The sequence below is a fragment of the Anaerobacillus sp. CMMVII genome (assembly GCF_025377685.1).
In the GTDB taxonomy this organism is placed as follows: domain Bacteria; phylum Bacillota; class Bacilli; order Bacillales; family Anaerobacillaceae; genus Anaerobacillus.
Window position 1 is genome coordinate 230,686 of record NZ_JACEHK010000008.1, and the last position, 101,784, is coordinate 332,469.

Below are 101,784 nucleotides of genomic sequence, written 5' to 3' on the forward strand. Positions count from 1 at the left end.
CTACAGGAACATTAACGGAAAAAGAGTATGTGAATGCAAGAGAGCATGATATCTATATGTCTACAGAACAAGGGATCGACTTTACATTGAATGAGCACAATTTAGATGCGATCGTTTTTCCGAACAATTACGGTGCAGGAATTCCAGCAAAAGCGGGCTATCCTTCCATTACCGTTCCAGCTGGGTATACAGTAGAAGGCGAGCCAGTTGGAATTACCTTTACAAGTACAGCCTATAGTGAGCCAAGGTTAATTGAAATAGCTTTTGCTTATGAACAAGGATCGAAACTACGTAAAGCACCAGAGCTGTAAATAGTAAGCATTTTTTCATAGATCATGCTATGATATAGAGTAGCTTTTTTAAGGGCACACGAGTGTGTCCTTTAATTATTGTATAAGGGGAATTAGCATGGAGTGGGAAATATTAACGATTATCGGTACAATTGCGTTTGCTCTAAGTGGCGTTATTGTGGCGATGGAAGAAGACTATGATTTAATGGGAGTATATATATTAGGGTTAGTTACTGCCTTTGGAGGAGGGGCAATTCGAAACCTATTAATAGGAGTTCCGGTTTCTGCGCTTTGGGATCAAGGCCATCTTTTTACAGTTGCATTGGTAGTGATGACGATTGCCTTTTTCTTTCCAAAGTTATGGGTAGCTCGTTGGCTAAAATGGGGGTTAATCTTTGACGCGCTTGGACTCTCCGCCTTTGCGATTCAAGGTGCACTTTATGCCACGAATATGGGACATCCGATTAGTGCTGTCATTGTCGCTGCAGCCTTAACAGGAACAGGTGGCGGGATGCTCCGTGATGTATTAGCAGGACGAAAACCATTATTTTTGCGAAACGAAATTTATATCGCCTGGGCAATGCTCGCAGGACTTGCAATTGGCCTTGAAGCAGTAACAGGACCAATTGGTATTTGGATTTTATTTGGTAGTATTGTCGTATTGAGAATGCTATCAGTCTATTTAAAATGGGAGTTACCACGTAGGAGATTGAGAGTTAACTAAAAAGGAAGGGAAGCATATCAAGTCATTTATTGATATGCTTTTTTAATTTTCCTAGATTAATGAGTTATATGTTGTGATGAAAATCAAATAGCATTTAATCAATCAGTTGGCATAATTGAGACAATTTGTTGGATTCGAATAAAGAAGGGAGAATTGCCAGCCATAAGCGTAATATGGTCAAGTTTTACATCTTTTAATATCCCACGTATTGTATCTTTTGTTGTCTCTACGATAAGTTCCTTTCCAATTACAGTTTGTAATGTCTGAATGACAAATGGATCTACCATTGTTTGATATTGTGTATTTAAGTTATTACCTTGTGATCGTTGCATATCATAGCCGTAGTACATCTTTTCAAACCTCCAAACGTTGAATAGTTTCAAGGCATTATATGTTAAAATGCCTAATCTGTTTGGGCAAAAGGTATATTTTAGGTGCCTAATCATTTTTCTACGTAAAGATTGGGGTTCATATGTAAATAAAAAAGACGTCCCTAAGGACGTCTTTTTGCGTATTGCGGCGAGAAACTACACTCCACATAGTGTTTACCCGAAGGCGCGTAACTCGACTTATGCAAATCAGCTCATCGCTTAATTAATATACCATTGATCATTCGAATTTACAATGGTTATTTTTAACAGAATCTTTATTTGCCGGCAAAATAACAAATGGGAATAGTACAATCATGGATCAACATATTTTGGAAGTAAGTGTGAATAAAGGAGGTTATTTTTTTGAGTAATTATCAAAACCCACAGCAATATGAACGGAATACGCCACAAATGTTCACGATGGTAGATCCTTATGTTTATCAGACTTTACTAACGATTGTCCAAAAAACAATAGTCGTTCAAACATCGGAAGGGAGTATTAGGGGTGCTTTAGTTGATGTAAAACCTGACCATATCGTTGTAGACGTTTCAGGATCGCCCTTTTTTATCCGTACTCAATGCATCGTTTGGGTGAAACCAGAATAATTAAGGAGAGGGGTGAAAGTCTTGTTTCAACGTTTTGATAAACTTTTAATCGACCTTCCAAAACCGGAATATGCCGATCCAAATGGAGCATCAGCAGTTCAAGAGTTACTCGGTGGGAAATTTGGTGAGATGTCGACGTTAAATAATTATTTATATCAATCGAATAACTTTCGAAATAAAAAAAAATTCAAACCTTTTTATCATTTAGTTTCAAGTATCACTGCAGAAGAAATTGCACATGTCGAACTTGTTACCCACACAATCAATATCATGTTAGAGAACACAACGTTCCCAGGGGATCCAAATATTGCACCGCTGCAAAATGCAAAGGATTTACGCTTCCATCACCATTTTATTGATACTGCACAAACTGCAAAACCAGCCGATTCTCACGGTCGACCATGGACGGGCGATAATGTGTTTAATAGTGGCAATTTATTACTCGATTTAATCCATAACTTTTTCTTAGAGTGTGGGGCAAGAACCCATAAATGCGTGTTTATGAAATGACAGAGCATCCTACGGCTAGAATGATGATTGGATACCTTCTTGTTCGTGGTGGAGTTCATGTTGTTGCATATGCAAAAGCAATAGAAGTGATCACTGGTGTTGATATGACGAAGATGTTACCAATTCCAAACTTAAGTAACCGAGCCTTTGAAACAGCGAGACAGTTTGAAGATGCGGGAATTCATACAAAGTTATATACGTGGAGTCCATCCGATTTCCGTGATATAAATAAAATTTGGAAAGGAACCCATCCTGAAGACGGTAAGCCACTTGAAGTGATTATAGGTTCCCCTGAAGGTGTACCTAAACCTGATTACGATGATCTCCCTGAAGAATTTGCTCCAGGAATATCAGCTGAAGACTACCAAGAAATAGTCAAACGGCTCATGCGCTCAGCAGGAATGTAAAGAAATAGTAAAGGCTGCTCACGTTATTATCTGGGCAGTCTTTTTATTTTTCCCAACGAAGCGAATTTCATGTTTCAACGAGGCAATTAATGGTTGAGTAAAATAGTTTCAGTTGCGAAAAATAAGAACTGAAGAGGACAAACAATGGGAGGTTAAACGATGCCAAAAGTTGAAGTTTCATGTGCGATTTCAAACTGCACGTTTTATGGGGAAGGAAATGTTTGTACAGCTGAAAAAATCATGGTAGAGCTAGATAACCACGCAAGGTATGATACAGAGATGTCATCTGAACTAGATGAGAAAAATCATATTGATGAAGCTGGGGAATCCGCTGAAACCTGCTGTAAAACTTTTAAACCAAAAAGTAGATAATTTATGGAAACAAAAGTTGAACTGCACTCCAAATGTTGACCACAATCAACTGGAGGTGCAGTTTTTTTATTTCCTTTTATTAATCAAAATCACCCTTTTCAGCTTATTTTATAAAATATGTAGTAGACGTTTTTCTTACTTATACTGAAAAGGGAGAAATACAATGTCAAAACTAGAGCGCTACTTCAAAGGATTTCGAAAAAACATAGTTGGAGTCAATGAAACCTATTTATCGCCATATGGCAAAAAGAAGATAATTTACGCTGATTGGATTGCTAGTGGACGATTGTATAAACCAATAGAACTGACGTTATTAAATACTGTAGGACCGTTTGTTGCAAACACTCATACAGAATCAAATATAACAGGTTCAACGATGACTAGAGCATACGCTGAGGCGCATGCATTGATAAAACAACATGTGAATGCTGGACCGAATAGTGACGTGATTATTACGGACGGTTTTGGCATGACAGGCGTCGTTAATAAATTGCAGCGGATGTTAGGGTTAAGGGTACCTGAGAAATATCAAGAACGAATTTTTTTGAAGCCTGAAAATCGTCCAATCGTCATTATTACTCATATGGAACATCATTCGAACCATACTTCATGGTTAGAAACGATTGCAGATGTTGTTGTCGTTGATCCTGATGTCCATAATTTAGTTTCTCTTAAAAATCTTCGTACAGTTTTGGAAGAAAATAAACACAGAAAGTATATCATCGGTGCGTTTACCGCTTGCTCCAATGTGACTGGAATTGAAACATCTTATCATACCATGGCCAGGATCATTCACGAATATGGAGGTGTTTGCTTTGTTGACTTTGCTTGTTCCGCACCGTATGTTCAAATTAATATGAGACCTGAAGATGAAAGGGAACACCTAGATGGGATTTACTTTTCTCCACACAAATTTTTAGGTGGTCCAGGGACGAGCGGAGTCTTAATTTTTAATAAGAACTTATACAAAAACAAAGTGCCTGATCATCCAGGTGGTGGGACAGTCAAATGGACAAATCCTTGGGGAGGTAGGAGCTATTTTTCCGAAATCGAAAGACGAGAAGACGGTGGAACACCAGGTTTTTTACAAACGATTAAAACAGCGTTATGTATTCGTTTAAAGGAACAAATGGGTGTAATGAACATACAAGAGAGGGAAAAAGAGCTTATAAAGCTTGCTTTTGATCAACTTTCTGAGATTCAGGGTTTACACATTTTGCAAGGGAATGTTCGAAAGCGTTTAGGTGTTCTATCTTTTTATATAGATGATCTCCATTATAATTTACTAACAAAACTGTTATGTGATCGTTATGGGGTCCAAGTTCGTGGGGGCTGTGCATGTGCTGGAACGTATGGTCATTATTTGTTAGGAATTTCCCCAGCGGAATCAAAGGTAATCACTGATCAGATTGAAAAAGGTGATTTATCTAAAAAACCAGGTTGGGTAAGGCTATCGTTACACCCAACTATGACAAATGCAGAGCTTAGTTATATTACAAAAGCAATCAAAGAAATCGTTGAAAATCAGGAACATTTGGAAAAAGACTATTGCTATCAACCGACGACGAATGAATTTTACCATAAAACATTTAAGGCAAGTTTAGATATTAAAGAGTGGTTTACGTGAACGATAACTAGAGCTTGGTATATCTCAAGCTCTTTTTTGTTGGAAAAATTTAGTGCCTGTGTGTTATAATTGCAAAAATTTAAAATGAAAGGGATGGCATAATGGGTCTTTATTTAACAAAACCAGCGATGGAATTTAAACAGGAATACCTTTCTTTCTATCAGGAATGGAAAGATAGTAGAGAAGAGATGATACCCTGGGTAATTCAAAAAGACCCCTCAAATTTTCAGGACATGCTGCAATTTTTAGTTAATAACGAAAAGGGGATTAATATTCCAAAAGGCTGGGTCTCGGATTCAACTTATTGGTTAATGAATCAAAGGAAAGTGGTTGGTGTTGTAAATATTCGTCATCAATTAACAGAGCATTTGCTTAATAGTGGTGGACATATCGGTTACGGTATTCGTCCATCAGAACGGAGAAAGGGCTACGCAACAGAACTATTGAGGCTAACTTTAGTAAAAGTAAAAGAACTGGGCATAGAAAAAGTGCTTGTGGTATGTAATGAGAGTAATCTAGGTTCCTTGAAAACCATCGTCAACAATGGTGGCGTCCCTGATATAGATTTTATCGAAGAGAATGGTAACATAGTCAAGCGATTTTGGATTGATTTATCTTAAAATAAATTCGAAAGGAAGTGCATTATGTGCGGTCGATTTACCTTAACGGCTGAGAAAGATGAGATTGCAGAGCGCTATCATCTAGAAATGGACCTTATCGGTTATGAAAAACGCTATAATATTGCTCCGAGTCAACAAATTCTAGCGATTATCCATGATGGCAGTAAACACCGAGCAGGTTATTTGAAATGGGGATTAGTACCGCCATGGGCGAAAGATCCTGCGATTGGTCATAAGTTAATTAATGCCCGTGGAGAGACAATTACAGAAAAGCCAAGCTTTAAACAATCGTTCAAAAAAAAGCGTTGTTTAATTGTGGCGAATGGTTTTTACGAATGGAAGCGTGATGGTAAAGCAAAAATTCCAATGTATATTACCTTTAAAGACAACCGTTTGTTTGCCTTTGCTGGGTTATGGGAAACATTTCAAACCCCTGGTGATAAACCTTTACATACCTGTACCGTTATAACGACTGAACCCAATGAGCTTGTTCAAGATGTCCATGATCGTATGCCGGTGATCTTACAAAAACATCAGGAAGAGTTGTGGCTTGATCGGACCATGGAAGATGAACTATCTTTACAAAAGTTGATTAGACCGTTTGCAGCTGATGACATGATAAGTTACCAAGTCTCTAGTCTAGTGAATTCTCCTATAAATGAAGGAGTACAACTTTAGCCAAGGATGAACCGACAACGTTATTTTAACCTAGATGAAAAAGCCCGGAGTAAAACTCCAGGCTATTTTCATCTAGATTTAAAATTCAGGCAAGTTATCTAAATTGTTTTCTTTTATTCCATCGGGTTCACTGCGTAATATATCACGGCCATACTTGTGGAACACGTCGACATGGGCAAGCTTCCCAGCTTTCGCATCATTTAATGCAGTAATATAATCGAGTTCTCGACCAGAACTTGTTTTAAAGGCAAAAAGATCACCTTCCTCGTTTTTGCGTACTGCAACGATATGCTCTTTCCCTTCCTCGTCATGACTAACTTCCTCCACAGTGTTTTGACGATATTGGTTATATATTTGTTCAAAACGGTCGTTGTTTTCCATAGTAATTCCTCCTTATCGTAATAAAAATTTCCGCATTAGCGAACTAACCTAGTTTAGGGGTTTTCTTTGTTCTTCCTGCTTTTGGTAGTTTTTTTATTTATATGAAAAGTTGAAAATTCCTTATTCCGAGCTATCTTTTGCATTAATTAATGATCCCATGCTGGATAATTTCGACATCTAGCTGAATCTTAATTGGCATTGTAGAATAAATTTCCTTCCACCTTTTTTCATTCCAAGCATGGTTGTGATAGGCGATTATTTCTCGCCCAATTCCAAAGTAATCACAGTTCGCATTTTGTAATTTTTGGATCGTTGTTGTAGCGAGGGTCGTTAACTCTTCGCCTATTTTTCGGTTTAATTTAAGGGCCGAATCCCTGTCTCCGAGGCCATCTGGTGGATATTCGAGAACATTCAGGTACAATTTTAACTGGAAATTTGCCTCTACATTATTTTCACTATGTGCCTTCACATTAAGTTTACTCGTAAAATCACTAACTTCAAATGTTATATAGTTAAGAGCCTCCAACTCTCGTTTTTCATCTGCAATTTTCACTGTAAATCTCGCCCGCTTGGCCTTTTTATTATTTAATAAATTTACCATTAAACTTTCTTCTCGATTAAGCTCACCGCTCATTTTTTTCCCATCAAACAAAGCTGTCCCAGCAATCTGTGCGAGTTCTTCTTCTTTGATATTATTTAACATAATCAACGGTAGACTAAAGTCTCTACCTGGATCAACCATAATTGGGCAGATAAATTGAATGTTTCGTTTTGGTACTACGGAATTCACCTCAGCTCCCTTAATCAGTTCATAGAAGTAATCGCTAATTAATGATTCACCTTCTACTTGTAAATTAATTAATTTGTTTGATAAATCTTTGGTTATTGCTATCCGAGCATTTAATGGTGCTCTAGGGTCTCTGTAATATAAGTCAAGAATGGGATATAGATCAATTTTTGCTAGTTCTTCGTGAATAAGTAAAACCTTAATTTTTGAAGAATCAAGGATTCCTGACACTTTCGAGTCAATATCCATCCTTGTTGCACGTAACGTATTCCCTTTACCTGTAACAATTTTTGCTTTCCCAGTACCATTAACACCAGGCTTTGAAATCGAAACCGTTCCTTCATATTCACCATTTTTCCCTAAATCAGTACCAGCGATGAAGAGAATGTTTGTATCCTTCAATAATAATTGGTCCCAACAACCTGTAATGAAAGAAAGTGTCACTAAAAGAATGAGTAACAACCCAAATCTTCTCATTTATACCTTCACCTTACCTTCTAATCTTCGTAATGCATACGAAAGTAGTAGTGTACCTACAGGTAAAACAATCGAAAAGATAATCCCTAGATTTCCAATATTTGTACTCCAACGGTCAATCGATAACACATTTCTGGGTATGAGCGAAAGTATACTCGCACATATAAGGATGATTGCCACTGTTTTTGTTTGTTTTTTGATTGGGATGATTTTTGCTAGCCCCATAGCAGCAAAATAGCTATAGCTCATTAAAGAAGTGGTGACCAATATCATCCAAATTGACAGAAATACAATATCTGTTCTCTCAATAACTGTGAATGTAAAGGCATTTAACATATATAACACCGGGTGCGGAACCAGTCGTAATTCTTCAGGGCTGAAAAAAATAGTGCATAAGAATGTTAAATAGGTATAAAACAAAGTAACAAAACCATTGGCAGCACTAGCATACAAGAGCTTTTCCTTTTCATTTCCTTTGACGAACGGGAATAGAAAAAGGACTAATTCGAAGCCCAATAGTGAAAAAATTGCTTCTTTCCCACCACTTAAGAAATTAGTGAATCCACTATTAAAAACAGGCATAATATAACGAATGTCTACCTGTGTATACACAGGTAGGGTTAGTAGAACAATTGAAAGCAAAAAAACTGATACTAGAGTATGAAAGCGAGCAATAATTCTTAGATTTTCAATAACCAAGTAATAAACTAAAATCCCAAGCATTACCAAAAAGATCCAATTAGGCGTCTGTGGAAAGGCCCATATATCTATAATGGAATTAAACAAAATGAAAATTAAACTAACAACTAGAAGAAAATATATCATATAGAAACCTATAAGCAGTTTTCCAATCGATCTCCCAAATACCTTTGGCAAGATATCGAAAAATGAACTTGAAGGAAACCGCTTAGAAAGTTTCCAAAAAAGGAGTATTAACATTTGAATAACTACTCCTGCTAAAAGAACAGCCATCCATGAGTCCCCTGCTGCACCTCCCGAAAAAACAGAATAGGGCATTGACAAAATACCAATACCAATTTGGGTTTGAATGATGAAAAATGTCATCTGTAACAGTGTAATAGAGGATTTATTCTGTTCCATCATGTTTTCTCCATCCTCTAGAATTGTTATCTTGGATTAATTTTTCGGTAACGTAGCCTTTGGCCGTGTTTTCATTTTCCAAATCGGGCCACGAATAACGGTATCTTTTAGGTCACTAAATTGCAGGGGAGCAAAAGGCGCAAAATAAGGCGAACCAAACGTTTCTAATTTGCATAGATGAATTAATAGTAAAATAAAACAAAACATGATGCCGAAATAACCAAAAGAAGCTGCAGCAAACATAAATGGAAAGCGAATAACTCTAAGCGAGGTATTCATTTCTGCTGAAGGAACAACAAAGGATGAGATAGCTGTAATTGCAACAACGATGATCATTATATTGAAACTAGGCCTGCCTGCACAACAGCATCACCAATGACAAGCCCTCCGACAATACCAATGTTTGGCCAATCGGAGAAGGTAATCTTACTCCTGCTTCACGAATCAGTTCAATGGTTAGCTCCATAATTAACGCTTCAATGATTGGCGGATATGGTACCGTGTCAATAGAGCTTTTAATCTGCATCACTAAATCGCCTGGAATTACTTCAAAATGAAAAGCAACCGTTGCAATATAAAATGAGGGTACGAAAATAGCAATAAAAAAACTAATTGTTCGGATAATCCGATAAAAAGATCCCGAAAAAAAACGACTATTATAATCATCTGGAGACTGATAAAACGAAAAAAAACTTACTGGAAAAACTAATGCAGTTGGACTACCATCAGCTAATAAAGTAACTCTTCCATCAATTAAATTTGCCATTACTCGATCTGGACGTTCGGTATTTAACATTTGCGGAAATGGAGATAAAGGTTGATCCTCTAAAAACTCCTCTGCAAACCCAGGGCTAAATACCATATCCGCAGAAATGCTCTCAATCCGCCTTTCAATTTCTTTAACAATTTCTTGATTCGTTGTTGTGTTTAGATAAACTAGTGCCAGCTTTGTATTTGTTTCTTTACCGACCCGAAAGAATTTTACAGTCAACGCACTGTTTTGGACTTTACTTCGAATTAAATGAATATTTGATAATAGGCTTTCGTTGAAACCCTCATGCGCTCCTCTAACTACCTTTTCATTTGAAGGTTCTTCAATCGATCGCTCAAGGCGACTGGATGCAGCAAACACTATAGCCTGCGACTGCCCTTCTAAAAACAGGACAACCTTTCCTTCTAAAAGCGCTTTTGGAAGTTCATCTAGTGTTTTTTTTAACGAAACATTACTAGCAGTGATGATTTCTAGAGGATCGTTGCTAGTCGCTAACCGAAGCTTTTCAAAAAAATTTCTTTCTAGCTTTTCATTGTCAACGAGTGTCTCTAGAAATATACAAGCTCCCTTTGTATCCTGTAAGGTAAAAGATCTAATTAGAATGTCATCAGAGTAGTTTAACCTTTCTTGAATAAACGTAAGATTTTCATTTAACTTATTTGAAGCTGGTAATGAAGACTGGTCCATTTTCAACATCGTAACTCCTTATCTAAAACATCATTTTCCTCTCTATCCACTGATCTCTACGAAAATAATCTAATGGGAATTTTCACATAGTATCCCACAAGTGTTAAGATCTGATACAATGTCAAGAAAATAGACACTGTGAATTGGGATATTCATATTTTTTCTACCGCACTTCGCTAGGTGGTTACTATATCAAGTTAAGGGGTGTAATCCTTAAATTCCAATTTTAGAAAGGCGTCTGTTGTTGTGATTTGTTAAACTAGGTACTATGCTGTTTAATTCTGAGATAAACGTGAAATAATTTTAATAGAGAAAGGGGAGCTTTTAGTTGCAAATCTATTTTTCACCGGAATTTATTAGTCAGAACGCGCAAGTTTTAAATATTGTTACCGATCGAAACGAGGCCATTGGTTACTTATCATTTTTAATTGAAGAAGATAAAATGTATGTTTTTAGTCACTTGCAGGAAGAAGGGGTCTGCGAAGATTATAAAGACCTTGTAAAACCTTATCTACAAGGCTTAACAAAGATTAAACCAGACATCGAAGTAATGACGTTTTTAGCTGTTGGTGGTAAAAAAGTTGATATTGAATTAGATAAGGAGTGAAGGCTTCAATCGTAAACATTTGGACTAATGGACAATAGTCCAAATGTCTGCCTTTGCATTTTTCAGTAAATTAAAAAGAATGCCCCCGAGACACTTGATATACCTGCCTGAATGAAAAAAATACATCCTCTAGTCCTAAGAGCTTGTTTCAGTGAATACAATGTACAAGCGGTGTGTTTGTCCCGCTTACTGAACACTTTAGTGACTGGAGGATGTTTTATCATGAGTGTTATTATTGGTTACATATTTTTAGGTCTGTCTTTAGCTGCACCAATTGGTCCTGTAAATGCAGCTCAACTTGACCGTGGGATTAAAAATGGATTTTTTCATTCATGGCTTGTTGGACTAGGAGCAACAATCGCTGATGGAGTTTATATGCTCCTTGTCTTTTTAGGTGTTGTCCATTTCCTCGAGATCCCCTTTATGCAAACATTCCTTTGGTTATTTGGTTTCTTTGTCTTAGTTTACACAGGATTTGAGAGCATTTTGGGTGCAAAGGAAGCTGCAACTCAAGAATACCGTGATCGTGAAAAGGAAAGTTATTTTAAGTCATTTTTATCTGGATTTTTTATTTCTTTGTTCAATCCATTAACCATCCTTTTTTGGTTAGGTATTTTCGGTTCAATTTTAGCAAAAACAGTTACAACAAACGATCTTAGCACCGTACTGCTTTATACAGGAGCAATTTTTCTAGGGATCACTGTTTGGGATATTACAATGGCGATGCTTTCGAGTAATTTACGCAGATTCCTCACTAGTAAATTCCTAGTAGCAATATCAGTATTATCAGGGATCTCGTTGATCGGATTTGGCGTATATTTTGGTATTCAAGCGGCTACTGTTTTATTTTCGTAAATACAGAGGGCATTTTCGGTTTCTTTGGTTTTTTCCAGTGTTGTTTCATGAAGAGAGTAACGATAGCAATTATCCCAACAAAAGCGATACTAACAAAAAAACCTGGGCGACTAATTCCATGAAACAATGTACCAAAAACAGCTAACATAACTAAGGCAAATCCAAAGAAACGTTTTACATTGTCAACTGTGGTTAATTCATGGATACGTCCGTAGGAACCAATAATAAACAACCAATTATACAAGAGCATTAAGCCAGCGGCAGTAGTAATATACTCATAAATTCGACCAGGCATGATGATTGCTAAAATGATAGAAACAATGATACCGGCAGTTGTTAAAAGAATGGCATTTATAGCAATTTTATTGTTTTTGACTCTTTTAGCTAAACCTGCCGGTGCATCCTCATCTTCTGCCAAGGTTACTAAAATTCGGATGACTGCAAATAAAGAAGCGACCATTGTTGAAAAGCCAGCAATAATAAAAACACCGTTAAAGATATGAGTAACAAATGGAACGTTATAATTGGCTAAAGACGTGACAAATGGACTGGTGTCTGTTGTAATCGTATTAACCGAAACCATAATTAAAGCTAGTCCAATTGAAGCGATATAAAGACCTGTAAGTGATAGAAGCATAACTTTTCCAGCTTTTGTTGCTTCTTTCATATCTGTCAAGCGAATAGCCAGTAGTCCTACGATTTCAATTCCACCAAATCCATAAAAACCGAAGATTAATGAAGGTAAGAAACCTCGAATTCCATTAGGGAAAATACCATCGTACGTTCTAGGAACGGTTACTTCCGCATCTGCCCCACCGAAAACACCAAATAAGGCAACAATGGCTAAGATGATGAACATAACGATAGCTGCAAGCTTTAGGACGGCCAATAAATTCTCAACTCTGTCAAACCCGCTCGGCCCTGCCAAAATAACCAGTAATCCTAAAGCTGCATATCCACTAGCAAACACCCACAAAGGAATCCCTGGAAACCAAAACCTCGTAAAAATAGATAATGCCGTCATTTGGCTGCCCATTATTAACATTTCAGAAAGGAAATACACCCAACCACTACTAAAACCTGCCCAGCGACCGTAAGCTTTTTTTGCGTATGTACGAAATGACCCTTTTTGCGGATCGGCAATCATCATTTTTGCAAGTGCTTCATAAACAAAATAAGTCCCTAACCCAGCGAGAGCGTAAGATAAGAGCACCGAAAAACCGGCCATATCTATAGCAATACTGGATCCAAGAAAAAAACCTGTTCCGATTGTACATGCAACACCTAATAAAGATAATTGCCACCATTGTAATGGTTTTTCTTGCTTTTCATTAGAACTCGCCTTCAACACAAACTCCCCCTTTTTTCATTCCTTTATTTTTCGATAAAAGTGGGGAGTTTATGTAAGACTCTTTTTGTTTTAGGCTCTTTTCATTGGTTTACCTTCGAATGTTAGAAAAGCTGCCACTGAGACCTTGATATTTCTTGTAATTACTTACTGTTTTTAAAGCAACAAATTCCGAGAAATAAGCCTTGTTTTAAAAAATGAAAAGAAGGGACATTTTTCAATTGATGATAGAGTCGATGTCCCAAGGTCTCTGAGTCTATTCCAAAACTTGTAAGGATTTACGGGAAAATGAAAGTGTTAGAAGTAGAAGTAGTGAACAGTAATTGTTGCTGAAATTGTAATCTCTCCGGGTTGAATTGGTGTTGATGCTTCTGCCTTTGCGAGCATTGTAGTTGCAAATGGTACAGGAGGTGGTGGGGTTAAAGTTTCTTCAATCTTAAAAGGGACAGGATTAAGGTTCACAGGTAAATTTGCTGTTAATGCAGTTGCTTTGGTAAAAGCATTGTTTAGCGCTAATTTTAGGGCCTCGTTATAGTAGGCTTCAGGTTGTGAAACGGTAAACTCAATATTTGTAACAGTATTTGCCCCTTGACTAACCGCTAGGTCAACAATTTGACCGGTTTGAGCAATCTGGTTAATGGTGATCTGAAGTTGATGAGTTACTTGATAGCCTCGAAATTGTTGAACCCCATCACGGTAATCATATAATGGCTCAATACGATAAACAACAGTTTGGATATTTTCCTGTGGAATGCCTAGTTGTGTTAAAGAAGAAATGACATTCGTCGTGATTTGTGAATTTTCTGCTTGAGCCTGTTGCAGGTTTACATTTTCCGTAATTACCCCAAGAGTAATTTTCGCTTGATTTGGAGAAACCGAAATTTTACCTTCACCCGAAACTTTTAAACACTTTGTGAAAACCTGAGGATAGTACATGGAATCAACTCCTTTGTAGAGGATTTATATTAACGTATTTCTAGTGTGAAAAATTAAGAACACCCTTCATTAAATTTACAATACGATTTGAAATATTAGGGACGAGGAAACAAGAAGTTCTGAGGACTAGTCGCATCCTTTACCATTTCAATAACCAGTATTTTATAGGAGAAATTTGAAGAAAGTCTCTTTACCCCGGTGAGGTTATTAGGATCTATATTACAGTTATTTACAACGAAACAATGTTATGTTACATTGTTATTAACAAAATGAGTAAATGGAGGTGAACAACTTGGATGAACAGTTAATATCAAAAAAAGATTTACTGAATGAAACAGGGATTTCTTATGGTCAATTATATCGCTGGAAACGAAAAAATTTAGTTCCTGAAGACTGGTTTATTCGAAAATCAACATTTACAGGGCAGGAAACGTTTTTTCCGAGAGAAAAAATCTTAGAACGTATTGATAAAATCATTAATTTAAAGGATGGTTTATCCTTAGATGAATTAGCTGATATGTTTTCGGATAGTCCAACAGAGCTTACGTTATCAAAAGATGAGTTGACAAAACGTAACATTGTTTCGAAAGTTGCGCTATCTTGCTTTTTCGAAAGTTTAGGTGAACGCAAGGAATTTTCTTTTGAATTAATACTTTATGTATATGTCCTAGACGAACTACTACAAAGTGGGGAAATCGGGTTAGTAGAAGGGAAGCAAGTCTTGCAAACATTGAAGGATCACTATTCAAAATTTGGTCAAAGAAGTTGTGAATTAGTGTTGGTCAGAAAAATGGGAATTGCAATGGTCTTTTTAATCTCTAGTAGTGAAGAGTTTTTTATTGAAGGAACCGCTAAGATTGCGGTCAGATTACCGATGAGTAAGGTGATTGAAAGTTTGAAAAAGAAAATCATTGTGGGAGGGGTGAACTAGTGGCGGATATTAAAATTTTTGGGGAAGGTAGCTCTAAAGGTGGTATCTTCAAAAAAGTACGGATATTTGGGCAAGGAAGAATTACCACTGATATTAACTGTGATCAAATCAAAGTGTACGGTGACGGTTCATTTTCTGGAAATGCTTCGGTAGATCAGTTTACAATGTTTGGGTCAGTTTCAATGAAGCAAAGCTTAAATGCACAAGTGGTGAAAGTATTCGGTAGTCTAGATGTAGAAGAAAGTTTGACGTGTGATAAGGCGAAAATAAAAGGTTTTGCGAATGTGATAGGTGATATCTCACTAGAAAATCTTCATGTCGTGGGTGGATTAAAAGTGAAAGGTCTTTTAAATGCAAATCAGCTAACGATGAATTTGCAGGTAGCCAATAGTGAGATTAATGAAATCGGAGGTGAAACGATCACGATCAAAAGTAGAAGTTTAAACCCATTCAAACCTAAACACCGTCTTGACGTTAAGGTTGTTGAAGGAGACAAAATCTATTTGGAACACACGGTGGCAGCTATTGTCCGTGGCAATGAAGTGACGATTGGGCCCAATTGTGAAATTAAAAGTGTGGAATATAGTACGTCATTAAAGAAAATTTCAACATCACAAATTGATCTGGAGAAAAAAATCAACTAAAGAGGTGAGAGAAATGGAAACTGAAAAAATAGGCGATTTGATTATTAATGGAAATGGCAGCACTGCTGGTGGAACATTTCAGAAAGTTAGACTTAATGGGAATGGCAAGGTGAACGGTGATATTGAGTGCCTTGATTTTGAAAGTAATGGTTCTAGCAAGCTAGAGGGAAAACTTATTGCAAAGAATACTGTTATTAATGGAAGTGGTAAGTTTTTAGGTGATGTAACCTCAGAGCAAATTCGCGTTCATGGAAGTTCAAAGATTGAAGGAACTTTATCTTTTAAATATTTAGAAGTGAAGGGTGCAAGTAAAGTGACTGGCGCAGTTAAAGGCGAGAAATTATTCGTAGCTGGTACTTTGTCAGTAGGTGAGGATTGCGAAGCCGAAGAAGCTAATTTTCAGGGGGGATTTACGATTGATGGTCTTCTTAATGCTGATAAGATTACTGTACGATTGCATGGTAGGTCCATAGTAAGAGAAATCGGTGGCGAAACGATTAAAGTTACCAAAGCTAGTAGTACGATACTCGGTTTAGAGAGATTTATAAAAGTACTTTCCCGTGAATTAGTTGCTGACGTCATTGAAGGTGATCTTGTAGAACTAGAATATACGAAAGCTAAAGTTGTCCGCGGGAATATCATTAAACTAGGGTTGGGTTGCGAAATTGACCTTGTTGAATATAAAGATGAATTACAAATAAATAAACAAGCAGTAGTAAAGGAAAGTATAAAAATTGATTAATTAAGGGATTGCAAGGGGGACTTTGTTGACATTTGTATTATGTATTTGTACAGTAGATTCCGAAGTCCTTTATACATATTATTAATGGAGGTTTTATTAATGAGTACACCAGACATTCGTAAAGTCATAGTATTAAATGCACCGATCCAAAAGGTTTGGAAAACGGTGGCTACTTCAGAAGGTATTCAATCTTGGTTTATGGAAAATGATTTTAAACCAGAAGAAGGATTTATATTTTCGATCCAATCTCCTTTTGGACCAACATCTTGTAAGGTTCTAAAAGTTGATGAGCCTAATGAAGTGGTTATCACTTGGGGAGAAGCTGGATGGGTAGTATCTTTTGAGCTTAAAGAGCAAGGTGAGCAAACAGAATTTACTCTTGTGCATTCTGGATGGGGCGCTCCTGATGAGAAAGTACAAGGACCAGGTCCGGATATGACCAATTTACAAATCCGAACAACGATGGATATGGGCTGGGATGGGATTTTAAATAACGGTCTTCGTAATGCAGTTGAGGGTTAAAATTCAATAGTTCTTTTAAAATGAGCTTGGACTGGTTCCAGGTTCATTTTGCATATGAGCGGAATGCTGGTGGAGGAATTGCTTGGAATGCAAAGTTTGGTCCTAGGGGTAGAGTTTTTATAAAATGGAGTGCTAAGAATGGCTACTAGGGCACAATTTTGCAGAAGTTATAATGGAACGCTTTCTTATAAGTATGTCACTAAAGTAACCAAAATTAAATCTATAAGTTCTTCATTATTTCGCAACTATATTTTATTGATATAGCATGGCTAGGTAATTATATTCACTTAATCTAAAAGGATTTTTAATAAATTTGACGAATGTAAACTACTACAACAGATAGAGAAGGGGGATCAGAGTTGAGTTTAATAAACTGGAGTGAATTTGAAAGCTATGTAACAAGGACAATGAAACAAAATCGGATTCCGGGTTGTGCAGTGGCTGTTTCGTATAATGGCACGGTAATTTATAAAGAGGGGTTTGGTTACAGGGACATGATCACCAAAAGGCCGGTAACTCCAGAAACGATATTTGGTATTGCTTCCGTTACAAAATCCTTTACGGCATTGGCGATTATGAGACTTGAAGAAGAAGGTCTTTTATCAGTAGATGATCCTGTTATAAACCACTTACCGGATTTTAAATTAGTGGGAGTAGAAAATATAAGTAGCATAAAAATACACCATTTACTGACTCACACCACTGGACTTGCACCGATGTTTCGGAGGGAAGAGTTACGAAAACTAAAGCATCATATTGCCTATCTGGCAGAAAAAGAATATGAACGCTTAGGTGAGCCTGGGGAGTATTTTAGTTACTGTAATGATACGTTTCTGCTTCTTGGGGCCATCATCGAAAAATACACCGGCAAGCTTTATCGCAGACATGTGACAGAGTCTATATTAAATCCTCTAAAAATGTATCGTTCTACACTAAGTATTGATGAGTTGGGAAAATATGAAAATGTCTCAATTCCATATGATCACAATAAAAAAACTGAACAGCTAGAGGAAAAACCTTGGCCGAAGCTTGGGAATTATGAAATTGGTGGAGGAATCAGATCTACTGTTTTAGATTTACTAGAATATGGACAAGTATTCTGTAATGATCATAATACTTTAGTTTCTAAAGACACTGTCCAAAAAATGTGGGAAAATCCTTTCAAAATTTCAAGGAATACATATTACGGGTACGCCCTACAGGTAACGCCGAATTATCATGAGAAATCTACGTTAATTGAGCATGGTGGAGGGCAACCGGGGGTATCATCGCACTTTGGCTTTATACCTGAAGAAAAGCTAATCGTATCTGTACTTTGTAACGTATCTAATGTTCCAGTGGATGAGATTTGGTTAGCTGCAGTGAACACAGCGCTTGGGCTATCAATGGACATGAAACGTTCGCTGGAGCCAACGTTTGATATTTCACCAGAGCGGCTCCTAAAATTTTTAGGTACCTATGATTCATCTGAAGGTGGAAAAGCGGTGATTTACTTAGAAAACGGAAAGCCAATGCTAGAGGTGAATGAAGAACTATATTCGTTACGGGCAAGTGATCAAAATACCCTAGTTATTGAGCTGAATGAACGTCCAATTAGATTTTTCATAAATAATGATGAGCCAGCCTGGGGTCTTTTGCTAGGCTATCGTTTGCTTACTAGAAAAAAGAGCTGGGTGCCAGGCACCTAGCTACTGTTTTTCTATTAGTTCGCTAATTACGAAAGCGAGCTCTTCGTTGCCGAAAATTGATAATACGGTGAGGAGTGTTTCATCAGGGATATCCTCAGATTCACCCTTTGGAACCGTAGATTCTATTGCTTTTTTTAGAGCAGGATTTTCTAGCTGTTGGGGATATGCACGTTGATAGATACCAAGTGGGTCTAAGTCATGGTTGATGCACCATTGTGCAAAAATAAGGATCATCATTTCTTCATCACGTTGGTAGTTTTCAATTACTTCGTTTTTCAATTAATTACACCTCTCTTAAGAATGATTATAATAAATTTTTGATGATAAATCTATTGACTCTCACGTTACGTGATCCTTTAAACTGAGGTTGGAAAGGAGGAAATGCATGAGAGTAAAGAAGTAGCAGACATCGTCGGGATAAGTGTGCGAACACTTCACCATTATGATGAGATTGGATTGTTACAACCAGATGAGCTTACTGAGGCTGGATATCGCATTTATTCTGAGTCTAATTTAGCGACACTCCAGCAAATCTTATTTTTTCGAGAGATAGGCTTCTCCTTAAAAAAAATTCGAGAGATCACCAGTAGTCCATCCTATAACCGTGTGGAAGCCTTGAATATTCAAAGAAGGATGTTACTTGAAAAACGAAGTCGTTTAGACAAAATGATTACTACGATTGAAAAGACAATACGACATGAAAAGGGAGAAATTGAGATGACAGCTAGTGATAAATTTACGGGATTTGATTTTGGGAAAAATCAATACGAAGAAGAAGCTCGTAAACGATGGGGAGATGCAGCAGTCGACAAAGCAAATGAAAGTGTGAAAAATACGAACGTTCAAGACGAGGTAAACGCGATCTATCGAAAGCTTGCGTCGTTACGGAATAAAGCCCCAGACTCAGATGAGTCACAGGCAACGATTAAATTATGGTATGATTGCTTAAATAATAACTTTGGAAATTATTCATTAGAGGCGTTTAAAGGCTTGGGGCAAATGTACTTGGCTGACAATCGCTTTACAGAAAATATTGATCAATTTGGTGCTGGCTTAGCAAAATTTATGAGTGAGGCTATGATCGTCTTTGCAGATCGAAATAAAAAGTAAGATATTTGAGCACTACAAATAGAAGGACTCCTCATGTGGGAGTCCTCCTATTATGTAATTAGTTGGCCAAACTCTTCTTCAAAATAAAAAGTTTGCGGGTGCTCTTTGACAGTATAAGAGTAACGTTTCATATTGGATACGTAACTAAATTTGCTAATTGTAACTGTTTCCCCAGTTGCCTTTAAAGTAACTTTGTCATTAGCTTGAAACTTATTTTTTCCTTTCAATTTAGTTACCTCCTTTCTTTAGGCTTTTCCTTATTGTCTCATACTTCGGGGGATTTTACATAAAACTTATTAGTTTTTTAATAAAAACTACAAACATGATGCTATTTTCAGATACTTCACTAATATAACTAGTATAAACAATAATTATTCAAGTTTAAAAAAACATAAATTTTCATGTTAAGGTTTCTTCAGAATGCGATCCACAAAATAAGCAATAGAGCGCATCATTTGTGCGCTCTATTGATAAAAAGAGATGTTACCGCATTAATTTGCGGCTAACAATTTTTCTCTTGTGGCTGTTATACACCAGGAGTTACCCAAGAAGCTCCAATAATTACTAACAAGATGAATAGTACCACGATTAAAGCGAAACCGCGGCCATAACCAGCTACAGGAGCAACCGGAGCACCAGTAAAGCAACCAGCACCAGCGCCGTATCCATATCCGTACATTAACAACACCACCTTCCCGAGAAGATATTACAGTCTATGCATGAAGGTCTATCTGGGTATTAGGTAATTGCGGAAAAAGAAATAAATGGGCGGTTTTACTGATAATTTTGGAAGGACTTAAATAGAGTAATAATGTAAAAACTAAACTAAAATTTACGTTTGATCTCCTCTCAACATACTCGTACTTATACATAGAAGGGAGATAGATAATGATGATGGATAGGCTTGAGAGTCTTTACCCGCAAGCAGTCGAACATACAAAAATCAAAGTGTTTGAAGATATAGATCGTTATCTTGAAGTGAAAACCGAATCGCCGAGTTTTGATCAGTATGTGAAAGAACGTTATCAATATATTGGACAAATTTGGTTTAATATCTGGCTTAATATGACAAATAACGATGTTCCTAGGAAAGAAAAAAAGCGTTTCTTAAATGAAAAAGGCTATGAGGTTGAAGGGGTAGACAAAAAGCTAATCAATAAACTTTTTCGAAATGAAATGATGTTATTTCCTCCTTTTGAGGTTATGGAATGGCTGAATACTCAATTTTTAACCGACAATGAAGCATGGGAGCTTAAGTATCCAATTGCAAGGTCCAAGTATTTAAAACGAGAAGAAGCAGAGCGATTAGCTGAGAAAAAACACTTGCTTTTTCATGAGATTGAAGAAACAACAACCAACGTCATTGATGAAGATTATGATGTATTTTATCTATTTGTAAGGAATTATCTTGCAAGAAGTTTGGTAAATGATATCAAAGATAATCCGAAATATTCGACAGTTGAAGAGCCTTATATGATTGAAGAGAAGTTGGTTCCCTTAGGAAGCTTTGATACGACAAAATACACAACGATGGAAACATTTCTCCAGGAGTTAACAGGTTCTGTTCATAAGGTTCATCAATGGGAGTATGAAACATACCACTCCCGTTACCAACTACTCCTAGAAAAATATATCAAAGACCTCGTTTCGAATTGGATTTTGGACAAATTGGCTCCAAATGTTCTAAGTCAATATAAAGAATTGATGGGTGAAGAGCTAACGGCTAAGCTCCTTCATGAAATTTTGGACGATTATTATTTTGCATTAATGTCAGATTTCTTTATTAGCATTGAAGAGGAATACGTTGAGGATTTATTAAAGCTAGCTAGTATTCCCTTTGATATAAATGTCCATCAACAGGTTTATGAAGCAGATTTACAAGAACGCGAACGGAGAAAGCAAGAAGAATTAGCTGAAATAGAACGGAAAAAAGCTGAAGAAGAGCGGATGTTAGAGGATATTTTTGGTCGTGAATATACCCCTTCAACTGGAAGGAATATTCGTTATGTGCTGCATATTGGTGAAACAAACACTGGCAAAACTCATCATGCTTTAAAACAAATGATAAAGGCAGAAACTGGGCTTTATTTAGCGCCACTACGGCTGTTGGCTTTAGAGGTTTATGATAAGTTAAACAAAGAAGGTATTCCTTGTGGGCTTAAGACAGGTGAAGAAGAGAAAGAGGTGGACGGAGCAAGTCACCTCTCATGTACAGTGGAAATGTTCCATGAAAAATCGTTTTATGACATTATTGTCATTGATGAGGCTCAGATGATTGCAGATAAAGATCGTGGATTTTCATGGTACAAAGCGATAACAAAGGCCAATGCAAGTGAAGTCCATATCATTGGAAGCTGGAATTCAAGAGAGATGATTATTCAACTTTTAGGTGATTCCGAAATTGAAATTCATGAATATTCACGTGACATTCCTCTAGTCGTTGAGAAAAAGGAATTTAACATTAAGCATACTAAAAAAGGCGATGCTCTTGTTTGTTTTTCAAGAAGGCGAGTTCTAGAAACTGCGTCAAAACTTGAAAATGATGGTCATTCGGTTAGTATGATTTACGGTAGTATGCCACCAGAAACGCGCAAGAAACAAATTGAGCGTTTTAATAATCGAGAAACAACGGTTATTGTGGCTACAGATGCAATTGGGATGGGGCTAAACCTTCCAATCCGGCGAATTGTTTTTTTAGAAAATGAAAAGTTTGATGGAACTAGAAGGCGAAGGTTAACCTCACAAGAAATCAAGCAAATTGCTGGGCGTGCTGGTCGGAAAGGAATTTATGATGTCGGGAAAGTAGCTTTTACGAAAGATATTAGAACGATGGAAAGGTTATTAGAGCAAGAAGATGTGCTCATTTCTCAGTTTGCGATTGCACCAACGAATGCGATTTTTGAGCGGTTTCAGAAGTATTATCGTGATCTCGGCAAATTTTTTGAGATGTGGTATAAGTTTGAAAGTCCTAAAGGTACAAAGAAAGCTTCGTTGGCGGAGGAACGCGAGCTTTATGCAACGATTCGCGATACGGAAGTAGAGGCACGGCTTCCAATGATGGATCTCTACGGTTTTTTACACCTACCTTTCTCGAAAAAAGATCCGGAGCTGATCAAACAATGGCGAGATACAATGTTTGCGATTGTTAGAAGAAAAGAGCTCCCAGAACCAGTTGTGAAAAAAGGTACGTTAGAAGACCTTGAGCTTTCTTATAAAGCATTGGGGTTACACCTTCTATTTTTGTATCGGTTAGGACGTGGTACAGAAGCGATCTACTGGGAGCGTCTTCGCGGAGAAATAAGTGATTATGTACATGAACGCTTAAAAACAGACGTCAAGACATTAACGAAAAAATGCAAGAGCTGTGGAAAGATCTTACCTTGGGATTTCAATTTTCCGACCTGTGATGCTTGCCATGCCTATAAAAAGAAACGTAATGACGGCTATTATCAAGATTATTAAAGACAATAAGAAAAACGCAAGCGCCCGAGGAAAAAGTGTAGTGCTTTTTCCCTGTTAAGCCCCGACTAGCAATTCTTCGAGAAAAAAAGTGTGCTCTTTCACTTTTATTCTAGGAAAAAGGAAGTTCACTTTTTCTTTCGAAGGTTATTTGACCTCGAGGGGCAACTCTGGATTGATTTCGCTTTGAAAGTTCACTTTCCTTTATTATCTAATGATATAACCTATTTACATTATTTATCGATGAAAGTGAACTTTCTTTGGGGCTGGGCGGTGCTCCTGCGTCACTACGTTTACTCGTCGCAAAACCTGCAATGAAGTAACTTCATTGATGTGTCTTGGAGCTAGACAGTTATTACGTTGAAATTTTATGTTTTCTTATCTTTTGAAAAAGTATAAAAAGCAAGGAGCCGCTATGTGGACCCTTGCTTTTTTCATACCTTTCGTTCACATTCTTTTATAGATCATTTTGAGAAGATTTTCTAAATGTCTTTGAGTCTAGGGACCTCAGCTCCTCGGTAGCTTCTGTCAGGGCTAAGCAAGGAAAAAGCGTCTATACTTTTTCCTAGGCGCTTTTGCTTTCTAACAAAGTTTGTGGTAATAATATGCAGCTCCTAAAATGATCAATAAGATGACAACGACTACAATCAGAGCAGCCCCAAAACCTGAACCATGCCTAGGCGGAGGATAAACTGGTAGATAAGCAGGGACAGGAGTAGGACAGCATGGATTATACATTGGTGTATCTGAATAAATAGGTGCACCATAGTAGCCCATACAAACACCCCTTTCTTAGGTTATAGTACAAATTATGAAAACGATTGGTCATGTGATACAGAAAGGTATTGGAATGGGCTTTTAGGATAAATGCAACCATTTTGGGAGGATGACATATACTATTTCATCAACGTATTTGGAGGCAAACTATGTTTCATAGACATATTGTAAAACGTGGAGAAACGTTAACCAGTATCTCAGAGGATTACCGCGTTCCTGTTCAAACCATAATCTCTGAAAATAATATTACCAACCCAAATGTCATTTTTGTTGGTCAGCAATTGATCATTCCAGGAGTACCAGACCCGAATTTAATCAATTTCTCTATTGTAGTCTCGATAGGAAATCGTAATTTAACGTTGCGAAAAAATCAGACAGTCATCAAGACATATCCAATTGCTGTAGGGAGAATACTGCACGAAACACCAACTGGCGAATTTATCGTCATTAACAAGGCGCCTAACCCTGGTGGGCCGTTTGGGACGATGTGGATGTCGTTATCAAAGAAACATTATGGAATTCATGGAACCAACGATCCTTCTTCTATAGGTAAAGCTGTATCAAAAGGGTGTATTCGAATGTATAATCACGATGTCAACGAACTAGCCAGTACAATCCCAATTGGTACGCGGGTAATAATTCGGCCCTGAAAAATAGTAACAAATTCTTGTCCATTTTTTCATGTTTCTGTGTTAAGATAGATCGGGCGGAATGTCTAAATGTAGTTTTTTCGCTAATTTCACTTTGCCATGATTAAGGATGAGACTTCTAATGAGAATTAACAAGTATATTAGCTTAACTGGATATTGTTCGAGAAGAGAAACTGAGCGATTAATTGCAGCTGGCAGAATTACGATTAATCAATTGGTTTGTGACCACGATGATACGGTTGAACCAGGAGATCTTGTTCTGATAGATGGCAAGACAATTAAAGGGAAACAAGAAAATGTTTACATTATTTTAAATAAACCTGCGGGTATTACTTGCACAGCAAATAAAGATGTAAAGAGCAATCTTATAGATTTCATAAATTACCCTGAACGGATTTTTGCCGTTGGTAGACTTGATAAAGAATCTGAAGGGTTGTTGTTAATGACTAATGATGGTGACATTGTCAATGAAATTCTACGGTCTGAAAACAATCATGAGAAAGAATATTTAGTTACCTGTGATCGGTTAATTACCGATGAGTTTATCCAGGGAATGTCTGAAGGTGTCCAAATTTTAAATACAACCACAAAGCCTTGCTACGTTAGTAGGATTAGTGACTATGAATTTCGAATTATATTGACGCAGGGACTTAACCGACAGATTAGGAGAATGTGCAAAGTATTCGGGTATAGAGTAGAGCGACTTCAACGCGTTCGTATTATGAACCTAAAGCTAGGAGACCTTCCTGTTGGGGAGTGGCGTTACTTAACCGCCGAAGAATTAGGCGAGCTAACTGCTTTGTTGGATTAACAAGATCATTTGACGCATCTAAATTTAGATGCGTTCATTTTTTTATTGTTTGTGAAGTTGTTCACAAATCATTCAAAAAGCTGACGAAACCTAGACAAATTTGTATATTTCCATCGAAACCTACTGTGATATAGTAAAAGTAAGAAAAAAATATTATATAAAACAAGCAAATCAGAGGAGTGTTGACAAATGAGAATCGTCAATTTAGTAGGAAAAGCATTACTTGGATTTATGGTAACATATCTTTCAATTTTTGCCGCACTTATCGTATTACCATCATTTTTAGGTGTTCTAGTTAACCTTTACGCAGGTGACTTCCAAAATGCAGGTACATTATTTTCAGTTTTAGTTTGTGCAGCTGTATTAAGTTCAAATTTTATCATGAAGCACCTACGAAGTTTAAATATTATTCCAGTAAAATAAGCTTTTTTTAAAAATCATAATGTGAAATGTTGAGCATATATAACATCAAACGAAAACCTGTTTCTACTAATGACAATTAGCAGAGCAGGTTTTTCATTTATGCTGGTTTATTAATAAACAGAGTATTTATATATAACCAAAAGAGACTTTATTTATAATAGTCCGTAACCTGAAAAGGTACTGTTTTCTCATTAAATGAGACAGAGAAAAACTCTTTTTTCTTTGGGTGGCCATTTGACTTGGTAACTCGAGTACGACAATTATTTATACGAAGGGCATCGCCAAGGCGATTGGATGGCTCGTCTAAATATAATTCCTTTACATGTATTTCTTTAATTTCATGTATATGTAAATTGATCGTAACTTGTTTCTCATTATTTGCATTCATACGTCTTTTAAGTTCTTCAACTAATTCTTGAAAAGATGTAATAGTATGTTCTTGAGTACTCATTGGTTAACACTCCCCTCATTTAAATATATTAAGCTAGTCCTATGTTTATTAAATAATTTTTATAAACGCTCTTCTCAAAAGCTTCACGCAAAGCGTGAAGAACCAAGCATTCGTAAAACCTAATAGCAACAATCTTTTAAAAAGAAGCGTTTTTAAAAGATTGTTGCTATTGTTCTACTATAAAATTTACTCACTCAAACAAATAAATTTAGACATTTTGTATTGATTTTCAAAATATTCATTTATAGATTACGCTCTTTTCTAAAGGCTGTTTAATTTCAAAAATTCATTAGATGAAGATATCACTCAATAATTTGAGTAAGAAAAGAGCACTACTTATTAAAATAAGTAGTGAAATCTTAGTATTTACTTAAGCAACAAACTTTGCGAAAACAGCCTTTCTAAATGTAACGAAATTTTTAAAAAGCCCTAGATTAATATCAATAGGAAGACGGTAATATTAGTATTAGGTTATAAAGAAACTCGAAGTGGGGGTGAAATGATGAACAGTCCTTGAGTGGTTACTGGTAAGGTCGTGTACGACCTAATTGATGAACGCTGGTTAAAGAAAAAACCACAACTAGGTAAGCCCTCGAATAAAGTGGTAGTAACTTTTGATGATGGGCCTAGCCGTCAACTTCCTGCTATATTAGATATCCTGGGTGAAAAAAGTGTTCCAGCCATCTTTTTTTGGCAAACAAAATTGTTACATCCTTTACGGCCGTGGCAACGAGTTATTGACGAAGGTCACGAAATTGGGTCTCATACGATTAATCATCAGAACTTAACGAAATTAACATTTAGCGAACAATTTCGGCAAATACTTAGTAGCATTACAAAAATTGAAAAAATAACAGGTAGGAAGGTTCGTTACTTTCGGCCGCCATTTGGTCAATACAATGAAGATACTATGGTAATCTTACAAGAATTAGGTTTAATCCCTGTGATGTGGGAAATCTCGTCTTACGACTGGGAAAATACAGCACAGTCAGAGGATATCATTAATAATGTAGTCAACTATACAAAGAGGGATTCAATTATTTTGCTGCACGAAACAAAGCAAACGGTAGTGGTTCTCCCTAAAATAATTGATGGTCTAAGAAATAAAGGGTTTGAATTTTCTCTCTTAGAATAACTCCTAGAGTTGTATTGGGGCACGAAAAGAAATGAGCCGTAGAGACAAATTCATTTGTCTCTACGGCTTTTGTTTACAAGAGAAAGGTGTGTAGTGCACGGAATAGCATTGATTAATAAGATAAGTTTTTAGCTTACGCCACAAGCTCGCTTGGAAGAACATTTGCTTGTCGGGGCTAAGCGGGGAAAAAGGACAACACTTTTTCCTAGGGAAAAGCACTTCGCTTTTCTATTAAGTAGTTCCGTTTCGGTGTAGAAACATGAGAAATAGCATACTAATTAGCAGACGCATATGAATTGGTCTCTTACTTTTTCCTTGTACATCAACCATTATTTGATATAAACTCATGAATTATCGCACAAAATCGCATCCAAAATAGCATAATGACAATAACTTTTGTCAACATGAAAATTCCTATGTTCAGAAAAATATTGGGGATGTAGATTTTTTTAAACAAATAGTAAAAAGACACTGAAAAAAAACAATATTTCCCCTCAGAAACCTAAATTTGAAATCATCGAGAATGTAATGGTTATTAGCATTAAGAACCATTTAAAAGATGGAGTAGATTTAGATATTTTAAAATTTTAAAACTTATTTACCGAACAATTGGAACTTTAGAAGAGAGCTGAACAAACAAGAAATAGAATTATTAACGCTTATGTAAGTGTCAAGGCATTTTATTTTGATTATAGAAATGAAATGAATACCATTTGGCGATGAATTATTTTACTAAATTTTTAGTGTTTTTACTGATATATGCAAAGTTAGCAGCGGTACACTAATAAAGTAATAAGGTTTACTTCAGTAAAATAAGGTATATTATATTTGTTGAATAGATTTTCTTTAAAGACAAGACAAAAAAAGTAGGTGAACAAAGTGGGAAATATCAATTGGATGCCAAAGGTAAGGTAGCTGTGACAAAGTTTCATGAAAAACAGACGCCTGCCAAATTTGATAAAAAGCAGCAACTTGAAAAAATACGTGCGGAGTATTTGAAAAAGAAGCAAAAACAAACAGATAAATAATATGAATAAAAACATAGGAAGACTAATCTCCCTATGTTTTTCTTATTGAAGTTCTTTTTTTAATTGATGATAGAGTTTATTTCTATCAGGAAATGAATATGAAGGAAATAAGTGATGTCCTCAATATTAGTATAAATACCGTTAAATCAAGACTGTTACGCGGAAAAGATGCTCTAAAAAGAAAACTTGAAAGGGGCGGTAAACTTGAATAACTTTGATAAGAAAATATCAGAAAAAGTGAAAAGTTATTTAGATAACAATGTTGAATTTACGACTGAAGATAGCGAAAAAATTCAAATGAAAATTCAACAAGGTATTCATAAATCAAAAAAGTTTAATCCGTTCTATTGGACAGCATTGGCTTCTGCTGCAGCTATTTTTCTTATAGTAAGCATATCTTTTCTAAAAGTTCCCCTTGTAGGTCCAAAAAACGAGCAGGCTGTACAAAATTCTGGTAATGAAGGGGAAGAATTATCCGTAGACCTGTTTGACATTGCAGAAATGAATATAGGTGCTGAAATGCCTAGACTTTTATATGCTGATGATAAAATAGCGGTGATCGATGGGACATTTGGAGTCATTGTATATAATATGCATGATTCAATGGTTACGAATCGGATTTCGTCTGAACATATGAAGTCATATGACATCTCCATGATGGTAGCATCTGTTTCTCAAGATGGTACAACAATCTATATTGGAAATGATGACATGTCTTTTACTAACGATATTCCATTTACCCATCAATACAATGTTAGCTCTAGAGTCATCAAAGAAATAAATGAACAGCCTTCAGATATGTTTACACCAAAAACTATTGAACAACCTGGTTATAATGAGCAGTACGATAAATATTTCGATTTACAATATCTTACTAGTGACAAAATTGTAGAGTTGAATAATTCGTTTATATATCTACGCTCCTCAGACTGGAATATGAAAAACCTACAAATCGCTATTTGCCACTATGAAGATGGTGAAAGCAAAGTTTTTGATGTGTTCAACTGAGAATTATAGCTAGCTGTCACATTATTCTTATATATGAGTTAATTTCATAATTAAGAGACCTTGCTGAATCAACTTAAATCGACAACGATGATCTAAAGTGATCTTTATGTTTTTGGAGCCCCAAAAATGAAATATATGTTTTCGAGGGGTATTCATTCGCTGTAAAGTAGTTTCAAAATATGCATCAACTTACCATCCTTTACTTCGTAGGTCAACAAATGGAACAAAAGAAGAGAAGGAGAACGCTTGGATAATAAAATCCAAGCGTTGTTGTTTACTATTTGCACTGTTAATAATGGTGCCAAACATATTGTGTTTTAGTAGGATATTTCATCTGTTATTTTAGATTTTCTCGACAGTATCGGAACTACTTACTTTTCTATTAAGCTGCTTTTTGTTTTGGCTTCGTTTTAACAGCTTTATCATTATACTTCGTTATGATCAAACCGACTAACCCTCCTACAAAAGCAGGAACTAGCCATGCTAAACCTAATTCAGAAAAAGGAAGTTGAATAATTAATTTGTCTAAAAGGTTTAGCTTTAATCCGTACATAGTTAGCCCTTCATAGCCACTAACCAAGCAAGTGAATAGGATGGAACCTTGGTACACAAGCTTTGACCCATTAAAGAAACGATGCAGGAATGCAAGCGAAACTAAGACGATTGTAATTGGATAAACCATAACAAGTACCGGGACTGATAAGGTAATGATTTGATTTAAACCGAGGTTAGAGACGAATAAACTAAAAAGAATGATAGCTGTAACACTCGTTTTGTAACTGACTTTTGTCGTATGTTTGGTTACGTATTGGCTACAAGCAATTGTTAAACCGATACATGTGGTAAAACAGGCAAGAAGAACTATAATTCCAAGCAGAACTTTTCCACTTGGTCCAAACAAAAGTTCTGCACCACTTGTAAGAATGGCACTTCCATTTCAAAACTTCCGTAGCTAGCCATTTTAACTCCCAGTAGTCCAATAGCGATGTAGACAAAGGCTAACCCTAGTCCGGCGATAATTCCTATTCGAACCGAATGTTTCATTAACTCGCCTTGGTCATGAATGCCTCGTTCCTTTAAGGCATTTATGACGATAATTCCAAAGGCGAGAGAGCCAATAGTATCCATCGTTAAGTATCCCTCTAAAAAGCCTGTGAAAAATGGAGCGGTGCTATATTTTTCACTAACCTCTTGGGCAGGACCATCTAGCTTAAAAAAGCTAGCAACTGCTAAGCTTACAATCGCAAGTAATAAAGCAGGTGTTAACCATTGTCCAACACGGTCAACAATCTTTGTTGGATTTAAGCAAACGACATAGACAAGAGCAAAGAAGATTAGTGTAAATAAAAATAAGGCAATTGATTCGAAGGTTCCACCTTGTACAAATGGTCTAAAGCCAATCTCATAAGCAACTGTTGCTCCTCGTGGGATTGCAAAAAATGGACCGATGGCAAGGTAAACCACTGTTATAAACACAAAACTAAATAATGGGTGAACACGACTAGCAAGGCCTTCAGCGCCACCTTTCACAAGAGCAATTGCAGCAATTGCTAAGATTGGTAGACCTACCCCAGTTAGCACAAACCCCATGATTGCAAGCCAAAAAGTCGTACCTGATTCCATCCCTAAAAATGGTGGATAAATTAGATTTCCAGCGCCAAAAAATAAAGCAAATAACATAAGTCCAATAAAAAAGTGTCTTTCGTTTTCATGATTTCCTCCTAAGAAATTAAGCTTTAAAATACTAAAAAACCCGCCCCATAAAAGGGACGAGTTAATCGCGATACCACCCTAATTCCGTAAATTACTCCATGAGTAATTTAAAACGGCTCTTCAGCAACATACAGTCATACGTGTTCCAATGTAACGGTGGAAAATTCCGGCAATAGCTTACTAGGTCTTTCAGCTTTGCATCTCAGAGATGATTTTCAGAAATAGCTAAACATTGACTTGCACCCACCGTCAACTCGCTGTAGTTTAGGATTACTCTTACTGTTCTCTTCATAGATTTTAATTCATACAATTTTTTAATAATTATGATTGTATAGTATTTTTCGAACTTTACAAGTGATTTTTGATAAGATTAAATTTTCTGATTTTTAATTCATTTTTGTTAGCTCTTGTAGGACTGCTTTAGAACTAGGTTTATTTGCATTGTAGCTATGAAGGAGCATTCCAGTGATAATAATGACTAGTCCTCCTGTGGCAACAGCGTTCGGTAGTGGGCTAGATAATAATAAAACCTCGCCAATTACTACGAAAATGACTTGTATTGACTGTGTCGCTTCTACAGAAGCGAGCTTGCTATGATCATTCCTGACACGGTTAGTTGCGATAAAGAATAATGATGTTGCAATGACACCCGAACTAATACCAACAATAAACGATTGAATGATTTGGTCTGTCGGTGGTGGTCCGACTTGAACGAAGCCTACTCCCGCAATAATAAACCAGAACGGAAGAGTTGCCAAAGTCATACCGAATACTCTTTGAAATGTATCTAATCTTCCTCCACATACCTCCATCATTTTTCGATTACCTAAAGGATAGGCAAATGCTGCTAGGATAACTGGAAGTACACCAATCAGAATCGAGAAAGAGGAAACACTACCAAAATTTTGAAATTGTAGAAGAATAATCCCAACTAGAATAAAAGAAGAAATAAGTAAAGCGCGGAGTGGAATTTTTTTTCTTACTTTTTCATTTCCATGAACCTCGAAAAATAACGGACCTAATAAAATTCCAGCAACAATGGTGATTTGCCAAGTTCCTGCTACTAACCATCCTGGACCGTAGGCTGCAGCGAAGGTGATTGAGCCGTAAAAAAGCACAAATCCTGTAAAGCTCCAAACTAACCAAGGCAGCGGTTGCTTTACCATTTCATTAAATAACTGCCGCATGTTTTTTCTCAAAAGGACAATCAAAAACAAAGGAGGAACCATGAAGAAAAATCGTAATGAAGAGCTCCAAAGCCAACTTCCGCCAGATAACTCCATTGAACGGTTTAAAATAAATGTAACCGCAAAGAACATGGAGGCCAAAATTCCGATTGCTATTTCTTTCATAAACTCTGCTCACCTACTCACTTCAAAATAAGGTAATTTCATCATACTTAGATTATTAATTAATTGCTAGAAAAATGTTTCTTGAAATAACATATGTTTGTCCAACTGCTCATATAATTGCGTAACGAACAAATTGGGCGGTGGAGAGATGAGCGAGATCATTTATTATAAGAGTGAAAACGGAAGAATAGCTGTTGCGGATGACTATATTCGCATCTCTCACATGAAATTTAAAATAGATGAATTAACCAGTGGCGAAGCTTTAATAGGTAGGCCAGATCAATCAATAAATATAGCCTTAGCAGTAATTGGCGTTTTCTGTATCCTATTAGGGAAAATACGCGCGGGTCAGCTATCACAAATTATTGATGTTAACGTTCTATTCAGTGCTGTGAATTATTTTGATCTAACTGGGCTTGTTATCATTTTACTAGCCTTATTAATGACATTGCCCCAAAAAGAACATTATGCAATGCAGCTAAGATTTAAAAATGGCCGAAAAAAAAATATCGTCTTAAAAGATTTTCAAGACAAGCTTGAAATTAGCGAAATTAACAAAGCTATTAAACAAGCAATTCGTTATGCTACCTATCGTAATGAGACGAAACTGTAGTGAAAACAGTATATTGGGGTTTAGTTTTGAAGTAGAAAAATTAATTAACACATTAAAGGACTACCAATATAGCTCCAATTGGTAGTCCTCTTTTTATTAATTGCACACATAGTTTGGTTTTGTATTGTGAATTATTTAACAAACTTTTTGAGATAATATAAATGAAATGGAGGTGGGAAAGATGCCAAAAAATAATGATCGGGATAATCGCAACAACCGTAACAACCGAAAAAATAATGATGATCCCAATTTTCTTAATGTAAATACTGAATTCGCAGCTGAAAATGATGCACAGGATTTAATTGATAATAATCGTATCGACGACGACAACGATAAATAATCGAAAAAGCTACCACAGAAACCAACTGTGGTAGCTTCAAATTACCTATTCCAAGATGCAGGGTAGGTAACGTGAATAGGAATGACAAGTTGTTCATGGGATTTCTTTAGCATAAATTCAGTTTCAAATGTCATCACTTGATGATTGGCTGTGGTTGTAGTTGTATAATTTGCTTTTCCGCTAGTTTGAACAAATCCCCACTCATCGATGACACCTTCCTCTTCGTTCCAACTACTATCAGAGCCTTTTTCACTCCAATTTTTTTCGTTATGCAATAGGTAGTGGTAGTCATAAAAATATGCTGTAAATGATTCATACAGTTGTAAGATATAGCTACTTTTTTCGTGTCGGTTTAATGAATATTCACTATCCTTATTAGGCCTACCTACGTAAACAGTGATTAAAGGCGCGGGCAAATGATCATTGGCAAGCAATTGGTCCTCATTTTCGTAGATGTGATAGCTAATTAAAACTATACCATTTTGATCTTTTGGATCGCCATGAAATTCTACAGTATCAGTCTTTAGAAAATAATGATCATCATTGATAGTAAAAGAAGTATTGTTAATAATTGGATCAAACAATGCTTCAATTTCATTTGCTAGTTTGTCAATAATTGCAGCTTGCTTTTGACGTTCGAGATATGTTTGATACATTTGAAAGCTTATGAAGATTGCAAGGATACTGATGAGCACTATTTTTTTAAGCAAATAAAATCACCTCAAGTAAAATCTTACCATAAAAATATTTTGTAGTTACTACTTTAAACCATTTAGGAGCAAGAAGTTCGAGGAAGCGAGCGAGACAATCCCCTCATGTACATAGATGTACATGAGGATGATTGACGAGTGAAGCTGACGAAGAAATTCGCCGCTTATCAATTGCCGACTTAATTCAGTAATATACATAGACAGACTTTGATTAACAAACAATGTATGCAGAAGGCTCTTTTCGTAAACATTGCTCCTGCGGTTACTCGTCGCACAAAAAAAATTGTTGCTTTTTATTCTAAAATAATCGGAAAAGTATCTTAGATGAAGATATCACCCAATGAATTAATTAAGAAAAGAGCAATACCTACTAAATTAGTGGTAAACTCTTAGTATTTTGTGTAAAAATCCGGCTTTTGGGATTTTAACGAAACCAACAAAAACTTTGCGAAATAAACAGCCATTTAGAAAGGGGGAGTGAAAATGGATAAAAAAGAAAAAGAGCAAGTTCCAAATGTGTCTGGGAGTTTCCAAGTCTCAAGTGAAAAGCAACAAGAAGATTTAATAGAAGCTGAGAAGAAATTAGATGAAGAATCGCTCTATTACGCTCGTTTATTTATGGAAGACTAAAGAAATCAAAAACTCCCAACTCAAGAAAGAGAGGGAGTTTTATTTGTAAATTTATAAGTTTTTTTACCTATCGATAAGTTTAATTATTATAGTAATAGTCTAGCTCCAGTCGCCTTGGGCTTTTCTTCTTACTTTTGTTTTTCCATTGGTGTTACCAGAAGTAATTCTTTATTACTAAAATCAGGATCAAAAGACCGTACCACAATTTTACCGAAATATATCTCTTCAGGATTTCCATCGGCCTCGTTATACAATATATATTCAAAGTTAATGTCGGTATCAAAACCTCCACCGGTAATCGGATCGTATTTTACAGAAATATATTGTAAATACTCATCATTTTCAGTTGGGGGTGTAAATACATCATAATAGTGGATTTGAACCCCATCAATAAGTGGGTGTGGTAGACCAAGTGCTTGAATGCTATCAAAAAATTGTTTGATCTGTTCATTTTCTGAGCTAGTTAATTCTTGAGAGCCCTTGTTGTTGACTATTTCATGGATAAAAACTTTGGTTGAATCCTTTACCGCATCACTTCCAATGAAGAAAAATGAACTGATGATGATGGTTCCAATGATGAGTATAAAGGCAATGATGGCAAATTGTTTCAAAAATCACTTCCTATTATTTATTCTTTTCTTCTATTTTTGGATTTAAGTCGTCAATCAATCTTTCGGCAACACGACGATAAAAGTTACTCGTGCTTACTAATGTAGAGATGAGTAACACGCGTTCTAAATACTCACGATCATCGCTATCTAATCGAGAGACTTCTTCGGCTACCTCTGTTACTTGGGTCAAAACATTCTCTTTGACATCCGCCACATTTTTTGCAAAAAGCTGAAGGTAACTATTATAAAAGGATTCAATATTCATTTCATCGTTAACAACCCGATCATTTATACCTTCTAAAGCTATCTTAATGTCATTGATCGATAAGGCGCCTTTTAATTGATAAATCATACTAATTAAAATAAGGTGTTCCTTTGAATACTTTTTATTTTGAATAGGAAAAAATACTTTGCCTTTGGCATAGTTGTTAATCATTGTTTTCGTCAAACTTTGTCACTCTCTGTTCGCTTTGTTTCTCCATATGTATTTTCGAACAGTTGAATGACCTGATCCATGTAAAGGTCTATGTTAGGCATATCCTCAAGTGAAATTGTCTTTTCTAGTCCAAGTTGATCTAAGATCTCGTTCATATTTTTCATCTTATTTTCCTCGTTTTTCTTTTTAGTATAAAAGATAGAGGGAAAAAAGTAAATGTTGACTACTTGTGGAGTTAGTTATATGATTGAAAGTAGTTATAGAAACTACATAACGTAATGAGGGGGAGTTATTAATGAATACGTATATCCGTGAGCCGATTAACGGCTTAACACATTTAGCAGGTGCAATATTATCATTTATTGGTTTATTGGCACTGGTCATAAAAGCTTCATTGACGACAGGTTCATCGCTTGCGATTAGCGCCGTGATAATCTTTGGTGTCAGTATGACCTTGTTGTATGCAGCATCTGCAACGTATCATATGGTTATTGCTAAAGACCGACTCATCGCTTTTTTTAGAAGAGTGGATCATTCAATGATTTTTATTTTAATTGCTGGGTCTTATACACCATTTTGCTTAATCAGCTTAAATGGTTTGACTGGTTGGACATTTTTTGGGGTTGTTTATTTTCTCGCAGTGAGCGGAATTATATTTAAGATGGTTTGGTTTAATTGTCCGCGTTGGTTATCGACGGGAATTTATATTACGATGGGTTGGTTAGCAATTTTTATTTTTTCCCCATTAGTAGAAAGCTTAACGACGGTTGGGGTATCGCTATTATTTGCAGGTGGAATTTTCTACACGGTTGGTGGCATAATCTATGGTTTAAAACCGAAATTTTTAAGTTTTAAGTATATGGGGTTCCATGAGATTTTCCACATTTTCATTCTTCTTGGCAGCTTTGCTCATTTCTTCTGTGTCTATTTATACGTTTTGTAGTTGTTACAACGAGAGTGAAGTAGATATTAGCGCCACTATTAATGTGCAGCTTCAATGGAAGGGGGAAGCAGAATTTGCACCTCGTCACTAATTTTTCCAGTAGCTCCAACAGCTACTTTTGTTGTTAATAACTTCTAATGCTATAATGAATTATTAAATTACGTTTTTGGAGGAACTATGTTAACATTTGAACAAAAACTTGCAATTATCGAATCGTATCCAGAACTACAACGACACGAGGTTTCCCTCAATCGTGTGAATTTCCATTATGAGGGCAGTGGTACTGATAAAAAGAACGTCGTTTATCATTTACATCCGAATGGAAATGGATTTGTCTATGCTGCAAAATTAAAGGTACCTAAAAAAGATGCTAAAGGAATGGTGAATATCCGAGATTTTTCGGAAGAAGAGTTACGTTCAATCATTGAACGTTCGATCCAATCGCTTCAACCTAATGCAGTTGCTGAAGAAGAAAATGAGCAATTGATCGATGAATTATGGTTGAACCAGGAAAATCACTCACTTAGCGTGGTTCAGGAAGATGATATGTGGAACGTATACGCAGGAGAATTGCTTGATGGAACGTTTCCTTCTTATAATGAAGCTAAACAGTATTTACTTGAAGAAGGTTTCAAACCGAAGCGCAAGCTAGATAAGAAAAACAAGTGAGGATAGAAAGAGAAAAGAGATGGCCAACGTAATGTGACCATCTCTTTCGTTCTTACCCATTCTTACAATCTGGGGCCGTATCGATTCCTGTTTTCCACAGAAACACCTCATTTCATTATTGTTAAAAACAATCTTGAAATACTTTGTCGCTGTGCAAACGAATCACCTCATCTTGTATTTCAACATCAACAAAAGTGATGGGATTGGGTTGAGAGAGCATTGCTGCCCTCGAATAATATGATGTCCCCAAGGAGAACATTTTATTATAAAATAATCAAATTTATCGTTAAGAATGAAAAGCAGAATATATTCTCTAAAAAAGAAAAAACGAGGTTACATAAATGAATAATTTTAACAGTTTACCATTGAGTCAAGAAATCAAAAAGGCACTCACGAGCTTAAATTATACAAAACCAACAGAGGTACAGGCCAAAGTCGTGCCTACAGCACTTCAAAAAAAGGATCTTGTAGTTAAATCTCAAACAGGAAGTGGGAAAACAGCCTCTTTCGGGATTCCTATTTGTGAATTAGTGGAGTGGGAAGAAAACAAACCACAAGCACTGATATTAACTCCTACTAGAGAACTTGCTGTCCAAGTGAAACAAGACCTTACCAACATCGGTAGATTTAAGCGTATTAAGGCAACCGCAGTTTACGGGAAATCTCCTTTTGAGAAACAAAAATTGGAACTAAAGCAAAAATCCCATGTGGTCGTTGGCACCCCTGGGCGTGTTCTTGACCATATTCGTAAAGGAACACTTAAATTAGACAAAGTAAAATATTTGGTAATCGATGAAGCAGATGAGATGCTCAACATGGGCTTCATTGACCAAGTGGAAGCGATTATCAAAGAAGTGCCAAAAATAGAGTAACAATGCTTTTTTCAGCAACCTTACCTGAGGATGTAGCGAATTTAAGTATTAAGTATATGAAAAATCCGATACAAGTTGAGATACAAGCTACTGGTATTACAACAGATAAAATTGAGCACTTTGTAATCGAAGTTACGGAAGAGAAGAAATTTGACCTATTAAGGGATGTATCTATTGTTGAAAACCCTGATAGCTGTATCATTTTCTGCCGCACCCAAGAACAAGTAGAAGATCTGATTGAACACTTAAATGACTACAACTATCCTTGTGATAAACTTCATGGTGGGATGTACCAGGATGATCGTTTTGCGGTCATGAACGATTTTAAAAAAGGAAAGTTTATTTATTTAGTCGCGACTGATGTAGCTGCAAGGGGAATTGACATTGAGAATATCACTCATGTCATTAACTATGACATACCTTTAGAAAAGGAAAGCTATGTTCACCGTACAGGCAGAACTGGAAGAGCAGGTAAGACAGGTAAAGCATTTACATTTGTCACTCCTTATGATGGCAGGCGCTTAGCTGAAATAGAAGAGTATATCGGCTTTACCATTCAGAAAATCGATCCTCCAACAGCAGATGCAGTTATCCAAGGGAGACCATCATTTTTATCAAAAGTCAAATCCCGTCCGACAATTAAAAAAGATAAAAGTGAGCAACTAAATAAAGAAATTACGAAGCTATACTTCAACGGTGGTAAGAAAAAGAAGCTAAGGGCTGTAGATTTCGTTGGAACAATTGCAAACTTACCAGGTCTAACTGCGAATGACATTGGGATTATTGAGATTCAAGATAATGTCACCTATGTAGATATCTTAAATGGCAAAGGTCCACAAGTCATCAAAGAAATGAAAACAACAACAATCAAAGGCAAGCAGCTAAAAGTCCATAAAGCAAATAAATAAATACATTGATTGGTGCCTGACAACAAAGAAAGTTCACTTTCACCATCATAGGTGTACGTATATTTATCTCACTACCTAATTCCGATAAAAGAAAGTGAACTTTCGAAAGGTTAACTCTTTACAGAGAAGATAATTAAAAAGAACAAAATAGAGAAAAGTCCGTATTGGATGGACAGTTTAGGAGGAGAAAGAATGATTTATCATTTCATACGTTTTGTTGTTGGGTTGGCGGTACGTGTTCGGTTTCGCCTTTCAATAAAGGGGAAGGAAAACATTCCGACAGGTGGCGTGATTATCGCGATGAACCATCAGGATAACTGGGATTCGTTATTAGTCGGAACAAATACACCTGGGAAACTCTATATTATGGCTAAGGAAAGTTTATTTAAAAATAAATTATTAGCGTGGGTCATTTCGGAAATGGGTGCCTTTCCGATTAATCGAGAAAAAGCTGATATAAAATCGCTGAAGCACTCACTGAAATTATTAAGAGAAGGGAAGATCTTTTCCTTATTTATTGAGGGATCACGTAGTAAGACTGGAGAAATGCAAGAACCCAAAAAAGGAGTCGGCTTTATCGTAGCGAAAAGTGGGGCGCCTGTCGTTCCTACTTATATTTACGGGACGACAAATAAAAAATGGTTCGGTGAAGCAGGAGTGATATTCGGAAAACCGCTTTCCTTTGGAGAAGAAACTGACTATGAGAAAATCTCAAATCGGATTGCGGAAGAGATAACAAAGCTTCGAGTTGAACACATCAATAAATAAAATTTCGCTTCACCAAAGTAAAAAGAAAAACTTGTTATATTTTCCATTATATGCTACAATCGATGTATCTTATTAGAAAGCGAGGGATGTATGATGAACACAATGAAAATGACGTTAGTACCAATTGTAAATAATACACAGCCCTCAAGTGAAGCTTTTTAATTTGTCGTTCTCCATATGGATACGTACATTTCACCATGGGCTGTGTTATCAGGCCATGGTTTTTAGTTACGAAAAAGGGCCTAGAAATAGGTCCTTTTATTTTTTGCCATTTTGCGGTGAATAATAAACATTATCCAATTGGAGGAATAAAAGTTGAATTTACATGAATTAGGTTGGAATGAAGAATTAGAAAAAGAGTTTAAACAATATGAAAAAGAAGGCTTAACCGTAGGTCGAATAGCCTTAGAACATAAAAAAATGTACCGGATCTTTGCTGAAGCGGGAGAACTACTAGGTGAAGTATCAGGGAAATTCCGGTTTCATGTAAGTGGAAGGGAAGAGTTCCCTTCTGTAGGGGATTGGGTTGCTATTGCAGCCAGACCAGAAGAGGGCAGAGCAACAATCCATGCTGTTTTACCTAGGTTTAGTAAATTTTCAAGAAAAATAGCTGGGAAAACAACTGAAGAACAAATCGTCGCGACGAACGTTAATACGGTCTTTTTAGTAACTGCCTTAAATAATGATTTTAATCTTCGAAGAATTGAAAGATATTTGATTATGGCATGGGAAAGTGGTGCAACACCAGTAATTGTCTTATCAAAGGCTGACCTCTGTCATGATATTGAAGCAAAGCTTGCGGAAGTTGAATCTGTTGCTTTCGGTGTTCCAACGTATGTCATTAGTACAAAAGAAGATTTTGGGCTAGAACCACTTCATAATTATTTACAGGTAGGTCAAACCGTTGCTTTGCTAGGTTCTTCGGGTGCTGGCAAGTCAACCTTAACCAATTATTTACTTGGTCAGGACAAACAATTAGTTCAAGAAATTCGGGCAGATGATGATAAAGGAAAGCATACTACCACCTATCGAGAATTAGTCTTAATCCCAAACGGGGGACTGATTATTGATACTCCAGGGATGAGGGAACTGCAGCTATGGGAAGCGGAGGATGCCTCTGAACATGTCTTCAATGATATCCATGAGCTTGAGGAACAGTGTCGTTTTCGAGATTGCACACATGTCTCTGAACCTGGTTGTGCAGTGAAAAATGCAATTGCTGAAGGTTCTTTAGCACAAGCTAGGTTTGATAGTTTTCTGAAATTACAAAAAGAGCTTGCTTATATTGAACGAAAAGGCGATATTCGAGCGCAACTAGCTGAAAAAGCAAAGTGGAAGAAGATATCGAATTTCAATCGTAAGTAATCAATTTTATAGGATATAAGCAAAGAGCTCTGAGAACTTCAGAGCTCTTTAAAAATATATCTGGTGGAGATCTAATGATTTCTTATATAATAAAAATATTCTAATAATTAATACAAATCGGTGCGCCGATCTGCAAAAATGGGGATTTGGCTACGAACTTGAGTGACTTTCTCTAAATCAAGATTTGCTGTTAATTGCATAGGTTCTTTACCTGCTTCAGCTACCACATTTCCCCATGGGTCAATGATCATCGAATTCCCTGCAAATTCATTGTTAGGATCGTGGCCGGTTCGGTTACAAGCAACGACGTAGCATTGATTTTCGATTGCTCTACTTAGAAGAAGAGTACGCCAGTGCTCAACCCGAGCTAGTGGCCACTCAGCAACAACAAAGACGATTTCTGCGCCTTTTGTTGTGTGAGCACGAATCCATTCAGGGAAGCGAATGTCGTAGCAAACAACTCCAGAACTAGGAACGCCCTCAAGTTCGAAATGCCCCATCTTATTTCCGGCTTGTAAATAAAGGTGTTCATCCATTAATTTGAATAAATGCACTTTGCTATACTCACCAACACAGTTACCTTGGCGATCAAAGATATACATAGTGTTGGTAACTCCGGTTGCCGATTTTTTTGCGACAGACCCACCGACAATGTTTACATGATGAGTTTTAGCGAGCTGCGACAAAAAATGCTTTGTGTAAGTACCATTGTCATCGGCAATTTCATCTAACCGTGGTAAATCATAACCAGTTGACCAGAGCTCCGGAAGCACAATGACATCAGGAGAATGGCTTATTGCTTTTGTTATTTCTTCCTTAACCCGTTGTTGATTTTTAACTGGATTACCAAAATCAATGTCAATTTGAAGACAAGTCACGTTCACGAAAATCACTCCCAAGGTATCGTTGCTTTAACTTTACCGACAGATGGATATTTTTTCAATAGTAGATTGTTTGTTTATAACTTAAGTGACCTAGTAGTGAACAAACATCTAAACATAATTTTAGAAGAATTCATCAGAATGGTATATTATGTGTATAAGTTTTCAAACAATAACTTTTGTGGTAGAGTGCGATTACTGAAATGAGGTAATCGCTTTTTACTTGTTAAAAGCTAATCGCAACAATTTATTAGAAAAGAGCGTTTAGAAAAGAGCCATTTATATTATTCTATTGAAATTATTTTTTTGTTTTTAAATCTTTTTCAAGAGTTCTCTCGTTACTATAGATAGAGGTGAAGATAAACATGCCAACAGATGAAGAATTAATTGAAGAGATTAAAAACGGAAGTCAAGCGGCAATGGAAGTGTTGGTCAAAAAACACTATAAGAATATATTTGCTTATATATATCGAAAGCTAGGAGATTATCATCTAGCCTATGATATGACTCAGGAAGTTTTTATTAAAATGATGAGATACATATACGACTATAAGGGAGAAGGGAAATTTCCTCATTGGCTTTTAAAGATTGCAGTTAATCATTGTCGTGATTATTTTCGGAGTAGTGCCTACAAACAAAAAGGTGGAGAAAATGAACTGCTGCAACACCTAAAAGATGAAAAACAAAATGTTTGGGATTTACTTAGTAAAAAAATAGAAAGTGAAAAGGTCAAATTGGCTGTACAGCAATTACCAGAGTATCAAAAAGAAGCGATTGTACTGAAGTTTTTTCAAAATTTAAAGATCAAAGAAATTGCCGAAATTACGGATAGCAAGGAAGCGACCGTGAAGTCTCGCTTAAAGCAAGGGTTAGAAAAACTGAAGAAAATCTTGAAGGGGGGGACCGAGGATGGACAAATTCGACAACAAAAATAACAGCAGTGAACTAATGGATGTTGTTGATCCGTTAGAATTAGCTGAGATTGAAAACGAGCTAAACCAATACCTCGTTAAATACCCAGATGAACAGAAGATTAATATGACAATTGACGCATTACGTCAATATGTTCCTGAAAAAAAGAAGGCTTCGATACATCTAATTGATCGTTTCCTTTCATTAATACAGCATTCTAAAAATGAGCTCTCACTGATCAGTAAGTTATACTGGCTTTCAAGTACGATCCTATTTATCTTAGGCTATTTCTTTGTAATTGAAAGTTCTTTTAACCCAATGATTACGTTGATTATTTTGACTCCAATCCCGTTTATTCTTGGTTTAGTTGAGGTGTTTAAAGGGAGGGAATTGGGACTTTTGGAAATCGAAATGAGCTGCAAGTTTTCAGCCCATGAGATCATGCTTACACGATTGTTTTTAACGGGTGTATTTAATATTACTTTAAATACGATATTGACAATAGCCTTTTTACCTCTTATCGGTTCGGTTTATATGTGGGAGCTATTGTTAGTCTGGTTTACACCATTTACGATGTTTGCTGTTATTTCACTTTGGTTATCTATGAAATTTAGACGAACGGCTTTTATTACTACCGTGATATCTTTGTGGATTGTATTTAGTATCATGTTAATTTCTAAGACAGAAATTATCTTAAACATAAATATCGCTTTTTATCTACTGTTTATGGGTGTTGGATTGTTTTTGTTGACGCTCCAGATCAAACAATTGATTAGTAAATATTCTTCGTATGAAGGGGTAGAGAACGTTGAAGTTAGTTATTGAAAATGTATCGAAGAAATTTAAAGATAAGTGGGCTGTTCAGCATTTTTCAGCGGAATTATCGGAGGGGGTTTATGCCCTTCTCGGACCTAATGGTTCAGGCAAGACTACATTAATGCGAATGTTGGCAGATATCTTAAAGCCCACGTCTGGTCGAATTCTCTTAAACGGCAGAGATATCTCATTTATGGGTGATGATTACCGTGATGTTTTGGGCTATTTACCGCAAGAATTTGGTTTGTATAAAAACTTTACAGCTGTACGCTTTTTATTATATTTTGCTTGTTTAAAGGGGTTAAATAAAACGGACTCCATAAAAAAAGTAGCGGAAGTACTAGAATTAGTAAACTTAAAAAATGACCAAAAAAGAAAGATAGGTACTTTTTCTGGAGGAATGAAAAGGAGATTAGGAATCGCACAAGCGCTGCTGAATGATCCTAAAGTTCTTATTGTTGATGAACCCACAGCAGGGTTGGATCCACAAGAAAGAGTTCGTTTTAGAAATCTAATTTCTGAGATTGCAGGAGATCGCATAGTCATTCTTTCAACTCATATTGTTTCAGATATCGAGTACATTGCCAAAGAAATCCTTTTAATGCGCCAAGGTGAATTATTAAAACGAAGTACTGCTCCAGCACTGCTAGAGCAAGTACATGGAAAGGTATGGAAGGCTAAAGTTACTCAAGAGAAATTAGCTACCATTCAAAGAGAATTCAAGGTAGGGAATATCCAGCGTAATGAGACAGGGATTGAAATTCGGATTGTGCATGATCTAAAGCCACTGGAAAATGCAGAGGAAGTGGCTCCAACGTTGGAAGATGTCTATTTATACTTTTTTGATATGGAGGTTACAGCGAGTGTATAAACATGAATGCTATAAAATTTTTACAAGAAAGAGTATTTATGTTGTCTTTTTCCTTGTCATTCTCACCATGGTATATGCCGATATTCTACTCCCAGGTGATATGACCATGAAAGAGGAAGTCTATCTAGAACTTTCCGAGACGTGGGGGGGACCGGTGACAGAGGAAAAAATAATGTTGGTGCGCGAACAAATGCGAGTATCTGATGGTGGCGGGCGAACCCTTACTTTTGAGGATCGAGCCGCTGGTGAAGTACACTATACGGTTGCTGTAGCGGGTATACATGCTGAGGCCTTACATGAACGGAAAGAAGCTCTTCAAGGAAAACTAGCTACCTTACAAGAGGCATCGTATGAATACAAAGAAGCCTCAAAGGAATTAACGATGCTAAATCAACTAGGCGAACCACATGGATTTTATCTAATCAGAGCTTGGCGTGGAATGTTTGACTTTATTGAGCCGGCAGTCGGAAGTGTTTTCCTAGCAACGTTAATAATACTGGGTTTAACTCCGGTCTTTGCTGATGAATATAGTAAAAGAACTGCTCATTTAATTTTGGCAACCAAACATGGGAAACGAAAAATCGTTACAACAAAGGTCATGGCAGCTTTAACTTATTTATTTGTTGTATTTAGCCTCTTACATATTGTCAATCTATTACTCCAGGTGATTAAATTTGGAGGGATACAAGGGGGGCAGGGACCTATGCAGAACCTGCCAGGCGGTATGTTGTTCAATCAGAATTATGGACTTTCACCGTATGCTTTGGAAGTGTGGCAGTTTTACGCAGTTACTTTAACTTTTCAAATTTTTGCGGGAGTTGCCTTGGGGCTCTTAGTCCTGTTACTTTCGATTTTGACCAAAAATTCTATGATGACTTTCTTTATAAGTGGAGCTGTCCTAGCAATCCCAATGATGATCAAACAAGTCGGCTTTGAACAAGGAATTCTAAAATATATCACATATTTTAATTATTTAGAGATAATGATGGTAGTTGACTTGTTTGAACAGTTTAAAGCCTATCAAGTTTTGGGATATCCAATTCTTTACCCTCATATGAGTCTAGCGATATTTAGTGTCATAACAATCATTGTGGTAGTTTTCATCTATCATCGTTTTAGGCATCAACAAGTAAATTTTTAAGGTAGATAAAGTCGGTAAGGAGTCCAGTCTATTTGGACTCCTTTCTTATTGGTCGTTTGTGAAAAGCCCACAGAAAAACCATATTATTTTCCTTTTAACAACTTATAGCCAGAATTCTCCTTCCTCAAGCGCGTTAGCGGTAGGTGGGAGATGAATGGCTTTTTTTTTATTTGTTTTGGAAAAGAAAAAGCAAAAACAAAGACAACTAGACAAAGTTTTGATAAAATAAACCTTAGAACATACGTTCGGAGGTGGCTTGATATGGCTAAAAAGAACAAAGCATTCAAATTTCGATTATATCCAACAGAAAAGCAGTTGACTCTATTGAAGAAAACCTTTGGTTGCGTACGTTTTGTGTACAACAAAATGCTGAATGATAGAATCGAAAATTACGAACAGTTCAAAGAGAATAAGGATGAATTATTGAAGCATAAACATCCTACGCCAGCTAAATACAAAAAGGAATATCCATTTTTGAAAGAAGTAGATAGCCTTTCTTTGGCAAACGCTCAAATGAACTTAGACAAAGCCTATAAATCTTTCTTCAAAAAGAATGCAAAGTTTCCAAAATTCAAGAGCAGAAAACATAAACAAACATATACAACTAATGTTGTGAACGGGAATATTGAAATTTTGGAAGGTCATATCAAGTTACCTAAAATGAGATGGGTCAAACTTAAACAACACAGAGAAATACCAGTAACACACCAATTGAAATCTGTAACAATTTCGATGACTAGTTCTGGAAAGGTCTATGCATCTGTTCTGACTGAATTTGAAGAAACTGTGGAAAAAGTCGAACCGAAAAACGTTGTTGGTTTGGATTTTTCAATGACTGATTTGTACGTGACAAGTGATGGTGAGAGAGCCAATTACCCTCGCTTCTATCGTCAATCTCTCGAAAAATTAGCAAAAGAACAGCGTGTTTTGTCACGCCGTAAAAAGGGCTCCAATCGTTGGTATAAACAAAAGAAGAAAATAACGAAACTACAAGAAAAAACCGCCAATCAACGTCGTGATTTTCTTCATAAAAAGAGCTATGCTTTAGCTAATAATTACGATGCCGTTGTTGTTGAAGACCTTAATATGAAGGGCATGTCAAAGGCTCTAAAATTTGGGAAAAGCGTGCTAGATAACGGTTGGGGTATGTTCACTACATTCTTAAAGTACAAATTTGAGGACCGAGGGAAGGCATTTATCAAGATTAATAAATGGTTCCCTTCTTCAAAGACGTGTTCAAGATGTGGCGAAGTCAAAGAACAACTATCACTTTCCGAAAGAATATATAAGTGTTCTTGTGGTCATGAAGCTGACCGTGACGAAAATGCTGCAAAAAATATTGAAAACGAAGGAAAAAGACTACTTTCAGAAACGAAATAGCCTAGTTGATTATAATTTCGAACCGCTGGTTCAGCGGGGATAGCTCGGTCAATTTGGGTGGCTAGTAAAAGCACCTATTATTCGAGAAGCCACCACTTCAAAATTCGTTAGAATTTAAGTGGCGGGTAGTTCACTGTGAAACTTATTGTCATGAGTAGTCGTCTAATCAAGTAAGAGACAAACTACGCGGTAAGGAGGGCTTTCTTTGAAAAGGTATTTACTTGCAGTACTCGTTTTAATTACTTTTTTTATAATAGGTCGAACAGTATCAAACGATCAAAGTGTTACTAAACCTTTAGGAACGGAACTTCCAAAGGTTGGTAGTGTAGAAAATTTTGAACAAATTCTAAATGAGATAAATAAAAAGCAAATTGCGTTCACTAATCAAATGCAACCTACGATGGAATTTACAAGAGAGGCACGTTCGGGAATTACTAAGGAAGCGCTAGATTCTGGGGCAGATTATTCATCGACAAACGTTCAGGTGGCTGGTGTGGATGAAGCTGACCGTATAAAAAATGATGGTGCTTATATCTATCAACTAATTGACAATCAGTTAGTTATCTCAAAGGTCAATCCAGTAAGTGAAATGAAAGTTGTTTATTCCGAACGATTTAATCACAATGAATTTTATCCTCAAGAAATGTATGTAGATCAAGAACAGTTAGTTTTAATTGGTGGACGTCCGTCTTATGATACGAAAGGGAATTTTTATAAAGAGTTTACAGCCGTTAAAATTTATCACTTAAATGATCGAAGTAATCTTGAACTTGTCAGGGAACTTGAAATCGAAGGCTATTACTCATCCTCTCGAAAAATTGCTAGTGCACTGTATGTAGTCACAAATAAGCACTTACCATACTATTTACTAAGAGAAGTTCGTGGCAAGAGTGAGACTCAGACGTTACTTGAGGAAATGAAGCCAGTCTACCGTGATTCGGCAGTTTCTGATGATGCACAAAAGATTGATTGGGATCAAATGTACTATTTCCCTAGCTCAACGGAAAGTAATTATTTGATTGTTTCAGGTTTAGATTTGTCTGAACCGAAAACACCAGTCACTGTTAACTCTTACCTTGGTGCTGGCGAATCCATCTACGCTTCGCATGAACATTTGTATGTTACAAGGCCAGATTATCAGTTTGAAGAAAGTCCGATGGGGAAAATTGCAACTTTTATCGCGCGTCCATTTACCAACCTAGATACGATTATTTATAAATTTAAAATGGATAATGGAAATGTAACTTTTTTAGCTGAGGGGAAGGTCGAAGGAGCGATCTTAAACCAGTTTTCAATGGATGAACACAATGGTCATTTTCGAATTACGACTACAAAAGGTGATATGTGGTCAGAGTCCGACCCATCTGAAAATAATATCTATATCTTAGATAAAAATTTAGCGATCGTCGGTTCGATTACTGGAATCGCCCCAGGTGAGCGCATTTACTCGGCTCGATTTATGGGTGATCGAGGCTATATTGTAACTTTTAAACAAGTAGATCCATTATTTGTCTTAGATTTAAAAGACCCGAAAAATCCAACCATCCTTGGTGAGTTGAAAATACCAGGCTTTAGTGATTATCTCCATCCATATGATGAAAATCATCTGATCGGATTTGGAAAGGATACAATCGAAAATGATATGGGTGGCGCGATGGTTCGAGGCTTTAAAATGGCGCTATTTGACATTACCGATGTCAACAATCCGATAGAAAAATTCGTTGAGATCATCGGTGATAGTGGAACGCATTCAGAGTTACTCTACAATCATAAAGCATTGCTGTTTTCTAAGGAAAAAAATATCATTGGCTTTCCTGTTGAAGTTTACGAAAACAAAGGAAATGACCGCTCAATGTACCCTACGTTTTCATTCCAAGGCGCCTATGTTTACGGGCTAGATCTGGCAAATGGGTTTCAATTAAAAAGCGGATTAGTCATTATGACAATGGAACCTCCGATCAAAATTGGGATTATCAAAAACATGTATCACGATTAATCTATATCGGAGACACTCTTTATACACTCTCTAATTATAAAATTCAAGCTCATGATTTAAATAACTTTGAGCATAAAGGGCAACTCATATTTGGTAAATAGTTTTTCAGGAGGCTGAATTTATAATCAGCCTCTTTTTCAATGGAATCCTTTCCGACTTTGGACTAGGTTCGGAAAGTTTTTCTAATGATCAACCTAATCCATTCCGAACTTCAACCACATTCAATTTACGGAACTCAACAGTCGTTAGTACAGTGGTCCACTTGAATATAGATGATGAGTTACTTAGTAACCCTCAAAAGTGAGCATCCATATATTGACGTTTACATTTAGTACGAAGAGCTTGGCTTTATAAGGTAGATTTCCAAACAAGGAAACTATCCCTTTTTATGGTAAAATATAAGCGTGGAAATTTGTTGCTAATAATAAATACTAGGTCATTATTTAGGGGAGATCGAAATGAGCTGTCCAGTTGGTCAAAGAAAGTTTGTAGATTACCATCAAGGAAAGTTGAGTTTTGAAGATTACAAGAAAATGAATAAGCATATAGCTACGTGTGATACTTGTGCAAGGAAACTGGACGAAATTATGAACGAAGGTTCCGCCAAACGGCAGTATCGCACTATTTTTTTAGCAAAAGAAAGCCGAAATTTATAACTGCATTTGTGACCGTTGCCGTTTTATTGCTAATGGTCATAGTCATGTCAAAAGTAGGCTGGTTTGATGATCAAGTAGGTTTCGGGAAGGTTGTGAATCTATCTACCGTTGATAATAATATTGAATTTACGATTACTCATGTTTCCGCAGATGAAGAAGAGACTATTTTATATTTCCAAATCAAAGATCTAGAAAACAATCATAATTTTTTCATAGATTATGCTAGTTTTCATGTTGACGAAATCATGTTAGGTACTTTTGCAAGAGGGAATATAATCAATATGGATATAGAAGACGATGGTGTTAGCAAAGGGAAACTGCATCTACTTCCATTATTAACGGAAGAAGAAACAATTAGACTAGAGCTTAATGAAGTATTTTGGTTTGCTGATGAAAAAATTCAACCATATTCAATGGAGTGGTTTGATGAAAAAAATCGTAGTGTTGTTGAAGGAAACTGGAAACTAGATATCCCCGTCAAAAAAGATCGACCCGTAACCTATGATTTAAATGAAACGATGGAAGTCCATGGGAAAACGATTGAATTCACAGAAATGGTCGTAAGTCCAACAAGGACAACGTTAACCTATCAATACCAACGAGATCAGAGTAATCAAAATAACTTTTTTATCCGACTTTCACATCTAGAAGTGAATAAGGATTTTTGCCAATTCGTTATTATCAAAGTACTTCATCTGACCACCTTTTTTCAGAGACAGTTTACACGGATAGCATATATTATGATCTGCCTAAAGATCTAACCATTCATTTTGGGAAAATGACTCAACATGTTGCCAATCAAGTAAAAGTAGATTTTCAATTAGATCAGCTGCCATATACATTTCAATATATCGGTGAGGATATAACCATTGAAGAGGTCGAAGTTGGAAATCCGACAACCATTGTCGTTAAAGAGACATTCCTTGAAAACCGGTCCTATAATGGTCTCAATATAGACGCTAATTATTTTCGTTTTAGTGGAAGCCAATTGCATGAGATGGAGGTTTCGACGCATGGGGTATGGGTAGATGATGATGGAAATGAGGTTGATCAGCCAATGTCGATAGAAGAAGCTAGTTCATTGCTGCTTTTTACGACAGAACAACACTTTACAGTTTTTCCTGCAGATGATGGAACATTATTCGAACCTACATTTCTTTTTGTCGAAGGCTACTCAATTGAGACTAATCTAATAGAGAGCTTGAAGATTTCATTGAATTAAAGAGAATTGGAGGTCAAAATGAGGTTATTTCATGTTAGCGAAGAAGAGAACATTACAAAATTCGTACCTAGAAATCCTACTAGAAAAGATCTTGATCAAAGCAAAGCACTCGTTTGGGCAATAACGGAAGAATGTTTGCCGAATTTTCTTACCCCACGTAACTGTCCAAGGGTTACTTTTCATTGCAATAACGCCACAACTCAAGAAGATAAAAGGACTTGTCTTTCTTCACAATCGAGCACACATGTAATTGCAATTGAAAATAAGTGGTTGATATCATGAAAAGCACCAAATTATATTTGTATGAATTTGATCCTACTGACTTTTACCTTCTGGATAAAGGCGCCGGGTATTATGTAAGTGAAAAAATTCAAGTACCTATTAATAAGTTTGTTATTACAGATCTTTTTGGAGAACTTATTAAAAGAAACGTAGAAATAAGAATCATCGCTAACTTATGGGACCTTTGTGATGCGATCCAACATACAAGCTTTGATTGGTCGATGTGTCGAATGGGGTATGCAAAGAAGAGAGATAGTTGATGAAAATATTAAGAGAGCGTGAAGAAGAAATGGATCGAAAAAATTATGATGAATCGAAATATATTCAACAACATTTAGCAAATGAGAGAACCTACCTGGCGTGGATTCGAACCGCGATTGCTTTAATCGGACTTGGTTTTTTAGCAACTACACTTCATTTTACTAGTCCTGATTATTCCTATCTAAATGACCTTATTGCCTTAGGGATTAGTTTGTTTTCATTAGTAGTGGGACTCGTAACAATTGTGGTGGCGACTTTAATTTATTTCCGGAATCAAAAAACGATTAACACTCAAACATTCCATTCATCTTTTAAAATTATTATTTTCATGACAACGGTTGTGTGTTTGCTTTTAGTATTTTTTACAGTTTATTATTTTACTTTCTAATGATGATGAGAGCATAACTGACTTCAAGAGCTTTTTAGACTCTGGGGAAGGCTATGCTTTTTACTATGGGGCCCGTTTTTTCGTTCTTGACAATATACCTATAGGGGTATAAAATAGAAACACCTCCAAATCTTGTAGAGATTGTTGCAATAAACCGAGGGGTTATCGAAGCAGATCAAGATAAGCAACAAGAACTAGAAATTGGACCAAACCGCTGTGCGGTGCATCATACACATTAATTTAATAATTAATAAGAGACAGACTCAGGAGGATGAAATTACTTGAGGCTGTTTTATCTTTTTGGCTTAGGACTACTATAGTATAAAAGTTTTGTTTTCTTCATAAGTTCTTCATAAATGTCGTTTATACTATACGGTGTAGGGTATACGTTAACTAATGTATTAAAAATAGGAGGGCTAATTATGTTTAAAAATATATTTTATTTTCCAGCTAAAAATTTGTCAATTGTCGTCACCTTAATGATCATAGTAGGGTTAATTGTGGGAAGTGCGATTGATACAGAGTTTTTAAGGGTCTTGATGCCGATAGCGATTTTGGCCATGATTGTCCCAACAATGATTGGGTTTCATTGGAAAGAGATGGTAAGCGTCACTCATTACAAGGTATTTATTGCTGCGGCAATCATTAACTTCATCATCATCCCATTATTGGCTTACTTCTTAGGCTTTGTTATGTTAAAAGGAGATCCAGAACTATTTGCTGGACTAGCTTTGGCATCGCTATTACCAACAAGTGGAATGACGATTTCTTGGACGATGTTCTACAAAGGGAATGTTTCAGCAGCTATTAAAATAACGGCGATTAGTTTAATTGCAGGGGCAATCATAACACCAATTTATTTAACCTTGATGTTTGATCAAATCATCGATGCTGACTTATCGTTTTTATTTATGAAAGTGATGTTAGTTGTTTTTGTACCAATGATTGTAGGTACATTCATTCATCGCTGGTTAATGAAAAAATATTCTCAAGAAAAATTTAACAAAAAAGTGAAACCAGTATTACCTGCCATTAGTACTTGGGGATTAATGTTAATTATTTTTGTGATGGCAAGCATTAATGCAACGATCATTTTTTCGGAATCAGCGATTATTCTTCAAGCTATTCTTATATTGGTTTTATTTTATCTTTTGAATTTTGCAATTAGCACGATCGTAGGAAAATGGCTGTTTAATCGGGAAGATAGTATTGCCCTCGTTTACAGTACTGTCCTTAGAAATCTATCGATTGCCTTAGGGATCGCGGTTACCTCATTTGGACCTAAAGCCGGTTTAATTCTAGCCCTTGCTTTTGTCATTCAAATTCAAGCTGCAACCTGGTATGGTAAACTTACAGATCGTTTTGGTGTGTTTAAAGGCTAGATATCAATGTTAGAGGCTGATTAGCAATCAGCCTCTTTATTTTTAGAAAACATATAGGGTAAGTTAAATGTAAACATTGAAGGAGCTAAGGATATGAAATTGCTAACAATCAATTGTCATTCATGGCAAGAAAAAGATCAAATCGAGAAAATAAAGATCTTGGCACAAACGATCAAAGAAAATGGCTATGACGTCATTGCCTTGCAAGAAGTGAGTCAAAAAATTACCGCTAAAAAGTTAATGAGAAGCTGAAGGTAGACAATTATGTTTATGTATTATTGCAAGAACTAAGAAAATTAGGGGTAGATGATTATACCTTTGTATGGGGCTTTTCTCATATTGGCTTTGTTTATTATGAAGAAGGGTTGGCGGTTTTGACAAAGCATAAGATTGAGGAGGATTACTCATTTATTATCACTCACTCTAAAAATACACTCAATTGGAAAACGAGAAAAATTGTTGGAGCGAAAATTCTGATTAACGGAGAACCAATAAATTTTTACTCGTGCCATCTTGGCTGGTGGGAAGATGAGACAGAACCATACCGCAACCAAGTTGATAACCTAATTGCACAAGTTAACCAGGACGAGCAATTTTTTCTAATGGGTGATTTTAATAATGATGCTTCAGTTAAAAATGAAGGTTATGACTATCTCTTAAGTAAAGGGCTTTATGATACATATTCTCTAGCTAAAGAAAAAGATAATGGAACAACTGTACTTGGAGAAATCAAGGGGTGGGATGATAATAAACGTGATTTGCGAATCGATTATATTTTTACTAATCGACCAATTCAAGTTCAAAGTTCAAAGGTGATTTTTAATGATCGAAACAAACCAATGATTTCAGATCATTTTGGTGTAGAAATTACTATACAATAAATAAGATTACCTTAAAAGGAACGATTGCTTAGCTCACCTTAGAGAATACCCATTAGGCGATCACTACATAAAAAATAGTAAACAAAGGGCTTGATTTAAGAATACATAATCTTATAATAGTCGATGATGTACTTATCTTATGATAGGTTTAGATAGGAGGATAAAAATGAATTCGAAAGTGAAATTGCAAGATATTATTGATCAAATACAAACCCAGTTTGACGAGACTCATTCGTTTGTAAATCTGAAAACTGGACAAACTTTCTTTGTGACAACTGAAGAATTGCGAAAAGCAGAGGAAGATGATGAGCTGTTCGAAGGGTTAGCTGAATGGGAAATTGATAGCCTCAAGTTAGCAATTGATGTACTTGAGAATGAAGAGGATTACCTTGAACTTCCTGATAAATTTGAGATTAATGAATATGAGATGATTGAGGATTATTGCTATTCAATTTCGAATGAAAACTATAAAAATATCCTCTTAAGGGCAATCCAAGGTAAAGGTGCATTTCGCCGTTTCAAAGATCAAATTATCGATTTAGGAATTGAACAAGATTGGTACCAATTTCAAGGCGAGAAGTATAAAGAAATTGCCATTAAATGGTGTAAAAACCATGAAATTGAATATGTCGAATGAAATCTATGTTTGAACCATTTGAAGTAACGATTACACCGTATGCTTAAAAAAGCGATAAGCACACCAGCAAGTGTGCTTATCGCTTTTTATTTATTTGCTTGTCATACCGTTACAGTTTTTTTTAGCTTATTTAGCATATCAACCGTCATTTTTGCTAGATCGTATTCTGCTTTGAAGCCCCATTCTTGTGTTGCTGCAGAGCAGTCAATAGAATTTGGCCAACTATCAGCAATTCCTTGTCTTACTGGGTCAACATCATAATTCATTTCGAAGTTTGGAATATGCTTTTTAATTTCAGCAGCAATTTGACTCGGTTCAAAGCTCATCGCAGTAACATTAAAAGCATTACGATGAATTAGTTTTGTTGAGTCTGCTTCCATTAGGTTAATAATTGCATTTAGAGCGTCAGGCATATACATCATATCCATATAGGTTCCTTCAGCAATGTAAGATGTGTACTTCGCGTCTTCAATAGCTTTATAGTAAATATCAACAGCATAATCTGTCGTACCACCACCAGGAGGTGTAGCATATGAGATTAAACCTGGGAAACGAAGTCCTCTGGTATCAACACCATATTTATGATAGTAATAGTCACAAAGAAGTTCACCAGATACCTTATTTACTCCGTACATCGTTGTAGGACGTTGAATCGTGTCTTGTGGTGTTTGATCTTTTGGTGTGGATGGACCAAACGCACCAATTGAGCTAGGTGTAAAGAACTTACAATTTAGTTCTCTAGCAACTTCTAAAGCATTTACAAGTCCACCCATGTTTAAGTTCCAGGCAAGGAGTGGCATTTTTTCAGCTGTAGCTGATAATAACGCAGCTAAATGAATGACAGTGTCTACCTTATGTTTAGTTGCGACTTCAAACATTGCTTGATGATCAGTTACATCTAGTATTTCGAAAGGCCCCGATTGAACAACCTCACTGCCATTATCACGAATATCTGTAGCAATTACGTTATTCGCTCCGTAAATTTCTCTCATTTTTAAAGTAAGCTCTGAACCGATTTGTCCTAATGCACCCGTCAGTAAAATTTTCTTCATATGTGTAACCCCCTATTTATTCACGGTGTAAAGTGTTGACTTAGATAACCCCTAATTCTTTGCCGACTTTTTCATAAATAGCAATAGCTTCGTCAAGCATTTCCTTCGTATGTGCAGCAGTTGGCATATTACGAACGCGTCCTGTTCCTTGAGGAACTGTAGGGAAGACGATTGACTTTGCATAAACGCCTTCTTCAAATAATCGTTTACTGAATTGTTGTGTTAATTTTTCTTCACCAATGATACAAGGCGTGATTGGTGTTTCGCTTTCACCGATATTAAAGCCAAGCTCTTTAAGCCCTTCTTTAAGTAATTGCCGTTTTCCCAGAGACGGTCATGAAGCTCTGTGCTTTCCATTAAAATCTCGATAGCTTTTTTACTAGCCGCTACATCTGCAGGAGGTAGGGCAGTTGAAAATAGAAATGGTCTACTTCTTACTTTTAACCATTCAATCAGTTCCTTTTTACCAGCAACATAACCACCTACAACACCGATTGCTTTAGAAAGCGTACCGATTTGGAAATCGACTTTATCAGACAGACCGAAATGTTTGACTGTTCCAGCACCTTTGCCAAGCACACCAGAGCCGTGAGCGTCATCGACGTACGTAATTAAATCGAATTCTTCAGCGATCTCAACAATTTCAGGTAATTTTGCAACGTCACCATCCATCGAAAATACGCCGTCAGTAATAACCATAATTTTGTTATATAGACCTGATTCTACAGCTGCTTTTGCCTTTGCACGTAAATCGTCCATATCAGAGTGATTGACACGGATTATTTTTGCTTTTGAAAGACGACAGCCGTCAATAATTGAGGCATGGTTTAATTCATCTGAAAGAATGGCATCATTTTTATCCATAACGGCAGAAATAGCAGCCATATTACAGTTAAAGCCTGATTGATAGGCGATCGCAGCTTCTGTATGTTTGAACTCCGCAATTTTTTCTTCTAAACTTGTATGAAGTTCTAACGTACCATTAATCGTTCGAACAGCACCAGCACCGACACCAAACTCTTCGATCGCCGTTAATGCTACTTCTTTTAGACGGGTATCTGTTGCTAACCCTAAATAGTTGTTTGACGAAAGGTTTATGAGATCGTTTCCATTAATTTTAATCATTGGCCCGTTGGCACTTTGAAGGGGATCGATGACATTAAATAAGCCTTTCGATTTTAAGTCATCAAGATTTTCTTTTAAGAAGCTATCTAATACTTTTGCCACATTTATTCCTCCTAAATTGCTGTTTGTTATTCCTAAAAAGATAAATGTACACCCTGAAAAGACAATTGTGCTATCAGTTATTGTTAATTATTCTATGTTGTATAAATCATTTTACCACAGTTAAATCAATTTGTTTATATAGAAAAGACAGTTTCACAATAAAAATTTTCGTGTTTTCCTTAAAGATGTTTGTCTATTTCGGGTGGACATCAGATCTGTTAGTTATTTCCTGATAGTATGGTACTTGTTGAAAAGAATTAAACGAGATTTCCAGTCTGGGAGGGGAATAAACAAGTATCTGAAAAATTAGTTTTTCACAAATGAATAAAAAGAAAAACGAGCTAGGATGCCATCCTAGCTCGTTTTTGTGTGTGGTTCTTCGGAGTGCTTACTATTTTCATCCATCCAATTCATGAGTGGTAACAGACTTCTGACAGCCAATTTCGCCGTTGTTATTGTCAGCAAGGAGTGAATCCATGTCCATCCTTTGTTGTATTTGATAAGTTGTGTATGTTTTTCGAGCCATTTTTCTACGATCGCTTGAGGGATTGAGAAAAGCCAAACCTTAAGGAAAGAATTTAACCAATGATCACTTTTAGTTGAGCGACAGTACCAAACTGAGACTAGTGAACATAAACAGTAATCGTAAATAATACTACTTTTATAAATTTTAGGAAGGAGCCGGACTGGGTATAGTAAAAATTTCTTTTCTGCTAGTATAGGAGCCACAAAAGTATTTGAATAGGAATTTAAGAGAAATATGATCACCCAATTTTTGTAATTTTTCCCTCGTAACGAAAAGGGGATTGAGATAAGTCCAAAGAGTAGTAATATGTATAAAAGTTTCTTCTCGAATTGCTGCATAAAAACACCCCTTACATTAAAGTTTTTTTAGTATTTGCCATTTTAGCCGATTATATTTTTAGATATGGATTTCATAATCTTTCTTTTCGCTACAAAGTTTTGAATAAAGGTGCGTAGAAAACCTTTTGCAACTACATCTATATAGCTTAGTTAAGGGAATTATGAAATTCACTTATGTAAAAACATTTGCTTAAACGAAGTTGTTATTATAGTAAATAATTAAAAATAACTTATTTACAAACCATAATTTGGGTGATACTATAGACAAAATATTACAATGCGATGATGAGAAGAGTAGATAGGTCCATTCTTTTGCAGAGAGCTCCTGTTGGTGAAATGGAGCAGGAATGATTTATTCGAAACAAGCCTCTGAGCAGCACATTGGATCCTAGTAGAGGGGATAGTGTGACAGGAGCTCCTGTTATAGAGCTAGGGTATAAGCTGATTGCCGTACCTGAAAAGGTTAATATGGTGACATATTAATAAACTGGGGTGGTACCACGAATTCAAAATCTCGTCCCCAAGACATTTGTCTTGGAGGTGAGATTTTTTTATTTTGTTCAAAGGCTCAATTCGTAAAACAGGGGCTATTATGGAAAATTTGCGTTTTACAAATCAGTATTGAAAAACAACATAATTAGGAGGATGGTTGTGCAATGAGCGCTGAAAATTTTATAGATAAGATTGTTGAAGAGGATATCAATTTTTTTCAAAGACCGATTTGTACGAGATTTCCTCCAGAACCAAATGGGTACCTCCATATCGGGAGTGTGTATGCAATTTATACGAGCTATCGAGTTGCTAAGAAATATAACGGGCATTTTAATCTTCGGTTTGATGACACCAATCCGTTAAAAGAAGATCTTGAATACGTAAATGCAATCATTGAAGATATGAATTGGCTTGGATTTAGTCCAGGGGAACGTATTTTTTATGGATCGGATTATGCGAATGAGATTTATCAAGCGGGGCTAACACTCATTAAAAAAGGTAAAGCGTATGTCTGTGATTTAACGCCTGAAGAAATGAGTGCCTATCGAGGAACATTGACAGAGGGTGGAACAGAGAGTCCGTACCGAAATCGTAGTGTTACTGAAAATATCAAGCTCTTTGAAAAAATGAGGAATGGAGAGTTTCCAACGGCTTCAAAAGTACTTCGGGCAAAAATTGATATGGGTTCGCCAAATATCAATTTACGCGACCCTGTTCTCTTTAGAATTATTCATGCTACACATTACCGTACTGGGAACAATTGGTGCATTTACCCGATGTATGACTTTGCCCATCCAATTCAAGATGCCATTGAGGGAATTACACATTCGTTATGTTCAATTGAATTTAAAGATCACCGTCCGCTTTATGAATGGGTATTACATGCATTAGATATTTCAGAACCTCCGAAACAACGAGAATTTGGCCGGTTAAATTTGACTGGGGTTGTTACGAGTAAGCGTTACTTACGTGAGTTGGTCGCAGGTAATTTTGTTGACGGTTGGGATGATCCAAGATTGCCAACAATTCGCGGAATGCGAAGAAGAGGCTATACTCCTGAAAGTATTTGTCATTTTATTGAAGAAATCGGATTAGCGAAGCAGCAGACAGTAGTCGATATGGGGATGCTTGAACATTTTGTGCGACTAGACCAAAAAGCAAAGGTTCGAAGCATTATGGCAGTGATCAATCCACTTAAGGTCGTCATAACGAATTATCCTGAAGGTGAATCCGAGCTTCTAACGATAAAAAATAATAGTGAAAACGCTGACTTAGGAACTAGAGAAGTTTCATTTTCAAATATTGTTTATATCGAAAAAGACGATTTTATGGAAGAGCCAGTACCCGGATTTAAAAGGTTGACTCTGCATGGCGAAGTTCGACTGATGGGTGCTTATTTCATTAGATGTAATGAGGTTATAAAAGATATCGATACTGGTGAAATTCTTGAATTACGTTGCAGCTATGATCCTGAAACGAAAAGTGGAACTGGTTTTAAAGGTCGAAAAGTGAAGGGGACCATTCATTGGGTCTCACATGAACATGCCGAAAAAATCGATGTTCATTTATATAATAAACTTTTAGCAGGCGATGACATTGTCAAAGATACTGAGAAAACATGGGATGAAAAAATAAACACTGACTCACTTGTTGTTATAAAGGATTGTCTTGTTGAGTCCGCCATTAGAACAGAAGATCGTTTCCAATTTTTACGTCATGGGTATTTTTATCTTGATAAGAAATTTTCAGGAAAACAAAAACTAGTTTTTAATCGGATTGTTTCATTAAAAGATTCATGGAAACGATAAAGAAACTAGAGCAATGGCTTTCTTTAAAGTCATTGCTTTTTTTGAAACTTACTTAAGGTCAGTCTCGTCTAATAAGAAAGAGAGAAATGAGGGAGAAGGATGAAATACTTTCTAATAGCAACACTAGCGTTTTTAACACTCGTAGGCTGTGGACAAGGTACAGAAACGGATTTAAGAACAGGCTACGAAAAACAGCAAAACGAATACCAGGTGGAAATCCCCGTTGGATCAGAGGATGAGGCGGTAAGAGTAGTTCAAAACTTTATTTCTAGTGAATTAGTGGAAGCAGCTTATTCAGGTCTTTATCTTGAGCAGGATCCGAAAACCCATGTAGTCGTACTTATTCAGGAGCAATTTCTAAATCAGGAGTTAGTAAATCAATTTTTAGCATTTGTTGAAAAAAACAGCAGTAGCAGCAGTAGTAAGTTTTTAGTTGAATTAAAGGCAGCAAAGCACTCATACGTAACAATGGAAACAATTATGAATAAGCTTAACGAATCAAGTGAGGAAATACTTGTCACCGATAGAAAGGTACTTTCGTTTGGAATCAACGAAATCGAAAATCGAATTGATTTATATGTTTCTACAAGAGCCGATTTAAATGAAGAATTGTTAAATGAAATTACAGAAGGCTATGAGGATATTCTAGAGATTACTGAAGGACTAATGAGCGATGTGGATGATCACGGGCTTCCTACAGCAGATCCTTATATTGTTGGGGAAATAATGGAAGTTGACTCTGGAAATCGACGTATTTTAATAGAGGATCAAATATATTTTTCAATTAATGACGCTACGATCATAATAGATAGTCAAGGCGAGAAGCTTCTGGAAACAGATTTACAAGAAGGCGATGAAGTTGCTGTATGGACAGATGGCGCAATCCTAAGTTCACTCCCTGCACAAGGGTATGCAGTTGTGATTGAGAAGAGATAAAAAAATGATAAAAGGCGTACGAGAGAATCATTCGTACGCCTTTTTCTTATCTAACGTAAGTTCATTAACTCATCGAGAGAAAGCTTGGCAACAATTTCATAGCTATTCCCTTGTCCACGAGGTCTCACAATGACAGTCCCCATATCAGGTATTTGCCCCAGTCCCACTCCTGGTGGAAAGCTATGTGCGATAATGACTTGATTGAAACCTGCAGGAGGTTGAAACTCAAAAATTGCATGAAGGTAGTTTAGTATTCTGTTTTGTTCTGCTGGAGGGAGGTTGGCGCTCAAGTTATAAATCTCAATCCAAAATGGTTCTACTTGAACGTTTTCTTCGCCAAAAGCCAAAGTTGTTGTTTCTATTGTTCTACAAAAGGGACTTGCCCCGACTGGATAGCTTACAGGTATCCTTAATCTGCGCAACGCCTCACCATAGGCTATTGATTGCCTTCTCCCGGTATCTGAAAGATTTCGCTGTGTATAACAATCCTGAAAACTAAGACCTGGTTGATCCCTTCCTACGTTAGCTGTTGCATGTCTAGCATATAGAATATATCCTCCTCCTTGTAGTGAATTTAGTAATGACGAGTAATTTTGTTGAGAGGTTGCCTGAAATTGATGTGGCTGTAAAGTGTAATAAGGTGCAAATGGTTGTGGATACTGATAGCCCCAGTTCGTTTGATTGTACAATTTCATTTCTCCTTTCATTAACTATTTGAAACGCGCACGAAACTTATTAGTTAATGAATATGTTGTTACTGAATTTGTTAGGACTCGAATTGACGGGGCTAAATTGTTATTTTTGTGAGGATGTATTGTTTATCGGTTTGTGTGTTTGTCTAAACTGCTAACAGGTTAATAAAAGTGGGGAAAAACATTGAACACAAATTATTATCATCTTTCAATTGAACTTATCGTTGGATTTTTCGCGCTTTTTTAGTGACGAAATTATTAGGAAAAACCCAAATAACACAACTAACCCCATTTGATTTCGTTTCAGCACTTGTCCTTGGGGAGTTAATAGGTAATGCTATTTATAATAAGGATATTGGATTGCAATATGTTTTATATGCCATTGTGCTTTGGGGTACGTTTATTTACCTTCTTGAATGGATCACCCAAAGGTTTAAAAGACTCGCTCAATTCTTGAAGGAAACCCGGCAATCGTGATACGTAATGGGAAAATTGATCGAGAGCAACTTAAGAAAAATAAACTCGATCTTAACCAACTGCAACATTTACTGCGTGATAAAGAGATATTTTCTCTGCGTGAAGTAGAGTATGCGATACTAGAAGCAAATGGGACCGTCAACGTCTTAAGAAAACAACAATACGAAAAGCCGACAAATAGGGATCTAAATATTAAATACCAGCCTGTTCATATGCCAATTGCCGTTATAAGTGAAGGAGAAGTTCTAACAGATAACCTTGAACAAGCAGGGTATGACGAAGACTGGCTCCTAAGACAATTAAATGCAAAGGGGATAGTAAAGCCCAAGCAAGTATTTTTTGCTGAATGGCTAGAGGGCGATCAGTTGTATGTTAGTACATATATCTAAAAGAAAGTAAATGACTATCGTTTGATAGTCGTTTTTATTTGGGAAACTTGTGGTTTATTTATTTACAATCTATAAATTTAGTATGTAAGAGATAAAGGTTATTGTCTTTTACTTGTCGAAGTAAAGTGCAATGTAATATGTGTTTTTGAAGAGTGCAAGGAGGAGTATCTTGAAGAAGAAATTAATACCAGCTTTATCGTTAATTCTAATTGTTTCTCTTATATTTAACTATTATTTTTATAAAGATAATAGTAGTTTCAAAGTTAGGCTTGGTGAAGAGTATCAACTGGCCACGAGATATGCAATTCATTATATTGACGAACCTACTTTAGTATCGTTTTAAAGGAATTGTTGAATGGAAATCCTTCACCGTTTGAACATTGGAATTGGGAGTTAGCGTCAATAAATTCTACGCTTAAAAAAACAGGTAACATGCATTTTAAGATGTTGGGCGACCTGATCAATCACATTCCTAATCAAGTTTCAGTGTTAAACGAAAACAGTCGTGATGAAGAAAAGGAGATGATCAAAAATCGTATCTTGTTTCTCAATCAAATACTTAGTGAAATAGAGACAGACTTAGATGAAGATCCAATGCTATGGTATCAAGAAATATCCAATGTTAATTCTAAAACTTCAAAATTTGTCGAAGAACAACTTAAAACTGTTGTTAATTATTAAAAAGTTTAATGAGGGAACCGTTTTTAATGTTTTCTGAGGTCTTGGAAATTTTGAAAATAGGTAAACACTGACGAGAAAAGATCATATAAAAAACGGCTTCCTAATAGAGTAATTGAAAGGGGATTTATGAAAATTTAGGGAGGTAGGGTATGAATACATTGATAAACAGTAAGCTTTCTGAGGTTTTTGATGACTTTAAACGAAGTGTTGAGAATGTAATTGATTTGTGTACTTTAAAAGAAGAAAACCTACCAGACTTCTCCAATCCAATTATTCAACAACTTTACCTATTAAGACATTTACCAAATGATTTATTCGAGTATTATCATATTTACAAACAAGTGATCGAACAAAAACATATCGATACTCCGTACCATATTTTCTCTCTTGGTGCTGGTAGTGGAATTGATTATTATGGCGTTGAACTAGCATTAAAAGATGTCGGAAAAAGTGTTCGTGAATACGTTTATTACACTGGTATCGAAGAAACTGATTGGAGGTACCGGCACCCATTAAATAATCCAGATTGTCGGTTTCTTTCGGGTGACTTAAGTAAGATTAATCGCGAAAAACTAGCGGATGCTAACATTATTATGTTTCCTAAATCAATGGCAAGATACTCTGAAAGCGCTTACGAGGAATTGCTTCAATTTTTAAAAAAAATATCCTTTACTGAGAGTAACTTGTACTTAATTTCCTCGTTAAATGATCTTGGCGATGAACTTGAAGAAGTCAGGTTTGCTAGGCTGCTTGATATTTTTGTAGCAGAGCAGGGCTATATAGATCTTGATCATGAGACTAACTATGATACTGGAGGTAACAAGGTTTCGTTTGATTATCCCAATCATATAAACGAATTCCTCATCACCCTACAATCTCAATGTAAATCATATGATCCTTATCGGAAGGAATGTAATACTCTTGTGAGTCGCTTTTAAATCAGGGTTCGGTTTTGCAACGAAAATCCATAATAAATTATAATCTTAAGCGATTAACGAAATAAAGAGTTTGGGTGCAGTTTGATCTGCACTCTTTTTTTGTGAGGCTGACGATAGGATCAATATGATAATATCGTTGTTAAATTTCGTTTAAATGAAAACGAAAAAATGCATAAATGGGGTATTTGCTACTTGGTAAAATCCAAAAGCGAACCAAAAAAATGCCGAGCACTAGAATAGTACCCGACATCACGTTAGTATGATTAAAATCTAAGTAGGGAATCAAATTAACGCTTAACAGCTTCCGCTAAAAGTCGATAAGTGTTGATTCGTTCTTCTTGATCAAATACATGGGTATTAACGATCATCTCATCTGCTCCAGTTTCATCTAGGAATGATTGTAGCTTCTCTCTTACTGTTGTTTGGCTGCCCGTGACAGAGTAGTGAAGCATCTTTTGGACCAATGTTTTTTCATAAGGACTCCATATTTCATCCATATTCTGAACAGGTGGTTTTAATTGTCCTGATTTTCCATGGATAATGTTAAGAAAAGCCTGTTCTTGGGAGGTAGCTAACCATCTTGCTTTTTCATCGGTTTCACTAGCGATGACATTCACTCCAATCATTACATATGGCTTTTCAAGGACTTGGGATGGTCGGAAGTTCTTGCGGTATAAGTCCAAAGCTGGTAATAGGTAATCAGGCGCAAAATGACTAGCAAAGGCGAATGGAAGACCTTGTTGGGCAGCAAGCTGAGCACTAAAGCCGCTAGATCCTAATAGCCAAATTGGAATATCTAATCCTTCTCCAGGGATCGCTCTCACAGGGCTAGGAGTAGCAGGCTTTAGGTAAGAGCGCAACTCTGCTAAATGCTGCGGAAACTCACTTCCGTCACTTTGATGATTTCGGCGCAGTGCACGTGCTGTATGATGATCAGTCCCGGGTGCACGGCCAAGTCCAAGATCAATCCGACCAGGATACATCGATTCTAGCGATCCAAATTGTTCGGCGACGACGAGGGGAGCATGATTAGGGAGCATAATACCACCAGAACCAACACGGATTTTTGAAGTTCCAGCAGCAATATAGCCGATAACAATTGCTGTTGCTGAGCTGGCTATCCCAGGCATATTATGATGTTCAGCCACCCAGTAGCGTTTATATCCAAAATCTTCGACGTGTTGGGCAAGCCTTAGACTGTCTTTAAAGGAATTTGCTGCGGTGCTTCCTTCTAAAATTGGTGCAAGATCAAGGACGGAAAATTCTATATTGTGTAGACGTTTATTTTCAGACAAACTAAAAAACCTCCTTAAGTAACTAGTAAAGTAAAGAGTACCATGATCATAAGTGAAATTGCATGAATTCTGCTTTCCTTGAGTGAATTTTTACCTCAATCGAGTAAATCTACATTTGAACTTAGTAGCGTAAATAGTGAATGATGAAACTCATTAATTAGTTTCTATTAGAAAATGCTGGTTATACCTAAGACATTTCAATAATAGTGGATCGTAGTGATTTTATGACTAGATTGTTATAATAATAATTGGAATTTACATAAGCAAAGGGGCATAACTAACATGGCTAAAATTAGACCTTTTTTAATGTTTGAAGGAAATGCTGAGAAAGCAATCAATTTTTACCTATCAGTTTTTTCGGGATTCAGAGTTGCTCACCATCTCTCGTTATGGAGAAAACGAGGCTGGACCAGTTGGTACGGTGTATCAGGCGACATTTTCTTTAAATGGGCAAGAGTTTATGTGTATCGATAGTATTGCAAAGCACACCTTTACATTTACACCGTCTATCTCGATGTTCGTAACATATGACAGTGAAAGCGAAGTAGATCACTCATTTGCCAAATTATCCGAAGCTGGTGAAATATTAATGCCCTTAGATACCTATCCATTTAGTGAGAGGTTTGCTTGGGTTCAGGATAAATTTGGTATAACATGGCAGCTAAGTCTAGAACCGAAATAATTCCACAGTAAGGAGCATAATAAAGTGAAACTTATCGTCAAAAATGAAATCTTAATTGAGGCAACACCCGAGAAAGTTTGGGAAGTATTAATTACGCCTAAATATATTTCACAATGGGATGAACTCCCAGAAGACTATCCACTAGAAAAAATGACTGAAGGCAGTAAGGTTGTTTGGGACCTACCGAATGATGGACAGTCAATTACAACTATTATTAAAGCCGTCGAAGAAAAGAATTGACCATTTCTCTCTACGTATCGACGTGGGAAGAAACCCCTCCTGTTGGCGCAATTGCCTACAAATACCATTTGGAAGCTAGGGATAATCAGACGGTACTGAGCATCGAAATCGGTGATTTTGCTTTACTTAAAAAAGGACAAATGTATTTTGATGCCTCTATTGAATTTGCAGAAAGCTCAAAAAAAGTGATTAAGACTTTAGCAGAAAGTCTATAATGAACAGCTTGAAGTTTCTCAGTTTAAGGGGAACTTCTTTTATTTGGCTCTTTTCGTAAACATTGCTCCTGCGGATACTCGTCGCACAAAAAAACTTGTTGCTTATTAACCTAAAAATTGGAAGGGTCACTTAGATGAAGAATTCCCTAGTAGAAAAAGTAAGAAAAGAGCAATGCTTACTAAATAAATAGTGATATCTTGGTGTTTATGTGTAAAAATCCGGCTTTTGGGATTTTTACGAAAGCAACAAACTTTACAAAAACAGCTTTTTATTATACTGTTTTGCTTTTTTACTGAAAAAAAACTTAAAGATTGTAAAAATTTTCTGCATTTGGAATAATGGTAATGAAACGTCTAGGAGATTAATTAGATAATTATATGCAAAGTGAGGGATGATTTTTTGAGGAAACTATCTGAACGTCAGTGGTTCAATGCTAGTTCATTTTTGAAGACAAGAGCACGTAAGCTAGAAAAGGCATTATTTGAATACGAGTTTGAGAATGGTAGCAAGGAAAATGTAGTAAAGGAATTGGTGCTGTTTCAAAATAGTGATGGTGGGTTTGGGAAAGGATTAGAGCCTGACTTTAGGTGTGAACACTCATCTGCATTAGCCACAGTTATTGGTCTACGATATCTAACGTCGATCGGTATTGAAGAGACAAATGAGGTAGTAAAAAATGCTGTCGATTTTCTATTAAATACTTTTAATCGAGAGAAGATGGGTTGGGAGATTGTCCCAAAAGAAGTGGAAACAGCTCCGCGTGCTTTTGGTGGGACTATAAAGAAGAAGGTGAATGGGGAAATCCAAGTGCAGAAATTCTCGGCTACTTTCATCACTATCAAGACATCGTTCCAGCTCAATTTTAAGGGAACTAACAGATTATGCCGTTGAATACATAAATCAATTACAAACATATGAGCACCATGAGTTTCAAAGTCTGATTAAACTAGCTGAAAAACTTCCTGCCAAGGAGCATAAGCTAATTAAGAGCAAATTAAGAGAAATGGCGTATGATTGTGTGACAAGCGATCCGAAAGAATGGGAAACTTATTGCCTAACTCCTATTCAAGTAGTGCAGTCTCCGTGCTCTGGCTTTTATGATTTATTTGCCGAAATCATTCCTATTAATCTTGAGTATCTATTACTGAATCAAAAAGAGGATGGTTACTGGGATCCGACTTGGACCTGGGGCAGATTTGAAAAAGAATGGGAAACTGCAAAGGAAGAGTGGCGAGGTATCTTAACGCTTGATTACTTAAAGGTGCTTAATGCATTCGATTTTCTAGAGAAATAAACTGCAGTATAGTGGTTAGTGCTTACTAATCTCTTTTCTTTTTGGGAAATTGCATTGGAAAAAATATTTTCAACACACTCACTCCGCCTAAATTGGTGCATAGAATAAATCATCAAACGGAGGAGTGATGGCAGATGGCAAAAAAGAAAAAAGAGGTTTTCGTAGTAACAAATGACAAATATTCAACCACAATGAAAGTGGTAACTTCAAATACTTGCTTTGTCTGTAAAAATCAATGTGCTAGAGGGTTAGCGTATTTGGAAAGAATGAGTAAGCCTGGAGCAATAGGCAAAGGTGTTCCATGCATTTTGACAAAAGGGAAAGGATATAAATAGCCCGAATCAGGGCTATTTATATTTTCATAAATGTTTAATTTTTATGGTAGGATACAATAGGTGAGTAGAAAAAGATAGTATGTTGTGGTAAAAGTAAAGCGGGATAGATAGAAAGGTGTTACAATGACAAAAAAAATGAGAATTGAACAACCAAAAATTCCAACAAGTTTGAACCCAGTGAACTTTCAGGATGCTTTTTACGAAGAAGAGCCATATTTAACGGATGGGCTGATCGCCAATACGACGATTGAAAATGAGACCATTGAAAAGCTTGGTTTATCTAGAGTTATTTTTAAGAATGTAACCTTCGTAAATTGTTCTTTTAACCGGATTGACTTAACAGATGTAATTTTTGAAAACTGTGACTTGTCCAATGCTAGCTTTATTGAAGGAATTATACATAGAGTGGTGTTTAAAGAATGTAAATTAATCGGTTTCGATCTATCGGAAGCGAATTTAAAAAATGTAGCGTTTGAAAATTGCATTGCCAATATGAGTGATTTTGTAGAAGCTACTTTAAAACAGGTGAAATTTGAGCAGTGTTCACTGCAGAGTGCTAACTTTTATGATAGTAAACTTAGTGTAGTAAAGTTTGAACAGTGTGATATTAATGATATTAATTTTACCGAAACATTACTAAAGGAATAGATCTTAGTACATGTACATTTGAGCTGTTAAACGTTGCCTTAGAAAGTTTAGATGGTTGCGAAGTTTCCCCTGAACAAGCCATCGGCTTTGCGAGGCTTCTTGGGTTAAAGGTAAAAGAGTAAATGTTGGCTAATAATAAGGTTCACTTCGAAGAGGCTGTCCCAAAAGTGTCTGACACTTTGCTTTTGGACAGCCTCTTCGAGTGATTTTTTTTAGCAGGCCAAACTATTTTGGAAGGTTAGCAAATAGGTGCTTGGCAAGAGTATTGGCTAAGCACCTTTTTTTATGTGCAGGTTGGTTCCTAAATATTTATATTGTAAAAATTAACTATATTTGAAATAATTGTTTTTATTAGATGAAATATTTGCAAATAGGTGAATAAAATGGATGTGAATAGAAAAAAAGCGATCACGTTATTTTTGCTATTACTAGGTTTAATTGATGTACTTGGTTTTTTTGATATTTCCAAACAGGTGAATTAGAAATTATTGATAAGTATCGAGTAGAACCAGTCAGGAGAGGAAATACGTACTATTATGAGCATCACCACTTTGTTTTTGAAATCAGGTATCGAGAGGTTGATGTATGGGTAACGGTTGCTGAATATGAACACTTTCAGGTAGGTGACAAGTTAAAGGCAGATTATAAGATCCCTATCAATCTACTAAGAGATCCGTATATTAATAATCTTGTTATTGAAGTTGATAATGGGGATTGACGAGCTACTTTCACTAATACAGAGATCATATGGTCTAGATTGGACTTGTCAAAGCTGTAAGCACAGTAAATTAAGGATTAGATAACAAAAAAGGGAACTTTTTGGAAACTGCTTCGTAAATATGGTAAAAGAAGGCTAGCGAAACTTCTTGTAAGAGAAAACTTTGGTTGTGTTGGGTGAACTTTTTCGCTTTAAAGCACTGGGGGTCAGACCCCCATAGAGATTTGCATAGACTAACGTGAGGGGTGTTGTTTAATGGATGTGGAAAATCCGGCGGGTTTTTGGGTGAGATTGGGTGCAAATATTGTAGACGGGATTATTTTATTTTCGTGTTGGGGTTCTTCTCCCTAGCTTTGTACGGTGAATTTTATAAAGAAACCTTTTCGTTCCTGGATATCTTTCATAGACTATACTACCTAATCTTGCCTATTGTTTGGTATGGCTATACGATTGGGAAGAAGGCACTCGGGATTCGGATTGCTAGAGTTGATGGAGAAAAAGTAGGCATCGGTACTATGCTTTTACGTGATATTGTTGCCGGGATTGTCTATGTGTTTACACTTGGAATCGGCGTAATTGTAAGTGCTTTTATGGTGGGTTTACGTGAAGATAAACGTTCGATTCACGATTTTATTGCTGGAACTTATGTAACATACAATCCACCAGAATTGACAAAGCATACGGAATCTTATTAAAGGGCGACTTTGGTTGCCTTTTTTTGATAGATAAGAATGTATCTGCGTTTCTAGTACTTGGTGTCTAGCTCCACCGCCCAGCCCCTCGAGGTCAAATAACCTTCGAGAATAAAAGTGAAAGAGCACACTTTTTTTCTCGAAGAACATTTGCTAGTCGGGGCTTAACAGGGCGCTTGCGCTTTTCTAATTAGAAATTTAATACTCTAAGAAAAAATGGGTGATAACTTTGTTTCAAACAAACAGGTGTTGTATTAGTACCATTCAAAAATGCGATTACGTTGACGTGAAAAAATTATACCAAAATCAAGAAGTAAGAAAATATCTCGGTGGCATTCGTGACGAAGGTTCCATTGGAGTAGTCATAGAGGAGATGCTTCATTCCAATGAGCCTTCCTACTATTGGGTTGTTAAAGAACAAGTGACAAGGGAATTCATGGGTCTGGTTTCTCTTGACCAACATCATAATAGGGTCGATTTCGAAGTTTCATATCAAATTTTACCGAAGTACTGGGGTAATGGATTTGCAACAGAAGTCGTTCAATTCATGATCGATTATGCATTCAATGAATTAAAGCTTACTAGAGTCATTGCCGAAACACAAACTGCGAACAACTCTTCCTGCAGACTTTTAGAGAGGGTAGGAATGAAGTTAGAAAAGATCGTTACACGGTTTGGTGCCGAGCAAGCTATTTTTTCGATCGAAGTGTGAGAACTTAAACAAGGAGGGTTTTCATGAAGTATTTATTTTATGGTACAGTATGCTTGTTATCATCTTTATTATTTTAAATGTGTTTAACTATGACGGTTTCTATCTGATGATTAATTCTTTTGAATGGGCGACCCGTTACATCTTACCTTGGATTGCCGTTACTGGTTTATTGAGTTTGTGAAATTGAACAAAGCGTAAGCGCCCCGATTAGCCCCGACAAGCAAATGTTCTGCCAGGAAAAAGTGCGTTTTTCACTTTTTATCTGGCAGGTTATTTGACCTCGAGGGGCTGGGCGCTAGAGCTAGACTATAACTGTAATTAATTTTATCAACAGGTAGGAAAACTTGATAATTTCCTAAACAACAAAAAGTAGGGGTGATTGAAGGTAATCACCCCTACTTTTGTTATTCACCTTGGTAAATTTCAATCGCATCGACATTTTTTAGCAATTCTGAGGCTTCAGTACCATCAGGATTGGCAATCCAGAGTGTTCGATCCTGATCAGTAATAGAGGTACCTCTTAACCAAACCAATTTTTCTTCGGGTCTAAAAATTTGTGGTTGATAATCTCCGTAGCCTTTTGGTGGCTTTGTTATGTCTACTTGTTGATTTGTCTCAATATTTATCGAATACAATGATGGTAACGGATGCTCGCTAAAGTCGTTTGACCATTCTCTTTCTTCAATTCTCGAGGTCACAATCATTTTGTCGTTTACCCAGTCAAAATCCAAATCAGCAAAATTAGGTGGGGTATATGTTCCTGAAACTGGCATCTCGCGAATTTTTAAATCTTTATCTTTGAAGCCAAACACGATACGACCACCTCCTGCAATAAAAGCAAGTGTCTCACTGAAGGGTGCCCATTTTGGTTTTCCCACACCTAAAATCACCTCATCTAACACTTCAAAATCCTTTCCATTACTAGAAATGATACATAGCATATTACTATCCATCGACCATGAAGCGGTCGGTGAAACAATAAAGGAAATCCATTTATTACTAGGAGAGTATGAAAAGTCACGAGCGTACACAGCTATAATTTGTTTCTCCCCGATACCAATTTCCTTTGGTAGCGTAAAAAAATGGTTAACCCCTCCAAACAGCACAATGTCTTCATATTGATCATTTACTTTTTTCTTGAATAAACTTGCGCTTGACCATCCGTCTGGTCGGAGAACGCCTGCTGAAGAGAGGAGAAATCCACTTCCGTCAGGGAGCCATGCGTAATCATCAACACCGGTTGCAATGTTATAGAACTTTTTAAAATCTGAAATGTTTAAAATTCCTTTATTATTAAAAGCGATAACATGTTTATTTGGTGCCCAGCTTGGGGAGTAGCCATCGTAAAAAATCTTTTTGCTTTGCTTTGTTTCAATTTGATAAGCCCAAACCTCGACCTGCTGCTCATTTTTATGGAATTCAGAAGGAGCCTCAGTTTGATATAATAACCACTTTCCATCTTTGGACCAATTCGGTGTAGCAAAAACTTTACCTGTCGACGTTATTTGTTCTTCCTCATTGTTATGAAAAATCCATAGATCGCCATCTCTAATAAAACCAGCTTGTAATTTTTCTGCGGTCCCAAAGGCGACAGTAGGTGGCGCAAGTAAAGAAAAAACAATCATTAGAATTAATAATCTAGACAAAATAAATCCCCCTAAAAATAATCTTATCTCTAATATCTTTCTTAGTTGGGATATTATGTATGGTTTGGAGTTACTTCAATAAGGGGTCCAATAAGGGGTCTGACCCCCAGTGCTTTAAAGTGCTAATGAGCGGTTATTTTGTCGCTCGTTTATACAATGCTTGGTTATACTGCACTAAAAGTACCTAGTTAACTTATTATATACCTAGGTACTTTCCTTTTAGAATGATCGTTATGAATACTAATCTTTACTATGCTCCATAAATAATTTGCACGAACGTTTATTAAACAAATTCGCAGATACTTTAATGAATTTCATAATTCATAACTTCGCTACTAAGTTCTAAATGTAGTGCAGTAGAAACCATTTGCAACTACATTTAGTCGATATAGCTCGGTTAAGGAAATTATCAAATTCATTCACTTATCGAATAATATTCTCGTATTTTCAATGATCTTTTGAATGAAGCTACTATTGCAGGTATTTTTGTTTTCTTGTTGAAATAAAGAATGAGATTATTGGGCTTAATTAACAGTTTTAGGATGTGGATAGGATGAGAGTCGGTTATTGTATTTTAAAGGAAATTGATAGAGGCATATTCATACCGCAGGCCAACGATTATGGCTTGAAAGAAAGAGAATTTGAAAACTTTATTTTCTATTTAGAAAGGAATGGATACTTAGAAAGGGTTTTGAGTGTTAATGATTATTTTTCAATAAATGCAGCCCGTTTAACTCAAAAAGGCATTGAGTTATTAGAACAAAATAAAGACAATGAAGAATCATATCCAGAGAGAAAACATTTAAAAAGTTGGGTGCAAATTGAAAAGGACCTTTATTCAAACGATGCAACAGACTAGTGAACGAGTATGTCGCTTGTAGAAAAGTAGTTGCTAAATTTCAGAGAATTTTTAAAAAGAGGTGTTTGTTTGAGTTGCTTTAACTATGAGAAAGAAACTGAAAGATTGATTATAAGACCATATGAAAAAGAGGATTATACCAATTGGTTAACCCAATTTTTGAATAGATTGCCTTCACAACACAAATATGATGAAGGAAAAATAGATATGAGTATTTGTACTGAAGAATGGTTTGGGGATTTGGTGGACAAGCACCAACAGCTGGCTCTAGAAGATAAAGTTTATGTGTTCGGGGTTTTTCGAAAAGAAGATAATGTCCATTTAGGTGCAATAGATTTCTCGACGATTATGAGGGATGATTTTCAATGGGCCAGATTTGGGTACTCCATTCATAATCAATTTTGGAGAAATGGATATGGTAAAGAATCAGTAAAAGCAGCAATAAACTTAGCTTTTGAAAAATTACATTATCATCGCATAGAGGCTCACATTAACCTTGATAATACAGCCTCTATAAAGCTAGCAGAAAGTATTGGAATGGAATATGAATGCACTAGAAAAGGATTTATATACGAATTTGACGAGTGGACGGATAATCTAGTTTATTTTATAAATTCAGATAGGAAAAAAGGGTAGCACTATAAGGGACCTACAGAAAAGCCTAATAGGGGGTACTATGAAAAGCTTAAAAAGAATGTCCACTATTTTACTAGTGTTAGGGAGCGTATTTGTTATTTTAGGATTGTTACAGTCGCTCCCTTTGGAAGCTGTTAAATATGCTGGCTATGTTTATGATGAACTTTATTTAAATAGATCAATTAGGTCTTTTGTTTTTCTTACAACCGGCGGATTTTCGTTAGTAGTTGGTTATTTAGTAAAAAAAGTAAATGATGAAGTGAGAGAAGAATATCCTTTCATAAAAAAATAATGGGCAGCGTTCCTAATTATAGGAACGTTTTTCTTTTGTATTCCCAAATAAAAGGGAAATAGTGTTAATATAAAAAAGGAAAGTTTACTAGTTTAAGGGAGGCAAATTATGAAAAAGGTTCTTGGAATTTTGATTTTATTATATGGACTTACAGCTTGTACGACAAATCCTGATTTTAAATTGTATGAAGGGGGACCTTTAAATATAGCTGTTATCGGAGATGCACCAGAGGTGAAAGAAGATCAAGTTGTGTTTGAAGAAATAGATTTTGAAGATTTGTTTGATAACAATCTAAAAGCCTATGATGCTGTATTTATTATGGAAGCAAAGTTACTTGAAGCTTCTCAAGGTAAGTATGCGGATATTTATCTAAATTCAAACCTGCCATTTTTCTTTATTGGTGCAACGACATCTTATCGTCCTTTTCTAGAACAAGAAGTAACCTATGATAAAGACTTGGATCTAAAGGATGTAAGCAATCATTATGCTATTGGGGTGGAAGAAGAAACCTATTGGTATTTTGGATATATAATGATGTGGTTAGCGAAGAAAATATAAGGGAAATGTACTCAAGGATTTTTGATAAGGTAGGAAGTAACAGGTAGGGCGTGAGTTTATAGGGTGGCAATTACTCATTAAAGTAATTGCTTCTTTCTATTTTGGAAGGCTCTCTTCTTAATCATTGAAACACTTTTAGATGTCTGTGACCTGAAAGTCCTTTTATAAAAAATTGACTGTAAAAAAAGTAAAAACGAAGTGTAACATTTTCTGCGTTTATTCGTTATAGGGGTGAGAGGAGGATCAGAGCTTGAAGCGTAGCAGGAAAGACAAACTTGATGAAATCTATAGGGAACATGCAAAATCACTTTACTATTATTTATACCGGCTTTCTGGATCCTCCCATATTGCAGAAGATCTAGTTCAAGAAACCTTTTACAAAGCAACGATTTCGCTATCATTTTATCAAGATTATGAGGTAGAAGCTGGTTGTTTAAAGTTGCCAGACATGCCTATCTAGATGAATGGAGAAAAAGAAAAAGGTGGGAATGGGTTCCGTTTATCGAAACCGTTCACAAACGAAATGAAATGTTAAGTCCTTATGAGCAACCGGAAGACTATGCGATGAGTAGAGAAAGCGAAAGTGAAATGGACGATATTTATAAACAATTGAACGAGACGTATCGGACAATTCTCTATTTACGTGAAAAAGAAGAATTGACGTATCAAGAAATTTCAGCTGTCCTAGATTTAAATGAAAATCAAGTGAAGGTAACACTTCATCGGGCACGGAAACGGCTGCATGACTTAGCAATAAAAAGTCATTTATATGAAAGGAATGAAAACAATGACAATTGAGTGGAATGAGAAAAAAGAAAAGAAAGTATTGAGACGGTATCGATTTTTCTTAACGCTACGAATTATCCGAGTAGCATTTATGGTCTTATTCCTTTTTTGGGCATATATGATGGTTGTAACAATCGGTTATTTTCATTCAACGAAAGGAGAAAAGTTAATAGCGTATTCTCAGCTAGCTATTGACTGGCAGTATCCAGGAATCTCTAGTGGATTTGGGAACCAGTTTGATGAGATTTCGCCGATCCTGACACAAAAAGCATCTATCCCAATTTATCGTAAATTAGGTAAAGAAGAAAAAGATGTAGGCTATCTTCATGTGAAAAAACCGTTGATGACAGGGATGACTCAGCTGGATTTTGAATTCTATCAAAAGAGTGATGAACCTAAATTTCATTTTTGGCTCCCGTTTCATCCAGAAACAGGTGAAAAATTAGAAGCAAACGAACATACAGGTGTTGGGATACGTTAGAAAAAATTCATGAAGGTACAGTAGCTGATTTCGCTTTTTCAACAAAACATTATTTTACCACTAATGAGCTGTTTGATCTTTTAGAGGGCTATGATCTTACGATTAATTGGATGCCTATTTATATGGGAGAATTAGATCGTTTTTCAGAAGGTTGGTGGGGGAGTGATAATAGTATCTCCGTTGGACCTTGGGGATTAACACATGGAAGTGAATTTAGAAGCGATTATCATGAAGGCTTCAGAGCAAATCCTGCAAGAGAAAATATTGAAGTAATCGAAAGACTGATGATCAACAATATGAAGCAAATTTATAAAGAGGATCAGAAGTTGACAGAAGCAATATTTAATACAAAGCATTTTGAAGAACGCATTCAGTTCATCGAAGAAAATGGATTTTTAGTTTATGGAGCAGTTGTGACTGGTCCGACAAAAGAATTATTAAGATTGAAAGAGTTAGAAGAAATCCAGGGTGTGCAGTTGGGAGAAATAACATTTTGGAATTGGTAGTTTTTGGCCAGCGTTGCTGTATGGTAACGCTTTTTTTTTAGGATAAGAATGTATAAAATTTCAACGCAATATCTGTCTAGCTCCAAGACACATCAATGAAGTTACTTTATTGCAGGTTTTGCGACGAGTAAACGAAGTGACGCAGGAGCACCGCCCAGCCCCTCGAGGTCAAATAACCTTCGAAAGAAAAAGTGAACTTCCTTTTTCCTAGAATAAAAGTGAAAGAGCACAATTTTTTTCTCGAAGAACATTTGCTTGTCGCTGCTCCTGCGGTTACTCGTCGCAAAAAAAAGCACCTGCTCCTGCGGTTACTCGTCGCAAAGCAGAGAAGTACCCCGAGGAAGTTACTTGGCTACCCAGGGCGCTTGCGCTTTTCTTGTGATTATCTCCATGAAAATGTTCAAGATAGTGACGGGCTTTAAATAAAATATTTTTAAAATCAAGGATTTAATAGAATAACAGAGAATAAATTATATAACTGTATGTGCGTCAAATACTTCTTAATTTGTAAATAAAACAGAAAAGGGTGGATGAACTTTTGTCTATTAGGAGAATTAAACAAGAACATATTGCTGAGTGTACGAAGCTATATATGGAGGTTTTTAATGGTGAGCCTTGGAATGACAATTGGACGTTAGAAACGGCAACTGAAAGATTGCATGATATTTTTATTTCGCCCAATTTTGAAGGAGTTTTCTATCTGGAGGAAGGTCATATAAAAGGTGCGATTTTCGGCAACTATGAACAATTTTTTGATGGGAAACATTATAACCTAAGAGAAATGTTTGTAGCAAAAGATGTTCAAGGCCAAGGGATAGGAAGTAAAATGCTTGCAAAATTAGAAGGGAATTTAAAAGAGCATGGAATAACTACTCTAATTTTATTTACCTCTAAAGGAAATAAGACAAGTCAGTTCTATTTAAATAATGGCTTTAATGAATGGACGAGTATGGCGATGATGGGGAAAGATATTTAATTGACAATTCGATATGGTATTTGGTTCATTACATAGAGTCCGATTAGTTTATTCTAATTGGGCTTTTTTTAAAGCTTGGTGCAAAGATTTGGCGCTCTATCTTCCACAAAGAGGGAAAAGTATTGATTTTGTCGTATTACTAAAGAAAGCTTGATAGGATTGAAAGGGGAATTATAGAGTGAAAAAGATTTTTAGGAATACTATTTTTTCAATATTAACCATTATTTTCGTTGCTTTTTCCCCATGGATTACAGAGGGGGTTGCTGAAAATAGGGCAATATCAGCATTTGAGAATAAACAAAAAGGGGTTATGGATGGTTGTGGATTTAATTGCGAAGGCTGTGGTGTAATTAAGTCTACAAAAGTTGCTTTTGGCTACAGAGTTGAAATTGAATATGCCTGTGGTCTGTTAGAGGCAGATCTAAAAGAGTATCACCAATATAAAACGTTATTTGTTTCTTTTTTAGGGACTGTTCATTAATGGAGGAATAGGTTATGGATTGCTTGGGATGCATGTTAGCAAATAAATACATACCAGTAAATGTGGTGTATGAAAATCAATTTGTTTGTTGTATTTTAGACCATGAGCCATTTAATGAGGGCCACGTGTTAATAATACCTAAAGAACATTTTATTGATGTAGATGAACTAAATTTAGAAACATCGAATGCAGTTATGAATGCAGCAAAAACACTCTCAAAGGCGATAAAGACATTGTATAAACCCGATGGAATAACTATATGTCAAAACGGAGGTGTATTTAATGACTTGTCTCATTTCCATATGCACATCATACCGAGATACAAACATCAATCGTTTGCTAATTTTTACCTTGAAGAACCCCTAAGTAATGAAGTTGCTAAAAGTAAACTAGTTGCTACCAGGGATGAATTAGTAGGGGTTATCAATAGTGCCTCCTCACCGAAAGAAAGGAGTTAATTATGCCAGCAGAAATTATTTTTTTAACGTTAGTTTTCGGTCTAAGTATCTTACTTGTAGTCTTAATGTATAAAAGTGTAAAAAAAGGGATTTCTGGTTTGAAATTAATGTTACTTGCAATAAACATTACGTTAGTTGGCGGAATTATCGCTATAGATAGTCATTCAAGTCTAGGTGGATTTGAATATTTATTGTAGTAGTAGGTCTAGTATTATCAATTATAGGTTCTGGAAAGAAAGATTAATTTTTTTTTGAAAATCTATAATTATTGTTATTAGATCAATAGAGAAAAACAATAAATGATCGTATGGACGAAAGTAAACGTAAGGGCTAAATCAATTCTTTCAAGCTTAAGCATTACCATGAAGTTCTATTGAAGGGAAAAAATACTTTCCACAATAATGATTTTAGTCATTCTTCTAACAGCCTGTTCAAACCAACAACCGTCTATTGAACTAGTAAGGTCTTCGGTCGAAATAAATGATGATGTTGAAGGTAGTTTGGTATTTAAGGAGCAAACAGGAGAACAGGTGACACATACGACGCTTCATTATCAATTTGTTTAAAAAAATACTGGGACTAAAACTATTGGTGGTAGGGAGTTTCCTGAAAAAGGGATAAATTTCAAGATTGTTCCAAAAAAAACTGAAACAGGTTTCTGAAGAAGTAATGAGAAAAAACATATTTGATGAAGTTATCTCGCAAAATGCAGTTTTGTTGGCACGGAGACAGTAAGAAGTCTCACTCCAACTCTTTCACCAGATACTGAGGGACAATATTCAATTCAATATTATTTAGGGGCAAATGAAAAGAATGATTTTTACAAAGTTGCTCCTTCTGAAGATAAATTAGATGCGTTGCAAAAATATGCGATGGATGCAATCTTAATTGTTCATGTTAAAGATCGAGAAATAGCTCGTTTTGACCTAGGAACCACCGCTCAAATAAATTGAACTGGACTGTTTTGATTTTTTCACAGTAGTAATACAAGCACCATAACTTCTAGACGATTGTATACATAGATTAAACTGAGTCTGGAGGGATGAGATGAAAACTACAGGGAAAATTTTTGTTGTCGATCCTTCGCCGCTAAACTGGCTGTTTGTTCTTTTTCATACGATGGAGGAATTAGTAAGAGCAGATCATGAGGGGAATGTTACACCTTCTTTAGCTCGGAATGTTCGATGGATAAATGAAACAACACTTGAGGTAGAGCTAAGAAGAGGGGTTCTTTTTCATAATGGTGAGGTATTTAACGCGAAAAGTTTAGTACGTAGCTTTGCGGAAGAACAACGGTGGCTTGCACCGCATCCGCCGGGGACGTGGTTAAACCTGCCTCGTGAAAGAGGAGTAGAAGTTGTTGATGATTATACCGTTCGCTTTCACTTTTTAGAGCCAGAGGGACTGGCCCTAGCAAAAACAAGAGGTGTTCATATCGGAAATGATTTGTTTTGGGAAACACTTGGTTTTGGTTATGCGAAAGAAGCGAGTGGTGAGGGGCGCTGGTGAATTCTTGATGCACCAGGCCGGTGGGGCACCGGTCCTTTCTTATTAAATAAGGGTTATTCATCTATCGAAACGAAACAAGCAATCATAAAAACAAATCCCTATGAAGCAACCTGGATTACTGAATGCGAGCTCCGAACTCCCTATGTTCATTTAATCGCAAACGATCAATACTGGGACAAAAAACGAGGGCCGAGAGTTTCTGAAATTATTTTTAGAAATGATCTTACAAAAGAACAGGCATTAGACCTTTGTATGAACACTGAGGGGCAAGTAGATATCGTTTCAATGGTGGAGCCTAAAGAAGCTTTACATGTCATCGAGGCACCTTTTGCTAATCTAATAAAAGTGAATGCGAACCGTGTCTTTGCAGGTGTCTTCAATCGGTTTCAAACGGATGTCAATTTTAACGATCGACGTCTCAGATATGCAATGAATTTAGCAGTGAATAAAAAGCGTTTAATTGAAGTTGGCTTTTTGGGTCATGCGACATCACTCCCAAGTTTAACACCCACTTGGTCGCCAGAATTGCCAGAAGACATTACTCCAATTGGCTATAACCCAACGGAAGCAAAGCAGCTTTTACATGAGGTCGGCTGGCCAGTAAATCGTTTCCTAAAAATAGCAGTTATTCCTGAGTATCGTGAGGCAGCCAAGGTAATTGCCGAAGATATTGAAGTAAGTTTAGGGATTAACGTTGAAGTAATAAAGATCACTGAAACTGAAAAGAAAAATTGGCAAAGGTCGATCGCTGAAAAACGAAGAATACCAGATATTGATTTGTATCTCACAGATGTGTTCTCTTTGTTTACAGTAGCAATTCCTGCATTTATTCACCGTGAATTTTTTGGTGAAAGTGGGGCGCTGAGGATGGGGCCGGAACTAAAGTCGTTTGACGATCTTTTCACGGCGTACGCTTCGGAAATCAGCGAAAAGAAACGAATAAAGGTAGCTAAGGAAGTTGATCGCTATGTACACCGGAAGCATTAGGATTATTTCTTTGCTGTCCCCAAGATTTATTTGCAGTCAATCGACATGTTCACTTTCGGCCGTATCGAAGTACATTTGAGCTTGTTGATACCGAAGTTAACCTTGAGCATTGGTCGAAAAGAAATAATGCATCGAAAAACACTTTGGACAAGGAATTTGCAGACGGCTGATGCCGTCTTTTTTTTTCTAAAACATTGCTCCTGCGGTTACTCGTAGCACAAAAAAACTTGTTTCTTTTTAACCTAAAATAATTGGGGAGACTCCTTAGAGGAAGCTATCACCGAATACAATTAAGTAAGAAAAGAGCAGTGCTTACTTAATAAGTAGTGATACCTTTGGATTTTTCGAAAGTAACAAACTTTACAAAAACAGCCTTTTATAAGATGCAAAGCTTAAATCAAGATTGAATTCATAAGTTACTAAATCAATGAGCATTCTAATAAGAACGAAGCGATAAAGGATGTTTGTTATATGAAGAGTAAAAAAACTCAAAGAAAGTTTTTGCGAATTGCACTTATATTAAATTTATTAGCACTAATTCCATTGATTGGTAGGAAACCTCCTGTAAAAGATTGGATTATCGTTTATTTATTTAATGCAGTTACAAATGGTCTTATTGATAATGTATTATCAAAGTATAAAATAGTTAAGTATCCTGTACGCTTATTTTCGAAAGCTTTTGATACCCATATACTGTTTGATTTCTTTTTGTATCCTACTTTTACAATTTGGTATAATCAAATGACAAGTAAAGATAAGATTTTCCCTATTATTTATAAGCTCTTTCTTATTACCATCCCACCTTTTTTTATTGAACTTTGGGCAGAGAGAAAGACGGACTTAATTCAATGGAGCAATAAATGGAAATGGTATCATACTTTCTTTGGTCTCATTTTAAAATCTTTAGTAACAAGACTTGTCATTGCTGTTGTAAGGAAAGCTGATGAAAAGGTCAATAAAAATTACAATAGCTATAAATAGATATTAAATAATTTTGTTAATAGAAATTAGAGGGCTTGGGACATTTCACCAGGTCTTTTTTGAGTTACACTATAGTTGGTAGTAGAAAAAGGTGTTTTTAAAAAAATGTCGAAATTAAAAATATAGCAAACTTCATTCCGTGTGGATAGAGCACCATAATAACTAGATGACTTGTAATAGATTTTTTTCGAACAGTCTTCAAACTGTTCGATTTTTTATTTGCATTTTTTTTAGTTTTTTGTAACTTTTCCACAAGTCATTTCGTCTGAATAAAGATATTTTAACAACATGAAGGAGGTGACGTTTTGACAGATAATAAAAACATTGAAATAGAAGGCTGGTATCATTTATACAGCGCTGCTATTTTTAAATATATTTGTATGATGACTCGTGATTATCAACAGGCAGAAGATCTAACACATGAAACTTTTTTAAGAGCCTATAACAACTATGATTCCTTTGAACGTAAGTCTGAAACAAAAACATGGTTGTTCCGAATTGCTCACAATGTAACCATTGACTTTTTAAGAAGACGTAAGCCACTTAGGATTTTTGAAAGCTTTTTACATAATAAAAGGGATTTAAGTCCTTTACCTGAAGATATTCTCGATATGAAAGAAGAAGTTAGAGAATTATATAAAGCTTTGGGGAGTCTTAAACCTGCTTATCGTGAGGTTATAATTTTACGAAAAATCAAAGGGTTTAGCATTAAGGAGACAAGTGACATTCTAAATTGGCCAGAAAACAAGTGAAGGTGACATTACATAGGGCAATTCCCATGTTAGTAGAAAGACTAGTAAAGGAGGGATATTAAATGAAGAAACAAATCGATCTACATGATTTGGATGCAAGACTTAAAAATTTAGATGAAGAGAGCCATTGGAATGAAGAACACTCTTCGAAATTAAAAAATAGAATTTTTTCCGATTTAAAAAAGAGTCATTCGAATAAGCGTACTCCCTATACATACTATGTATCCCTCACAGTTGTTGGGTTATTGTTATGGATATTAGTTTCTCCTTATATCTCAAAAGAGTTTAATGGTTTTATTACTACTGGGGCGAATGTTAATCTTTATGGTCCAACCCCTGTTCAAATTAGTTTCATCGTATTCGTACTATTTGTGGTCATCTTAGTCAGGAAAAATAAAAAGATAAATCATTTATTTAAGAAAACGGATAGCTTTTACATGCAGAGTCGATTTATGAGGGATTTCTTTGGAAAAGGATTCCGAATATTAGTCTCGATTTTCATTTTTTATCTATTACTAAAGGGTCTTACGTATATAAACACTATCTATGAAATAAAATTGTCTATAGTCTGATGTTTATTTTTGTCGTTTTATTTTCTTCTTGGATAGGTAAAAAGCTATTTGAACGTCTTGTAACTTTAAGGTGGCATTATACTATACAAATAGGAGGAAGTTTGCTTCTTTTCTTATTCTTTTCGTTTCAAATGTTTACACCCTTCTTTTATCAAGAGGAGCATTTAATAGACCACGGACTTAGAAAAATTAATATGTACTATCAATTAGGCGATCATCAACTAAGTTTTAGTGAGCGTTCAGAATTAGTTGAAAGTATCTTCACGAATACTTGGAATAATGCCTACTTAAACAGACTAAGTTCAGAGTTTGCTGAACTTGAATTGAAAAATATAGAAGTTACTGAATTTAGTCGAAGGTTCACTGAGTACGAATTAATTGTTGAAGTTGAAGTGCACTTGATTGACCAGGAACCAAATATCGAAAGAAATATCGGGTACTTTACGTTTACTAGAGAAAAGAGAGAATTTAAAATAGCTGGGTTTCATTTTAATAACGGTAACTAAAGAAATGGGCTCAATACTTTGAAGGGTAGAAAGTATTGTAGGATCTTACCAGAACACACAGATTACCTTTAATCTGTGTGTTTTTAAATCTTTCCAGTTAATGGTGGAAATACTAGTCAGAGAATTACAGAAGCCCTGAAAAAAGGAATTTCAACAACGATGTCGAAATTTAAGATACTAGCAAGCTCCTTTGGTAAAGAAATTATAGTTAAGAAGGTGAGAAATAGATGAAAAATCAGATTGATCAAAATGATCCGAGGTTCAAGATTGCACATCGAGAAGCTTTAATTGGTGTTGGACTAGTGATCTTTAATTTTATTTGGTGGTATGGTTTTGCATATGGTCTTGGTTCGGCTCCAGTTGAAGATTACACGTACATTTTTGGATTACCAGCTTGGTTTTTTTATAGTTGTGTTCTTGGTTTTCTTGTTATGGTCATTCTCGTCATCATCATGGTAAAGAAATTTTTTGTTGAAGTCGATTTTGAGGATGAAGAGGAGGAAACTCGATGAACTGGGAAGTTGTTCTCCCATTAATACTATTTTTACTGGCAATATTTGCGATCGGTTTTTGGTCGTCAGCTCATATTAAAAAGTCTAATAATTTTTTACAGGAATACTTCCTAGGAAGTCGGGAGCTAGGTGGCTTTATTTTAGCAATGACGATGATTGCCACGTACGGGAGTGCGAGCAGTTTTATCGGAGGTCCAGGTGTTGCTTACACCCAAGGGCTAGGATGGGTTTTACTTGCGATGATCCAAGTGGCCACTGGTTATTTTGTTTTAATGGTTCTTGGTAAGAAATTTGCTATTTATGCACGTAAATATAAAGCGATTACGCTTATCGATTTTTTACGTAACCGCTATGATAACAGCAAATGGGTTGTTTTAATTTCCGCGTTTAGTATTATCGTTTTTCTTTTTTCCGCAATGGCTGCCCAGTGGGTTGGTGGAGCAAGATTAATTTCGTCGTTTACGGGCTTAGAATACACGACCGCTTTATTCATTTTTGCGATCGCTGTTCTAATTTATGTTATTATCGGTGGTTTTAGAGAGCGGTAGCAGTGACTGACTCTCTTCAAGGAGTTGTTATGTTTCTTGGTACGTTAATTATTCTAATTGGGACAATTATTGCCGGTGGTGGTATTTCTACAATCATGGCTGACTTAGTTGCTGAAAATCCCAATCTCGTGACCCCATTCGGTCATGATGGAGGTTTATCGCTAGCCTACGTTTCATCTTTTTGGATTTTAGTCGGTGTCGGTGTAATTGCGTTACCACAAGTAACCGTTCGGGCGATGGCCTATAAAGATTCTAAAGCGATGCATCGAGCGCTTATCACAGGAACAATTGTGGTTGGGTTTATCATGCTAGGAATGCATTTAACTGGGGTGTTTGCTAGAGCTGTTCTTCCGGGAATTGAAGTAGCGGATACGGTCATGCCAATGATTGCTATGGAAGTATTACCGGCTTGGGTTGCTGGGATCGTATTAGCAGCACCAATGGCAGCGATTATGTCAACGGTCGACTCACTATTGTTACTCGTAAGTTCTGCGGTAGTTAAAGACATCTATTTAAATTACGTCAAGCCGCAAGCAACAATAAAACAAGTGAAGCGAGTGAGCTTTGGTGTGACATCTATACTCGGAATACTTGTTTTTGGAATGGCGTTAAGCCCACCGGATTTACTAATTTGGCTAAATCTATTTTCATTTGGTGGTTTACAAGCAACATTTATATGGCCTGTCATTATGGGGCTTTATTGGCATAGAGGGAATAAATTTGGGGCAATCGCTTCAATGATCGTTGGTATCGTTGGTTATATTGTGGTTCATACATACTTTCCGAATATGTTTGGCATCCACACTGTTGTATTCCCAATTGTCTTCTCATTTATCGCCTTCATCGCCTTCAGTTTGGTTACAAAGGAAAATGCTGCGGTGGGGGTCTGACCCCCACTGCTTTAAAGTGTTACAGCGATGTTAACCTGTAAATAATATTCACAAGGAAGTTCACTTTCAGTTTTTTGGTGCTTAGATAAACAACATCTACTTCCATGAGGATGAAAGTGAACTTTCTTTGGGGTCTAACCCTGAAAATAGTTTTGACTTCGAAAGTTCACTTTCTCTTATTAAATCAGCTAGAGCAAAATAGATTTACATCTCTGTTGGTGAAAGTGAACTTTAATAGGGGCTACCCTGTAAATTGTTTTGAATACGAAAGTTCACATCCTTAAAATGGTAAATGTTAACAAAATTTTCATTGAATTACAAGAGTGTATGGGCTATGATTTTATTAAATTATAAAGGGAGGTTGTTATAAAAATGATAATTACTACTCGCTAATTCATATTTTTGAATATTTTGAGGAGAAGAATGGATGTTTGCCTATTTATTGGGTTATTTAGGATTCTTTTCTGATTGCGAGAAAAAGTCATTTTTATAGAACATTTCATGAGGACTTAGTTCCCGTCCCGAGGGTAACTCGTGCATCAGCATTAGACAAGAAGGTTGATAAGCTATAAGAAGGGGCACCTTTCTTATAGCTTTTATTGCTTCCATGTCGAATTCAATGTATTTGGGAGCAGAATAATGTTCTAATAACCTATTAAATACTAGCATGTCCATTTAATAAGGGAGGTTGAATTTATGGCTGTGACAAAAAGATTTTACAACCGTCAGAACGATTATGAAAAAGTCTTTGAACTATTAATACAAACCTATCAACCGGGAGGTAAATTTAGTAATTGGCATCCATCTAGGTGGGAATATATGCATTTTCATACGTATTATCAAGATAAGTTAACGGGAAAAAGTGGAGTTTGGGAGGAAAACGGAAAGATTGTTGCAATTGTTCACAATGAGCTAGGTGATGGCATGGCGTACTTTACTGTGTACCCAGAATATTCATACTTGAAGCCTGCCATGTTAAAACACGCAGAGGAATATTTAGCAAAAATTGATAACGGAAAGAAAATGCTAAGAGTTTATGGAAATGACTTTGACGTGGAGTTAAATCAATTGTTTCAAAGTCATGGCTATGGTAGGCAAGAGGTGAATTTGCAACATCATACGATTTGTTTCTTTAATATGGAAAATCCGTTTCCTGCAATAACTCTTCCTGAAGGTTATAAAATAGTAAGCCTTGAGGATAATAATGACCTTATTCAGGTCGACCGTGTTCAATGGCGGGGATTTAACCATGAAGGAGAACCACCAGAAGATGGAGTAGAAGCTCGTAAATTAATGCAGTCTGCTCCAAATTTCAGGAAGGATCTTACGATAGTAACCCAAGCCTCAGATGGGAGGTTTGCGTCCTATGTTGGAATGTGGCTTTGCCTTGAAAAGAAAGTTGGTTATGTCGAACCAGTATGTACTGACCCAGATTTTCGGAAACTTGGACTAGGAAAAGCTGCCTTATTAGAAAGTGTTCGCCGCTGCATTGAACAAGGGGCTGAAGAAGTAATCGTTGAATCCTCTCTACCGATCTATTTGTCTGCCGGGTTTATACCGAAGTTTGTAAGATATGCATGGGACAAAGAATTTTAATAAAACTAGGGCGTTACTTAAAGGGTACAAACAAGCTATACACAAAGAAAGTCACATGAATTTCACATAGAAATCACGTGCGATTGTTTTGTTTGTACATCAAGAGCGGTTGGTATACAGCAAAAGGAAGAGAAAAACTGTCTAAAAGCTTTTCAAGAATGTTTATAAGTGCTATCGCTTTTTTATAAAGTCCTCGAATTTTTTTTATTTATTACCAATGTCTTAGCAATCGAATTTTATTTTTATTCTTAGTTCAAAAAAAAGCGATAGTACAATAGAAGCTGTTGTGACAACAAGGAGGAAGAGAAGTGAAATGATAATTCTACATTGTTTAAAAGAGACAAGTTGGCAAGAGGGGAAAAATAGCATGTATTATGGTAAACATTATATTGTATCTGAGGGTTTTATACACTGTTCGTCGATTGAGAATTTTTGGCGAGTAGCTCCCAATTTTAAAAACATAAAAGATCGTTTAGTTCTCTTATGTATTGATACTGATAAAGTAGAATCTGAAATAAAATGGGAAGATGATGATAACTGCGGAAGAGAATACCCACATATTTATGGAGAATTAAATCTTGACTCTGTTGTTAATGTCATTCCATTCTTAAGTGAAGATGACGGAGATTTTATATTAAATGAGGAATTAAAAGAGTATCTAAATGAATGACTTTTAAAAAAAAATTAGATACTCTAATATGTAATCTATTGCTTAAATCAGGCTTATCAATAAAGCGTTATGAAATGTTTGTTGTATTCTGGAGTAAATTTAATAAAAGCAATCTCCTTAACAATGTACGCTTGCCCGTCCCAATTGTATTGAACTTTTAAATGTCCAATATACCCACCTAATACACTATCATCTCGTAAAACATAGGCAGGAACAGTTGCGATTAATAGTCCATTTTCAATATTATACTCAGTTAATTCGAATCCGAAAAACGGGTTACGTGGATTTTTAAAATTACACTTGGTAATATCAATTGTAAATGTCTCTTCCTCAATATAAATATTAACGAGGTTATCATTCTTTTCAATTTTCACGTTTTGCTTTATCGCCATTCTAATAGGGTCTATTTTAGCTTCATAATATCTACGGTATGGGTCATGTATTTGATTAAGAATATGAATGTCTTTTAATGGATTCCCAATACCAGCTCTATAATTATTTAACACAACAATAACGTCCTCTAATGAGTCACCATTTATATCTTCTTTATAAAGTGCGGGGTCATATTTTCCATGATACCAATTCGGGAAATTATAAATGTTTTCACCCCTATCCCCAATCTGTACTGTAAAATTTTCGTATTCCATCCAACTTTTTTTATCAGCTAATAAGTATACATTTTGATGCCAAACTTCCGAGGGAATACTTAATAAGACTACTCTTTCACTGGCGTTTGTCTTATTAGGATTTAAACTTAACATCAATACTAGAAAAACAATTGTTAATATATGTTTACCCATTGGTACACTCCTTTTGTTTAGTTTTTCCAATCGTTGGCGGAAAAATTAATTGCTTATTAAGTCTTGCGGGTTAAGCTATTTTGACTAATTAGTATGTAAATTATATAGTTGGGAATAGGTATCAACATTTCAGAGCAGCTCCTTAATGAGTATTAACGAAAATTAGCTTTGAGGAACTCTCTAAGTGACATAATTTAAATTTTTGGAGGGAACAACATGGAAGTTTTTGCAGAATATTTGGCGCAAATTGAAAACCCACAACATCGGGCCCGAACGGAAGAAGTCTTGACTTGGGTAACTAACAAATTTCCAAATTTAGTACCAAAGATTGCATGGAAACAGCCTATGTTTACCGATCACGATACATATATTATTGGTTTTAGCGTTGCCAAACAACATTTGGCTGTTGCTCCTGAAAGGGTAGGAATTAATCACTTTTCTGATGAAATTGTCCAGGCTGGCTATGACCACACGAAGGAGTTGGTACGTATTAAGTGGGATCATCCGGTTGATTTCTCATTACTTGAGAAAATGATCGAATTTAATATTTTGGATAAGGCAGACTGTTCGACTTTTTGGCGGAAGTAGATAGGGGAAATCCTTATGAAAATAAAAACGGTATGTACTTGGGACGATGAACTTTGGCAGGACGCTAGCGCCCTTTATTTAGAGGCATTTGGAGATAAGGGGGCTAAGCCGGTAAAGATCATTAAAAACATGTTTGCACAAGGAATTGCTGAGCTTCATGTAGGGTACAACAATTCCGTAGCCGTTGCTATGGCTCTAACAGGGAAGCTTGTTTCTGACCAAGTGATGATCATCGACTATTTGGCAGTATCCGAAAAAGAGCGAGGCCAAGGTCTTGGTCAACAATTTGTTACTTACTTGCGCCAGAAAGCAATTGACCAAGGGTATCATAAAATTATTATTGAGGCCGAGTCTGAAGCAACCCCTGATAATAGAGGGCGCATTCACTTTTGGCAATCATGCGGTTTTCTTCTCACAGAGTATGTCCATCAGTATATCTGGGTGCCCGAAACCTATCACGCCATGTACTTCCCTCTCATTACCGAATTGAAGAAGGTAGCTGGAGAAGAACTGTTTGTGTTTATTAATACCTTTCACAGGCTATCGTTTCGTGGAGTTGGGAAGAAGGAAGTGTAAATTCTTGATTATATGTTGGAATTACACTTAACGACTAAAAAAATCAGTTTTTTACTAGCGACTGGTTGTATAAGTATAGTAAGACGTAATATTTAACGTAAAGTTAAGTACTACGTCTTTTTTAGTCCAGTTATACTGTGGGAAAGTATGCGTTTTACATTTGCACCTAACTAAGTAAACCAGTGATTGAACAAAAGGTCCAAAAGAAAAAGGATAAATTTGCTATTAAAGCGAATTTGTCTAGTTGAAAGGAGATGTAAACTTGAAAAAAAATTATATTTTATTTCCAATCCTGCTTATTGGTCTTATTTTACTAATTTTTGTTAGTAGGTATTTTTACATGAAATACGCTTTTACACAGCCGTATAAAATTGCGGGGAATGTTATGCAAGAAGCTCTTCAAGATAAGAGTAGTAGTGAGTATCTTCTCAGTGAAGAACAATGGAATGCAGCTTTAAGTCGATCCGTTTATAAAATCGTTAGAGAACCATTACAGTGGAATGAATTTAAAGAATTCATTCAAAAATGTGAGAGAAATGAATTCTCTTCATTGTTGTACAGTGATGGGAAAGCGACCTATCAAGTTATTAAAAGTAGCTATGCAGATATCCATACTAGCATCAATATTGACTGCATTGATTATAGCAAAGAGAACAATGAAATTATTGAGAGAAATTCAGTTACATTGTTACTAGAGAAACTTGACGGTTCTTGGAAGATCGTTGGTAAACATCGGCCCCTTGAGTAGTTAATAATCAAAGGAAGAAGGAGATAATTATGGACCTTCAAGTGCAGTTGTCTTGTAAAGAAAACTCTTATATTATTAAAAACTTATATCCGCTTTATTTACATGATTTATCAGAGCATTATGGATTTCTGCCAAATTGTCATGGCGTTTTCGAAGAGAGTGATGATTATAAAACATTGAGTGAGCAAAACGAACTCCACAATATTTGGTGGGAAAAGCCCGAAGTTTTGTTTCCTTTCTTGATTTTAGTTGATGAGAGACCAGCTGGATTTATTCTAATTGCCACACCTCCACATTGTACGAAGGGAATTGATTATTTTGTGAATGAATTCTTTTTACTTCGGCCTTTTAGAGGGAAAGGTTTAGCAGAGCATGCTGCTAGTATAGTGTTTGACCAATTTAGAGGGAAGTGGGAGTTGTTTACGAACCCATCAGAAAAAAATATCGTTGGGCAGAAGTTTTGGAGAAGAACAATTTTGCATTACAGTGGTGGTAATTATGATGAAGAATTCGGTGAGACATTTGACGGATACAAACTAATTTTTAAGTTTGATAATAGTGTGGTCTAACCTGGAAATAGACATGACTTGGAAAGTTCACTTTCTTATATCTAATTGGTTGTTCAATCATATTTACATTGTGTATTGGTGAAAGTGAACTTTCATTGGGGTCTGACCCCCGCTGCTTTAAAGCGTTACTCTAGCGGGGGTCAGACCCCAAATGAAACAAATAAATAAAGGGGTGGAATTATTGAATACGAGTATGGTTACGAAGGTTATTTCGGTGATTTTTTTAACTGGATTATTCGGTTTTTTTGGTTTTATTGGAGTTGTTTTCTCAGCATTAATGGGTGGGGTAAAGTTTTACACGCCTTTAATTGCGATTGTCACAGTCGGAATTATCCTTTATAGTATTGTTCGTATTTTTAATATTTTACAAGGTAAAAAGTTAAAGATTGCAGTGATTAGTTTCGTTGGGCTTTGTGTTCTCGCAATTGGCGGGTATGAAATTACGAATGCATATCACAATAGTTTTGGGATAGTAAATGCAGAAGTCAATTTATATCAGTATCATCCATTCTATGAAAATTCTAAAGTAGTAACGTTGTCAGAACCAGCTTCCTTAAAACTTGAAAAAGAGTTACCAATATTAGATGGAGCAACGGCGCTCTATCCTCTTTATTCAGCATTCGTGCGGGCAACTTATCCAAACAAAGAGTACGAGATTTATCAAAGTGAAGTTATGTCGAGTAAAACTGGAGAGGCTTATACAAAGCTAATTAACGGTCATGTTGATATTATTTTTGCAGCAGGGCCATCTGATCGACAACTTCGTGCCGCTGAGCAAAAAGTCGTAGAATTAAAGCTTACACCAATTGGTAGAGAAGCCTTTGTCTTTTTTGTTAGTTCGAAAAACACTGTAGAAAGTCTTACTATTGATCAAATCCAAAGTATTTATACTGGTGAGATAACAAACTGGAATCAGCTAGGTGGCAAGATTGACTCAATACGAGCCTTTCAACGCCCAGCTGATAGCGGAAGCCAAACAGCCTTAGAAAACCTGATGGGCGAAAAACCACTGATGAAACCACCTACAGAAGATATTGTTTCAGGAATGGGTGGCATAATTTCCGAAACGTCAAGCTATCGTAATTATAAAAATGCGATTGGCTACTCGTTCCGCTTTTTTTCGACTGAGATGGTTCAAAATGGAGAAATCCGTCACTTGAAAATTAATGGTGTTTTCCCCGATAAGGAAACGATTAGAAGCGGGGAGTATCCAATATCCAGTGAATTTTATGCGATTACAGCAGGAAGTGATAATCCGCATATCGATGCCTTCATTGAATGGATTTTATCTGAGCAAGGACAGTATTTAGTTGAAGCAACTGGTTATATTCCTGTCGGAGATTAAGTCGCAACGATATAGTTTCCATTTTCCGGGTAAACTAATAGGAGACTAACACGAGGGGTGACTCCTATGAAAATTAATGGAAACATAATCTCTGGAGAATTTGATGAACAAATGAACGAGTTTTCGTTAGAGTCGGTAAAGCATTTTCTGACAACTTCCACACTCAGAAAAAATCAGTTAGATAGCCTTTATGATTATTTAAATAAACACAAAGACGAAGCTGATGGCCAGGTTCTGACATTATATGATCAATTGCCAGTTCGTTTGAATCAGGAGGAAACGAACCAATTGCTTGCCGACTTAGATAAAATAAAAACGTATTACCAGTAGTTACGAACAAACCCGTCTTCATATGTGTATACAAGCGTACAAAAAGCAAATCGCATGAGTTTTCGTAAAAAATCACATGCGATTTTTTTTGTGGTTTGTAGGTAGCTAAAATGCACAGAAAAAGATTATTGTTATTGGAATAAAATGTTAATATAAGCATGTAAGGTATTTCCTCTAGCAATATTTAAAAGATATGTTTTAATGTCAAAGTTTGATGTTTACTTGAAGTAGATTAATAACATAGGGGTGAAAAAATGAAGGTTAAATCAATGATCTCAATTCTTTTAGCTATAATTATTATTATTGTCGGCATAATATTGAATTTTTCAGAGTTTTCAATGGGCAGTCCTGCAACCATGAAGAACTTAATCGTTACATTTGTATATTTCGCGATATGGGTACTCGTTATAACGATAGGTGCAAAGAGCAAGAGTCGTGGAACAATGAGGTATTATTCTGTGTTTTGGCTTATTACGCTATTCTTTTCGATTATTACGGGATATGTTAATGTTGCTGAGGTTAATGTAGATTGGGCAATACCTTTTGTCATTTTATTTTTAACTCAATGGTATGGAATTAACTTTTTTGTCGAGAGCTTTCTGACTTCTTCTATAATAATAGCATTCATATCTTTAATAATGTTTATTACAACGATCGTATCTCTTAAAAAAGTTTAACTGATTGTCAAGAACCATGCGATCTAAAAGCTAATAGCAACATTCTTTAAGTAATGAGCCTTTTAAAAGAGTTTTTGCAATGGTTAATAAGTTTTATAGAGCTTATTTTTTAAATCTCTTAATTTAAGAAAAGGAGGAAATGGTGTGGTCAAAGCTTTTCTGATTATAGGTGTAATCGGGATTTTACTATCTGGTATTTTTATTGGGGCCTGGACCAATGGACCACAACAACGGGCTAATTTTCACTCTGAGACAGAAGAACATAGGGGCTTTAGAACTGAGTTTGCTTTGTATTCTGGATTAATTGGACTAATCTCGTTTGGGATTAGTGCGATTATTTACTTTCTATAACTGCTATGGGTTGAGTTTTTAGCAGGTTAGTTTTTTCTAACCTATGATGCGATTTGTCTAGTGCTTAACAAATAAAACTTGTTAAGCACCTAGCAGCTCGCACTACTTTTTTCTAAGGATTTGTCGACCAGAGTCCAGCTGTCTTCATGAAAACTCGTGGATGAAGTTTTAATCCAGCGACAACGAGATCTGCTAAATCTTCTGGGTGTATAACTCTTTCTGGATCTCCAGTAATTAGGTTTGTTTCATGTGCTAAATCTGTGACAACTGTACTTGGCGTTAATGCAGTGACGCGAATATTATGTTTTCGTACTTCTAAAGCTAGCGATTCGGTTAGCCCCATGACAGCGAATTTCGAAGCACTATAAGCGCTTGTTACAGGAGCTCCTTTTTGACCTGCTGTTGAAGCGATATTTATTATGTCACCTGATTTCTGTTCGATCATTTCTGGTAATACCGCGCGAGTTACATGATAAACGCCCATTAGGTTGACGCGAATAATTTTCTCCCATTCATCTGGTGATAAATCTAAAAAGCCACCGAATTGAGCAATTCCAGCATTGTTGATTAAAATATCAACTTTTCCTAGGTCTGATCTTATATGATCAACAGCATGAGTTACCGCTTCAAGATCGCTGACATCTGCGGCCGCAGCAGAAATGTTTACATCATACTCTGAAAGTTCCTCAGCAAGTTTTTCTAGATTAGCCATGTTTAAGCCAATTAAACCAAGGTTTACGCCTTCTTTTGCTAAGGCGATTGCCGTAGCTTTTCCAATCCCTCTTCCAGCGCCGGTAATGATGGCGTTTTTTCCTTTTAGTGAAATCATCTAAGAACACTCCTTAAAATATGTAATGAACAAATACTGCAATAGTTTATCCTTAAGATGTTTGTTTCACGCAAATTAATAATAAATTGAATTTTTCGAAACCTACCGATGTATGAATCGTATATATTACAAAAAAGGAGTGATTGCCTTGAAACGATATTTTGCATTTGTACTATTAGTGTTAGCAACCGAGTTAGCTTTGCTTATCGGAATAGCTTTCTTTTTTGACGTCAATCTATTAACCACGCTATTCTTTGGATCTGCTTTCTTTGTTTTTGTTGCGTATCTTCTAAGTTCTTCAGGTGATGCGTTTACGAAAATGCAAGAGGTCGCTGCGTTTGATGCAACAGGGGGAAAATATCAGCCCAAGTATGAGAAATTAACACTACAATTTGGACCATTTTTGAGTGGCTCGATTTTATGCTTCATCGCATATTTTGTAATTGCCTATTTTATATAGTAAAAAAGCGACAATTTAATGCCGCTACTAGTTACTTTCAATCGGTATAAGTTTCGTTCTCGAATGGTACATTCTTGCAAAAAAGAAAATAATAAGTGTCGTAATAATCAAGGTACCGTGTAAAACCCAAACCATATGAGCCATTGTCAGTTTTTCAAGTAGGATAGGGGCGATCACAAAGCCGAGCGCAAATCCTAATGATTTCAATAGCATTCCCACACCGAAAATTCTGCCACGGATATAATTATCAGACTTTTGGAGTATGGTTGCATGAAGGGTTGTAAAGCATGCATCGAAAATTCCTGTAAAGAAAGCAAACGGAAAGAGGATCCAAAGCATCGTCGTCGATAAAAAGATAATAAATCCTGTTGACATTAAGATAGCTGATCCAAGACAGACCCAATAGAGCTTTTGTTCGATAAGCCATTTTAATTTTGGAAGGATCATCGTAGCGAAAACAGACCCAATTCCCCAAACGCCCCAGATCATTCCATAGTAAAATCCTTGTCTTTCAAAGTCTATCGTTTCAGCTAGTAATGGAATGCCTAGATTGTGAGAACTACCAGCAAAGGCCCCAACTAGAAAGACGATATTCACCATCATCAACATAGGTGCAAGAGTAAGATATTTATAGACTTCCTTCAAATCATTAATAATACTCGTGACTTTCTGTTTTAGCCCTGAGGCAAGAGCAGCACTCGTACTTTCCACAGAGGTTTCCCATTTCATTTTCACCAAGACAATCGCAGAGATTAGGTAGGTAGAGGCATCGAGAATTAACGTAACTTTATAACCTAAAAAGTCAGTAATTAACGCAGCACCAATGAACCCAGCTACAAGACTAATTGACGTTAGTCGGGCAATAATCGCGTTCGTTTGTAGAATTTTATTTTCCCCAAAAATTCTTGGGATTTCTGCACTAAAGCTAACCGCAAAAAATGTACTCGTAAAGCCAATTAAAAATGAAACAATGATAATAAGGGTTGGATTTGGAAATGGGATCAGGATCAGAATAATGAGTGCTCTGATAATATCAGTGTTGATCATTATTTTTCTACGGTTAAACCGATCTGCAATCACCCCAGAAAAAAGACTAGATAAGACCCCGCCGAAGGTTCTAGCGGCCATTGCTGCGGCAAGCCAGATGGGACTTCCTGTTGCAGCGTAAATTAGCACATTAAGAACGATTAAGTCCATAAATGTGCCAAAATCGGAAAAAGCTTTTACATATAAAAATAGTTTACGGTTCATGCTGTTCTCCTTTAGATGAGTAAAACTTGCTAAGAACTATTGTAATGAGTATTTACTTATTTCGCAATGCGAAGTTTTACCATGGAGAATTTTCTAATTAGAAGGATTTCTCTAAAGTGGCGAGGAATTAAAGATAGTTGAAACTATTTCTCATTATGTTTCGTCTATTTATACAAGGCACTTTTCTAAAACATTGCTCCTGCGGTTACTCGTCGCACAAAAAAACTTGCTCCTGCGGTTACTCGTCGCACAAAAAAACTTGCTGCTTTTTAACCTAAAATAGTTGGAACATATCACCATATTAATTGAGTAAGAAAAGAGCACTACTCGTAGTAAAACCTTAGTATTATTCGAAAGCAACAAACTTTGTGAAAATAGCCTAATTCAAGAAAGAGAGGAGAAGTGTCAATGAAAAGAATAGTGTTATGTTTAAGTGTTTTAGTGATGATGGGTATGCTTATTGGATGCAGTAAATCTTCAGAGGCCCAAGTTGATCTATCACCAAAAGAAACGATTATTCAGTTTTTTGAGTACCAAAACGAAAAAAAACTAGAAGAAATGGAAGGCTTACTCAGCGAAGATCGGAAGGGGATTTCTTGGGAGTTAAACAAATTAAGATCCATCGAAATTCTATCTATTGAAGAAGAAAGCTCGCCTGAGATGAAAGAGCAATATATCAAGTATGGACGTGGGAAGGATATCAAAGAGTCTAATATTAGTGTCTTTAAAGTTGAATTTGAAGTGGATTATGCTGGTGGTTTTGGGTCTGGATTAGATAACGGAGTACATAGTTGGTGGTATTATCTCACGAGAGAAACCGATACAGCGCCATGGAAAATTGATGATTGGGGCTATTAATTGTTGGGTTTAAATGGTAAATTCTACCTACCTATTTGTAAAATTCGGGATGTGAACATATGAAACTTTTATTAAAGCGATTTATTATTTATGGCATTGCTATATTAGTCATCTTCTTTTTGCAAGGAAGAACCAAAAGCATTGATGTTACATATGAAGAAGCAATTGATAGCTTTCATCATTATGAAATGGTAGTTAATGATTTTATCGAAAATCCAGCCAAAGAAAAAATCCCAAAAGTTAGTCGATCCGGAGCAGTATTTCTAATGAATAGCGATGATTTAATAGAGCATCAAACATTTTATAACAAGGTATTTACTAATGAACCAATACTCACGGCAGAGGAAATGGCTCGTTTAGAGGAAGTAACGAACATCGCTCAGGAATTAGACGAAACATATGTGACTACTGCCTTAGAATTAGTTTATAAGGCAAGTGATTTTTCGCTTTTAATTGCCGAGGCTATAGAATCAGGGAAGTATAAATCTGAGAGTATTGAAATTAAAAGTTTAAACAACAACTTTACTATTATTGTAGAAGGTACTTTTCACGCTGATACCACTGGGAATATATTGACGAGGTATTTTTTAATCGAAACAGAAAGTGGGAATTATTACTGGAAGCGTCCCGTAAACTTCTCCATGAGTATTAGTGATCGAGAAGTTTCTATTACTGAGGGGAAAATAAAGTATGAAATTAAGGGTAAAGTGATTTATTAGGCAATGGGAAATTTTTGGTTTTTTTTAATACAGTTTGGCAAAGAACACAAGCATGGAGGTGGAACAACTGAGTAGATTAACGAAGTCTTCAAAGAATAAGCTGTTTTATGGAGTATGTAGTGGGATCGCTGAACATTTTGATATCCATCCTCTTGGCGTGAGAATACTATTCATTTCTCTACCAGCTTCAGTAGTACTGTACTTTATTTTAGCTTTTCATTTACCCGAAAAACATTCATCACTTTATTAAGTATACAAATAGTGTAGTTGTGCATTGGAACAATGGAAGAGATAGTAGTAGTCTCAAATCTAAGGAGGGGTATGAAATGGATGAAGAAAAGTGGGTTCCCTTAATGGAAAAATATAAAAAGAACGGAAAGTATGTATTGATCTTTTTTGGTATTCTAATCACTAGTCTTGTAATCTTTATTATATTAAGAGAAGATGTTTTTTTGCGCAGAGATTTTTTAGAAGATGCCATATATAGTTTTGGAACTGTTATAGTACTTCTCCTTGCCTATTTAATTGCTCAATTTCATTATCTTATAGACTTATTAAAGAAGAAATAATTAAGAAAATCATTCCGTAATTAGGTATTGTGAATCGTTACCCGTCCACTTGTAGGTTTAATTATTTGAAAATTAAATAAATTTATAAGAAAATGGAAAAGAAAGGGGGAAATCGATTGGAAATTAGTTTAGAAAAGCAACCCAAAAGAAGTCTCGTAAAAAAGATACTTATTATTTTAACGCTGGTGATATTAGCTATTATTCTAGTAGCGAGTGTTTGGGGGTATTTACAACTTAAAAAACCTCTACCAAAGATAAGTGGAACCGTACATATTTCGGGACTAGTTGAACCGGTTTCTGTATGGCGCGATGTAAATGGAGTTCCTCATATTGAAGCCACGAATGAGCATGACCTATATTTTGCTCAAGGGTATGTGACTGCTCAGGATCGCTTGTTTCAAATGGATTTAGGTAGAAGACAAGCGTCAGGAAGACTGAGTGAGGTAATTGGTGAGGCGACTGTAAATAATGACAAATACTTTCGGACGTTTGGTTTACGAAGAGCCGCAGAAGCATCGCTTGCAGTACTATCAGAAGAAGCACATCAAACTTTGACGTCCTATGCAGCTGGAGTAAACGCTTTTATAGATGAAGCGAAGTCAAATGGTACCTTGCCAATTGAGTTTCGGTTTATGGGCTATGAACCAGAAGAATGGACTGAACTAGATTCCCTCACACTAGGAAAATATATGGCATATGACTTAGGCGGGAACTGGCACGGACAATTGTTCAGACATTATCTATTGCAATATTTCAGTGAGGATGAAGCGTTGGATTTATTTCCAAGTTATCCAAAAGAGGGACCGCATATTCTCGATGTCGTTAAAGAAAACCAGTTAGATTTTTCCCATAGTTTAGCAAGTAACTTTGTCCCTAATGCTGAAAATGGAAGTAATAACTGGGTTCTGGCAGGAAGTCGAACAGAAACAGGGCTTCCGCTACTTGCAGATGACCCTCATTTAAGTTTGGCAACTCCGTCGATTTGGTATGAAACACATTTACAATCTCCGGAAGTCAATGTAACAGGGGTGATTTTTGCCGGTATTCCAGGGATTATCCTCGGTCATAACGAGCATATCGCTTGGGGAGTGACAAATGTTGGTCCAGATGTACAACAGCTTTATCTTGAAAAACGAAATCCAACGAATCCCTATGAGTTTGAGTACATGGGTGAATGGGAAGAGGCAAATGTTATTAAGGAAGAAATTAATGTGAAAGGAAAGGATGCTCCTGAAAAGCACGAGATTGTTATCACTCGTCATGGTCCAATTATTTCTGAATTTGCGCATACGGATCATCCAAAACAAGCGTTATCTCTTCGGTGGACAGCGCATGATCCAACGCCAGAATTAGAAGCAGTGTTACGTTACAATAAGGCAACAAATTGGGACGAATTTAAAGAGGCATTAACGTATTTTCGGGCACCCGCGCAAAACTTTGTTTTTGCAGCTACTGATGGAACGATTGCCTATCGGGCGAATGGGTTAATTCCGATCCGTGCGAACAATGAAGCATTATTACCTGTGCCAGGCTGGACGGATGAGTATGAATGGCAAGGCTTTATTCCTTGGGAAGAGTTGCCAACTATCGTAAATCCGCCAGGAGGGTTCATTTCCACAGCAAACAACAAAGTCGTAGACGATGACTATCCTTATCATATTTCTCATAGCTGGGCACAACCTTTTCGGCAGCGGCGAATTGTCGACGTTTTAGAAAGTAAAGAGATTTTTTCATTAGAAGATATGAAGGCGCTTCAATTTGATCAGAAAAATTTACAAGCGGCGGAATTATTGCCTCTGTTATTACCTATTGTAAAAAGAGCGGCAGATTTACGAAATATTGATGAACAAGCAATCGAACTTCTGGAAAATTGGGATCAGAACGATGATAAAAATCTCGCTGCACCACTCATTCATCACCTGTGGATCACTTCATTTTCAAATTATATTTTGAGGAGAGATTTCATGGCGAGATGGCTAGGCACTTTCGAGATACCAGAGTCGTCGTTGATGAGCTGATACGCCGCGCTGCAAGAGGTGATGTCAGTCCTTGGATAGGGAAAAAAGGTGATTTCGACGAGGTTGTTGTAACCGCACTTCAGTTAGCGATCGACCGGGCAAGTGAGTTACAAGGTACAAATATAAAAAAATGGGAATGGGGTAAATTCCATCAGGTTAAGTTTCAGCATCCATTAGCAGCGATCTCGCCACTGCATCTTTTATTTAACCCGAACCCTCAGGCAGTTGGTGGAAGTGCGATCACGGTCATGGCTGCGTCATGGAATTTAACTACAGGCGAAGTAAATCATGGAGCTGGCTGGAGAGGTGTCATGGATTTAGCTGATTTATCAAGA

The 101,784-nt window shown here is 36.2% G+C and carries 115 protein-coding genes, 12 pseudogenes and 2 other annotated features (1 of these 129 only partly in view); of the genes and pseudogenes, 99 read left to right on the forward strand and 28 right to left on the reverse strand.

Going from position 1 to position 101,784, the window contains the following annotated elements; genetic code table 11:
- Together H1D32_RS11845 and H1D32_RS11850 are read left to right on the forward strand one after the other, a co-directional pair.
- Positions 1 to 311, forward strand: the final stretch of a protein-coding gene (locus H1D32_RS11845) for an amidase family protein (RefSeq protein ID WP_261178501.1). Its footprint begins 1,141 nt before the window's first position; 311 of the gene's 1,452 nt are visible here — the last part of the coding sequence; its start codon lies beyond the left edge, outside the window; it ends in the stop codon at positions 309 to 311.
- A 97-nt stretch (positions 312 to 408) separates the two neighbouring features.
- Positions 409 to 1,014: a trimeric intracellular cation channel family protein gene (locus H1D32_RS11850; protein ID WP_261178502.1), complete on the forward strand. Its 606-nt coding sequence runs from the start codon at positions 409 to 411 to the stop codon at positions 1,012 to 1,014.
- Between the two features lie 98 nt (positions 1,015 to 1,112).
- On the opposite strand, the gene H1D32_RS11855 is transcribed toward H1D32_RS11850, so the two are convergent.
- Positions 1,113 to 1,364 (reverse strand): YuzF family protein, encoded by a 252-nt coding sequence (locus tag H1D32_RS11855; RefSeq protein ID WP_261178503.1) that lies wholly within the window; start codon positions 1,362 to 1,364, stop codon positions 1,113 to 1,115.
- Between the two features lie 384 nt (positions 1,365 to 1,748).
- On the opposite strand from H1D32_RS11855, the gene H1D32_RS11860 reads away from it, so the two are divergent.
- The 6 genes and pseudogenes from H1D32_RS11860 to H1D32_RS11885 all read left to right on the forward strand — a co-directional run bounded on the left by H1D32_RS11860 (position 1,749) and on the right by H1D32_RS11885 (position 6,205).
- Positions 1,749 to 1,991, forward strand: a complete 243-nt coding sequence (locus H1D32_RS11860; RefSeq protein ID WP_261178505.1) for a YuzF family protein — start codon at positions 1,749 to 1,751, stop codon at positions 1,989 to 1,991.
- A gap of 21 nt (positions 1,992 to 2,012) precedes the next feature.
- Positions 2,013 to 2,908: pseudogene (locus H1D32_RS11865) on the forward strand (manganese catalase family protein).
- Between the two features lie 159 nt (positions 2,909 to 3,067).
- On the forward strand, positions 3,068 to 3,280 hold the full coding sequence (locus tag H1D32_RS11870) for a DUF1540 domain-containing protein (protein WP_261178506.1): 213 nt from the start codon (positions 3,068 to 3,070) through the stop codon (positions 3,278 to 3,280).
- A 163-nt stretch (positions 3,281 to 3,443) separates the two neighbouring features.
- Positions 3,444 to 4,907 carry an aminotransferase class V-fold PLP-dependent enzyme gene (locus H1D32_RS11875; protein WP_261178507.1) on the forward strand — a complete coding sequence of 488 codons (1,464 nt, stop codon included), beginning with the start codon at positions 3,444 to 3,446 and terminating at the stop codon, positions 4,905 to 4,907.
- Between the two features lie 101 nt (positions 4,908 to 5,008).
- Entirely contained in the window at positions 5,009 to 5,527 is a 519-nt protein-coding gene (locus H1D32_RS11880; RefSeq protein WP_261178508.1) for a GNAT family N-acetyltransferase, read from the forward strand.
- A gap of 24 nt (positions 5,528 to 5,551) precedes the next feature.
- Positions 5,552 to 6,205, forward strand: a complete 654-nt coding sequence (locus H1D32_RS11885; RefSeq protein WP_261178509.1) for an SOS response-associated peptidase — start codon at positions 5,552 to 5,554, stop codon at positions 6,203 to 6,205.
- A gap of 78 nt (positions 6,206 to 6,283) precedes the next feature.
- Here H1D32_RS11885 and H1D32_RS11890 read toward each other — a convergent pair whose 3' ends face one another.
- The 5 genes from H1D32_RS11890 to H1D32_RS11910 form a co-directional block, all read right to left on the reverse strand.
- Positions 6,284 to 6,586, reverse strand: a complete 303-nt coding sequence (locus H1D32_RS11890; RefSeq protein ID WP_261178510.1) for a DUF3892 domain-containing protein — start codon at positions 6,584 to 6,586, stop codon at positions 6,284 to 6,286.
- 142 nt (positions 6,587 to 6,728) lie between these two features.
- Positions 6,729 to 7,850, reverse strand: coding sequence for a Ger(x)C family spore germination protein (locus H1D32_RS11895; protein WP_261178511.1), 1,122 nt, complete (start codon positions 7,848 to 7,850; stop codon positions 6,729 to 6,731).
- Positions 7,851 to 8,954: a GerAB/ArcD/ProY family transporter gene (locus H1D32_RS11900; RefSeq protein WP_261178512.1), complete on the reverse strand. Its 1,104-nt coding sequence runs from the start codon at positions 8,952 to 8,954 to the stop codon at positions 7,851 to 7,853.
- Between the two features lie 33 nt (positions 8,955 to 8,987).
- On the reverse strand, positions 8,988 to 9,287 hold the full coding sequence (locus H1D32_RS11905) for a spore germination protein (RefSeq protein WP_261178513.1): 300 nt from the start codon (positions 9,285 to 9,287) through the stop codon (positions 8,988 to 8,990).
- A gap of 10 nt (positions 9,288 to 9,297) precedes the next feature.
- Positions 9,298 to 10,419, reverse strand: a complete 1,122-nt coding sequence (locus H1D32_RS11910) for a spore germination protein (protein WP_314733406.1) — start codon at positions 10,417 to 10,419, stop codon at positions 9,298 to 9,300.
- A gap of 319 nt (positions 10,420 to 10,738) precedes the next feature.
- Here H1D32_RS11910 and H1D32_RS11915 point away from each other — a divergent pair, with 319 nt between their 5' ends.
- Positions 10,739 to 11,017 carry a hypothetical protein gene (locus H1D32_RS11915; RefSeq protein WP_261178514.1) on the forward strand — a complete coding sequence of 93 codons (279 nt, stop codon included), beginning with the start codon at positions 10,739 to 10,741 and terminating at the stop codon, positions 11,015 to 11,017.
- Positions 11,018 to 11,239: 222 nt separating this feature from the next.
- A complete protein-coding gene (locus H1D32_RS11920) occupies positions 11,240 to 11,872 on the forward strand; it encodes a LysE family transporter (RefSeq protein WP_261178515.1) in 633 nt (210 codons plus the stop codon).
- Here H1D32_RS11920 and H1D32_RS11925 read toward each other — a convergent pair.
- Entirely contained in the window at positions 11,853 to 13,220 is a 1,368-nt protein-coding gene (locus tag H1D32_RS11925; RefSeq protein WP_261178517.1) for an amino acid permease, read from the reverse strand. The two genes, H1D32_RS11920 and H1D32_RS11925, sit on opposite strands and share 20 nt — an antisense overlap.
- A gap of 297 nt (positions 13,221 to 13,517) precedes the next feature.
- Positions 13,518 to 14,156 (reverse strand): SIMPL domain-containing protein, encoded by a 639-nt coding sequence (locus H1D32_RS11930; RefSeq protein WP_261178518.1) that lies wholly within the window; start codon positions 14,154 to 14,156, stop codon positions 13,518 to 13,520.
- Positions 14,157 to 14,448: 292 nt separating this feature from the next.
- On the opposite strand from H1D32_RS11930, the gene H1D32_RS11935 reads away from it, so the two are divergent.
- From H1D32_RS11935 to H1D32_RS11955, 5 genes are all read left to right on the forward strand, one after another.
- The gene (locus H1D32_RS11935; RefSeq protein ID WP_261178519.1) at positions 14,449 to 15,087 is read left to right on the forward strand and encodes a YhbD family protein; all 639 of its coding nucleotides are present in this window, start codon (positions 14,449 to 14,451) and stop codon (positions 15,085 to 15,087) included.
- Positions 15,087 to 15,731, forward strand: a complete 645-nt coding sequence (locus H1D32_RS11940; RefSeq protein ID WP_261178520.1) for a hypothetical protein — start codon at positions 15,087 to 15,089, stop codon at positions 15,729 to 15,731. Before H1D32_RS11935 ends, H1D32_RS11940 begins: the two co-directional genes overlap by 1 nt.
- A 13-nt stretch (positions 15,732 to 15,744) precedes the next feature.
- A complete protein-coding gene (locus tag H1D32_RS11945; protein ID WP_261178521.1) occupies positions 15,745 to 16,473 on the forward strand; it encodes a polymer-forming cytoskeletal protein in 729 nt (242 codons plus the stop codon).
- Positions 16,474 to 16,572: 99 nt separating this feature from the next.
- On the forward strand, positions 16,573 to 16,995 hold the full coding sequence (locus tag H1D32_RS11950; protein ID WP_261178522.1) for an SRPBCC family protein: 423 nt from the start codon (positions 16,573 to 16,575) through the stop codon (positions 16,993 to 16,995).
- 359 nt (positions 16,996 to 17,354) lie between these two features.
- Positions 17,355 to 18,683 carry a serine hydrolase domain-containing protein gene (locus H1D32_RS11955; RefSeq protein ID WP_261178523.1) on the forward strand — a complete coding sequence of 443 codons (1,329 nt, stop codon included), beginning with the start codon at positions 17,355 to 17,357 and terminating at the stop codon, positions 18,681 to 18,683.
- On the opposite strand, the gene H1D32_RS11960 is transcribed toward H1D32_RS11955, so the two are convergent.
- The gene (locus H1D32_RS11960) at positions 18,684 to 18,920 is read right to left on the reverse strand and encodes a hypothetical protein (protein WP_261178631.1); all 237 of its coding nucleotides are present in this window, start codon (positions 18,918 to 18,920) and stop codon (positions 18,684 to 18,686) included. It lies immediately after the preceding gene.
- Positions 18,921 to 19,064: 144 nt separating this feature from the next.
- Between H1D32_RS11960 and H1D32_RS11965 the strand changes: the two genes are divergently transcribed.
- Positions 19,065 to 19,793: a MerR family transcriptional regulator gene (locus H1D32_RS11965; protein WP_261178524.1), complete on the forward strand. Its 729-nt coding sequence runs from the start codon at positions 19,065 to 19,067 to the stop codon at positions 19,791 to 19,793.
- Positions 19,794 to 19,843: 50 nt separating this feature from the next.
- Here H1D32_RS11965 and H1D32_RS11970 read toward each other — a convergent pair whose 3' ends face one another.
- Together H1D32_RS11970 and H1D32_RS11975 are read right to left on the reverse strand one after the other, a co-directional pair.
- Entirely contained in the window at positions 19,844 to 20,020 is a 177-nt protein-coding gene (locus H1D32_RS11970; protein WP_261178525.1) for a hypothetical protein, read from the reverse strand.
- A gap of 299 nt (positions 20,021 to 20,319) precedes the next feature.
- Positions 20,320 to 20,472, reverse strand: coding sequence for a YjcZ family sporulation protein (locus H1D32_RS11975; RefSeq protein WP_261178526.1), 153 nt, complete (start codon positions 20,470 to 20,472; stop codon positions 20,320 to 20,322).
- Positions 20,473 to 20,687: 215 nt separating this feature from the next.
- Here H1D32_RS11975 and H1D32_RS11980 point away from each other — a divergent pair, with 215 nt between their 5' ends.
- Positions 20,688 to 23,255 (forward strand): DEAD/DEAH box helicase, encoded by a 2,568-nt coding sequence (locus H1D32_RS11980; protein ID WP_261178632.1) that lies wholly within the window; start codon positions 20,688 to 20,690, stop codon positions 23,253 to 23,255.
- Positions 23,256 to 23,834: 579 nt separating this feature from the next.
- Here H1D32_RS11980 and H1D32_RS11985 read toward each other — a convergent pair.
- On the reverse strand, positions 23,835 to 24,029 hold the full coding sequence (locus tag H1D32_RS11985) for a YjcZ family sporulation protein (protein WP_261178527.1): 195 nt from the start codon (positions 24,027 to 24,029) through the stop codon (positions 23,835 to 23,837).
- A 149-nt stretch (positions 24,030 to 24,178) separates the two neighbouring features.
- Here H1D32_RS11985 and H1D32_RS11990 point away from each other — a divergent pair, with 149 nt between their 5' ends.
- From H1D32_RS11990 to H1D32_RS12000, 3 genes are all read left to right on the forward strand, one after another.
- Complete coding sequence (locus H1D32_RS11990) at positions 24,179 to 24,679, forward strand: L,D-transpeptidase family protein (RefSeq protein WP_261178528.1); 501 nt, start codon at positions 24,179 to 24,181, stop codon at positions 24,677 to 24,679.
- A gap of 121 nt (positions 24,680 to 24,800) precedes the next feature.
- Positions 24,801 to 25,490 (forward strand): pseudouridine synthase, encoded by a 690-nt coding sequence (locus H1D32_RS11995; protein WP_261178529.1) that lies wholly within the window; start codon positions 24,801 to 24,803, stop codon positions 25,488 to 25,490.
- A 189-nt stretch (positions 25,491 to 25,679) separates the two neighbouring features.
- A complete protein-coding gene (locus tag H1D32_RS12000) occupies positions 25,680 to 25,913 on the forward strand; it encodes a hypothetical protein (RefSeq protein WP_261178530.1) in 234 nt (77 codons plus the stop codon).
- A 148-nt stretch (positions 25,914 to 26,061) separates the two neighbouring features.
- Here the strand turns inward: H1D32_RS12000 and H1D32_RS12005 are convergent, their stop codons facing one another.
- Positions 26,062 to 26,364 carry a hypothetical protein gene (locus H1D32_RS12005; protein WP_261178531.1) on the reverse strand — a complete coding sequence of 101 codons (303 nt, stop codon included), beginning with the start codon at positions 26,362 to 26,364 and terminating at the stop codon, positions 26,062 to 26,064.
- Positions 26,365 to 26,881: 517 nt separating this feature from the next.
- On the opposite strand from H1D32_RS12005, the gene H1D32_RS12010 reads away from it, so the two are divergent.
- From H1D32_RS12010 to H1D32_RS12020, 4 genes are all read left to right on the forward strand, one after another.
- Entirely contained in the window at positions 26,882 to 27,499 is a 618-nt protein-coding gene (locus H1D32_RS12010) for a polysaccharide deacetylase family protein (RefSeq protein WP_261178532.1), read from the forward strand.
- Between the two features lie 893 nt (positions 27,500 to 28,392).
- Positions 28,393 to 28,527, forward strand: a complete 135-nt coding sequence (locus H1D32_RS12015; RefSeq protein ID WP_261178533.1) for a hypothetical protein — start codon at positions 28,393 to 28,395, stop codon at positions 28,525 to 28,527.
- Between the two features lie 62 nt (positions 28,528 to 28,589).
- Positions 28,590 to 28,739, forward strand: a complete 150-nt coding sequence (locus H1D32_RS25395) for an RNA polymerase sigma factor (protein ID WP_396126182.1) — start codon at positions 28,590 to 28,592, stop codon at positions 28,737 to 28,739.
- On the forward strand, positions 28,732 to 29,535 hold the full coding sequence (locus tag H1D32_RS12020; RefSeq protein WP_261178534.1) for a hypothetical protein: 804 nt from the start codon (positions 28,732 to 28,734) through the stop codon (positions 29,533 to 29,535). The genes H1D32_RS25395 and H1D32_RS12020 overlap by 8 nt, the downstream gene beginning before the upstream one ends.
- A 382-nt stretch (positions 29,536 to 29,917) precedes the next feature.
- On the opposite strand, the pseudogene brnQ reads toward H1D32_RS12020, so the two are convergent.
- Positions 29,918 to 31,247: pseudogene (gene brnQ / locus H1D32_RS25665) on the reverse strand (branched-chain amino acid transport system II carrier protein).
- 50 nt (positions 31,248 to 31,297) lie between these two features.
- Positions 31,298 to 31,549 (reverse strand) — a binding site (T-box leader).
- Positions 31,550 to 31,634: 85 nt separating this feature from the next.
- Complete coding sequence (locus H1D32_RS12030; RefSeq protein WP_261178535.1) at positions 31,635 to 32,600, reverse strand: DMT family transporter; 966 nt, start codon at positions 32,598 to 32,600, stop codon at positions 31,635 to 31,637.
- 148 nt (positions 32,601 to 32,748) lie between these two features.
- Between H1D32_RS12030 and H1D32_RS12035 the strand changes: the two genes are divergently transcribed.
- Positions 32,749 to 33,213 carry a DUF6232 family protein gene (locus tag H1D32_RS12035; protein WP_261178536.1) on the forward strand — a complete coding sequence of 155 codons (465 nt, stop codon included), beginning with the start codon at positions 32,749 to 32,751 and terminating at the stop codon, positions 33,211 to 33,213.
- A gap of 181 nt (positions 33,214 to 33,394) precedes the next feature.
- A complete protein-coding gene (locus tag H1D32_RS12040) occupies positions 33,395 to 33,553 on the forward strand; it encodes a hypothetical protein (protein ID WP_261178538.1) in 159 nt (52 codons plus the stop codon).
- Between the two features lie 41 nt (positions 33,554 to 33,594).
- Here H1D32_RS12040 and H1D32_RS12045 read toward each other — a convergent pair whose 3' ends face one another.
- Positions 33,595 to 34,263, reverse strand: a complete 669-nt coding sequence (locus H1D32_RS12045; protein WP_261178539.1) for a hypothetical protein — start codon at positions 34,261 to 34,263, stop codon at positions 33,595 to 33,597.
- A 483-nt stretch (positions 34,264 to 34,746) separates the two neighbouring features.
- Between H1D32_RS12045 and H1D32_RS12050 the strand changes: the two genes are divergently transcribed.
- Complete coding sequence (locus H1D32_RS12050; RefSeq protein ID WP_261178541.1) at positions 34,747 to 34,893, forward strand: hypothetical protein; 147 nt, start codon at positions 34,747 to 34,749, stop codon at positions 34,891 to 34,893.
- 128 nt (positions 34,894 to 35,021) lie between these two features.
- Here H1D32_RS12050 and H1D32_RS12055 read toward each other — a convergent pair whose 3' ends face one another.
- Together H1D32_RS12055 and H1D32_RS12060 are read right to left on the reverse strand one after the other, a co-directional pair.
- Positions 35,022 to 35,504, reverse strand: coding sequence for a hypothetical protein (locus tag H1D32_RS12055; RefSeq protein ID WP_261178543.1), 483 nt, complete (start codon positions 35,502 to 35,504; stop codon positions 35,022 to 35,024).
- Between the two features lie 13 nt (positions 35,505 to 35,517).
- Positions 35,518 to 36,104 (reverse strand): annotated as a pseudogene (locus H1D32_RS12060) (DUF1836 domain-containing protein).
- A gap of 131 nt (positions 36,105 to 36,235) precedes the next feature.
- Between H1D32_RS12060 and trhA the strand changes: the two are divergent.
- From trhA to rsgA, 5 genes and pseudogenes are all read left to right on the forward strand, one after another.
- Entirely contained in the window at positions 36,236 to 36,883 is a 648-nt protein-coding gene (trhA, locus tag H1D32_RS12065; protein WP_261178544.1) for a PAQR family membrane homeostasis protein TrhA, read from the forward strand.
- A 177-nt stretch (positions 36,884 to 37,060) separates the two neighbouring features.
- Complete coding sequence (locus H1D32_RS12070) at positions 37,061 to 37,552, forward strand: hypothetical protein (RefSeq protein ID WP_261178545.1); 492 nt, start codon at positions 37,061 to 37,063, stop codon at positions 37,550 to 37,552.
- Positions 37,553 to 37,893: 341 nt separating this feature from the next.
- A pseudogene (locus H1D32_RS12075) lies at positions 37,894 to 39,332 on the forward strand (DEAD/DEAH box helicase).
- 192 nt (positions 39,333 to 39,524) lie between these two features.
- A complete protein-coding gene (locus H1D32_RS12080) occupies positions 39,525 to 40,100 on the forward strand; it encodes a lysophospholipid acyltransferase family protein (RefSeq protein ID WP_261178546.1) in 576 nt (191 codons plus the stop codon).
- Positions 40,101 to 40,415: 315 nt separating this feature from the next.
- Positions 40,416 to 41,465: a ribosome small subunit-dependent GTPase A gene (rsgA, locus tag H1D32_RS12085; RefSeq protein ID WP_261178547.1), complete on the forward strand. Its 1,050-nt coding sequence runs from the start codon at positions 40,416 to 40,418 to the stop codon at positions 41,463 to 41,465.
- Positions 41,466 to 41,572: 107 nt separating this feature from the next.
- Here rsgA and H1D32_RS12090 read toward each other — a convergent pair whose 3' ends face one another.
- On the reverse strand, positions 41,573 to 42,355 hold the full coding sequence (locus H1D32_RS12090; protein ID WP_261178633.1) for a carbon-nitrogen family hydrolase: 783 nt from the start codon (positions 42,353 to 42,355) through the stop codon (positions 41,573 to 41,575).
- 356 nt (positions 42,356 to 42,711) lie between these two features.
- Here H1D32_RS12090 and H1D32_RS12095 point away from each other — a divergent pair, with 356 nt between their 5' ends.
- The 15 genes and pseudogenes from H1D32_RS12095 (at position 42,712) to H1D32_RS12170 (ending at position 55,171) form a co-directional block, all read left to right on the forward strand.
- Positions 42,712 to 43,281, forward strand: a complete 570-nt coding sequence (locus H1D32_RS12095) for an RNA polymerase sigma factor (RefSeq protein WP_261178548.1) — start codon at positions 42,712 to 42,714, stop codon at positions 43,279 to 43,281.
- Positions 43,256 to 44,083 carry a hypothetical protein gene (locus H1D32_RS12100; protein WP_261178549.1) on the forward strand — a complete coding sequence of 276 codons (828 nt, stop codon included), beginning with the start codon at positions 43,256 to 43,258 and terminating at the stop codon, positions 44,081 to 44,083. Before H1D32_RS12095 ends, H1D32_RS12100 begins: the two co-directional genes overlap by 26 nt.
- Positions 44,067 to 44,945 carry an ABC transporter ATP-binding protein gene (locus H1D32_RS12105; RefSeq protein WP_261178550.1) on the forward strand — a complete coding sequence of 293 codons (879 nt, stop codon included), beginning with the start codon at positions 44,067 to 44,069 and terminating at the stop codon, positions 44,943 to 44,945. Before H1D32_RS12100 ends, H1D32_RS12105 begins: the two co-directional genes overlap by 17 nt.
- Positions 44,938 to 46,086 (forward strand): ABC transporter permease subunit, encoded by a 1,149-nt coding sequence (locus H1D32_RS12110; RefSeq protein ID WP_261178551.1) that lies wholly within the window; start codon positions 44,938 to 44,940, stop codon positions 46,084 to 46,086. The genes H1D32_RS12105 and H1D32_RS12110 overlap by 8 nt, the downstream gene beginning before the upstream one ends.
- 261 nt (positions 46,087 to 46,347) lie before the next feature.
- Positions 46,348 to 47,466: an RNA-guided endonuclease TnpB family protein gene (locus H1D32_RS12115; protein WP_261178552.1), complete on the forward strand. Its 1,119-nt coding sequence runs from the start codon at positions 46,348 to 46,350 to the stop codon at positions 47,464 to 47,466.
- Positions 47,467 to 47,866: 400 nt separating this feature from the next.
- Positions 47,867 to 49,563 (forward strand): annotated as a pseudogene (locus H1D32_RS12120) (beta-propeller domain-containing protein).
- 357 nt (positions 49,564 to 49,920) lie between these two features.
- Entirely contained in the window at positions 49,921 to 50,118 is a 198-nt protein-coding gene (locus H1D32_RS12125) for a hypothetical protein (protein WP_261178554.1), read from the forward strand.
- 44 nt (positions 50,119 to 50,162) lie between these two features.
- On the forward strand, positions 50,163 to 50,879 hold the full coding sequence (locus tag H1D32_RS12130; RefSeq protein ID WP_261178555.1) for a DUF4179 domain-containing protein: 717 nt from the start codon (positions 50,163 to 50,165) through the stop codon (positions 50,877 to 50,879).
- A 17-nt stretch (positions 50,880 to 50,896) separates the two neighbouring features.
- Positions 50,897 to 51,340, forward strand: coding sequence for a hypothetical protein (locus tag H1D32_RS12135; protein ID WP_261178556.1), 444 nt, complete (start codon positions 50,897 to 50,899; stop codon positions 51,338 to 51,340).
- Between the two features lie 18 nt (positions 51,341 to 51,358).
- Positions 51,359 to 51,882: pseudogene (locus H1D32_RS25410) on the forward strand (DUF6886 family protein).
- The gene (locus H1D32_RS12150; RefSeq protein WP_261178560.1) at positions 51,882 to 52,271 is read left to right on the forward strand and encodes a YidH family protein; all 390 of its coding nucleotides are present in this window, start codon (positions 51,882 to 51,884) and stop codon (positions 52,269 to 52,271) included. Before H1D32_RS25410 ends, H1D32_RS12150 begins: the two are co-directional and overlap by 1 nt.
- Positions 52,272 to 52,387: 116 nt before the next feature.
- A pseudogene (locus H1D32_RS12155) lies at positions 52,388 to 52,510 on the forward strand (MBL fold metallo-hydrolase); the annotation flags it as partial.
- 183 nt (positions 52,511 to 52,693) lie between these two features.
- Entirely contained in the window at positions 52,694 to 53,653 is a 960-nt protein-coding gene (locus H1D32_RS12160; protein WP_261178561.1) for an arsenic resistance protein, read from the forward strand.
- A 93-nt stretch (positions 53,654 to 53,746) separates the two neighbouring features.
- Positions 53,747 to 54,534, forward strand: a pseudogene (locus tag H1D32_RS12165) (endonuclease/exonuclease/phosphatase family protein).
- A 166-nt stretch (positions 54,535 to 54,700) separates the two neighbouring features.
- Complete coding sequence (locus tag H1D32_RS12170; RefSeq protein WP_261178562.1) at positions 54,701 to 55,171, forward strand: UPF0158 family protein; 471 nt, start codon at positions 54,701 to 54,703, stop codon at positions 55,169 to 55,171.
- A gap of 101 nt (positions 55,172 to 55,272) precedes the next feature.
- On the opposite strand, the gene H1D32_RS12175 is transcribed toward H1D32_RS12170, so the two are convergent.
- From H1D32_RS12175 to H1D32_RS25415, 3 genes and pseudogenes are all read right to left on the reverse strand, one after another.
- Positions 55,273 to 56,223: an L-threonine 3-dehydrogenase gene (locus H1D32_RS12175; RefSeq protein WP_261178563.1), complete on the reverse strand. Its 951-nt coding sequence runs from the start codon at positions 56,221 to 56,223 to the stop codon at positions 55,273 to 55,275.
- 40 nt (positions 56,224 to 56,263) lie between these two features.
- Positions 56,264 to 57,339: pseudogene (locus tag H1D32_RS12180) on the reverse strand (glycine C-acetyltransferase).
- 465 nt (positions 57,340 to 57,804) lie between these two features.
- Positions 57,805 to 58,314, reverse strand: coding sequence for a CBO0543 family protein (locus H1D32_RS25415; protein WP_396126177.1), 510 nt, complete (start codon positions 58,312 to 58,314; stop codon positions 57,805 to 57,807).
- 273 nt (positions 58,315 to 58,587) lie between these two features.
- Positions 58,588 to 58,839 (forward strand) — a binding site (T-box leader).
- Between the two features lie 131 nt (positions 58,840 to 58,970).
- On the opposite strand from H1D32_RS25415, the gene H1D32_RS12185 reads away from it, so the two are divergent.
- Entirely contained in the window at positions 58,971 to 60,614 is a 1,644-nt protein-coding gene (locus H1D32_RS12185) for a glutamine--tRNA ligase/YqeY domain fusion protein (protein ID WP_261178564.1), read from the forward strand.
- A gap of 99 nt (positions 60,615 to 60,713) precedes the next feature.
- Positions 60,714 to 61,550, forward strand: a complete 837-nt coding sequence (locus tag H1D32_RS12190; RefSeq protein ID WP_261178565.1) for a hypothetical protein — start codon at positions 60,714 to 60,716, stop codon at positions 61,548 to 61,550.
- Positions 61,551 to 61,600: 50 nt separating this feature from the next.
- Here H1D32_RS12190 and H1D32_RS12195 read toward each other — a convergent pair whose 3' ends face one another.
- Positions 61,601 to 62,239, reverse strand: coding sequence for a histidine phosphatase family protein (locus H1D32_RS12195; protein ID WP_261178566.1), 639 nt, complete (start codon positions 62,237 to 62,239; stop codon positions 61,601 to 61,603).
- A 187-nt stretch (positions 62,240 to 62,426) separates the two neighbouring features.
- On the opposite strand from H1D32_RS12195, the pseudogene H1D32_RS12200 reads away from it, so the two are divergent.
- From H1D32_RS12200 to H1D32_RS12215, 4 genes and pseudogenes are all read left to right on the forward strand, one after another.
- Positions 62,427 to 63,108 (forward strand): annotated as a pseudogene (locus tag H1D32_RS12200) (YetF domain-containing protein).
- A 169-nt stretch (positions 63,109 to 63,277) separates the two neighbouring features.
- Entirely contained in the window at positions 63,278 to 63,451 is a 174-nt protein-coding gene (locus H1D32_RS12205; protein WP_261178567.1) for a hypothetical protein, read from the forward strand.
- Between the two features lie 8 nt (positions 63,452 to 63,459).
- On the forward strand, positions 63,460 to 63,789 hold the full coding sequence (locus H1D32_RS12210) for a hypothetical protein (protein ID WP_261178568.1): 330 nt from the start codon (positions 63,460 to 63,462) through the stop codon (positions 63,787 to 63,789).
- Positions 63,790 to 63,938: 149 nt separating this feature from the next.
- Positions 63,939 to 64,727 carry a hypothetical protein gene (locus H1D32_RS12215; protein ID WP_261178569.1) on the forward strand — a complete coding sequence of 263 codons (789 nt, stop codon included), beginning with the start codon at positions 63,939 to 63,941 and terminating at the stop codon, positions 64,725 to 64,727.
- 287 nt (positions 64,728 to 65,014) lie between these two features.
- On the opposite strand, the gene H1D32_RS12220 is transcribed toward H1D32_RS12215, so the two are convergent.
- Positions 65,015 to 66,022, reverse strand: coding sequence for an LLM class flavin-dependent oxidoreductase (locus H1D32_RS12220; RefSeq protein ID WP_261178571.1), 1,008 nt, complete (start codon positions 66,020 to 66,022; stop codon positions 65,015 to 65,017).
- Positions 66,023 to 66,304: 282 nt separating this feature from the next.
- Between H1D32_RS12220 and H1D32_RS12225 the strand changes: the two are divergent.
- The 9 genes and pseudogenes from H1D32_RS12225 to H1D32_RS12265 all read left to right on the forward strand — a co-directional run bounded on the left by H1D32_RS12225 (position 66,305) and on the right by H1D32_RS12265 (position 71,559).
- Positions 66,305 to 66,704, forward strand: a pseudogene (locus tag H1D32_RS12225) (VOC family protein).
- Positions 66,705 to 66,728: 24 nt separating this feature from the next.
- Positions 66,729 to 66,944, forward strand: coding sequence for an SRPBCC family protein (locus H1D32_RS12230; RefSeq protein ID WP_261178572.1), 216 nt, complete (start codon positions 66,729 to 66,731; stop codon positions 66,942 to 66,944).
- The gene (locus tag H1D32_RS12235; protein WP_261178573.1) at positions 66,941 to 67,159 is read left to right on the forward strand and encodes a hypothetical protein; all 219 of its coding nucleotides are present in this window, start codon (positions 66,941 to 66,943) and stop codon (positions 67,157 to 67,159) included. The genes H1D32_RS12230 and H1D32_RS12235 overlap by 4 nt, the downstream gene beginning before the upstream one ends.
- A gap of 400 nt (positions 67,160 to 67,559) precedes the next feature.
- On the forward strand, positions 67,560 to 68,051 hold the full coding sequence (locus tag H1D32_RS12240; RefSeq protein WP_261178574.1) for a hypothetical protein: 492 nt from the start codon (positions 67,560 to 67,562) through the stop codon (positions 68,049 to 68,051).
- Entirely contained in the window at positions 67,954 to 68,454 is a 501-nt protein-coding gene (locus tag H1D32_RS12245) for a hypothetical protein (RefSeq protein ID WP_261178575.1), read from the forward strand. Before H1D32_RS12240 ends, H1D32_RS12245 begins: the two co-directional genes overlap by 98 nt.
- A 134-nt stretch (positions 68,455 to 68,588) precedes the next feature.
- Entirely contained in the window at positions 68,589 to 68,789 is a 201-nt protein-coding gene (locus H1D32_RS12250; RefSeq protein WP_261178576.1) for a hypothetical protein, read from the forward strand.
- A gap of 123 nt (positions 68,790 to 68,912) precedes the next feature.
- Positions 68,913 to 69,437: a pentapeptide repeat-containing protein gene (locus tag H1D32_RS12255; RefSeq protein ID WP_261178577.1), complete on the forward strand. Its 525-nt coding sequence runs from the start codon at positions 68,913 to 68,915 to the stop codon at positions 69,435 to 69,437.
- Between the two features lie 1,071 nt (positions 69,438 to 70,508).
- Complete coding sequence (locus tag H1D32_RS12260; RefSeq protein ID WP_396126178.1) at positions 70,509 to 70,850, forward strand: RDD family protein; 342 nt, start codon at positions 70,509 to 70,511, stop codon at positions 70,848 to 70,850.
- A 217-nt stretch (positions 70,851 to 71,067) separates the two neighbouring features.
- Entirely contained in the window at positions 71,068 to 71,559 is a 492-nt protein-coding gene (locus H1D32_RS12265; RefSeq protein ID WP_261178578.1) for a GNAT family N-acetyltransferase, read from the forward strand.
- A gap of 404 nt (positions 71,560 to 71,963) precedes the next feature.
- Here the strand turns inward: H1D32_RS12265 and H1D32_RS12270 are convergent, their stop codons facing one another.
- The gene (locus H1D32_RS12270) at positions 71,964 to 73,205 is read right to left on the reverse strand and encodes a TolB family protein (protein WP_261178579.1); all 1,242 of its coding nucleotides are present in this window, start codon (positions 73,203 to 73,205) and stop codon (positions 71,964 to 71,966) included.
- Between the two features lie 553 nt (positions 73,206 to 73,758).
- On the opposite strand from H1D32_RS12270, the gene H1D32_RS12275 reads away from it, so the two are divergent.
- From H1D32_RS12275 to H1D32_RS12380, 22 genes and pseudogenes are all read left to right on the forward strand, one after another.
- On the forward strand, positions 73,759 to 74,064 hold the full coding sequence (locus H1D32_RS12275) for a hypothetical protein (protein WP_261178580.1): 306 nt from the start codon (positions 73,759 to 73,761) through the stop codon (positions 74,062 to 74,064).
- A gap of 69 nt (positions 74,065 to 74,133) precedes the next feature.
- Positions 74,134 to 74,700: a GNAT family N-acetyltransferase gene (locus H1D32_RS12280; protein WP_261178581.1), complete on the forward strand. Its 567-nt coding sequence runs from the start codon at positions 74,134 to 74,136 to the stop codon at positions 74,698 to 74,700.
- A gap of 40 nt (positions 74,701 to 74,740) precedes the next feature.
- Positions 74,741 to 74,992 (forward strand): hypothetical protein, encoded by a 252-nt coding sequence (locus H1D32_RS12285; protein WP_261178582.1) that lies wholly within the window; start codon positions 74,741 to 74,743, stop codon positions 74,990 to 74,992.
- 108 nt (positions 74,993 to 75,100) lie between these two features.
- Entirely contained in the window at positions 75,101 to 75,550 is a 450-nt protein-coding gene (locus H1D32_RS12290) for a hypothetical protein (RefSeq protein ID WP_261178583.1), read from the forward strand.
- A gap of 250 nt (positions 75,551 to 75,800) precedes the next feature.
- The gene (locus H1D32_RS12295) at positions 75,801 to 76,010 is read left to right on the forward strand and encodes a sigma factor (RefSeq protein WP_261178584.1); all 210 of its coding nucleotides are present in this window, start codon (positions 75,801 to 75,803) and stop codon (positions 76,008 to 76,010) included.
- Entirely contained in the window at positions 75,980 to 76,348 is a 369-nt protein-coding gene (locus tag H1D32_RS12300) for an RNA polymerase sigma factor (protein WP_261178585.1), read from the forward strand. Before H1D32_RS12295 ends, H1D32_RS12300 begins: the two co-directional genes overlap by 31 nt.
- Entirely contained in the window at positions 76,338 to 76,817 is a 480-nt protein-coding gene (locus H1D32_RS12305; RefSeq protein WP_261178586.1) for a sigma factor regulator N-terminal domain-containing protein, read from the forward strand. The genes H1D32_RS12300 and H1D32_RS12305 overlap by 11 nt, the downstream gene beginning before the upstream one ends.
- 5 nt (positions 76,818 to 76,822) lie before the next feature.
- Positions 76,823 to 77,323 (forward strand): anti-sigma factor C-terminal domain-containing protein, encoded by a 501-nt coding sequence (locus tag H1D32_RS12310; protein ID WP_261178634.1) that lies wholly within the window; start codon positions 76,823 to 76,825, stop codon positions 77,321 to 77,323.
- A 538-nt stretch (positions 77,324 to 77,861) separates the two neighbouring features.
- A complete protein-coding gene (locus H1D32_RS12315; RefSeq protein WP_261178587.1) occupies positions 77,862 to 78,299 on the forward strand; it encodes a GNAT family N-acetyltransferase in 438 nt (145 codons plus the stop codon).
- A 178-nt stretch (positions 78,300 to 78,477) separates the two neighbouring features.
- Entirely contained in the window at positions 78,478 to 78,780 is a 303-nt protein-coding gene (locus tag H1D32_RS12320) for a hypothetical protein (RefSeq protein ID WP_261178588.1), read from the forward strand.
- 14 nt (positions 78,781 to 78,794) lie between these two features.
- The gene (locus H1D32_RS12325; RefSeq protein WP_261178589.1) at positions 78,795 to 79,238 is read left to right on the forward strand and encodes an HIT family protein; all 444 of its coding nucleotides are present in this window, start codon (positions 78,795 to 78,797) and stop codon (positions 79,236 to 79,238) included.
- A gap of 2 nt (positions 79,239 to 79,240) precedes the next feature.
- Positions 79,241 to 79,435, forward strand: a complete 195-nt coding sequence (locus tag H1D32_RS12330) for a hypothetical protein (protein ID WP_261178590.1) — start codon at positions 79,241 to 79,243, stop codon at positions 79,433 to 79,435.
- An 850-nt stretch (positions 79,436 to 80,285) separates the two neighbouring features.
- Entirely contained in the window at positions 80,286 to 80,747 is a 462-nt protein-coding gene (locus H1D32_RS12335) for an ABC transporter substrate-binding protein (RefSeq protein WP_261178591.1), read from the forward strand.
- A 114-nt stretch (positions 80,748 to 80,861) separates the two neighbouring features.
- Positions 80,862 to 81,734, forward strand: a complete 873-nt coding sequence (locus H1D32_RS12340; protein WP_396126183.1) for an ABC transporter substrate-binding protein — start codon at positions 80,862 to 80,864, stop codon at positions 81,732 to 81,734.
- Positions 81,735 to 82,205: 471 nt separating this feature from the next.
- The gene (locus H1D32_RS12345) at positions 82,206 to 82,715 is read left to right on the forward strand and encodes a CBO0543 family protein (protein ID WP_261178592.1); all 510 of its coding nucleotides are present in this window, start codon (positions 82,206 to 82,208) and stop codon (positions 82,713 to 82,715) included.
- A gap of 305 nt (positions 82,716 to 83,020) precedes the next feature.
- Positions 83,021 to 83,467 (forward strand): RNA polymerase sigma factor, encoded by a 447-nt coding sequence (locus H1D32_RS12350; RefSeq protein WP_261178593.1) that lies wholly within the window; start codon positions 83,021 to 83,023, stop codon positions 83,465 to 83,467.
- Positions 83,468 to 83,529: 62 nt separating this feature from the next.
- On the forward strand, positions 83,530 to 84,039 hold the full coding sequence (locus H1D32_RS12355) for a hypothetical protein (RefSeq protein WP_261178594.1): 510 nt from the start codon (positions 83,530 to 83,532) through the stop codon (positions 84,037 to 84,039).
- Positions 84,040 to 84,140: 101 nt separating this feature from the next.
- Positions 84,141 to 84,545, forward strand: coding sequence for a hypothetical protein (locus tag H1D32_RS12360; RefSeq protein WP_261178595.1), 405 nt, complete (start codon positions 84,141 to 84,143; stop codon positions 84,543 to 84,545).
- A 227-nt stretch (positions 84,546 to 84,772) separates the two neighbouring features.
- Positions 84,773 to 85,057 (forward strand): YhdT family protein, encoded by a 285-nt coding sequence (locus H1D32_RS12365; protein ID WP_261178596.1) that lies wholly within the window; start codon positions 84,773 to 84,775, stop codon positions 85,055 to 85,057.
- Positions 85,054 to 86,495, forward strand: a pseudogene (panF, locus tag H1D32_RS12370) (sodium/pantothenate symporter). The gene H1D32_RS12365 and the pseudogene panF overlap by 4 nt, the downstream one beginning before the upstream one ends.
- Positions 86,496 to 87,191: 696 nt before the next feature.
- Positions 87,192 to 88,091, forward strand: a complete 900-nt coding sequence (locus H1D32_RS12375; RefSeq protein ID WP_261178597.1) for a GNAT family N-acetyltransferase — start codon at positions 87,192 to 87,194, stop codon at positions 88,089 to 88,091.
- 313 nt (positions 88,092 to 88,404) lie between these two features.
- Positions 88,405 to 88,761, forward strand: a complete 357-nt coding sequence (locus H1D32_RS12380) for a DUF952 domain-containing protein (RefSeq protein ID WP_261178598.1) — start codon at positions 88,405 to 88,407, stop codon at positions 88,759 to 88,761.
- Positions 88,762 to 88,817: 56 nt separating this feature from the next.
- On the opposite strand, the gene H1D32_RS12385 is transcribed toward H1D32_RS12380, so the two are convergent.
- On the reverse strand, positions 88,818 to 89,561 hold the full coding sequence (locus H1D32_RS12385) for a hypothetical protein (RefSeq protein WP_261178599.1): 744 nt from the start codon (positions 89,559 to 89,561) through the stop codon (positions 88,818 to 88,820).
- A gap of 216 nt (positions 89,562 to 89,777) precedes the next feature.
- On the opposite strand from H1D32_RS12385, the gene H1D32_RS12390 reads away from it, so the two are divergent.
- The 8 genes from H1D32_RS12390 (at position 89,778) to H1D32_RS12425 (ending at position 94,745) form a co-directional block, all read left to right on the forward strand.
- The gene (locus tag H1D32_RS12390; protein ID WP_261178600.1) at positions 89,778 to 90,149 is read left to right on the forward strand and encodes an iron chaperone; all 372 of its coding nucleotides are present in this window, start codon (positions 89,778 to 89,780) and stop codon (positions 90,147 to 90,149) included.
- Positions 90,150 to 90,164: 15 nt separating this feature from the next.
- Positions 90,165 to 90,725: a GNAT family N-acetyltransferase gene (locus H1D32_RS12395; protein WP_261178601.1), complete on the forward strand. Its 561-nt coding sequence runs from the start codon at positions 90,165 to 90,167 to the stop codon at positions 90,723 to 90,725.
- 262 nt (positions 90,726 to 90,987) lie between these two features.
- The gene (locus tag H1D32_RS12400; protein WP_261178603.1) at positions 90,988 to 91,473 is read left to right on the forward strand and encodes a hypothetical protein; all 486 of its coding nucleotides are present in this window, start codon (positions 90,988 to 90,990) and stop codon (positions 91,471 to 91,473) included.
- 29 nt (positions 91,474 to 91,502) lie between these two features.
- The gene (locus H1D32_RS12405; protein WP_261178604.1) at positions 91,503 to 92,042 is read left to right on the forward strand and encodes a GNAT family N-acetyltransferase; all 540 of its coding nucleotides are present in this window, start codon (positions 91,503 to 91,505) and stop codon (positions 92,040 to 92,042) included.
- Positions 92,043 to 92,193: 151 nt separating this feature from the next.
- A complete protein-coding gene (locus tag H1D32_RS12410) occupies positions 92,194 to 93,387 on the forward strand; it encodes a PstS family phosphate ABC transporter substrate-binding protein (RefSeq protein WP_261178605.1) in 1,194 nt (397 codons plus the stop codon).
- 66 nt (positions 93,388 to 93,453) lie between these two features.
- Complete coding sequence (locus H1D32_RS12415; protein ID WP_261178606.1) at positions 93,454 to 93,717, forward strand: hypothetical protein; 264 nt, start codon at positions 93,454 to 93,456, stop codon at positions 93,715 to 93,717.
- Between the two features lie 269 nt (positions 93,718 to 93,986).
- Entirely contained in the window at positions 93,987 to 94,394 is a 408-nt protein-coding gene (locus H1D32_RS12420) for a hypothetical protein (protein WP_261178607.1), read from the forward strand.
- Positions 94,395 to 94,538: 144 nt separating this feature from the next.
- On the forward strand, positions 94,539 to 94,745 hold the full coding sequence (locus tag H1D32_RS12425; protein WP_261178608.1) for a DUF5316 domain-containing protein: 207 nt from the start codon (positions 94,539 to 94,541) through the stop codon (positions 94,743 to 94,745).
- Positions 94,746 to 94,857: 112 nt separating this feature from the next.
- Here the strand turns inward: H1D32_RS12425 and H1D32_RS12430 are convergent, their stop codons facing one another.
- Positions 94,858 to 95,574: a 3-ketoacyl-ACP reductase gene (locus H1D32_RS12430; protein WP_261178609.1), complete on the reverse strand. Its 717-nt coding sequence runs from the start codon at positions 95,572 to 95,574 to the stop codon at positions 94,858 to 94,860.
- A 148-nt stretch (positions 95,575 to 95,722) separates the two neighbouring features.
- Between H1D32_RS12430 and H1D32_RS12435 the strand changes: the two genes are divergently transcribed.
- The gene (locus tag H1D32_RS12435) at positions 95,723 to 96,034 is read left to right on the forward strand and encodes a hypothetical protein (RefSeq protein ID WP_261178610.1); all 312 of its coding nucleotides are present in this window, start codon (positions 95,723 to 95,725) and stop codon (positions 96,032 to 96,034) included.
- A gap of 27 nt (positions 96,035 to 96,061) precedes the next feature.
- On the opposite strand, the gene H1D32_RS12440 is transcribed toward H1D32_RS12435, so the two are convergent.
- A complete protein-coding gene (locus H1D32_RS12440; protein ID WP_261178611.1) occupies positions 96,062 to 97,285 on the reverse strand; it encodes an MFS transporter in 1,224 nt (407 codons plus the stop codon).
- A 408-nt stretch (positions 97,286 to 97,693) separates the two neighbouring features.
- Between H1D32_RS12440 and H1D32_RS12445 the strand changes: the two genes are divergently transcribed.
- From H1D32_RS12445 to H1D32_RS12470, 6 genes are all read left to right on the forward strand, one after another.
- Positions 97,694 to 98,143, forward strand: a complete 450-nt coding sequence (locus H1D32_RS12445; RefSeq protein ID WP_261178613.1) for a DUF4829 domain-containing protein — start codon at positions 97,694 to 97,696, stop codon at positions 98,141 to 98,143.
- Between the two features lie 59 nt (positions 98,144 to 98,202).
- Complete coding sequence (locus tag H1D32_RS12450) at positions 98,203 to 98,862, forward strand: hypothetical protein (protein ID WP_261178614.1); 660 nt, start codon at positions 98,203 to 98,205, stop codon at positions 98,860 to 98,862.
- Between the two features lie 52 nt (positions 98,863 to 98,914).
- The gene (locus tag H1D32_RS12455) at positions 98,915 to 99,112 is read left to right on the forward strand and encodes a PspC domain-containing protein (protein ID WP_261178615.1); all 198 of its coding nucleotides are present in this window, start codon (positions 98,915 to 98,917) and stop codon (positions 99,110 to 99,112) included.
- Between the two features lie 76 nt (positions 99,113 to 99,188).
- Positions 99,189 to 99,431: a hypothetical protein gene (locus H1D32_RS12460; protein WP_261178616.1), complete on the forward strand. Its 243-nt coding sequence runs from the start codon at positions 99,189 to 99,191 to the stop codon at positions 99,429 to 99,431.
- 116 nt (positions 99,432 to 99,547) lie between these two features.
- Positions 99,548 to 101,449 carry a penicillin acylase family protein gene (locus H1D32_RS12465; RefSeq protein WP_261178617.1) on the forward strand — a complete coding sequence of 634 codons (1,902 nt, stop codon included), beginning with the start codon at positions 99,548 to 99,550 and terminating at the stop codon, positions 101,447 to 101,449.
- Positions 101,404 to 101,784: penicillin acylase family protein (locus H1D32_RS12470; protein ID WP_261178618.1), on the forward strand; the 381-nt coding region annotated here is incomplete at its 3' end. The genes H1D32_RS12465 and H1D32_RS12470, both read left to right, overlap by 46 nt.

Bases quoted from the DNA above. Each gene is read 5' to 3' on its own strand.
- H1D32_RS11850 (WP_261178502.1), top strand. From the start codon at position 409: ATGGAGTGGGAAATATTAACGATTATCGGTACAATTGCGTTTGCTCTA.
- H1D32_RS11855 (WP_261178503.1), bottom strand. From the start codon at position 1,364: ATGTACTACGGCTATGATATGCAACGATCACAAGGTAATAACTTAAAT.
- H1D32_RS11870 (WP_261178506.1), top strand. From the start codon at position 3,068: ATGCCAAAAGTTGAAGTTTCATGTGCGATTTCAAACTGCACGTTTTAT.
- H1D32_RS11875 (WP_261178507.1), top strand. From the start codon at position 3,444: ATGTCAAAACTAGAGCGCTACTTCAAAGGATTTCGAAAAAACATAGTT.
- H1D32_RS11880 (WP_261178508.1), top strand. From the start codon at position 5,009: ATGGGTCTTTATTTAACAAAACCAGCGATGGAATTTAAACAGGAATAC.
- H1D32_RS11885 (WP_261178509.1), top strand. From the start codon at position 5,552: ATGTGCGGTCGATTTACCTTAACGGCTGAGAAAGATGAGATTGCAGAG.
- H1D32_RS11890 (WP_261178510.1), bottom strand. From the start codon at position 6,586: ATGGAAAACAACGACCGTTTTGAACAAATATATAACCAATATCGTCAA.
- H1D32_RS11895 (WP_261178511.1), bottom strand. From the start codon at position 7,850: ATGAGAAGATTTGGGTTGTTACTCATTCTTTTAGTGACACTTTCTTTC.
- H1D32_RS11900 (WP_261178512.1), bottom strand. From the start codon at position 8,954: ATGATGGAACAGAATAAATCCTCTATTACACTGTTACAGATGACATTT.
- H1D32_RS11905 (WP_261178513.1), bottom strand. From the start codon at position 9,287: ATGATCATCGTTGTTGCAATTACAGCTATCTCATCCTTTGTTGTTCCT.
- H1D32_RS11910 (WP_314733406.1), bottom strand. From the start codon at position 10,419: ATGTTGAAAATGGACCAGTCTTCATTACCAGCTTCAAATAAGTTAAAT.
- H1D32_RS11920 (WP_261178515.1), top strand. From the start codon at position 11,240: ATGAGTGTTATTATTGGTTACATATTTTTAGGTCTGTCTTTAGCTGCA.
- H1D32_RS11930 (WP_261178518.1), bottom strand. From the start codon at position 14,156: ATGTACTATCCTCAGGTTTTCACAAAGTGTTTAAAAGTTTCGGGTGAA.
- H1D32_RS11945 (WP_261178521.1), top strand. From the start codon at position 15,745: ATGGAAACTGAAAAAATAGGCGATTTGATTATTAATGGAAATGGCAGC.
- H1D32_RS11950 (WP_261178522.1), top strand. From the start codon at position 16,573: ATGAGTACACCAGACATTCGTAAAGTCATAGTATTAAATGCACCGATC.
- H1D32_RS11960 (WP_261178631.1), bottom strand. From the start codon at position 18,920: ATGATGATCCTTATTTTTGCACAATGGTGCATCAACCATGACTTAGAC.
- H1D32_RS11965 (WP_261178524.1), top strand. From the start codon at position 19,065: ATGCATGAGAGTAAAGAAGTAGCAGACATCGTCGGGATAAGTGTGCGA.
- H1D32_RS11975 (WP_261178526.1), bottom strand. From the start codon at position 20,472: ATGTACGGATATGGATACGGCGCTGGTGCTGGTTGCTTTACTGGTGCT.
- H1D32_RS11980 (WP_261178632.1), top strand. From the start codon at position 20,688: ATGGATAGGCTTGAGAGTCTTTACCCGCAAGCAGTCGAACATACAAAA.
- H1D32_RS11985 (WP_261178527.1), bottom strand. From the start codon at position 24,029: ATGGGCTACTATGGTGCACCTATTTATTCAGATACACCAATGTATAAT.
- H1D32_RS11990 (WP_261178528.1), top strand. From the start codon at position 24,179: ATGTTTCATAGACATATTGTAAAACGTGGAGAAACGTTAACCAGTATC.
- H1D32_RS11995 (WP_261178529.1), top strand. From the start codon at position 24,801: ATGAGAATTAACAAGTATATTAGCTTAACTGGATATTGTTCGAGAAGA.
- H1D32_RS12000 (WP_261178530.1), top strand. From the start codon at position 25,680: ATGAGAATCGTCAATTTAGTAGGAAAAGCATTACTTGGATTTATGGTA.
- H1D32_RS12005 (WP_261178531.1), bottom strand. From the start codon at position 26,364: ATGAGTACTCAAGAACATACTATTACATCTTTTCAAGAATTAGTTGAA.
- H1D32_RS12030 (WP_261178535.1), bottom strand. From the start codon at position 32,600: ATGAAAGAAATAGCAATCGGAATTTTGGCCTCCATGTTCTTTGCGGTT.
- H1D32_RS12035 (WP_261178536.1), top strand. From the start codon at position 32,749: ATGAGCGAGATCATTTATTATAAGAGTGAAAACGGAAGAATAGCTGTT.
- H1D32_RS12040 (WP_261178538.1), top strand. From the start codon at position 33,395: ATGCCAAAAAATAATGATCGGGATAATCGCAACAACCGTAACAACCGA.
- H1D32_RS12050 (WP_261178541.1), top strand. From the start codon at position 34,747: ATGGATAAAAAAGAAAAAGAGCAAGTTCCAAATGTGTCTGGGAGTTTC.
- trhA (WP_261178544.1), top strand. From the start codon at position 36,236: ATGAATACGTATATCCGTGAGCCGATTAACGGCTTAACACATTTAGCA.
- H1D32_RS12070 (WP_261178545.1), top strand. From the start codon at position 37,061: ATGTTAACATTTGAACAAAAACTTGCAATTATCGAATCGTATCCAGAA.
- H1D32_RS12080 (WP_261178546.1), top strand. From the start codon at position 39,525: ATGATTTATCATTTCATACGTTTTGTTGTTGGGTTGGCGGTACGTGTT.
- H1D32_RS12095 (WP_261178548.1), top strand. From the start codon at position 42,712: ATGCCAACAGATGAAGAATTAATTGAAGAGATTAAAAACGGAAGTCAA.
- H1D32_RS12100 (WP_261178549.1), top strand. From the start codon at position 43,256: ATGGACAAATTCGACAACAAAAATAACAGCAGTGAACTAATGGATGTT.
- H1D32_RS12115 (WP_261178552.1), top strand. From the start codon at position 46,348: ATGGCTAAAAAGAACAAAGCATTCAAATTTCGATTATATCCAACAGAA.
- H1D32_RS12125 (WP_261178554.1), top strand. From the start codon at position 49,921: ATGAGCTGTCCAGTTGGTCAAAGAAAGTTTGTAGATTACCATCAAGGA.
- H1D32_RS12130 (WP_261178555.1), top strand. From the start codon at position 50,163: ATGTCAAAAGTAGGCTGGTTTGATGATCAAGTAGGTTTCGGGAAGGTT.
- H1D32_RS12135 (WP_261178556.1), top strand. From the start codon at position 50,897: ATGACTCAACATGTTGCCAATCAAGTAAAAGTAGATTTTCAATTAGAT.
- H1D32_RS12150 (WP_261178560.1), top strand. From the start codon at position 51,882: ATGAAAATATTAAGAGAGCGTGAAGAAGAAATGGATCGAAAAAATTAT.
- H1D32_RS12160 (WP_261178561.1), top strand. From the start codon at position 52,694: ATGTTTAAAAATATATTTTATTTTCCAGCTAAAAATTTGTCAATTGTC.
- H1D32_RS12170 (WP_261178562.1), top strand. From the start codon at position 54,701: ATGAATTCGAAAGTGAAATTGCAAGATATTATTGATCAAATACAAACC.
- H1D32_RS12175 (WP_261178563.1), bottom strand. From the start codon at position 56,223: ATGAAGAAAATTTTACTGACGGGTGCATTAGGACAAATCGGTTCAGAG.
- H1D32_RS25415 (WP_396126177.1), bottom strand. From the start codon at position 58,314: ATGCAGCAATTCGAGAAGAAACTTTTATACATATTACTACTCTTTGGA.
- H1D32_RS12185 (WP_261178564.1), top strand. From the start codon at position 58,971: ATGAGCGCTGAAAATTTTATAGATAAGATTGTTGAAGAGGATATCAAT.
- H1D32_RS12190 (WP_261178565.1), top strand. From the start codon at position 60,714: ATGAAATACTTTCTAATAGCAACACTAGCGTTTTTAACACTCGTAGGC.
- H1D32_RS12215 (WP_261178569.1), top strand. From the start codon at position 63,939: ATGAATACATTGATAAACAGTAAGCTTTCTGAGGTTTTTGATGACTTT.
- H1D32_RS12245 (WP_261178575.1), top strand. From the start codon at position 67,954: ATGGGGAAATCCAAGTGCAGAAATTCTCGGCTACTTTCATCACTATCA.
- H1D32_RS12250 (WP_261178576.1), top strand. From the start codon at position 68,589: ATGGCAAAAAAGAAAAAAGAGGTTTTCGTAGTAACAAATGACAAATAT.
- H1D32_RS12255 (WP_261178577.1), top strand. From the start codon at position 68,913: ATGACAAAAAAAATGAGAATTGAACAACCAAAAATTCCAACAAGTTTG.
- H1D32_RS12275 (WP_261178580.1), top strand. From the start codon at position 73,759: ATGAGAGTCGGTTATTGTATTTTAAAGGAAATTGATAGAGGCATATTC.
- H1D32_RS12285 (WP_261178582.1), top strand. From the start codon at position 74,741: ATGAAAAGCTTAAAAAGAATGTCCACTATTTTACTAGTGTTAGGGAGC.
- H1D32_RS12290 (WP_261178583.1), top strand. From the start codon at position 75,101: ATGAAAAAGGTTCTTGGAATTTTGATTTTATTATATGGACTTACAGCT.
- H1D32_RS12305 (WP_261178586.1), top strand. From the start codon at position 76,338: ATGACAATTGAGTGGAATGAGAAAAAAGAAAAGAAAGTATTGAGACGG.
- H1D32_RS12325 (WP_261178589.1), top strand. From the start codon at position 78,795: ATGGATTGCTTGGGATGCATGTTAGCAAATAAATACATACCAGTAAAT.
- H1D32_RS12330 (WP_261178590.1), top strand. From the start codon at position 79,241: ATGCCAGCAGAAATTATTTTTTTAACGTTAGTTTTCGGTCTAAGTATC.
- H1D32_RS12335 (WP_261178591.1), top strand. From the start codon at position 80,286: ATGAAAACTACAGGGAAAATTTTTGTTGTCGATCCTTCGCCGCTAAAC.
- H1D32_RS12345 (WP_261178592.1), top strand. From the start codon at position 82,206: ATGAAGAGTAAAAAAACTCAAAGAAAGTTTTTGCGAATTGCACTTATA.
- H1D32_RS12355 (WP_261178594.1), top strand. From the start codon at position 83,530: ATGAAGAAACAAATCGATCTACATGATTTGGATGCAAGACTTAAAAAT.
- H1D32_RS12365 (WP_261178596.1), top strand. From the start codon at position 84,773: ATGAAAAATCAGATTGATCAAAATGATCCGAGGTTCAAGATTGCACAT.
- H1D32_RS12375 (WP_261178597.1), top strand. From the start codon at position 87,192: ATGGCTGTGACAAAAAGATTTTACAACCGTCAGAACGATTATGAAAAA.
- H1D32_RS12380 (WP_261178598.1), top strand. From the start codon at position 88,405: ATGATAATTCTACATTGTTTAAAAGAGACAAGTTGGCAAGAGGGGAAA.
- H1D32_RS12385 (WP_261178599.1), bottom strand. From the start codon at position 89,561: ATGGGTAAACATATATTAACAATTGTTTTTCTAGTATTGATGTTAAGT.
- H1D32_RS12390 (WP_261178600.1), top strand. From the start codon at position 89,778: ATGGAAGTTTTTGCAGAATATTTGGCGCAAATTGAAAACCCACAACAT.
- H1D32_RS12395 (WP_261178601.1), top strand. From the start codon at position 90,165: ATGAAAATAAAAACGGTATGTACTTGGGACGATGAACTTTGGCAGGAC.
- H1D32_RS12405 (WP_261178604.1), top strand. From the start codon at position 91,503: ATGGACCTTCAAGTGCAGTTGTCTTGTAAAGAAAACTCTTATATTATT.
- H1D32_RS12410 (WP_261178605.1), top strand. From the start codon at position 92,194: ATGAAACAAATAAATAAAGGGGTGGAATTATTGAATACGAGTATGGTT.
- H1D32_RS12415 (WP_261178606.1), top strand. From the start codon at position 93,454: ATGAAAATTAATGGAAACATAATCTCTGGAGAATTTGATGAACAAATG.
- H1D32_RS12420 (WP_261178607.1), top strand. From the start codon at position 93,987: ATGATCTCAATTCTTTTAGCTATAATTATTATTATTGTCGGCATAATA.
- H1D32_RS12430 (WP_261178609.1), bottom strand. From the start codon at position 95,574: ATGATTTCACTAAAAGGAAAAAACGCCATCATTACCGGCGCTGGAAGA.
- H1D32_RS12440 (WP_261178611.1), bottom strand. From the start codon at position 97,285: ATGAACCGTAAACTATTTTTATATGTAAAAGCTTTTTCCGATTTTGGC.
- H1D32_RS12445 (WP_261178613.1), top strand. From the start codon at position 97,694: ATGAAAAGAATAGTGTTATGTTTAAGTGTTTTAGTGATGATGGGTATG.
- H1D32_RS12450 (WP_261178614.1), top strand. From the start codon at position 98,203: ATGAAACTTTTATTAAAGCGATTTATTATTTATGGCATTGCTATATTA.
- H1D32_RS12455 (WP_261178615.1), top strand. From the start codon at position 98,915: ATGGAGGTGGAACAACTGAGTAGATTAACGAAGTCTTCAAAGAATAAG.
- H1D32_RS12460 (WP_261178616.1), top strand. From the start codon at position 99,189: ATGGATGAAGAAAAGTGGGTTCCCTTAATGGAAAAATATAAAAAGAAC.